We start from the raw sequence: 115,343 nt of genomic DNA, 5'->3' as shown, positions 1-115,343 counted from the left end.
CACTTAGAACCGTATCAGAAGTACTATAGGTTTTTTTCAGAAGAAAAAGTAAAATGCCATTCCTGTTGAGGGCTGGCACGGTTTTAGTTTAAACGAACATTTCTTGCTTGAAGGCGTGTATTAATATACTAAATTCTGTTCTAATGTAATACCGTCTAATATTAATTTCGACTTAGACTTTAAAATTTACTTTATTTATTTAAACAATAACTCCATAAAGTCGCCTTATTGTTTCAACAAAATCTTTATCCGTCATATCATCTATAATGAGATAATTTTCAGGACAGTTAATATGCTTTTTATCTAAAAAGCCCGCATAATCTTTTTTCATTATTTGAATAATATCTTCGAAGATTTCTCTTTTACTATGCATCGTATCATTCCATTCCTTTGATTTTGAATGTAAACGCAAAAACAAATAAAAAATCCCTCTGAAAATAGCTTCAGAAGGATTAGTAAATAAATTTATTGTGTACAAAAATAAGCATACAAAGAGGTATGCATTATAAAAGTATAATAAATGGACAGACTAATCCTATTTTTCATTTGAAAATGCATATACATTTTACGTGTAAAAATAGAATTATTTGTTCATCGTCCATTCATCATCCCTTCAAATTTAGTACATTAATTGCAACACTAAGATTTAGAAAATTCAAAATTGTTTACCATTGTCGTTACTTTGTATAAATATAGCACGGAGAACCGTATCGTAAGTAATAGACGTTGTTATAACAACATCTTATTAGAATGTCGTATATATTCGTAAACTAGCAAAAAGTAGGTACAAGAAAAAATCTTGTACCTACTTTTTTATGTCGTTGCAATTTCCACAACTTCTGCACCCACATGTACGGGTGGTTTTCGATCTTTCCATGGAGCAGATTCTTCTAATTGTTTCCCAAGCTGTAGAAGGGTTAACTCATCCGCGAAGTGTCCTGTAAATTGCAGCCCGATTGGCAAGCCAGACGCACTCATTGCAAGCGGCAATGATAACGATGGTTGACCTGTTGCATTAAACAAATTGGTAAACGGCGCATATGTGAAAATTTGCTCTGTCCATTCAATCGCCGAGATGTTTGGATTATCCGCATTAAGCTCGCCAATTTTCGCTGGTAATGTGCCCATTGTTGGGCTTAAAAGCACATCATAATCTGCAAAGAATGTCGCTACTTGACGTGATACAAGTGCATTCGTATTAATGGCTTCTAATAGTGCGCTAGCTTTTAAGTTTTTGCCATATTCATAGCATTGCCAAATGGCTGCTTCAATATTATCACGTGAAGGTGTTTTACCTGTTAATTCTGCTGCCCCCACAATCATTTTATAAATATTCGCAGTCCAAATATTTACCGTTGCACTTGAAAATGGTGCTTCGTCGTAAACTGGTCGAGCTTCGACTACTTCATGCCCTAACTCTTCTAATAATTTTACGGCCTTATGTACGGCCTCGATACATTCCGGATCAACGAATGCACCAGAATTTGTTTCTGTTGTCCAGGCGATCTTTAGTGGACGTACTTTTTGCTGAATTGCTTTACTGTAAGGCATTTCTGGGCTTTGAATAATCGAATAGCATCCTAAGTCTGGCCCAGCTACTTGGTCCAGTAAAGTAGCGGCATCACGAATGGTTTTTGTCAGCGCAAATTCAATGGCTAACCCATTTAATGCCTCACTATTATAAGGCCCCATTGGCACACGACCACGTGAAGGCTTTAAGCCAACGACTCCACTGCATGATGCAGGAATACGAATGGATCCTCCTCCATCATTAGCATGCGCGATTGGGACGATGCCACTTGCGACAGAAGCTGCTGCACCGCCACTTGAACCACCAGGGCTATGGTCTAGATTCCATGGGTTACGAGTTGGACCATAAATAACAGCTTCCGTTGCGGCATTATAGCCGAACTCTGGTGTTGTGGTTGTACCGCTTAACACAAAACCAGCATTTTTAAACCGTTTCATTAATTCACTATCGACAGACATTACAGCATTTTCTGCAACACGACTGCCCATACTATGTGGCACACCTTCCGCATGGAGTACAACTTCTTTAATTAAAAATGGGACACCTGCAAATGGTTGATTATCATTTAAAGTTGAAATCGCTTTTTCAGCCTGATCCTCTAACACGCTGACAACGGCATTAATCGAAGGATTAACCTTTTCAATACCTTGGAGCGCTAATTTTGTAAGTTCTTCTGGTGTCACTTGCTTTGTTTTTACTAACTCCGCTAATCCAAGACCGTCATATGATGCGTATTCCTGCAAATTCATCAGATCACCTCATAATAGTTTTGACTTACAAATTCATCTTAAATTGAAAAGAAAAAAATTGATATTACCCAAAAGGATAATTTGTTTTGAACGAGAATATATGAAGTTAATAGAGAAAAGGAGGAATTATTTTGTATGAGCATAAAGAGGTGGAGTATTTATTAGAAGCGACGTTTAAGATTTCAAATATGAATATGCAACAAACAAGTGAAGACTTTAAATTGAATATGTTGCAAGTATTAAGTGAATGTTTTCAATACGAGCATACGGTATTTTGGGAAGTGGCAGATGGGGAGTTAAATGAACAGCCTGTCTATTTCAACCTAGAGACTTATACGATACAAAATTATCTACATGAATATAAATATTACGATCCTTTACACCCAGTAAATATGCGAAACCAACCCGAAATTCAATTAATGCAACGAAATGAAGTTATATCGATGAAGAAAAAGCAGTATTATGTTGAGCGCTTTTTACAAAAAAATGATTTTATAGATGAAATGGTTATGTATCTGTACAATCAGCAAAAGCCAACAGCGGCTATTGGCTTTTTGCGAAAAGAAGGAGAAATACCATTTACAGAACAGGATAGTCAAAAGCTATTGTATATAAAGAGGTTGATTGAAAATGTTTATTTTTTACATCAATATGTTCAGCCAGGCGAATCATTGCGAATTACTCAACGCGAAAAAGAGCTGTTAATGTATTTATGTAAAGGATTTAAAAATGCAGAAATAGCCAGTAATTTATATGTTAGTGAAAATACAGTAAAGAAGCATCTGCAAAATTTGTATCGAAAATTTCAAGTAACTTCCCGAACGCAGCTTGCATTAAGATATTCAGAAAGCTTTCGTGCATAAAAATAAGATGTTGGTAATCGATAAAAACCGAGTGCTATTGAGATCTCTGCTGAACAAAGAACTAAACTTTCATCCGAAGACATTTAGACTTAATTCAATACAATAATAATAAACAAGGTAAAGGTTTCATTATCAATCCCTACCTTGTTTATTATCTAATTACGCTATTTCTATTGATATTCAATAATCATTTCCCCACCCGTTACAGTATATCCATCGAACAGGCTCGAATTTTACCGTTACTTCAGAAAATCTATTTTTTAAGCATCCAACTTTTAGGGCAGCTTCTCATCCCTCTTATAGCATTTGTTTTTTCCATTGCGATAGCATGTCATTGGATTTCGCAATGTCCACTTTTAATGAAACCTGTTTATTTGAGCAACGTTTCTTAGCTTTTTCCCAAGCTTCTTCTAGAGCAGGTAAATAGCTTAAATTTTTTGTAGCTGCGACAAGCTGTAAAAAACTATTCCCTTGAATATAGTACCAGCGAGGGTTCATACTATCTAGCTGAATTGCTTCTTCAATAAGACGTAGTGCCAAGTATGGACTGCCTTCATTGCGGCTCAAAAACTGTGCAAAGGCTCCCCAGTAAAGAGCTTTATTTGGTTGTAGTTTTATCGCTTCCGCATATTGCACAAGTGCTTTGTCATGCTCCTTAGCAAGTGCAAAATATTCGGCCATTGTATAGTAAGCATTCGCTTGTGCCTCGACCGACCCAGCCAATAACTCATCTATTACTTTACCGAATTGCTTTTCATCCTCACTTCCTATGTATGCAGCGAGTACATCACGCTCTGGATAAGAACCATCTGTTCGTTCAACACTTTGCTTCATTTTTTCAGCAGTAGGAATAGGCATATTTGCATAACCGTTTGCTTCCAACATTGCGGAGTGCTGTTGAATGCTTGGACATGATTCATGTTCTGTAAACGCAGTATTAGCTAAAAGTACTTTGGCTAATTGATAGCTTTCTTTCACATGACCATTTATAAATAATTCATTTATCTGTTGAACTTGCTCATCAAACTGTTTGATCACTATATAAATCCTCACCTTCACCAAAAGAAAAGTCTTATAAGTATTTTACCATCTTTAAATCTAAAACAAACTAAATAGCAATAATTTTTCTATAATTCTTTTAATTTACGGCTAATTCAGTATCTATTATTATATTGTGGCTCATCACATAACGAGGGTTGATTTCCGTTCCGACTGAGCGCTTTCCTGGGGGCGTCGGGCCAACACGAGGTTGGTCACGAAGGCGTTATCACAGGACGTGATGCTTTTAGCCTTCGTTCCCCTCCCCCGCTTCGCTCCAGGGTCTCGGGCCAACACGATGTTGGTCACGAAGGCGTTATCACAGGATGTGATGCTTTTAGCCTTCGTTCCTCTATTGCTGATCCCCGAGGAGTCGCCCAGCCTCCACTCCAATCAACTTATTTATTTAGCATACGTCTCAACAAATGTCATTCCGAAATTTTAGGGATAAGCTCCTATTTTTTAGTTCTATTGGATTTGTGTTTAAAATTACGATAATTGAAAAAACATTGGATAAAGTTCTGAATTATGAGATAATTGAAGTGCGTTTTCATTTTTGATATATAGGAGGGCTGCTATGAATAGACGATTGCATTTTGTATCGCTTATTATTGGAAATTTATTAACACTAGGAGCTATTTTCTTTTATGCTATGCAAAGTCAAGTGGATGTGGCCCTCAGCACATATGCCCTTGTGATGGGGTTCTTAAGCACATCACTACTAATCTTTTTTTATTTATGGGGGGATGAAAAACAGCAAATCTCGAATCGTTTTTCTAAATAACTCGGGTGACTTAAAATTACAGTTTTGAAGTGAACTATTTTTTTCACACACTCGTTGCACAAAAAAAGTTAATTTCCCCTTCTCTACATCAGTAGGTAAGGGATTTTTTTTCATGAAAAGCCTCTTTTTTCGTGGTATTCCCCTCTGAATACGACTAATTGTTGTTGAAAAATAAAAAATTTTGTAGAAAATTTAAAAAGAATGATTGAGTAGTAATTCAATTTTCTGTATAATCAGCTTGTTTGACAAAACTTATTTGAATTTGGGGGTAGACAATTGGGTAAAGCATTGATCATCGGAGCTGGCGGAGTTGCCAGTGTTGTGGTACACAAGTGTGTTCAAAATCCGGACGTATTTGAGGAGATTTGTATCGCAAGTAGAACTGTTTCAAAATGTGACGCTCTAAAAGAAAAACTAGACGGCGGAAAAACAAAGATTCACACTGCACAGGTAGACGCAGATAATACGGAAGAGGTTATTGAGCTTATTAAAGCCTTTGGACCAGAAGTTGTTATTAATGTAGCACTACCTTATCAAGACTTAACGATTATGGATGCTTGCTTAGCGACGGGTGTACACTATGTGGATACTGCAAACTACGAGCCACCTGAAACGGCAAAATTTGAATATAAATGGCAATGGGCTTATAAAGAGAAGTTCGAAAAAGCTGGCTTAACTGCTTTACTTGGTAGCGGTTTTGACCCAGGCGTAACGGGCGTTTTCACAGCTCATGCACAAAAACATGAATTTGATGAAATCCACTACATTGATATTGTGGATGCAAATGCTGGTGATCACGGTTACCATTTCGCAACAAACTTCAACCCAGAAATCAACATTCGTGAAATTACAGCGAATGGTCGTTACTGGAAAGAAGGCGAGTGGGTTGAAACTGCACCACTTGAGAAAAAAGAGGTTTATAACTTACCAGAAATCGGTCCAAAAGATATTTACCTTTTATACCATGAAGAACTAGAATCACTTGCTAAAAACATTAAAGGCTTAAAGCAAATCCGTTTCTGGATGACATTCTCTGAAAAATACTTAACACACTTAAAAGTATTAGAGAATGTTGGTATGACTTCTATCAAGCCTATCGAGTTTGAAGGACAAATGATTCAACCAATTCACTTCCTTACAGCTGTACTGCCTGATCCAGCATCACTTGGACCACGTACAAAAGGAAAAACTAACATCGGTTGTATTATTCGCGGTCTAAAAGATGGTAAGGAAAAAACTTATTATGTGTACAATGTATGTGACCACGAAGAATGTTATAACGAAGTTGGTTCACAGGCAATTTCCTACACAACTGGTGTACCAGCAATGATTGGTGCAATGCTTGTGATGAACGGTCAATGGCGTAAACCAGGCGTTTGGAATGTCGAAGATTTCAATCCAGATCCATTCATGGATGCACTAAATAAATGGGGTCTACCATGGCAAGAAAGCCATAACCCAGAATTACTTGACCTAGAATTAGACGCAAAGGAATTCAGTCGATGAAGCCAATTGATTTCTCAAAAGTTCCGTCCCCTTCTTACGTAGTGGATGAACGATTATTAACAAAAAATCTAGAACTTTTAAAATCGATTCAAGATCGAACAGGTTGCCGTATTTTACTTGCCTTAAAAGGGTTTTCTATGCATTCAACATTCCCATTAGTGGGTGAATATTTAGCAGGGATTACATCTAGCTCATTATTTGAAGCTCAACTCGGCTATGAAAAAATGAGAAAAGAAGTTCATGTCTATGCACCAGCTTACGTGGAGCATGAAATGGACGAGCTACTTGGCTATGTTGATCATATTGTGTTTAATTCATTTAACCAATGGAACCAGTATAAGGACAAAGTAACATCTGCTGGTAAAACAATTGAATGTGGTATTCGTATCAATCCTGAGTACTCTGAAATTGAAACAGCACTTTACGACCCTTGCTACACGAATTCTCGTCTTGGCACAACTTTAGCCAACTTCGATAAGTCACAGCTTGACGGTATTGATGGCTTACACTTCCATGCTATGTGTGAGCAAAACTCAGATACGTTAGAGCGTATTATACAAGTTGTCGAAGAAAAATTTGGTGATGTTTTACATCAAATGAAATGGTTAAACTTTGGTGGAGGTCACCATATTACTCGTGAGGATTATGATGTAGAAAAGCTTGTGAATATCATTAATTACATTCAAAACAAGTATAACCTTCTCGTATATTTAGAGCCAGGTGAAGCTGTTGCACTTAATACAGGTTATTTAGTAACGACTGTTCTTGATGTACAGAAAAACGGTATGGACCTAGCAATTTTAGATACATCGGCAACTTGCCATATGCCAGACGTTCTAGAAATGCCATACCGCCCAATGATTATCGGTTCAGGTCAACCAAATGAGCTAGCTCACACATATCGCCTAGGCGGGCTTACTTGTCTTGCCGGTGATGTAATTGGTGATTATTCATTCGAACAACCTTTACAACCAGGCGATCGTCTAGTATTTACAGATATGGCGCATTACTCAATGGTGAAAAATCATATGTTTAATGGTGTAAACCTTCCATCCATCGTTTCTTATAACGATGAAGAAGGCATTAAAGTCATTCGTGAATTTAAATTTGAAGACTATAGCGGTCGACTTTCATAATACAAAGAAAATCCTCTCCAACTTATTGCTGGAGAGGATTTTTTTACGGTTTCATATTCATCCAACTATCAACATGATGAATGGCAAAACCATTATAGCTTGTTTTATTGGCATACTGTTTTTGAACTTGTGCTAACTGTTTATTCATATAGGCCTCTCCATCATCATAGAAGGTAATCTTTTCACCTTCATCAGAGGCTCCTGTTTCCACACCAATTACAATTGATTTATTTACTTTTTTTGCATAGTCTATTTCATGTTCAACAATTTTAATAATGTCTTTTGCAGCATCTCGATAAGCCATTATTGAAACACTTTCCACTTGGTCAATAACCCAGTCAGCTAATAAACCTTGGCCAAATTGGTTATTATATGAAACTTCGTCAAACCAAAATGGCATATCCACTTCCAAAGGCAATTGTAATTGATCAGTATCCCCTTTCGCTCTAGTAAGGAGCGCTTGATAGGATTCAATTGTTTTTACTTGGTTCGAGCTCCAGCCACTATTTAAGTAAGGTTCTACATCGAGATGAACGCCAGAAAATCGCTCTGTTGTTGCTGCATTTCCATTATATGTATGTAACCATTCAAACAGCTGATCCTGCATGTTATAACCTTCTTCTGATACCCAACTTGCAGCACCATCCAACGCATATACTTTTATTCCTTTTGTCGTAGCTTTATTGATAAAACTTTTGTAATCGTTACTTGCTATATCACTATTAATTTGTAAATATAATTTCTTTACTTGTTTGTCTTCTAAAAATGAGAGTACCCCTGATTCATCTTCGACAATCTTTGTCGTATCCCATAACCAAGTAGCCTTATCTTGCATGGACTTTGCGTCTACCTTTCCCATTGTTAATCCTAGCGTACTTACAATTGTTACTATAAAAACAATAATTGCTTTTGATAGTGAACGACTTACCATATGATAAACATCTCCATTCTATTTGCCGAGGCTCATAGAACGAACCTGGCAACCTGACGATCATGCACTAAAAAATAGTGTTTAGACTCACGGCTTTGCGTCCTTCCCTTTCGGTGAAGTTTGCCTTTTACAGTAGTTTTCTTACCTTTCATAATACGACGTTAGAACGGAGATGTCTGTAGGTAAAACGCATAATTTTATTAATAACTTTTCAAATAAGATAAAGAGAACACAGGTTATTTTTACTATATCAGAATAAAACAGTAGAAGTAATTATCTATAAAGATTGCTTTAATTGAAAAACAATTTGTACGTAATGAATCCTATAAATAACACTAAAATTAATACAAGCGTTTCTTTCCAACCCATACCATTTAAATTCCCACTACTTCCTCTATTAACTCCATCGTTTAGTGCACCCGTAGGATTGTTTTTTAATTCACTTTGTCTTAAACGCTCTCTTTTTTCTTCTGGTGTTTCCTTTTTCTTTGATTCCATATGACAAACACCTCCCCAATAATAAATATTTACTTATTTATACTAAAGATAGATATATTCATAATTGCGTCCGAAATCGGCTTTGTGCTTAGGCCTGTAGATGTTTTTTGTGCGAAAGCGCAGGGCTAACGTAGCGGCAGTAACAAAGGGTTTTGTCTGTGCGAAAGCGAAGAGACTGCAACAACATGAGGGCCGACACGATGTCAGTCATTTCGGTAATGCCACAGGACGTGGTTTTTTACCGATGCATGTCAGTTAGCCGTTACAAAATTGCACGTGGCTTATATGAAAAAATGGGCTATGAAATTACGAATATAACAATGGCTAAAACAATTTGATAATGTAACACCAAAGTCCAAGTACTCAATTAATATTGAGCTTGGGCTTTTTTTACCAGAGGAGAATATAAACGTCTTTGCTTTTAATATTGGGGACGCTTCTTCAACTAATACGAACGGGGTGCTTTAGTTAAATTTTGATTCACGAAATATCAAACTAAGTTGTACAAAAAAAGGTACTGCGAATCGCAGTACCTTTTAATATGCTAATTAATTGTCTTTTTAACCTTCGATTTTGCTTTTTGTACTTCAAAACAGAACCCGTTACTATAAGATAGACTTTTTTCAAATGTCTACCTTATAGGGTACAGTTTACTTCGTGTTAGTCTTTTAAATATTTTGGGATTCTGGATTCTTGTTACCAACATTTCTCTAAGTCTTATTCGATCACATTATAATGCTTTTCTACAACTTCCCAAGTAAAATTGAACACAAGAGCGAGCGAAGCGGCTCATCGAACGGCCCAGGAAAGCGCCAGTCGGAACGGAGATCAACCACATGTTTTGATAATAGTCTTTTCGAGTATTCATTTTCCTTTTACTGGTTGGAAAAAGAAAGGCAGAATCACAAATTTGTAATTCTGCCTAAAACATCAACTATGATGTGTAAATTATCGTATTGAATTAATTCTTAATTATAAAAAACTCAAGCCTGTACGTTTTCTTCTTCATTTTCAAGCATTTTGTGCAAATAATTAATTATTTCACGTATACCTTCTAATGAATTCACAAGTATTTTCGGGTCAACGTAAGTAATCATACGATTTTCAAGATTTGCCACAGCTGTAAAGTAGCGTGTTTTTGAATAATTGACAAGGCCCATCTGCTTTAATACTGACTCATCAAAATCAAGAATTTCACGAGCTTCTGTTACAAGTAATCCATAATTTACAACATCCGTGTTCAACACAATAATCCGTGCTGTTGCAACATTAGAGGTACGATTATAAAGAATACGCTCAAAATCAAGGACAGGCACAAGCTCGCCACGAATTCTTGTGAAACCTAGAAGATAATTAGGCAAATGAGGAATCGGCGTTACTTGCTCTAACTTTTCAATCGAAATCGCTTGTTCCACAGGCACTGCATATTCCTCTGTACCACAAGCAAAAACTACTGCCTTTACACTTTCCATTCGGTCACGTCCTTCGATTCTGTTGTTATTTTTTCGCAGACTCTTTTACGATTTCAACAAGTAAATCTGCTAATTTTTCTAATTCTTCTACTGGGATTTTTTCATTTGTTGTATGAATGTCCTCGTACCCAACAGAAAGATTGACTGTAGGAATGCCAAAACCTGCAATAACATTAGCATCGGAACCTCCGCCTGAAATACCAAGCTTCGGTGTGCGATCGATGTTGTGTACAGCTGCCATTGCCACTTGAACAACTTTATCTGATTCTGTTACACGGAATCCAGGATACATAAGCTTTACTTCAACCTCAGCTTTTGCTCCTAATGAAGCAGCAACTTGCTCAAACGTCTCCTGCATATGCTGAGTCTGTGCATCTAGCTTCGCTTTGTCGATTGAACGAGCTTCTGCAAGAATCGTTACTTCATCACATACAATATTTGTTGCCTGTCCACCTTCAAAGCGTCCAATATTTGCTGTTGTTTCTTCATCTAATCGACCCAGCTTCATTTTTGCAATACATTTAGAAGCAACCGTAATCGCTGAAATTCCTTTTTCTGGAGCAACACCAGCGTGAGCAGTTTTCCCAATTATTTTAACGGAAATTTTCGCTTGGAATGGAGCTGCTGTGACAATTCCTCCTACTTTGCCATCACTGTCTACTGCAAAGCCATACTTTGCTTTAATTTTAGATGGATCTAACTCTTTAGCGCCAACGAGTCCACTTTCCTCGCCAGCTGTAATAATAAATTCAATATCACCATGTTCAATATTTTGCTCTTTTAAGCGTTTAACCATTTCAAATAATGCGGCAAGACCAGCTTTGTCATCAGCACCTAAAATAGTTGTACCATCTGACACGATATAGCCATCTTCACGAAGAGATGGTTTAATCCCTTTACCAGGGACAACTGTATCCATATGAGAAGTAAAATAAATTGGTTCGATATCTAATGAACCTTTTAGTGTAGCAAGAATATTACCTGCTCCATGCCCGTTTCGAGTATGTGCATCATCTTGTTCTACTGTAAAACCAAGCGCTGTTAGTTTGTCGATTAAAACCGGCGCAATCACTTGTTCATGTTTTGTTTCTGAATCGATTTGTACGAGCTCAAAAAACTCTTCTACTAAACGACTTGTCATGTTGTAGGACTCCCTTAGTTTACGTGTATTTCCACGATATAGTATAGGTTTATTTTAGCACAACGTGTAAAGAGTTGAAATAATTCGCTAACAGGAACTACGACTATTTATGAAGGAATAGCAATTCCCCCTCAAAAAAAACATTGCTGAAGTTTTGTATTATTACTATAAATTAGAGTGACAAGCCAGAAGGTACATTTTAAGTGGTTGATTGGAGTGGAGGCTGGGCGACTCCTCGGGGATCAGTGATAGGGGAACGAAGTCTAAAACCATCACATCCTGTGATAACGCCTCCGTGACCAACATCGTGTTGGCCCGAGACCCTGCAGCGAAGCGAAGCGGCTCATCGGACACCCCCAGGAAAGCGCCCAGCCGGAACGGAAATCAATCCCTCGTTTTGTCGATATTTTTTTATTATTAAACGAAAAAAAAACCTGTGAAAAGAGGGAAAATCTTTTCACAGATTACTTTATATTCACGTTTTGCAAGATCGTTTCTTTTTCTTGTTGCAGAGACTGCAAATAATCATCTGCCTTGTTATGTTTATCCTGTAGACGCAAAATTGTATTATGTACATCATCTTGTACACGAGAGACCTGATCTCTTGCAGTGGATATTTTAGAATGGACAGACCAAGCTGAAAAAATATCATCAAAGAAATAGTCCGCAAATTTTACGAATCCATCTGTTTCAATCTGTAATGATTTCGTTGACATCTCATGTACATCCAGCAATTCGTTATGGAAGCGTTGTAACGCAATTTGAGCATTGTGAAGATAATTTTCGGTTTTATCCAGTGCATCATGCTTTAAATGTGTAACAAAGAATCCTCCACCAAAAAACGTATCCCAAGTTGAATATCCATTTGCGGAATGCAAGGACTCTGCTGCTTGTCCAAGCTCAGTAATTGCTGTTTCACCAGCCGCTTCTGCTTCCTTTATTTCTATCATTAGTTGTTTTGTTAACATTTCTTCATGCGCTAATTGTTCAAGCCTTTTTGCCTGTTCAGGCTCATGGATTTGTAAGTAGCCTTTCTTTTTAGCATTTAATTGGCTTAAAGCTCCTTGTAACTCTTGCTCATTAATTTGAGAAATTTTAGTGTTGATTTGCCCCAAATCATGCGTCAAATCAACATCCATCTTCTTCGCTTCATTTATTTTTAATTCAAGAATGGCCGCTTTATCAATTTTTTCTGCACGTAGCTCATCTTGTTGCCCTGTCCACGTACGAATCATATTCATAAAAGAAAAGCCTTCTAATTTATCGAGTCTCAAACGAATTTGATTGAGTGCATTAGAATGTTTGTAAATTTCCTGTTGGGCATGCTCGATTTGCTGTTCAATTAAAACCTTTTGTTCACTTAATCTACTGGCATTTCTTAATTGTGCATGAATCATTTCTTGCTCTTTTTGTAATTGTTTCCATTCCATTCATCTCAACTCCTCTTACCTATATGTACGGATGAAATGAAAATATGTTTCAATTTTCTGTCTCATCCCCATAACGTATGGTTGATTTCCGTCCCGCCTGAGCGCTTTGTCGCTTTCGCACAGATAAAACATTTGCTGACGCTTCGCTTTCGCACAGAGCAAAGCTTCCCGGGGGCGTCCGATGAGCCGCTTGGGCCAACACGATGTTGGTCACGAAGGCGTTATCACAGGATGTGATGCACTTAGCCTTCGTTCCCCTACTTGCTCGCTCCAGGGTCTCATCTGTGACGCTGTGATCTAATCCCCAAGGAGTCGCCCAGCCTCCACTCCAATCAACTGATATACATGGCATATTATCCTCAACTATTGGTGATGAGCCAATTATCTGTCATTCTCATATCAAATTAATTCAAGTCTAAAAGAAAAGCCTAGCAATCCGAATGGATACTAGGCATGTACATTTTTTATAGAGGAATGTTTCCGTGCTTTTTCTCTGGACGTGTTTCGTGTTTATTTGATAACATATCTAGCCCTTGAATTAGCTTAATACGCGTATCACGTGGATCGATAACATCGTCAACCATACCGCGAGATGCCGCAACGTATGGGTTTGCGAATTTTTCTTTATACTCTTCGATTTTCGCTGCACGTGTTGCTTCTGGATCTTCTGATTTTGCAATTTCTCGCGCGAAGATAATATTAGCTGCACCTGCCGCACCCATAACAGCAATTTCTGCGTTAGGCCAAGCAAATACTAAATCAGCCCCAATTGATTTAGAGTTAAGCGCAACGTATGCACCGCCGTAAGCTTTACGTAGAATCACTGTAATTTTTGGTACAGTTGCTTCTGAGTATGCGTAAAGGATTTTCGCTCCGTGACGGATGATACCACCATGCTCTTGTTTAACACCTGGGAAGAAACCAGAAACGTCTTCAAATGTGATGATTGGTATATTATAAGCATCACAAGTACGAATGAAACGAGCAGCCTTGTCTGAAGAATCAATATCTAACCCACCGGCTAATACTTTAGGTTGGTTACATACAAGACCAACTGATTCACCAGCAATACGCGCAAAACCAACTACTACGTTTTTCGCAAATTCTGAATGAACTTCCATAAATGAGCCTTCGTCCACTATTTGCTCGACTACTTTGCGTACATCATAAGGACGAGTTGTTTCGATTGGAACAGCATCCACGATTTCTGGACGATAGTCATCACCCTCTGGACGTGCCTGACGCGGAGCTTTTTCTTTATTATTTTGTGGTAAGTAGCTTAATAGTTTCTTAATTTCATTAATAGCTTCTTCTTCAGATGGTGCGCGGAAGTGTGCGTTACCACTTACAGCGTTGTTTACTTTAGAACCACCTAAATCTTCAGCAGAGATTTGTTCACCTGTTACTGTTTCGATAACTTTAGGTCCTGTAATAAACATTTGAGATGTTTTATCAACCATTAGAATGAAGTCTGTAATTGCTGGAGAATATACCGCCCCACCAGCACATGGTCCCATGATAACTGAGATTTGCGGAATTACCCCAGAGTAGATTGCATTACGATAGAAAATATGACCATAACCATCAAGTGAAAGCACACCCTCTTGAATACGAGCACCACCTGAATCATTAATACCGATAAATGGTGTACCATTTTTTGCAGCTAGATCCATTACTGTTGCCATTTTTTTGGCATGCATTTCACCAAGCGCTCCACCAAATACTGTGAAATCTTGAGAGAATAAGTATACTGGACGTCCATTAATTTTACCGAAACCAGTCACTACACCATCACCAGGGCCTTCCATCTTGTCCATGCCGAAGTCTACTGTACGGTGTGTAATGAATGGGTTGATCTCGAAAAATGTACCTTCGTCTAGTAATAATTCAATACGCTCACGAGCAGTTAATTTCCCTTTATCATGTTGCTTCTCGATGCGCTCATAGCCGCCACCAAGTTCAATTACTGTCTTACGGTCATACAAGTCATTAATTTTGTCGAACATATCCATACTGATCACTTATCCCCTTTTCCACTTTTATCGCATAATTCATATAACACACCAAAAGATGATTTCGGGTGCATGAAAGCAACCTCTGCACCACCAGCACCTGGTCCTGGCTCTTCCGATAAAAGACGTACGCCTTTTTCACGAAGCTCTGCCATACGCTCACGAATCCCTGTTACACCGAAAGCTACATGGTGAATACCTTCTCCACGTTTTTCGATATATCCATGAATAGTACTTTTTTCACTCATCGGTTCTAATAACTCAATTTTTACATTACCCGCATCTATGAATGCAACACGAACCTGTTGAGATTCTACTTCTTCCACTTTTAGCAGCTTTAAGCCTAAAGTTTCTGTATAATATGTAATGCGTTCATCAAGATCGCGGACTGCAATCCCAATATGATCTACTCTCTCCATGGTGACATCTCCTTCTGTTATGGTACATAATCTATTTTACAGACTTTTTCGTCAAAACTCTACTACTTGAGAAATTTTTCAGATTTGATAAACTATTTATAAGAAAAGAAGGAGCGAACGAGCATATGAGTAATAAAAAATTTCAAAAAATCGTTGTTTATACTATGGTCGCAATCATGGTAATCTCATCTCTAGCATTCGGCTTATCGATGCTAGTGTAATGAAAAACTAGGCGTCCGCATTACTGCGGGCGCTTTTTCTTTACCTTTAACCCCTTAAAAGACTGCTTTATTTCTAAATATCGATCCATTTCCTCTATAAATTGATAGAGTGCCGCTTGTGCTAGAAATTGCTCATGATTTTTCGGTAAAGGTAACTGGGCGAAATCTAGCTTTACTTGCTCTAATTTCTCTCTAAAATGACTAGCCGTATTTCCTGAATGAACATGTTCACCTAGGTCTTGTAAAAAGTCTGCAACGATCACAGCCTCTTGTACTATAACAGGAAGCGCCGTTATTTTGGGAAGAACCCTATCAATAATTTCTAGCTGCTGTTCACGCATATCAAAATACACGTAGTAGTCATTTTCTCGTCTCGTAAAATGATTTTCAACATCTTTAAACGCTAGGGATTTCGCACTATTTAACGCTTTAATCGCTTCAATAATTTCCTGCCCATCCCACAATGTATCGCCTTCTCTTAAATAGTTGGCAATTTCTAAAAAAATCTTACTGTAAAGTTCCTCAATTTTAACTCGGTAGTAATTTAATTCCTTTTGAATGTCTGGCATATACATATTTATAGCTATTCCCGTACCATATCCAATTGCCATTAATGCAAATTCATTATAAACAAGTGCCAATGAAAAGCTTTTAGCAGCATAAATATGCATGATAATAACGGCACTAGAGACAAAGCCATCCGCTACCTTTAATGACACAATTGTTGGTATAAAAATGATCAGCATACCTGCTAATGTAAGCGGATGATAAGAAAATAGCTCAAAGCTCAAAAATGCATAAAACATTGCGATAATACTTGCGACAAATCGTGTATATGCAGCATGAAGAGATTTTTTCTTCGTTGGCTGTACACATAATATTGTTAGAATACCAGCAGATGCATAAGAAGCTAATTCAAAGTATTGGGCAATGGCAATAGCGATTGCTGCGCCAAATGCCGTTTTTAATGTACGATAGCCGATTGAAAACTTCTTCAAGTCGACTGCCTCCTATCTTTTAGTACTCTACATTTACAAACGTGTTGATTAGCTATATTTTCAAACATAGGCTCATCACCATAACGTGGGGTTGATTTCCATTCCGGCTGGGCGCTTTCCTGGGGGCGTCGAGGCAACAGGATGTTGGTCACGAAGGCGTTATCACAGGATGTGATGCTTTTAGCCTTCGTTCCCCTATCGCTGTTCCCCAAGGAGTCGCCCATCCTCCACTCCAATCAACTAATATTCATTGAATACGTTTTACTAATGTCACCAACAGTTTTGGTGATGAGCAACAATATTGTAGTCCTAGAAAAATAAAAGATTTCACCACAAATATGCCCAATATTGCTAATCAACACACCTGTTAATTTTATTCATTTAAAAACTTTAGATTATTCATTTAGCCAATATTTCAAATATTCCGAACGTCAATTGACTAGTATGTTGAAAATAAAAGAAAGTTATCAATAACGTCATGCTAATCGGGGATCAATTAGCATGGCTATGAAGTAAGCGCCCGCAGATATTTTGTAGCTGCGGGGCTTCCTACTTATAGAATAACGTCACTTTTAACTCTATGAATAAAATTAAAGTTCGTCGCAGTATTCCTCAAAGTTTGCTTGTAAGTTCGTTACTACTGACATTGGGTCATGCCCTTCAATTTCATAGCGTCCAACTTCTGCTACTACTTGTCCATCCTTTAATAACACAAATGATGGGGAGGATGGGATATGATCTTCACCAAAGTGATAACGAGCAGCTGCAGTTGCTTCTTTATCTTGACCAGCAAACACCGTTACAAGATGGTCTGGACGTTTATCGTAATGTACGCATTGTGCTGCTGATGGACGTGCGATACCTCCTGCACAGCCGCATACTGAGTTTACCATGACTAATGTTATACCTGGACGAGCAAACGCCTCTTCAACAGCTTCTGGCGTGCGAAGCTGCTCATAACCTGCAGCCTCAATTTCTGCACGTGCTGTTTTTAAAATTTCTTGCATAAATAAATCGTAATCCATATTCATATAGCGATAGCTCCTTTCAAGTTCGCGTCATCATCATCAATTATGCCTCGGCATAATTACTTCCGGAGGCTTTAACTTCTTTCAGCTGAATGAAGTTAAACTTACTAGCTTTAGATATTCGACGCTCATACATCTCCTATCATAGCAGTTAGTGACGAATTTGTGCACCTACTTGCTCACATATTAGATGATATTATTTCTTTGATGGTTCATCGCTAAATAAACGATCTACACCTTGTGTAACTGTCAACTGTCCATTTAAAATTTGACGTTCTAGAAGTTGCACTTGTGCTTTACGTTCTGGATTACCATAAAACATATCGATTAAATGGTCGGTAATCATCGATTGGAACCAATCTCTCGTCTGATTTTGACGTCTGATTGACCAGTAATTATTTGCCTCAACAATTTGTCTGAACTCCCCTATTGTATTCCAGACTTTATCGAGACCACGTTTTTCCCACGAGCTTACTGGCATTGCTGTGGACATCCAACCTGGAGTTGCAGGCTGTAAGAAATGTAAAATTTGCTTGTACTCGGATACCGTTTTTTTAGCCAGACGAACATTATCACCATCAGCCTTATGAACAACGATGGCATCCGCTAACTCCATAATGCCCTTCTTCATGCCTTGTAGCTCGTCTCCGGCACCTGTTAAAACTAACAGCAAGAAGAAATCAACCATCCCTCGGACATACGTTTCACTTTGTCCAACACCAACTGTTTCTATTAAAATGACATCATAACCAGCCGCTTCACAAACAAGCATCGTTTCACGTGTCTTTTTATGAACACCCCCTAGGGTACCAGCTGACGGAGAGGGACGAACAAATGCATTCGGCTTTTTCACGAGCTCCTCCATTCGTGTTTTATCGCCTAAAATACTTCCTCCTGATAAAGAAGAGCTTGGATCAATCGCAAGGACTGCCACTTTTTTCCCCAACTCACAAAGCATCGTTCCGAAAGCCTCAATGAACGAACTCTTTCCTGCACCAGGCACGCCTGTTATCCCAATACGGACACTGTTTCCTGTATGTGGTAGAAGCTCTTGTAGGAGTTCTTGTGCTTGCACTTTATGTGTTGCATTTGAACTTTCAATGAGTGTAATAGCTTTTGACAAGTGTGTACGAGAGCTTGCACGTACTTCTTGTGCAAGCTCCTGTATGTTTAAATTGTCTGCTTTTTTCTTTCGGAATTTTTTCGGTGTACCATATTGCATTCCGTCGTGAGTTGCCTCTACTCCGTCCATAACAAATAGCGCACTTTCAGGCATTCCTTTGTTTTTGTCCATTATTCAGACACTTCCTCATAGCCTAAACGTTTGTAAATCTCTTCAATAATCTTTTGTGCCGATACAGGAATAACTGTACCTGGTCCAAAAATCGCGACTGCACCAGCGTCATAAAGGAAGTCATAATCTTGTGCTGGAATAACACCACCAACAATAATAATGATATCTTCGCGACCCAGTTTTTCTAACTCTGCTACTAATTCAGGAACTAGCGTTTTATGACCAGCTGCCAAGGAAGATACACCAATAACATGAACATCGTTTTCTACAGCCATTTGAGCTGCTTCAGCAGGTGTCATAAATAATGGTGAAATATCTACGTCAAAGCCTAAGTCTGCATAGCCTGTTGCCACAACTTTTGCACCACGGTCATGTCCATCTTGTCCCATTTTCGCTACTAAAATACGTGGGCGACGACCTTCATTTTCAAGGAACTCCTCTGTCATTTGTTTCACTTCTGCAATTTGTTCTTCATCTGAGAAGTTTGCAGAGTAAACACCAGAAATGGAACGAATTACTGCCTTATGACGACCTGAAACAACTTCGATTGCATCGGAAATTTCTCCTAATGAAGCACGAGCACGGGCAGCATCTACTGCAATCGCTAATAAGTTTTCGTCTCCATCTTGCGCCGCTTTTGTTAATCGAGCTAGATGTTTTTGTACTTCTGCTTCATCACGCGCCGCCTTCATGGCTTCTAAACGTTCAATTTGCTTTTGACGAACTAATGTATTATCAATGTCAAGAATGTCGATAGGTTCTTCTTTTTCTAAACGATATTTGTTTACACCAACGATCGTTTCTGTTTTAGAGTCGATTTTCGCTTGACGTTTTGCCGCAGCCTCTTCGACTTTCATTTTTGGAAGACCTGTTTCAATCGCTTTCGCCATACCACCAAGCTCTTCAATTTCTTCAATTAAGGCCCATGCAGATTTTGTAATCTCGTCTGTTAATTTTTCCACATAGTACGAACCGCCCCATGGGTCAATAACCTTCGTCATAGCCGTTTCTTCTTGTAAGAACAACTGAGTATTACGTGCAATACGCGCAGAGAAATCAGTTGGTAGAGCAATCGCTTCATCAAGTGCATTTGTATGAAGAGATTGGGTATGCCCCATTGAAGACGCATTTGCTTCGATTAATGTACGTGTCACATTGTTAAATGGATCTTGCTCTGTTAAAGACCAGCCAGATGTTTGTGAGTGTGTACGAAGTGCTAATGTCTTAGGGTTTTTCGGATTAAACGTTGACATCATTTGTGACCAAATTCGACGTGCAGCACGCATTTTTGCAACTTCCATGTAATAGTTCATACCGATTGCCCAGAAGAATGATAAACGTGGTGCAAAGGCATCAATATCGATTCCAGCTTTAAGCCCTGTACGAACATATTCAAGTCCATCTGCTAATGTATAAGCAAGCTCAATGTCATTTGTTGCTCCAGCTTCTTGAATATGGTAACCAGAAATCGAAATAGAGTTAAATTTCGGCATATATTTCGCTGTATATTCAAAAATATCTGCAATAATTTTCATAGACATTGCCGGTGGATAAATATATGTGTTACGAACCATGTATTCCTTTAAAATATCGTTTTGAATCGTACCAGCTAATTGATCTGGTGTAACGCCCTGCTCTTCAGCAGCAACGATATAAAATGCAAGAACTGGTAATACAGCACCATTCATTGTCATAGAAACTGACATTTGATCTAAAGGAATTTGGTCAAATAAGATTTTCATATCTTCTACAGAATCAATCGCTACGCCGGCTTTACCAACATCCCCTGTTACACGCGGATGGTCTGAGTCATAGCCACGGTGAGTTGCTAAGTCAAAGGCAACAGAAAGACCTTTTTGACCCATTGCTAAATTACGTTTGTAGAATGCATTCGATTCTTCAGCTGTTGAGAAACCAGCATATTGGCGAACAGTCCAAGGGCGTGCTACATACATAGTAGGGTATGGACCGCGCGTATTTGGCGCAATACCTGCTACATCATTTAAATGCTTTGCCTCTTTAATATCTTCTTTTGTGTATATATCTTTAATTTCGATTCCTTCATTTGTCATGAATTTTTCTTCTGACGCTTGAGGTGCTTCTGCTGCTAAAACTTTTTCGATTTCAACTGCACTAAAATTTGGCTTGCTCATCGTTGGACCTCCTTCATGCTAGCGAACACTGAATTTAATTTTTCGATGATGTTCTGTCCTGCGAAAATAAAGCCGTTTAAGCCATTTGCTAACCAAGCTTCTTCTTCGTCTTTAAATTTACCTGCAACGTCAACAATTACGTTTGCTCGTTTGCCAGCTAAAATGGCTGGTACTAATTCTTTTGTATCGTCATCATTACCTGCAATGACCACATATGTTGCTTCTGTAGCATTTAACCAAGCTAACGCTTCTTCAGCTGTAGCAATTGGTTCACTTTTTTCTGGTACTAGACCTACAGTATTTATGAAACCTGATACGAAATCAGCACGTGGTTTTGAGCTTTTTATTGTACCTAATGCTAAGATTCCTGTTTTCACATTTGCTGCTGTCATTTCCGCACGTAATTGCTCAAAAGGTTTAGCAATGCGCTTAATTTCAGCAAATGCTGGGTTTGTTGCGCTTTCAAGCACATCTGCTGGATTGGCATAAATATTTGTACCGATCAGTGATTGCTTACGTGTTTGTACCGCTTTGATACGAGCTTGATAGGATTTTTCTAGTTCCTCCGCAAGCTTTCCTGATGCAGTGTAAGCGTCGATGCCTCCAGCTGCTTCAATTTCTAAGAATAATGCCCAAGCTTCTTTCACAAAATCTGCTGTTAATGACTCAATAAAGTAAGAGCCACCTGCTGGATCTATAACTTTTAAAACATTTGTTTCTTCTTTTAAGATTAAAGATACATTTCGTGCAATACGAACCGATTGATCTGTTGGTTTCGTTAATGCATCATGAGGGTGAACTGTAAAGATATCCGCACCACCAATTAAGCCAGAAAGAGCTTCATTCGCAGAACGTAATAAGTTTACATAAACATCTAGCTTCGAGAAGCTTCTTAACGATGTTTCGGCAAGCGTTGGAACTTTTACGCAATTAGATACTCCATATGCAGATGAGAACGCTTTCCAAAGTACTTTAAAAGCACGAAGTTTGGCAATCTCTGTAAAGAACTGTGTATCTACTGCAAATGATACATAAAATTTCTTCGCGAATGCTTCAAAGCTTTCTTCTTGATTTGCGTACTTTGCGGCTAACGCAAGTGCATATGCTAACTCTTGTACTGCGTTTGCTCCTTCATTATGATAAACCGTTGTGTCCGCACCGATTGAGCGCACGCTCGGGAAATTATTTATAGAGATAGGGTTTTTCGATACGATGAAACCTTTTACAACTTCTCGCTGATCAACAGCTATTTTGTCGAATACTGCTAATAATGGGTCATTTGAATTTTCAACCGACATTTTAAACGAATATTCAGAGAAATAAGTCGCTAATTGTGCCACTACTTCTTCAGTCCATTCAAAATTCACACGGCTATCAATTGTTACTACTTCATTGCCTCGAGCTAAGCTATCATCAAGCTGTGCGAAAAATGCCTCGCTTGTTTCAGCATATATTTGCTGTGCCACTCGAAATGCTTGGTTATTTTGTAGGGAACGGATTGTAGCAACTTGTTTATCAAGTTCTTCACCAAGTTTTGCTACTAAACTTTCTTGGGTGTAAAGAGGTTCTAATGTAATACCTTCACTCGTTTTCGTTAAAAGAGACTCGAATGGTTTCCCTTTTAAAGCCTTGATTGCTGCATCTTGCCATTCTGAATAGGACGGCTTTTCAAATTCAATATTTTTCATGTTATTTGACATGCGGACGCTTAATCAGCTTCCCCCCTTAGTAGTTTCTATTTGTTATTCTACATGACAAATTGCGACTCGAAAAGCAAAAAAAAATCGGAAACCGTTATATAACAGGCTTCCGACAAGTCATCAGTAGACTGACGTTGAGGATTTATTTGTATTTTCGAGTATTTCTTTTACTCTATTTAGGAATTTACCACAGACTAGACCATCAAGAACACGATGATCTAAAGATAAACATAAATTCACAATATCTCTTGCAGCGAACATTCCACCAGGTAAAACAACCGGTTTTTTTACAATACTTTCCACCTGAAGAATCGCCGCTTGTGGGTAATTAATGATGCCCATCGACTGAACAGAGCCGAATGCACCCGTATTATTGACCGTAAATGTACCACCTTTTATATCATCCATCGACAGTTTTCCGGCACGAACTTTCACTGCAAGCTCATTAATTTCCTTCGCAATGCCTTTAATCGATTTTTCATCAGCGTGTTTTATAACAGGAACAAATAATGCATCCTCTGTTGCGACTGCAATGGAGATATTGATGTCATGCTTTTGAATAATTTTGTCCTCTGCCCACATAGAATTCATCATCGGGAATTCCTTTAGAGCTTGAGCAACAGCTTTTACAAAGAAAGCAAAATACGTAATATTAAAGCCTTCTTTTTGCTTAAATTCAGTCTTCATGCTATCACGATATGCTACTAAATCTGTAACATCCACTTCCATCATCATCCATGCATGTGGCACTTCATGAACGCTTCGTACCATATTATTAGCGATAGCACGGCGCACCTTCGTTACTGGAATTTCTATATCGCCTGCTTGCATTGGTTGTGTAGGTGTGGCCGCTTTAGTATTGTCCTGTGATGCAGGCTCTACCGGTGCTGATTGTGGAACAGCTACATCGACTGCAGGTGATGTTTCAACATGAGAAGTTGGCACATTTCCTGTTTCAATCAGTTTCATTAGGTCTTTTCTTGTAATACGTCCACCTTCACCAGTACCTGTGATTCGATCAAGGGCAATTTCATACTCTTGTGCAAGTCGAAGAACAGCTGGTGAATAGCGCACTTTATCCTGGCGAACTGTCTTTTCCGATGCTCTTGTAGCTGTAGTTGGTTGCTGCGTCTCCTGTTTCTTTTGTACACCTGCATTTAAAATCGCCGTACTTACCGCTGATTTTTTCGGTGGAGGCGGTGGAGGTAACTCACTGTCACCTGCTATTTCAACAGAACAAACGACTGCACCAACCGGTAACGTTTGCCCTTCCTCTGCAAGTAGCTCTGATATGACTCCTTCAAAAGAAGACGGGATTTCTGCATTTACTTTATCTGTTGCAACTTCTGCTAGTGGTTCATATTTTTTTACTGTATCACCTGGCTTGACAAGCCATTTTTCAATCGTACCTTCTGTTACACTTTCGCCGAGCTGTGGCATTGTAATATTTTGAATAGCCATCATCTATTCCCCCCATCAATTATGCCTAGGTGTAATTATATCTATCAAATTACTATCAAATTTATAATAAACGCATCACCATAAAGTGGAGGTTGATTTCCGTTCCGACTAGGCGCTTTCCTAGGGGCGTCCGATGAGCCGCTTGGGCCAACACGATGTTGGTCACGAAGGCGTTATCACGGGATGTGATGCTTTTAGCCTTCGATCCTCTATTGCTAAACCCCAAAGAGTCGCCCAGTCGTAACGAAGATCAACTTATATACACTTTTGATGAAGAGCCTTAAAATACCTGTGACATTTATAAGCTTTAGGTTATGACGCATAGATAAACAATCACATTTATTTTAACTTTTTAAAGCTTCTATTTACCACATGAGTGAATATTAAAAATAAACTCTTCTTTATTAGAATGCTGCAAGTTCTCGCATCGCACGCTCTACTTTTTCAGGGTTGATCATAAAATATTTTTCCATCGTCGGTGCATACGGCATAGCTGGAACATCAGGTCCTGCAAGACGTTGAATTGGTGCATCGAGTTCAAATAAACAATGCTCTGCAATGATTGCTGCAACTTCACTCATAATGCTACCTTCTTTATTATCCTCAGTAACTAGTAAAACTTTACCTGTTTTACTTGCCGCCTCAATGATTGCTTCTTTATCAAGTGGATATACCGTACGTAGGTCAAGAATATGCGCTGAAATACCATCTGCTGCTAGACGCTCTGCAGCTTGTAATGCAAAATGGACAGCTAAACCATACGTAATAACAGTAACGTCTTCCCCTTCCCGTTTAACATCTGCCTTACCAATCGGCAATGTGTAATCGTCTACTGGGACTTCCCCTTTAATAAGACGATATGCACGCTTATGTTCAAAAAACAGCACGGGATCTTCATCGCGAATTGCTGCTTTTAATAAGCCTTTTGCATCATACGGTGTTGAAGGTATAACAATTTTTAACCCTGGCGTTCCTGCAAAAAGCGCCTCAACAGACTGCGAATGGTAGAGCGCTCCGTGAATACCTCCACCAAATGGTGCACGTATAACCATCGGGCAAGACCAGTCATTATTTGAACGATAGCGGATTTTTGCTGCCTCAGAAACAATTTGGTTAACAGCAGGCATGATGAAGTCAGCGAATTGCATCTCGGCAATTGGACGCATTCCATACATCGCAGCACCAATCCCAACACCTGCAATAGCACTCTCTGCAAGAGGCGTGTCAAGTACCCGATGTTCACCAAATTGCTCGTAAAGACCTGCTGTCGCTTTGAAAACCCCGCCTTTACGACCAACGTCCTCTCCTAAAATGAAAACACGCTCATCACGTTCCATCTCTTCCTTCATCGCTAATGTAATCGCATCAATATAAGACATCACTGCCATTACACGTCACCTCCGTCCACTGGTGCATATACGTATTTCATAGCATGCTCTGGTGGTGCATACGGAGCAGCTTCTGCATAATCTGTTGCTTCATTCACCTCTGCCATAACACGTTCTTCTATTTCAGCACGAAGTTTTTCTGTTATAACTCCAGCATCCATTAGATACTTTTCAAATAACAGAATTGGATCCTTTGCCTTTCCTTCTGCTATATCTTCAGCAGTTCGATATTGACGATCATCATCATCCGAAGAATGAGCCGTTAAGCGATAAGTCACTGTTTCTATTAAACTTGGACCTTCACCTCTACGTGCACGATCAGCCGCTTCTTTCACAACCTTATAGACTTGCAATGGACATTTTCCATCAACTGTAACACCTGGCATACCATAGCCAATACCGCGATCTGATACTTTCGCACAGCCTAATTGACGTTCAACTGGCACAGAAATTGCATATTGATTATTTTCTACCATTATAATAACTGGAAGCTTATGCACTCCTGCGAAATTCGCACCTTCATGGAAATCGCCTTGGTTAGATGAACCTTCACCTAGTGTAACGAAAGTAATAAAATCTTCTTTTTGTAGGCGCCCTGCTAAAGCTACGCCCACCGCGTGTGGAACTTGTGTAGTAACTGGCGAAGAACCTGTTAGAATACGATTTTTCTTATGTCCAAAATGACCTGGCATTTGACGGCCACCCGAGTTCGGATCCTCTGCTTTAGCAAATGCGGATAACATCAATTCTCTCGGTGTCATGCCAAAATGTAAAACAACACCCATATCACGATAGTAAGGTGCAATATAATCTCTGTTATGATCAAGAGCAAAGGCAGCCCCTACCTGCGCCGCCTCCTGACCCTGACAAGAAATAACAAATGGAATTTTACCAGAACGGTTTAATAACCACATACGTTCATCTAGTCTTCTTGCCATTAACATCGTTTCGAAAATTGCAAGTACATCTTCATTTGTTAAACCTAAATCCTCATGCTTAATTTGAACACCTTGCATACGAACACCCCTTTCGAACGTTTCGCTTTCGCTACAAAAACACTTTCTGGATATGATAACTAAAGCATTTATGGCTCTTCACCAAAATATGTACTTGATTGCACATCCCACTCCAGAAAGGGCGTTTTCCACGAACGACGTCACCTTCCTCTTTATGCGCTTTTATACCAATCTACCTTTTAATCAAGAACAGATTTTTGTTTTGATCCTACTAGACTTTAGTTACGAAACTATGAATCTTATAAATGAATGGCGCGATGATCCACTGCTAACGCTGATTCTGCTAGCACCTCATTTAGTGACGGATGTGGATGAATGGCCTGACTTATTTCCCAAGGCGTTGCATCCAATAATTTAGCAAGCGATGCTTCTCCAATTAAATCTGTCACATGTGGTCCTACCATATGAATACCCAAAATATCATTCGTTTCTTCATCTGCAACGATTTTTACAAAGCCATCTGTCTCTCCATTAACTAGTGCTTTTCCAATCGCCTTGAACGGAAACTTACCAACCTTCAATGAATAACCTTGCTCTCGCGCATCCCTTTCTGTTAAGCCAATACTTGCAACCTCAGGGTAAGAATAAACGCATTTTGGAACATTTAGAACATCAAGCCCCTCTGTTTTACCCGTTGCAATATGCTCAATAGCAGATACCCCTTCGTGTGAGGCAACATGCGCTAATTGTAAACCACCGATAACATCCCCTATGGCATACATATGTGATTCCTTCGTTTGATACGAATCATTGACTTTGATAAATCCATTTTCTACTTCTATTTCTGTATTTTCTATGCCAATACCTTGTGTATTGGCTTCACGTCCAACACAAAGCAATAATTTATCTGCCTCGAATAATTCATCCTTATCATTTACTTTTGCAGAAATGAAAACGTTATCATTTTCAATTTTAAAGCTTCCTGAATCTAAGCGAGCGTTCGTCACAATTCGGACACCCCTTTTTTCAAGTTGCTTTGTTACTTCTTTTACAACATCCGCATCCTCTGCAGGTAAAATAGATGACCCATATTCAATGACCGTAACGTAAACCCCAAAATCGCAAAGCATCGAAGCCCATTCAATTCCAATAACTCCTCCGCCAACAATTAACAACGACTTTGGCAGTTCTTCCATTTCCAATGCATGATCAGAGCTCATCACATATTTACCGTCAACCGTTAGTCCCGCCATTCCTCTTGGCTTTGATCCAGTAGCAATCACCACATTTGTTGGAACTAGCATTTCATTTTCATCGCCATTACTCATTTCAACTGAAATAGTGCCAGGCATCGGTGAGAAAATGGATGGACCTAAAATCCGCCCTATTCCCTGATAAACGTCTATTTTGCCCTTTTTCATCAGTGTATTCACACCTTGGCTCAATTGCTCAACAATAGCTTGCTTTCTTTCTTGCACTTTGTCGAATTGCAATGTAACTCCTTCAATATCAACACCATATTCAGCTGCAGTTTTAGTTGCCATACGATACACTTCTGCACTTCGAAGTAAGGCCTTACTTGGTATACAGCCTTTATGCAAGCATGTTCCACCTAGTCGTTCACGTTCGACAATAGCTGTTTTTAAGCCCAACTGTGCAGCTCGAATTGCAGCAACATAGCCTCCTGTACCTCCGCCTAAAATGACAACATCATAGTTTTGAGCCATATGGATTCCCCCTTGTGAGAAAAATGCTAAACATTCATGTAATCTATTAATTTACGATAAAGTTAGAAGAAGTCGACTATGCGACTTCTTTCAACGAATAAGCGGTTCTTAACGACCGTGTAAAATATTTTTTTCATTTTTTAAGAATTGGCTACGAGATTTTGATACTCTAGCGATACGTTCTTCTGCTAAACGATTAGCTGCGACATATGTCGGTATACCATCACGTTTAGAAATCGCGAAGATTTTTTCGATGCTATCGTAAATGCCTTCGACACGCTTCATTGCACGTTCACGGTTATATCCATATAATTCATCAGCTACATTTATTACTCCACCGGCATTAATTACATAATCAGGTGCATAAACTATTCCTAATTCATGTAAATGATCACCATGTCGAGAATCTTGTAGTTGGTTATTGGCAGAACCTGCGATAACCTTTGCTTTTAGTTGCGGAATCGTTTCATCATTTAAAATCGCACCTAATGCACAAGGTGAGAAAATATCCACTTCCTGTGAATAGATTTCCTCTGGTGCTACAGCAGTCGCATCAAAATCATTCACAACTCGATCAATTGCCGCTTGATTAATGTCTGTAACAACAAGTTTTGCACCGTCATTATGTAAATATTCGCAAAGCTTGTAAGCTACATTTCCTAGACCTTGTACAGAAATAGTACGCCCCTCTAATGAGTCAGATCCAAACGCTTCTTTTGCTGCTGCTTTCATTCCAAGGTAAACTCCGTAAGCAGTTACTGGCGAAGGATTTCCTGATGAACCGAAAGCAGGAGAAATTCCCGTTACATAATTTGTTTCCTCATGCATTAAATCCATATCTGTCACTGTTGTACCTACATCTTCTGCAGTAATATAGCGACCATTAAGCCCTTGGATAAAACGTCCTAGTGCACGGAACATTTCTTCATTTTTATCTTTAAATGGGTCACCGATAATAACCGTTTTTCCACCGCCAAGGTTTAAACCAGCTGCAGCATTTTTATAGGTCATCCCTCGTGCCAAACGCAATGCATCCTCTATCGCATTTTCTTCTGATGCATATGTCCACATACGTGCCCCGCCTAATGCTGGTCCAAGTGTTGTGTCATGGATAGCGATAATCGCTTTTAACCCTGATGCTTCATCTTGGCAAAATACCAATTGTTCATAATCATACTTTTCCATATACTTGAAGATTTCCATAAAAACTCGCCCCTTTGCTTTGGAAAGTGCATCCCCAAATGCCTATTCCAATTCAGTATAGTTAATGTATCAATTATGCCTCGGCATAATTGCGTCCGGAATCGGCTTTGTGCTTAGGCCTGCACCAGGGCCGACACGATGTCGGTCATTACGGTAATGCCACAGGACGTGGCGTTATTACCGATGCAGGTCAGTTAGCCGTTATCGCATGAATGCGATGATTTTAGGCTAACATCCCCTAAGATTTCTTTTCTGATTCCGTGACATCCGCCGGAGGCTTTAAATTCTTTTAGCAAATATCTTTTGTACCGAAAGTGTAGCGACAGGTACAGGTATTTGGACACCAGCTGAAAGAATTTAAAATTGTTTAACAATGGATAATATTGCTCCATTTAATTTTACAATACTGACAATTTCACAATTTAGCAACTATTATTACATTTTCTTGTTTAAGTAAGAATTTTCTAAAGATTCAGTTAGAGCTTCTGTGTTACGTCCGACTTTTTGTTGCATTGATTAGTTCCATAGTTTTACAACGTTTCTTGACATTCCAATATCCACAGGTACAATTAAACTTAGGAATAAGGAGGGACATGCATGGCTCGTTTTGCTGCATTTATAGTAATGCTTATTCCAGGTCTTATGGCTGCAGGTGGCATTAAATTTATGCGTGATACATTATTTGGTAAGCTCATCTCACCTTTCCCATTTTTATGGCTACAATTTGTCGTTGGCATTATTCTCTTTGTTATAGGCTTTGGCTTTTTCGCAGGATTTTTACTTCACCGCGATCGAAAAAATGGAAAAGTGGCTCCGCGCTTCCAAAAAAAATAAAAATAGCTATCCTATTAAGTCTCAACAGACTTATTGGATAGCTATTTTTATATTCATTCAAAAGCGTCAGCTCACTGTTTATCTGTAGCGAAAGCAAAGAGTCAGCAACGATTTCGTCAAGGAGAAATTGATTAGCGTTGTTGTCTCTCAATTACTTTATCAGGAAAATCAGTAATCCAACCAATTACTGAAGGATGTGGATTCGTTAAAAATGTTTCATTCCCATCAATTGCATAAAAACGACATGTTTTATCACTCGCTACACAAGCCTCTAAATATCTTGGTTTATAATACCTTTTATGCATATGAACACTATCAATCGCTTTGTAATCACTAAGCAAATCCCATTTTAATTTTTTCGTTGCAATAAGTGCTGTTTCATAGTCTGGCTTATATTGTTTCACAATCTCTAGAAGCTCATAGTGAAACGATGAAAAATGACTACCAACAGGCAAAGTAAGCCCATGAAGCATTTGAATAAGTGCGCTCTTATTGTCAAGGAGTGTTGATTTTAATTCGATATTAAGGGGGAACTGTTGAGAATTTGCCCATGCTAAAACAACTTCAAACGTCGGAATTTTATACGTTGAAAATAATCGTCTCCACGGCTTCCCAAGTTTAAAGCTTATTAGCTCTTCCTTCGTACATTCGTTCACAAGCTTATTGATGCCAACCAATCTTGACAGCTGTGGATCGTGAAACACTACTGGAATGCCATCTTTTGAAAGCTGGATATCTAATTCAATTCCATCTGCCCCTAGCTCTAATGCCTTTTCAAAAGACTTCAAAGTATTTTCAAGTGCATACGCTGATGCCCCACGATGTGCAAATACAGGAATAAAAGATTCACTAAGCATTTAACTCACCAAATTCGATAAGAAATTTCCCCTTTTGAATCTTACTTAATAAGGATGATTTTTTGCCAATTTGAATATAGGTACCAGGATACGCTTCCTTCGTCACAATAATCTCCTCTTTTCCAGCATGACGCATTTCATCCATTATTAGTTTAACCTCACGATCAATGGTCACTGCATCCGCTTTCAATTTTGCTAAGATTTGTTTTGTACCCTCAAATGCAGCTATCTGCTCCTTAGACATTTGGTTAAGGAGTGGCAATAAGCTTTTAATTTTCCCCTCATGCTCAGCAATTTCTGATTGTAGTTGCTTAAGCTCTCCCGCCTTCTCTTGCATAATAGAATTGCTTTCTTGTTTATTGACGCTTTCGATGATTAAATCAGTTCGGCGCTCTAATCGATTTCCTGAGACGGCCGTAACGATTGTATTTTTGGCTACTGCACGGCCCCCAATAATTTTCCCTTTTCGTTCATCCACAAAGATAGAATGGGCAGAAAGCTGGGATCCCAATGCATAAAATCCTATATGAATGCTGTCAGCTGCAACTAGATTCGCATCATTGACATGTTTAACGAAAATATTGCCACCTGCCTCCACAAGCGTTGATCCTAGACCAAAAATCCCTCCGCGAATATAGACATCACCTTCTATGGATTTAATAAGTTTGGCACCGCTTACACTTTCGGCACCCTCGATGGAAATATCTCCAGTAGCAATGACTGTATAGCCTGATGTAACTGTTCCTTTAATGCTTAAAGAGCCATTAAATTCGAGATTCCCTGTTTCAACGCCAACGTCTCCATGAATTGGCAAATGTCTATTAACACCAATCATGCCTTTGACATCATCTAATACACCAGCTATTTTCGAACGGATGACAGTCTTCCCGTCCTCTTCCACCTCATAAGCCGATTTTTTATCATATCGTATAGGAAAATCACGACCTGGTACTGCAGCCATCATTTCGCCTAGTACATTTTCCCCTGGTTTACCTAATGTCGCAGGGATTTTCTCGCCTAACCACGAACCTTCGGATATTTCAGAAATAAAGTTCATGTCATAATAATCAGCTTTGCCATCTTCGCGAATTACTGGCTTTCTCTCTGGTTTAGGTAAGTATGTAATTTGTGCATCTGTTCCTGCTTTTGGTTGTGTACCTTGAGCAATTAAAAATGCTTTTCCTGTCTCAATCTTAGAAATATCAAAATTTAATATTCCATGAATTATCCCTTCATTTCCGATAGTTTCCAAAATTTGTTCCGTTAATTTCTCTTTATTCTTTAGGATATAATCATGTGTTTCATAGACGAATATCGAGGCAGACATTTTATCTCGTGCAACTTCAGCTTCAACATTAGGAAGCCAGCGTCCAATTTCAACAAGGCTTGTGCTTTCAGTTGCTAAGACATTTTTTAATATTGAAAAATTTGATAATTTGAATCGGGGATGACTTCGTAAAATACTATCAAATTCTTTTAATGGAAAACCGGCACTGTAAGTAATCATATATACTTTGCCATCTTCTTCCGTTATTTCGAATTTATCATTTCGAACTAGAATCAAAGCTACCTCCTCCTTCCCTCTAACTGTAAGTATATACAATCTATTTACATTTGTTTAGAGACAATTGTCACTCCTCAGAAAGAACACATACATACTTAATAAGCAATACGTATCCCCTCGATTTTCATTTCCATATCATCATTAGTCTATTTATACTATAAAAAAGTAATGTTTTACTCAATCTTCAAAATCTCACTGTCCACATTGTATAAATTTCACTGTTACCAATCAGGAAATTCACTAAATCTTTAACTAACTTAAATAATAGATACTATATCTGTCATAATTTTTATAATCATACTTAGGTCTTCAATACTAAATAAATATGCCTCGAAAACCGTTTATACAGAGTTGCGTGATGGCTCCTAATCTTTCTCCAGAATAGACTCAATGCGAAGATGAGCGCCTAATTGATCAGAGTTTTGGAGCTGCTCACGTGTCATATAGTAAACGCTCATGCTTCCATTCATTCCAAGCCGCACTTCAAATAAATTATCTTCTATCTGCGTTATTTCTAACGAGTTTTTTTCGTCAAGCTGTATGTTTACACTTTTCATATGTTATCACCCCAAATCAATTATACCTCGGAATACTTGCGTCCGGAGGCTTTTGACCAACAAATGTCTTTTGCACGAAAGCGCTAACGCAGCGGCAGCAAAGGGTTTTTCTGTGCGAAAGCGAAGTGTCAGCAACAACACGATGTTATTCACTAAGTCATGTGTTGCTTTCGCACAGATAAATTGCCACTGGACGTGGCGGTCTGTTTGGACACACGCTGAAATAAGTTTAATTAAATACGATAAACGATCAACAGCATTGTTGATCGTTTAATTTATTACTTTCCTAATACATGTTCCGCTAACACACTTTGAATTTTATATATGTTAGTTGATTTATTAAAGCTTTTCTGTATCGGTAATTCACTACCTGAAACCCAAATTTTCAACTCTGCATCTAGATCAAATGTTCCTGCCGTTTCAACTGAAAAATGAAGAATACTCTTATATGGAATTGAATGATATTGCGTTTTCTTTCCAGTTACTCCTTGTTTATCGATTAAAATAAGTCTTTTATCCGTGAAAATAAACGTGTCTCTTATTATTTTGTAAGCATTCTTAATTGTTTCATTAGGTGTTAATAAACCTTTAACTTCTTCCCTTAATTTTTCTAGATTAACTTCACTTGCATTCCCTATTATCCCATCAAATAACCCCATCTTAATTCCCCCTCCAAATGTCCATCCTCCATTTAAAATATGAGATTATTTTTCCATAAATTCAACACAACTCCGTTAAATGATACTATTTAAAACTGCAAATAAGCAGAATTCCTAATTGACTAAATACTAAAATAGTGTAAAATTACACTAAAAGAGTTTCTTTATTGGCTAAATTGAGCAAATGGTTTGTAGCTTCAATTTTACTCGGAATAATAGGGGGTATTTTTATTTTTCAATAAGCTAAACAAAGCCTTTTAAAGAGAAGGATGAAACACACTAAAGAAGGATGACGTAAAATGAAGAAAAAAAAGATATATATTACAATTAGTATCCTAATTGCTATTATTGTCATTGCTATTCCAATGGGTTTTATTTATGTGCTAAACAATGGTAATCCATATACAAAATACATCGCTAATAAGTATGTTCCAGAATACTTGGAAGAGAAGGGATATACAGACGAAAAAATTGAAAAATCACATTATGTTGAGCCAAAGTACTTAATAAATAAAGATTTTTATCACGGACATTATATGGTTATTTTTAAAGATGAGCCGAATACAACCTATTATTATGGAATAACTAAAAAAGGAAAACAAGTTCAGCAATTTTGTGAAAAAGACATACTTTCACCGGATGGTGTTACTGATATATTTGAGGGTGCTATGTTACAATTTGGATGTAAGGGAAATTTTGGAGTTAGTGAGGATTTGAGTTGTGAATAGTTATAATTCAGGAAATATTTTATTTAGCTTTGTTTCGATTTTCGGATTGTTGTTTTACATAGGTCCAATTATTTTTATTATTTGGTTTGCTATTAGCACAACTAGGCAATTAAAAAGACAATCCACATTATTGGAAGAAATTAATTAAAACGTTAACAGGGACGATTATCTCCCTTTCAACAATAGAAACAATAGCCATCACACATCAATCTAGGGGCTTGTGCGTAAAATTACACACAAGTCCTTTTCTTATGCGTCCCCAATCACTTCCGTAGCTAGCTCAATCAGACACCCCCTATTGAAAGGATTGAGAAATCGATTCTTCTTTTTTATGTTTGAGGAGAGGATAAAAGAAATCAATAAATATCAAAAAGCATAAGCTTTTTTGATCTGCCCCGTAAAAGTTAGATTGATGTCTAACTTTTACGGGGCAGATCATTTACGCCTATGCTTTTTCAAAAATTAATGCATCGTTATTCTTTTACAAGCTATTTTCGCTGCTGGAGTTCCAACACCAGCATCAAGTGCTGCATCTACTGATTCTCCCCAAGAACCACTGCTTGCCTTTATTTCGTTCCCTGCTGTAAAAACTCCCTCTGCTACAATTTCAACACAATCATAATAGTCTGGGTTAGGATTACTTTCAAGATACTGTGCAGCTAATTCGTCTGCTTTCTTTTGTATTGAAACTCGACCTTGTTCAGCCAATGAACTAAAAACACTCTCAGCTTGCCCACCAAAATGTACTATTACGTCGTTAATGTCTCGACCAGTACGATGTATATCTCCCATTTCAGATGACATATTTAGTCCTCCCAATCCTTGAAATTTGAACATGTTTTTAAGTTCACAAATATTTTCTCCAACTGAGATTGATCTTATCCATCAACAACTGTCCTAAATAATCCTCAATTTCCACTAGGTTAATTTAACTCCCAACTACATATTCACTAATATTCCCCAGGTTGTGTATGCCTACCTGGTCAGTCATATATCGATTCCTTTAAAATCAAACGTGCTATTACCTAATCCCTGTACTGGTCAAACTTTGTCACATCAAACGCTTTAAAGAATTATTTAAGTTCATTATCCTCTAGCATACCCTCATTTTACGCTCTAGCTTGACGTTCTTAACGTTTTTCAGTGGATTAGTATGAATCACTTGTTCTTGATACAAGTAAGCGAAAAACACCTTTATATTATGTGTATAATTTGCAATTGTAGTCTTGGATATTTTCTTTCCAAAATCTTCTCTAGCTTTTGGATTGATATTCGGTTTGTCAGCGACTGTCAATTCATATTTACCACGCTCTGATAAACTTCTCATATAACTTCTCAAATGCTCTGCCTTTACATTTTTTGGTGAATCAATTTCAAATTCATCAAACATCCATTTTGCGTATAGCTTTAATGTTTGTTCATATGACTTCATTGTTTTTACAGCTAGACCTTTTGCCGCACAATCAAACATAAAACGGTATATTTCAATATCGAAATAAGTCATAAAAAAAAACACCTCCATGAACGGGAATTCCCCATAAATGAATGTGTTTCATAATTTAATTCAATTAATTAACATTAGTTATATGAATTCAGTAGTTAGTCGGTATAAATTCAATGAATTCTCTCTAAATAAGTCCTGTAATCCCAGTCACATCAACAATTAGCTAGCCATCATATCGATACGAATCTTGTCAGCAATCATGGCAATGAATTCACTATTTGTCGGCTTCGACTTCAAATGATGCACTGTGTACCCAAACATCGACGAAATCGATTCATAATTGCCACGATTCCATGCGACTTCAATGGCATGACGAATCGCACGTTCAACTCGTGATGGCGTTGTATTAAATTTTTTAGCAATTTCTGGATATAAAATTTTCGTCACAGAGCCTAATAACTCGATATCTTCGAATACCATTTGAATAGCTTCTCGCAAATAAGAGTAACCTTTAATATGTGCAGGAACGCCGATTTCTTTAATAATGGCTGTAATCGTGCTATCTAATTGATGCTGATTTAATTTTTGAGGTGCCGCCGGTTGTAAAACACTTGTCTTTTTAGGAAGTGTTGCCTTCTGTCCAGCACAATGTAAGATTTTTTGAACCAATTGATCAAATTCAAATGGCTTTAGCATAAAATAGGATGCTCCTAAGTCTACTGCCTGTTTCATCACATCTTCTTGACCAAATGCAGTTAACATAATAACTTGAATGGATGACATTTTTTCATTTTGATACATCGACTCTAAAACAGCTAACCCATCAAGATGTGGCATTATAATATCTAGCAATAAAATATCTGGTGTGAATTCCTCAAGCATTTGTAAACAAACTTTCCCATTTGAAGCAGTTGCAATGATTTCAATTTCTGGATGCCCTTGAAAATACTGCTCCATCGTTTTTAATAACTCACGATTATCATCTGCAATCGCTACTTTAACCTTTGTCATTTAAATTCCTCCTTCTGAACTTTGCTTCGAATATCACCTCAAAGCGTTACCTACCCCAATGCTTTTTTTTGCACACTGTGGAATTTTCGACATTTTTGTTTTAAAAACCTTTTCTATTTCCAAAAATGAGTATGTAGTCCGATACTTTCTTTCAATATCGACAAGTTATGATAAATAACTGACAAAGCTTCGAATGCTTATACTATTTATTTTAGTGAAAAAATGGAGATAAAACTACAGTTTTTTTTAAGTATCGCTAATCGCTTCATAAATAAACGAAATACTTGGTGAACAATATATTTTCATGAAGGAATGAAGTAAGGAGCTACCTATAGGCAGCTCCTTCATTTAAGATGATTTTTTTAACATTTCCGCTACAGTAATGGCTGCTCCTTTTTTCGGCTCCTCCACAAACATATGCGTAACCGCACCTACAAAACGACCGTCTTGAATGATAGGACTGCCACTCATTCCCTGCAAAATACCACCAGTTTTTTCAATGAGCTTTTTGTCAGTGACTATGAATTCAAGGCGTTCATTTTCAACCTTTGTAATTTCAATTGAAAAAGTTTCCACCTTACTGCCCTCGATCGCCGTAGAGATTTCCGCTTTCCCTGCTTTTATATCCTTTTCATGCATAATTTCAATTGCTTTAGGTAAACTTTGTTGATAACCGTCTTCCCAACGGCCAAAAATTCCATAAACTGTATTTTTATCTATACTCCCTAATCGATCCTGATGTTTTTCAATGGAGGATATTTTATAGCCAGGTTGACCAGGTATACTTTTACGAATTTGTTGAATCGAAGCTAAAAAAATGGAGCCAGCATGGAAAATAGGGGCTTCTTGTAAGGTTGAATCAACGATTTGGTGGCCTAACGCACCGTAACTTTTTGTCTCTGGATCAATGTATGTCAATGTTCCTACTCCATCTGTTTCATCTTTTAGAAAGGAAATAACATGTTCAGCTTCTTGCTCCTGTAACTCAAGTGTCACTTCTTTTCCTTCATTTTTTATCGTCCATTTCTGTTGTCCTTGTCGAGCAACAGCTTTTTTGGCATCTGAAAGCGTTTTTACAGAAATATCATTTATTTTTTCAATAACAGCGCCTCCTTTCATCCATTGATTGGAAGCTAATAGCACATCATGCGCTACAAACACATGTGATAACTGAAGTTGAATTCCAATTGCTTCGCCCATCGGAATAAGCTTTTTTGCGGCAAAAACCTTTACAGGCATGAATAATAAAACAATGAGCATAGGCAAAATGACAAATTGACGCCAACGACGATACATACGACACCTCCTTTTTGTTTTTGTCTTTTTACTATGTGTTGTTGTGGCATTCTTATAAGCGGTAAATATTTGCGCAAAAAGAAAAAACCCAGAAACAACAAACTGTTTCTGGATTCTTTGCTATCTCATTTGTTTTTTTCGTTCATTTGCCATTTTTAAGAGCTCTGTTGCGTGCTGCAATGTTAAATCAGTAATTTCCGCTCCAGATATCATGCGACTGACTTCTTCGATACGAGCATTCGTATCTATTTCCAGCAATGACGTAAATGTTCGATCATGCTCGACTTCTTTTTTAATAAAATAATGATGATCGGCCATCGCAGCCACTTGTGGTAAATGCGAAATACATAATACTTGAGAGTTAATGGATACTGCTGCAATTTTTTCTGCGATTGCTTGCGCTACGCGACCACTTACACCTGTGTCGACCTCATCAAAAATAATAGATGTAATGCCATTTGAGGATGAGAAAATCGTCTTTAACGCAAGCATCATACGCGATAATTCTCCACCAGAAGCAATTTTCGGCAAAGATTTTGGCGGCTCGCCTACATTTGTAGAAATGTAAAAAATTACTTGGTCTTTTCCGTTCGCATCAAAGAAAGGTAATTCATCAAAATTAACAATAAATTTTGCTTTTTCCATATGTAATTCACGCAGTTCAGCCATAATAGCTTCACTTAAATTATGTGCAGCTTCCTTTCGAACAGTAGAAAGTTCTGCAGCAAGCTCATCAAGTACCGCTTCCATTTCCAGCACTTTTCGTTCTTTCACTTGCAAAATTTCGTCTCGATTTAAAAGCTCATTTAGCTCTGTTTTAATTTTATCGTAATACGCTAAAATCTCTTCAACTGTTGAGCCATATTTGCGCTTCAAATTTTGTAATAAAGCTAAACGTTGCTCAACCTCATTTAAACGAGCGGGATCAAATTCTAATTCGTCCAACACATTTTTGACCTGGTACGCTGCATCTTGTAACGCATAAAATGCAGTAGTGACAGATTCGGATGCCTCTTTAAATTGTTCGTCAACAGTGGCAGCATCCTCTAAGGCTCCCATGGCATTGCCAATCCAGTCAAGACCCTTTGATTCACCTTGAATTGCTTCATAAGCTGCACTGGAGCGTTCGAAAATCTTATTGAAATTCATTAGACGGCGACGTTCATCAAGAAGCTCATCTTCCTCGCCAAGCTTTAAATTGGCATCCTCCAGTTCTTTCATTTGGAATTGGTACAAATCAATACGTTGCGCCATTAACTGCTCATCAATCGAAATTGAAGCTAATTCTTTTTTTAGTGAACGATATTCATCATATTTAGAACTGTACGCCTCTTGAATTGGTGTAAGTTGCTCCTCGGCAAAATGATCAAGTAAATTGATATGCTGTTTCTCATCCATTAATTCTTGATTTTCATGCTGACCATGAATATCGATAAGGCTAGCCCCAATATCACGTAAAACAGATAATGGCACAAGTTTACCGTTTACTCGGCAAACACTTTTTCCAGAATCATTTAAATCACGGCGTAAAATAATGGTATCTTCTTCAATTTCAATGCCTGCCTCTTCAAGTTTCTTATGAACAGGATGCCCAGAACTTGAAATTTGGAATAAACCACCTAATTCAGCCTTCTTAGCTCCATGACGAATAAATTCGGTATTTCCTCGTCCGCCAGCAAGTAAATGCACTGCATCGATAATAATGGATTTTCCTGCCCCTGTTTCACCTGTTAAAACAGTTAAACCACCTGAAAAACTTACCGTTAAATCCTCAATGATGGCAAAGTTTCGTATACTAAGCTCTCTTAACACAAAATGTCACCTCTGTATCAAATTACCCTGCTATTTTATAGCATGTCTAATAAGCGATTTTTAGTATTTTCACGCTCATCTGCATCACGACAAATAATTAAAATAGTATCGTCTCCAGAAATAGTCCCTAAAATTTCAGGCCAATCTAAATGGTCAAGTAATGATGCAATAGCATTGGCATTACCAGGAAGAGCCTTCATAACTAAAAAGTGTGATGCACCGTCAATGCTGACAAAAGCATCAGCTAACGCACGATGTAATTTTTGTATAGGATTGAATCGTTGGTCTGCGGGTAAGCTATATTTATAGCGTCCATCCTGTAAAGGTACTTTAACAAGATGAAGTTCTTTAATATCACGTGATACTGTTGCTTGTGTCACATTATAGCCTGCATCTTTTAAAAAATCGACTAAATCATCTTGCGTTTCGATTTCATGATTGGCAATAATGTCCCGAATTCGTATATGTCGTTGTCCTTTATTCATCTCGGTCACCTCTTATAAATAGTTGAATATTTGTATATTTACACTACCATTTTAAACATAAAAGCACAAGAAAAAACACGGCTCTATAAACGAGCACGTGTTATTTTAGTGCACTATGCGCTTCTTCAACGAGTGTATTAAAAGCTGTATATGCAGAGATATCTTCATCACCAATAGGATTCACTAAATGGAATAAAAATTCAATATTCCCCTCGCCTCCTGTAATTGGCGAAAACGAAGCATCCTTAACGACAAAGCCAACCTCTGTCGCCATTGTAGCTGTCTTTTCTAAAACTTCTAAATGTACTCTTTTGTCGCGAACAATGCCTTTTTTACCTACATTCTCTTTCCCAGCTTCAAACTGAGGCTTTACCAGTGCCATTACATCGCCACCTGGCATTAACAATGTTTTTAAGACAGGTAAAATAAGTGATAATGAAATAAAGCTGACATCAATTGTTGCAAAGTCTGGTAAGCCCTCTGTTAAGTCTGCCGCTGTCGTATAACGGAAATTTGTTTTTTCCATGACAGTTACACGTTCATCAGATCGGATTTTCCATGCTAGTTGGTTGGAACCAACATCCAATGCATAGCCATGTCTTGCACCGTGCTGTAATGCACAATCGGTAAATCCTCCTGTAGAGGAGCCAATATCTAGCATTAGCTTCCCCTCTACAGACATATCAAAAATTTGTAGCGCTTTTTCTAACTTCAAGCCGCCACGGCTAACATATTTTATATCCGAGCCTTTTACTTGTAGTGGTGCATCTATAGCGATTTTTTCCCCCGCCTTATCGATGCGTATTTCATTAGAAAAAACTAGCCCTGCCATAATAGAGCGCTTTGCTTTTTCTCGGGTTTCGCATAGCCCACGCTCTACAAGTAAAATGTCTACACGTTCTTTTGGAATTTTTGTCATTATTTATTCAAACCTACTTGCTGTTTTTGTTGAAGTAACACATGCAAACGTGCCACTGTATCTTCAGAAGTCATGTGAATTTCAGCGAGAAGCTGATCTACATTACCATGCTCAATAAAATGATCTGGTATACCCATACGATCGATCAGTGCACTTAAATAGCCATGGTCATGGGCAAATTCTAATACACCACTACCAAAACCACCTTGTAGAACTGCCTCTTCAATCGTTAAGATTGGTTTACCGCTTGATAATATACGATGAAGCATATCCTCATCCATTGGTTTAATGAAACGAGCATTGACTACTTCTATCTCTACACCTTGCTGTGCTAAAATACCGGCTGCTTCCATTGCCATTGGAATCGTCGTACCAAAGGTTAAGATCGTAGCATCCTTACCTTCTCGTAACACTTCCCAGCTACCAATTGGTAACGTCTTAAGCTCATCATCTAACGGAACGCCTATACCGTTACCTCGTGGATAACGTAATGCAATTGGACCACCATCATATTCAATGGCTGTTTTCACCATATGTTGACCTTCATTTTCATCTTTTGGCATCATAATTGTCATATTTGGGATATGGCGAAGGAACGCAATATCAAATACACCTTGATGTGTTTCACCGTCTGCGCCAACTAAGCCTGCACGGTCAATTCCTATAAAGACATTTAAGTTTGGACGTGCAATATCATGTAGTACTTGGTCATAAGCACGTTGAAGGAATGTTGAGTATATGGCTAAAAATGGTTTCATTTTTTGTGTTGCTAGACCTGCTGCCATCGTGGCTGCATGTTGTTCAGCAATTCCCACATCAAAGAAACGCTCTGGGAAATCCTTTTGGATGCCTTGTAGTTTCGAGCCCACTGGCATTGCAGGAGTAATTGTGACAATTCGTTTATCCTCATGAGCAATTTTACGAACAGTATCGGCAACCAAACTACTCCAAGCTGGACCTTTCGCCTCTGATTTTACAAAGGCACCGTTTTCAATTTTATAAGGACCTGTCCCATGCCAATTACCGATTGTATCATCTTCAGCAGGTTTATAACCTTTGCCTTTTTTCGTAATCACATGAACAAGCACTGGCCCTTTTACTTTTTTAGCTTGTGATAAAGTTGCCTCAAGAGCTTCGAAATCATGTCCATCAATCGGTCCTAGATATTTAAAGCCTAGCTCCTCAAAGAACACACCTGATACCACTAAATATTTTAAGCTATCTTTGACACGCTCAGCAGTTGAAGCAAGTTTACCGCCTAGCACAGGAATCTTATTCATGAGGGATTCCAGTTCTTCTTTTGCTTTTGAATATTCCTTGGCTGTACGAAGACGTCCCAATACATTGTGTAACGCTCCGACGTTTGGAGCGATTGACATTTCATTATCGTTTAAAATGACAATCATATTAGTTTTAGCATGACCGATATGGTTTAATGCCTCTAGTGCCATACCACCCGTTAAAGCTCCATCTCCAATAATTGGTATCACGAAGTTCTTTTCTTTTTTGATATCACGTGCTGCTGCCATACCCATAGCTGCTGACAAAGATGTCGAGCTATGACCTGTCTCCCACTCATCATGTTCACTCTCCACACGCTTTGGAAAACCACAAAGCCCTTTGAACTGACGTAATGTGTCAAATTGATTTGCACGACCTGTCAAAATTTTGTGCACGTAAGCTTGGTGGCCAACATCCCATAAAAACTTATCTTGTGGACTGTCAAACATTTTATGGAGCATAATCGTTAGCTCCACAACACCAAGATTCGGTCCGATATGACCACCCGTGACAGAACATTTTTCGATTAAGAAGGCACGAATTTCTTGCGCAAGTCGCTCAAGCCCCTTCCTATCTAAGCTTTTTAAAAAGGCTGGACTAGTTATCTTATTTAAATCCACCTTTCTCACACACCTTTTCAATAAATTATTCACCGTAATTGTGTTTCCACCATTATAACAGTGTTATCAATATGCTAAAAGTACGAACTCTTTATTGTTTGCACATTGGCAAACGCCCTCACCTATTCTAGCATACTCTATGCCTTTAGCGCCTCGTTTTTCTCCTAGTTTTTACGATGAACAATATAGGCTGCAAAATCACGTAATAAGCTGGCATCTACTTGCAATTTATCTAATACGTTATTAGCATGCTGATAATGCTCTGCAAGCTTTTCTTTTGCCCCATCTAAAGTTAACAGAGCTGGGTATGTGCTTTTATCACTTGCTACATCTTTACCAGCAGTTTTTCCCAGTTCTTCTGTAGTTCCCTCAATATCTAAAATATCGTCTTGAATTTGGAAGGCGAGGCCGATATGATGCGCATATTCTTTTAAAGTTTCGCGATTTTCTTGCGTTACATCAGCTAACACCGCTCCCGCTTCAATACTAAATCGTAATAAAGCGCCCGTTTTATTGATATGGACATGCTCAAGCTCAGCTATGTTCAGCTGACGCTTTTCACCTTCTATATCGAGTACTTGCCCCCCAACCATACCTTCTGCACCAGCTGCTTCACTTAACAGATTGACAAGCTCAATACGTTTTTCAGCTGATACATCCATGCGTGCTAAAATGCCAAACGCAAGTGTATTCAATGCATCACCTGCAAGTGTCGCTAATGCCTCGCCAAAAACTTTATGGTTTGTTGGCTTACCTCGACGGAAATCATCATTATCCATACTTGGTAAATCATCATGGATTAACGAATACGTATGGATGATTTCAATGACTGATCCTACAGTTAAACCATCTTTTAAATTCTGATTGTATAGTTCAAGAACAGCTAATACAAAAAGAGGGCGAATACGTTTACCTCCAGCTTTTAATGAATAAAGCATTGATTCTTTTAAATTGGCTGGTGCGTCAATTTTCTCAACTAGTGCAAACATTTCAGCTTCAACTTGCGGTATGTTGCTTTCAATAAAATGCTTTAATTGCTCGTTCATTTCTTAGTTCTCTCCCTTTAGTGGATCAAATACTGTAGTTTCACCTGTCTCTTGGACAATAGAAATTAACTGCTCTTCAGCATTTTGTAGCTTGCTATGGCAAAATTGTGAAAGCTCCATTCCTTGTTTATATAAATCAATCGCATTTTCTAGCGGCACATCACCTTGCTCTAGCTGACGGACAATCTCCTCAAGTGCCGTCATAGCATCTGCGAAAGTTTGTTGTTTCTCTGCCACAATTATTCCCCCTCATTTTTTGGCAAGATCTTTACCACATCAGCAATAACCTTTCCATCATGGAAGGAAAGTGTTAATTGATCCTGTGGCTTTACATCAGCTGATGATTTTAACATTTGATGATCTTTATAAGCTACCGTAAAGCCCCTTGTTAAAATGGCAAGCGGATTCAATGCTTCTAAAGTTCTGACGGTTGCCTCAAATTGTTGTTTTTGCTTCGTTACATAATGCGTTGTAGCACGATTTAATTGTTGGACATGTGCTTCTAGCTCTCGTTGATGGAAAGCTAAAGCCTTTTTCGGTGAGTGCTGCTCTACCGCACTACGTAATTGTTGAAACTGCGCTGTTTTCTTCATCAAATCGACCTGCATTGCTTTTTGCAATCCCGACTCAAGCTGTGCTAGCCTTTCCGTAAAAGGTCGATATAGACGTTCTGGCATTGACAACGGATAAGATTGTTGGAGCTTATTTAGACGTTGTCGTTCTGCCATAAGTTGCGCTCTTACTATTTGATGGAGTTGTGATTTTTGTGTAAGTACCCTCTGAAATAAATCCTGTTGATCAGGTACAGCCATTTCAGCCGCAGCCGTTGGTGTTGGTGCACGCAAATCAGCTACATAATCCGCTATAGTCGTATCCGTTTCATGACCTACCGCACTAATAATAGGGATATGGCTTCCAAAAATCGCTCGTGCGACAACTTCCTCATTAAATGCCCATAAATCCTCAATCGATCCACCGCCTCGCCCAACAATCAATACATCGCAACTTGCATCGATATTTGCGCGCTCAATATTGTGAACAATATTTGGCGCTGCTTGTGCTCCCTGTACAAGGGTAGGATAAATGAGAATTTCAGCAAGTGGATAGCGCCTCTTTAATGTTGTACAGATATCTCGAATGGCTGCACCTGTTGTCGACGTTAAAACACCAATTTTCTCCGGAAACTTTGGAATTGGTTGTTTCCACTCAGGTTTAAAAAGCCCTTCTTTTTGTAACTGCTCTTTCAGCTGGTTAAAGGCAACAAACAAGCTACCGATTCCATCTGGTTGCATTTCCTGTACATACAATTGATATGTACCGTAGCCTTCGTACACGTTTACATCCCCACGGATAAATACTTGCATACCGTCCTTAGGTTCAAACGCCAACTTTCCGGCTGCTGATTTAAACATTGTAGCCGCAATTCGTGCTCCATCATCCTTTAATGTAAAGTAAATATGCCCTGATTGATGAATCTTGACATTGGATAACTCTCCCTTTACATAGACTTCACGTAAATGCGGATCAGCATCAAATTTCCGTTTAATATATTTTGTTAACGCTTTTACAGTTAAATAAGAAGCAGATGTCATTTTTCCGGCTCCTTTACTAAAATCAAGTTTTTCACAAAACTACACCTATCATACCATTTTTTATTGTGCCTGACGTGCCAAAATGCAGTTTCGCTTGAAAAAACGACTGTCTTTCATAGAATTGAAAACCTTACTATAACATATTCTAAGATCTCGTATTAGGTAAAGTATGTCTTTTCGACAAAACGAGGGGTTGATTTCCGTTCCGACTGAGCGCTTTCCTGGGGCGGATTGAATGGCTAGAGCGACTGGATGAAGACGAAGTGATGGATAGATCTGCCTGAGCGACGGATAAAACAGTCAAAGCGACGGTAAGAACTGCCTGAACGACGGATTGAACTGCCAAAGCGACGGTATGAAGACGAAGTGACGGATAGAATCAAAAGCGATGGAAAGTGCTGCAACATATATTTTCTGTACGACAGTATTTAAGTGAAAACATAGCAGTAGAAACAGTAAAAGTACAATCATATCACTGTTATAAGTCTATTCTTTTCGATTATGGTGAGTAGCCTAGAACGGTAATCCTCCGCATTTAAACGCTACGACATTCACGAAGAATTACCTACCATTTCATTTTTTCAACAACAAGAAAACCTCACAACTTAATAAAGTTACGAGGCTTTTAAAATTAATAAAATATTAATAGAAGCGTACCTACAAGGAAGCAATAATATGTAAAGTAGCTTAGCTTGCCGCTTTTCATGATTCCCATAAACCAACGCATTGCAAAATAAGTCATAAATAATGTCGCAATAAATGTCGCAGCATAAGGAATTGCTAATGCACCTTTATTTGGCTCATCTAAAAAATCTGAAACCCCAAGGACAACCCCGCCAAGACTTACAGGAATATAAAGCATGAAGGAAAATCGCAAAGCGGTTTCCTGTTTCATACCAACTGCAATGGCTGAAATAATGGTTGCTCCTGAACGACTAATACCAGGTGTTAATGCTACAGCTTGACCAAGACCTACGATGATGGCGTCTTTGGCAGTCAAATCCGCATCCTTTTTTGTACCACGCATATTACGGATTAGCCATAGGGCAATACCTGTCACAAATAGCATAAGCGCAATCGTTGTCATACTAACATTATCCGCAATAACATCGCTTAATAAAACACCTAAAATGCCCGCTGGAATAGAACCAATCACAATGAATATGGAAAAACGGAAATCCGCTTTATAACGATTCTCTCCTGTTTTAAGATAAAGGAAAAAATTTGTGATGAGTCGGACAATATCCTCTCGATAAATATAGACAATAGCCAGTAAAGAAGCTGTGTTCGTTAAAATAGCAAATGTAAAACCTTGCTCACCAAGACCAAGAATTTCACTTGCAATCATAACATGTCCACTCGATGATACAGGAATTGGCTCTGTAAATCCTTGCACAAGACCGATAATAATATGTTTGATGATAAGTATTAAATCTATGTTTTCCATAAAAACCTCCCTCTTAATATGTATGACCCAAACGTTATATTAGACGTTAAAAACAGCGCAAAAGTTCTCGAAATACTTAGAAAGTAAATCATACAAAAAAGCTACCTCAATAAAAATTGAGATAGCTTTTTATAAAGAGTCATTCAAAATTATAGCTTAACTATATGTGCAAGCTTATTTTCTGCTGCTTGAACTGTGTTGAATAGTAACATAGTAATTGTCATTGGTCCTACACCGCCTGGTACAGGTGTAATATGAGACGCAATTCCATCAACCTCATTGAAGTTTACGTCACCGCAAAGCTTGTTGTTTTCATCACGATTAATTCCAACATCTATCACAACTGCGCCTTCTTTAACATGCTCCTTCGTAATAAAGTTTGCACGTCCAACTGCTGCAATTAATATATCTGCTTGTTTAGTGAATGAAGGTAAATTTGGTGTTTTGGAATGCGTATATGTAACGGTTGCATCATTTTGTAATAGAAGTTGTCCCATTGGTTTCCCAACGATATGACTACGCCCCACGATGACCGCATGCTTTCCTGCTATTTCGATTCCTGAATATTCAAGAAGCTTCATTACGCCAAACGGTGTACAAGGCAAAAATGTTTCTTGGCCAAGCATCATTTTCCCAACACTTACCGGTGAGAAGCCATCAACGTCTTTTTCAACAGCAATTGTGGCAATAACAATATCCTCATCAATATGTTTTGGGAGTGGTAATTGTACTAAAATACCATGAATATCTTCACGATTATTTAATAATTCAATTTGTGCTAATAATGATTCTTGCGTAGTTTCTTCTGGTAGTTTAATTAGCTCAGAAAACATACCGATGGCTTCACAAGATTTTTGCTTATTTCTCACATATGTAGCCGAGGCTTGGTTGTCTCCTACTAAAACAACCGCTAAGCCTGGTGTTAATCCTTGCTCTTTTAAACGCGTTACTCGCTCTGCTACTGAATTACGAATTTCTTGACCAATTTCTTTACCATTAATAATTGCACTTGACATAGACCTTAGTTACTCCTTCCAATTCAACACATGTTATTGTTCTGTAAATTTAGAAAGTACGCCATTAACAAATTTCGACGAACCATCGTCTCCAAATGTTTTGCATAACTCGATTGCTTCATTAAGTACTACTCTTTTTGGTGTTTCTGGCATGTATAAAATCTCGTATACAGCTAGACGTAAAACCGTTCTTTCAATTTTAGGTAAACGGGCAAGCGACCACTTTTCAAGATGCTGTTCTAAAGCAGCATCGATTTCCTCCAAATGTTCAACTGTTCCAGTAACAATCTTTTCATAGAAGACATTTGTTGGTTGGCCTTTAATATGACCCATTGCTTCCTCTACTGTTAGATTGGTATTGTCTAGCTGAAACAAAACTTGCAACGCTTTTTCGCGTGCTTCATGTCGTTTCATGTAAAGCTCTCCTTCTTAAGTGGCATTAAGGTTTATAATAGCATAAATTCGTGAGAGAAACACGAATTCAAGCAAGTTTTAAATAATCTGATACCTTTTTCAAGCAACTTTTTGCTTATTTTAACACCCTGCAATTAACTTTACTAAGAAATATATTGAAATAAAAAATCAACCTTTATTGTTTAAATACCAAGAATGTTATAATTAAGGAAATTAAATATCATATTTTGAGGTGTTCATTATGCAATATGAAGTTACATGTACAAGTTGTAAAAGAACTTTCAAGTTATATGAAGGCGAGGAACAATATAAACAATGCAAAGAACGCAAATCCCTCCTATTTTACTACGATGATTGTAAACATAAAATTCGTTTTGATGTGATACGAAACTTCTTTAGCTCTTACTAGCAAGGGCATTTTATGAATGAACGTAGCCGCTCCATTGACATCAAAGCATGAAAGAAATATATAACACTTTGTATAACCGCGAACGAATACTTCCACACTTATAAAAAATAGAAAAAAAAAATCCGCCGGAGGCTTTGAGCAATGTGAAACTGGTCACTCAGTCGTTCGTTGTTCTTGCTGTCGCTTCGCTTTCGCACAGATAAGTTGCTACAGGGCGTTGAGCCCTTAGACTGAGTTCCTCTATTTCAGCGGGTGTTTAAACACCCGCTGAAATAAGTTAAAACAAATCTTTTGACCCTATAGTTACTATAGGGTTTATTGTATTACTTGGAAATATTCTAGTAGATTTTGATTTATGTATCGTGAAAGATTGAAGGAGAACAATATGAATAAGAAACAACTTTTAACCTTAAGTATTTTATTATCGAATTTATTCATTGCCTTTTTAGGTATTGGTTTAGTTATACCTGTGCTACCAACACTCATGAATGACCTGAAAATTTCAGGCTCTGTCGTTGGTTATATGGTGGCCGCATTTGCTATCACTCAACTTATCGTCTCACCGATTTCTGGTAAAATGGTAGATAACATTGGCCGTAAAATCATGATCGTTGCGGGGCTTTTTATATTCGGTTTTTCAGAGCTATTATTTGGGCTTGGACGCACAGTTGAAATACTCTTTGTATCACGTATGTTAGGTGGTATCAGTGCTGCTTTCATCATGCCTGCGGTAACTGCATATATCGCTGATATTACATCCTTGTCACAACGTCCAAAGGCATTGGGTTATATGAGTGCCGCGATTAGTACTGGCTTTATTATCGGACCTGGTATCGGTGGATTTTTGGCAGAATTCGGAACGCGCATACCGTTTTATGCTGCTGGTATACTTGGATTTTTAGCAGCGATCTTGTCATTTATTTTACTAAAAGAACCGACACGTGCTGCTAATGATGAACAGTCTGCATCATCAATTTCAGGCAGTGTGAAGCGTATTTTTAGCCCACTATACCTTATTCCATTCGTGCTTATTTTCGTACTATCATTTGGTTTAGCTGCATTTGAATCGTTATTTAGCCTATTTGTGGATCATAAATTCGCATTTACACCTTCAGATATCGCGATTATTATTACGGGAAGTGGAGTAGTCGGGGCTCTTGCTCAGCTAATATTATTCGATTGGCTGACAAAGAAAATGGGTGAGATTAATCTTATCCGTTATTCACTCGTCCTATCTGCTGTTTTAACATTTGCTATGACATTTGTAAGCCACTATTTCGCAATTTTATTTGTCACATTTTTTATTTTCGTCGGCTTCGATTTAATACGTCCTGCCGTTACCTCTTATTTATCAAAAATTGCTGGTAATGAACAAGGGTTCGTTGGTGGCATGAACTCCATGTTTACAAGTCTGGGTAATATATTTGGTCCTATTTTAGGTGGGGTATTGTTCGATATCAATTTGAACTATCCGTATTACTTTGCGACAATTGTTTTAACACTCGGCGTTATCCTTGCCTTATTCTGGAGAAAGCCAAAGCATATTGAAATATAATAAAGTAGCCATACTAATCACTGCTGAACAATTTCCGTGAACAACGTTAAAAAAGAAGGATTGCCCTGTAGGCAACCCTTCTTTTTATTCTTGTACAGCTACTTCTTCTTTTTCAAAGAGAATGCCAGTAATGTGAACATTCACTTCAGCTGTTTCAAGCGCTGTCATATTTAAAATTGCTTGGCGAATTTGAGTTTGTACTTCTTTCGCCACTTTCGGGATTGTATAGCCGTATTTTACAGAGCAAAATACATCAATGGCAATCTCACCAGTTTCAGTAACACCCGATTTAATGCCCTTATTATGAACTTTTTTACCGAAGCGTTCTACTACGCCTGTAGCAATATTACCGCGAGTTGCAGCAACCCCTTCTACCTCGTTCACTGCGATTCCAGCAACAACCTCGATTACTTCCGCTGCTACTTCAATTCTCCCAAGTTCTTCTTTACCAGAAGGCGTTGGTTGTACGAAAGATTGTCCTACTTTCTCTGCCATACAAATATCATCCTTTCCCTTACACATCACAAACAAATGCTGTACTTACGCTTATTATACTATAAAAAGGAAAGTTTGGCTTCGTAAAGTCGCTTTAATTTATCTGGATCAGGTTTATGTCGATAAATTTAAGAAGTTGGGTGATAAATATAAAAAGTTGGGCGATAAAACCAAAACTTTATTCGATAAATCAACAATGCTTATCGATAAAAACAAAAAGCGAAGAAATCTATGAAGATTTCTTCGTCATCGTAAATTTTATTTACGTTTCCTTTTAGAATAAATCACAAACCAGACAAAGTATAAGATAGTAACTAGTGATAAACCTAATGAAACATATCTTCTTTGCTCATAAGGCAAAATAATATCCAGGACAATAGTTAAAACAATTGCAGGTAGCATAGTACAAAACCAAACTCGCACTGCTTTGTTTTTAAATGAAAGTTCAAATCTTTCTATACAATCACCCTATTCATTATTTGTAAAATGCTCTGTTTATGTGTGATGGCTATTGTTTTGAGTGTTGAAAAGCCATTAATAGCCTTCTTATATCCCTGTTACATTATCAATAGTTGTAGATTTACCATTGATGTGAATATTAATCGTATCAAGGGCTGGGTCTAAAGTTAATTTATAGACATGCTGTTCTGTTGCATTCTCTTGTTCATTCGTAACATCTAACTTTATTATTAATGTATCACCTTGCGTTTCAAGGTCTGTTGTAACTGTACCTTTTGACCGAAAAACGACATAAGAAATATCTTTATCTACTATATTGATTATTTGAAGTGTATTTTTTTCATCAATTACCTTTTGCACTCTATCTGGAACAATCTCAATTTCATTAAAACTTAACGTTGATGAATTACATGCTGTTAAAATGAATATTGTCAAAAGCACTAAAAATAACTTTTTCACTGTCTTTTCAACCACCTCTCAAATGACCGAAAATTCTATCTATAAGATATTGTAACATAGAAAATCGTGAATTGGTGAAGGAATGGGAATTGCTCAACAAATGAGCTTGACTGTACCTACAGGCAACACGATAAGGTTAATCACTTTAACTTTGGATTAGCTTATAACAACCGTAGCAAGCTCTTAGAAAAGACTTATCCCTGTTCTCTGCTTATTGACATAAAAATACCTCCTAACAAATAAAAGTTAGAAGGTAATATAATTGCGAACTTTGATAGGTTATCTATTCCCTAAATCCGCAAGCTTGTCCCTAGAACATCACTCTTGACCTGTGACAGCACACTGAATACCATAGTTTGCAATCGAGCCTCAGTTTTCCAAAATTCCCCAACCTAAATTTCCGAGGTTAAAGTAATTCTGATGAAAAAATATTAAGAAGCATCATTTGTTAAAAACAAGCTCGAACTTTCTATTCGTATAATCAATCACCATACGCCCATCTTTAGCAATATCACTACCAAAAACACCATCTAACTTAAAAAAAGTAGCAAGATCTGTCAACATTTCTCTGACGTTGCGTAAGCTGATGGATTGGTGTTCATTCAGATAAACAATTAAATTTTCTACGCTGTCTAATTCTCTTTCTTTTACATCACCGAAACCACCAGAAAGGATCATTCTTTTCTCTATTTTAAGCTCATCGATTTTTGATAGGAGAGGTCGTCCAAAATGGCTCTTATTTGCACCAGTGTCTAAACCGAAATACAAAGGAACTTGATTCTTTCCTTTCACTTTCAAAATCGGATACCCACAGAAGAAAAGGTTGCTCTCCACACTATCTTTTTGTTTCGGTTTTTGAATTATGACCTGTTTTCGTCCATAATCGATTTCCAGACAAATATGTTGTATGATATCCCATCCAATGATACCGTCTACCTTCATTATTTCTTCCGTTTTAGGATTTTGAATCATTAATAAATCATTCGCTAACACCAATGTAGGCTGGTTAAGAATCGTCAGATCATGTATGACAATTGAATCGATGATAGCGAAATCAGTATTGAAATTTTGGTTTGTTGAATTTCCAACCTCAAATTCTTCATCTCTTACAATGTTAATATCACAGCCTTTCACTAAAGAATTTGAGATGACCGTCATCCCTGCTCCAGTATCTAACCAAAAGCATTTCTTTTTCCCATTAATCATTACATCGATTGTTGGAGAGCCAGAGATACTTAGTTTCATCGGCATACATATTTGATCGTTTAAGAAGGAGAATGTTGTTTGTTCAGACTGGCTACAAGCTCTCGCAATTAAACGATTGCTTTGATCAATGCTTTGATCATCAAGTAAGCCTAGCACCTCTAATTGTTCCCATTCGGATTTAGTAAAATAAAGCTCAAATAAAATCTTGGCACAGCCACTTCGTAATGAAAGATCATGTGACTTACAATACAAATCCTTTAAAATTTCTGCACCCAAACATTCTTGACCATCTGTAATTAATTTTAAAGCAGAGACAAACTCTTTTTGTTCATCATTCATTTCGAACGTTACAAAATCAAACTTCTCCATTTCTTCTATACCTTTCAATTTATCCCCTCCAGCAAATAATTTAATTTTTTTCGGTTACTCAGTCCCAATTGAATAACACGCTAGACAATTATTACTTCTATATACTCCCAACAATTCCTTCTTACCCCACAAAATAGCACCATTAGTTAAGTAGAAGCAATTTCACGCACAAAAAGCCATCAACTATGCCGTAACGCTAATTAATTTTAGACAAATAAAAAACCTCCTGACTAATAAAGTCAGAAGGTATAAGTTATGACACTATTAAATAAGCCGATCTATAATCGACTTACATTTATTAAACACCCAAATAGTTGAATAAGCGAGAGTCTACTTTACCACGCTTCTCACTTTATTAACTTATATCAAGTATTGTAAATATGTAGTGTTACTGTCTCTTTTCAACAAATAACAAAATTAGTGTTGCAAATGGCCCTAATACAAGAGAAAGCAAAAACCAATTTAACCCCGTTCTATTCTTCCCTTGTGCAAGTGCAGCATTTATCAACGCCAATGTACCCCAACCTACGAAATATTGGCTATCCATCATCTGCCCCCTTACATGCATCGTTAGTGTGCATTTCTTCACAAATTTTATTATAACACATCCAAAAAACATGCTTCAGAAAGGTGTCTATACTGTTAAATTAAATAAGCCTGAAAACAGCCCTAAATATACGGTAAATTGGAAAGCCCAAAAAATGACGAAAAAAACATACAATACTCTATAACATGAGTTCAAAAGGAAAATTACATATTTTCAACAAAGGCTATTAGCATTGCCTCCTCATCAAGAAACCATTTTTTCTTTAATTGCGGAGAATGATACGGATTATCGCTATGGAGATATGGTTGTGAAATAATGCTTTTAGCAACTGGAGCCACATGAATTTGATTGAGGATTTCCAAAGGCTCCGGATATTCAAAGTATAAATTTAATATAGGGTGTGGATTTTCATTTCTCCATTTTGCAAATCCTTGAGAAAAGTTCTTGTGTTCTGGCATTTTTATCTGTTGAAATATCTCTGTCGGTAATAAGTTTTGTGCCAAACAATAAAGGCCATGTGCAGGCACACATAGCTGTTTCATCGCTTTACTGAAATCTGCACGCATATATCCTGAACACAAATTTTGTAAATGTTTCCCCATTGCCTCGACATCTTCTTTGTGTAATGAAAGCAGAAATGCAGCTCCCGAACGCTCCCATTGTGGTTTCTTTGTGCCAACAAATTTTTCGGCTGCATAGAGCGCTTTTTGCAACAGTATTTCATCTCTATACCACATTGCCCTCAAGAGATTGCTCATCACAATATAAAACGGGTAACCATTTTTAGTTAAACTCAGTTCGGATGGAAGAATGCGCTCCATTGTTTCGTTATCTCCACAAGCGAATGCCTCTAAAATATGTAAGGTGTTTTGACAATGGTCATACCCTCCGTCACATCCCGGAAGTAATTGATAACGCATTTGCTGGAAAATTAAATTGTTCCACTTTTGCCAGTCTTGATGTAAAAAGCACTCATCTAACCATATATCGTAGTTAGTTTTTAACAGTCCAAATGACATCGATTTAGTAATTTCCTTTAATACTTCATTATCTTGTGCAGTTCCTTCTTTTGCGTTATTTATAATTTCCTCATAATTTATAATACAATGCACAATGTATTGACTTTTATCTGTATCCATTAAACTTCACAACCCCGGTTTTTTTATTTTTTCGTTTCAAAGCAAGAATTATATAAACTTTCTTCTTCTAATTCTATGAGTTCTCCCAAAGGTAATTTACCATATTTTTCTCGTTTTCCTATTTCGTCTCATTATCTATATAAGGTTTACCACATGTCAACTTCGTACTTTTCTCACCCTATCAACTCCCCCCTAATAATGGAATGCCTATCTGTCAAAATGATGATAATTCCATTTCGGATACTGCGTAAATAACGTTATTCGCCGTTAAGACGTCTCCCATGTATACGAACAAAGCGCCTTGCCCTTCGCTGTAATATACGTCAGTTTTACGTCCAGTCTGCTCGAGTATCTTCCGTTGAATATTTACGATGCTAGCTTCAACATTCATTCCGTTCAATCCTCCTTATAATTCCGTTTGAATTAGCTTCTAAGCGCTTTTGATGATAATTACACCAACTTATGATTTAAAACCGTTTTTAGCAACGGCTATAAAGGCGAAATGAAGGCGCTATGCTTAACTCTTCCGAAATCCGGACGATAACTTGTGATAAGGATATAATAGAAAAACGGCTACTCGGCAAAGTAACCATCTCCAATTGCAGTTGGCGCTACGATCAGTTATGATGCTAGTCGCTTGTTGGCGCAAGCTCTAGCGTATATGCCGATTCTTTTTATCACACGTAATTCACTTTGCTTTGTAACGTCTTTTACATCGCCTAACGATGAAATAAATCCGAAAATATTTCCGCTGTTATTTCGTCTAAATATTCCACATTCATAATCGTTAATAACCGCCTAAAAACGTAGTCGTATTCTTTAATCGTTTGTTTGCGTACGCCCGATAAGCGCATTTGTTCTTTAACGATGATTAGCGCAGAATACGCCTAATACGATTACCTTTTAAACGAACTGAATTAACTTCAATCATAATTGTTGGCGCTGTTATTAGTGGCTCATTATTTTCGTTTTTAGGATTAATCGTTTTTAGTTCGATTGGATTCATATTTTCTAAATCGAAAATAAAGGTACGCTGACTATTTTTACGCACAAAAAAGACCCCCTAACGAATCAGTTTCGTTAAAGGGTCTAAAAATCGGATATTCCGTTTTGTTTTATTCCTAATTCTATTCCGCTGACAAATATTGCACAACTATTTCGCAAGCTTCCCGACTAGTAGCCGAGACGGTTAAAACGTTGATACGTCTTACTTGCTTGTCCCTAATACATCGTTCTCTTCTAAGAACTTCGTATTGAATTGTGCTGATTTGAACACGTCATTGTTCATCAATGCTTGGTGGAATGGAATTGTTGTATTGATACCAGGACCAGATACTTCAAATTCGCTAAGCGCACGATTCATTTTCGCAATCGCTTCTTCACGAGTGTTTGCATGAACAATTAGTTTTGCAACCATAGAATCATAGTATGGTGGGATTGTATAACCAGCATACACTGCAGAGTCAATACGTACACCGTAGCCACCTGGAGTTACATAAGTATCTACAGTACCAGCTGATGGCATGAAGTTTTTATAAGCATTTTCTGCGTTAATACGGCATTCAATTGCCCATCCATTTAATTGAATATCATCTTGAGTGAAAGGAAGTTTTTCACCAGATGCAATTTTTAATTGTTGTTGTACAAGATCTACACCAGAAATCATTTCAGTTACTGGATGCTCTACTTGGATACGAGTATTCATTTCCATGAAGTAGAATTTATCTTCTTGATAGTCATAAATAAACTCGATTGTTCCAGCACCTTCATAGTTACAAGCTTGTGCAGCTTTAACGGCAGCCGCACCCATCTCAGCACGACGCTCTGAAGATAGCGCTGGAGACGGAGCTTCCTCTACTAATTTCTGCATACGACGTTGAACTGTACAGTCACGTTCACCTAAATGTACAACGTTACCATAGCCATCCGCTAATACTTGGATTTCACAGTGACGGAAGTACTCGATGAATTTTTCTAAATATACGCCAGGGTTACCGAATGCTGCAGCAGCCTCTTTTTGCGTAATGTCAATACCTTTTACAAGGTCTTCTTCTGTACGAGCTACACGGATACCTTTACCGCCACCACCAGCAGTTGCTTTGATGATAACTGGGTACCCAATTTTAGCAGCCCATTCTTTACCTGTTTCGATATCTGGAACAATACCAGTACCCGGAACAAGTGGAACATTTGCTGCTTCCATTGTTGTACGTGCAACGTCTTTAATACCCATAATTTTAATTGAATCTGATGAAGGTCCAATGAACTTAATGCCTGCGTTTTCACAAGCTTCAGCGAAGTCAGCGTTTTCAGATACAAAACCGTAACCTGGGTGGATACCGTCCGCACCCGTTTTTTCTGCTACGCTAAGTAAAGCTGGAAAGCTAAGATATGAATCTTTTGATAGCTTTGGTCCGATGCAATATGCTTCGTCTGCTAATTTCACATGTAATGCGTCTGCGTCTGCTTCTGAAAATACGGCAACTGATTGAATGCCTAACTCTTTACAAGCACGAATGATACGCACAGCGATTTCGCCGCGGTTTGCAATTAAAACTTTTTTCATAGTTGTGCACTCCTTACTCAGCTTTTACAAGGAATAATGGCTGTCCGTATTCTACTAATTCACCGTCTTTAACAAGTAATTCAACGATTTCCCCTTGAACTTCTGCTTCAATTTCGTTGAATAGTTTCATAGCTTCTACGATACATACAATTGTTTCATTACCAACTTTGTCCCCCACTTTAGCGTAAGCTGGTGAATCTGGGTTTGGAGATTGATAAAAAGTACCGACCATCGGAGATACAATTTTATGTAACGATGGGTCGTTATTTACTGGTGCTGCAGCAGGTGCTTCTTCAGCTTTTGCTGGAGCAGCTGGTGCTACAGGAGCTGCTGCTGGTGCAGATTGTTGTACAACAGGTGCCGCTACTTCTTTTTTAGGTGCTACAGTTTCAGTAACAACAACACCATTCTTTTTTAATTTAACTTTTGCCCCATCTACTTCATAAACGAACTCGTCAATTGAAGAAGAATCTACCAATTTAATGATTTCACGAATTTCTTGTATTTTGAACATTTTCCTAACTCTCCTTATGAAAAAAAATCTACTACAAGCACTATTCTATATTTTTTTCGAACAATTTGAAATACTTTAATGAAAATTAAGTAAATATGAACAAAACAAAAGGCTTTCTTTTACTAAACGAAAGCCTTTTCATGATACTGATATATAACAATATTATCAAATAAACAGAATATTAGTATTTTTCCCTATTTTTTAATAGTTATTATTTGCACTAAATTTTACTTGGACGTCATTTGCGCCTTCCATCTCTGTTCTTACCAAATAAATAATTTCATTTGCTTGAGCTTTTGATAGCTCCTCCGCCATAACATCTACCTGTACTTTATCACCGTCTGCTCGTACAAATGCATCGGAGTAGCCTAAAGATTTAATTAGCATTTCTAACATTGCTTCTGCAGATTCTTGTTTTATAAGGCTATCCATCTCATTATAAGCCTTACTTTTATCTTCTGCTGAGTAATCTTGTGAACCGATTTTCTGCTCTAATTGCGAACGAAGCTGGCTTCTTTCATCACTAACTTGCATGCGCATTTCTTCAAATAAATGACTTGGAGAAGATACTTCCTTCGTCTCTCCCCCTTTCGTTGCTTCTTGATCAGTTACACCAGTTACCGCAGTTTGCTGTAATGCGTCATCTGTGAAAATAGTTAGTCCATTAAATTGTTTTGCTGGATCAACCAAATAATACACTGAAATAACCGCTACTAGACTTAATAATGTCATAAACCAAACTGTTCTTCTACGTACGCGCATTTACTTTTCCTCCTTATTTTCCATTGGAACGATAATAATTCGATGAATCGGTAATTGCATTACTTGACTAACAACCGCACGAATTTCATTTTTAACAAAGATATCTGATGCTCCTTCTGAAACAATTAGCAGCCCTGTTACTTCTTTCGTGCCTTGTTCAGTTCCTCGAAAATATTGACTGAATAGTTGATTGTCATCCTTCTTATCTGTCATATCTCCGTAATAAAAATAGACCTTAACCTCCCCAACACCTTTCATAGCCTTCAATGTCTGCTCAAGTTTTTCTTCATTGGTTGTCGGTGCTACTTGCCCATTCGTTGTATTCGTTTGATACATTGGTAAAATGATGAAAATTCCCACGGAGGCAGCGATAAGCATTAAGACTATAAATGACGTTGTTTTTTTTCGTTTCTTTTCCACATCACTTGTACATTGCCTCCTTTCATCTCTTCTCTTTTTCAAGTGTATGTACGCTTGTTTCCTCCTATGAATTGATAAATGGAATCTTTAATAGCAATTGCAAAAATACTAACGTAATGACAAGCTTTGTAAGCGAAATTATCTCTTTATCTTCTGTTAGAAATACGAATATCTGACAGATAAAGAGAATTGCTAATAAAAGAATCAATTTATCTCCCCCCAGCCATAACTTGCACAAAAACGATGAGGAATAAACAAGAAAACATAAATGAAAAAGCAATTAGAAATGATACAGCACATAATGTAAATAGAGATTTACTAACATGATCTAGTAGTTTACAAATATCATCAAAGGCGATTGGCTCTAAAATAGCAGCTAACATTTTCAACGAATAGGCACTGACAACAAGCTGCACTGTAGGAATGAACGACACGGTAATAACCGCTATAAACGCAGTAAAACTACTTATAGAAGATGCAAATTGTGACATGTGCTGGAACATTGAAAAACTATCTACTATAAAGGAACCAACAACTGGGATATTTTCCTCTATTAATTTTTTCACAGGCTCTGCAACAGCTGCATTAACACTAAAAGCCGCAACACCACTCGCCGACATTAAAATGATGTAACAAATAACAGATGCAGAGACGATGCTCATAATGGTAAAACGAATCATTTCAGCAATTCTCGTAAACGAAATCTCTTTAACAATGACACTGCAAACATCAAAAACAATGGCAAAAAGCACTCCCGGAATAAGCCATTTACTACTAATAATCGTTAATACTTGTACAAAAAAAAGTAAAAAAGGCTGCCAAGAAGCAATCGCTGTAATACTGCTTGATAAAAGAAAGCTTGAAGTAAGAATGGGATAAAATGCAGTAAATATATGAGCAAGTCCCTGTGCGATTTCGTCTATTAATTTAAATGAATTCACAACGACAGGTCCTATTGTTGCAAGGACTATAAGAAAAAAAAGTATCCTTGTCCCTTTTTCAAATTCTGGTATTATCATATTGACAATTAAAATAATAATGACGTAGCCACATAAAATAAGCGTCATCTTCAGCAATAGAAAGAATGGATCCGTTAAAAACGAAAATATTTGCTCTAGCAATGTCTTCGCCCCTTAGTTTAGCCGTTGTAAAATGGCCGACACCTCCTGTAAAACAGCCAAAAATTCCTTAAACCAGTACAACAAAATAATAATTTTGACCCCATCATAGACGATGTGTCCGAGTACTTTATAATTTTGTTCTACTAGTAACATCGACACCCATTGCCCGATATAAAAAAGGCTAGCACTTACTACAATAGCTTTTGCATAAGGCAAAAAAGCTAACGTCTCAAGTAATTGCTTGATGAATGGTAATAAGAGTGTCGAAAACAACATACCGAATAGCAAAAATGAAAACATTACACTAATTAGCGCATGGAGTGGCTGTATGACTTCTTTTATAAGCAATAATAAAAGCAGCATGACAACAGCAACAATGACAATTTCCATTTACCTACCCTGATGAGGTCAGCCATTGAAAGAATGTAAGGATCTCAGTAAAAAAGAGACGTAAAAATCGCAGTAATTCCGCTGTCATATATAAATAGGCAATGAAAAATAGGAAAAATGAAAATTCTTTTTTTCCTGTTTGATCAAAGAAGACATGAAGAAGCGCAACTACTAGTCCCACTCCCGCGACTCTTAATACGTCTTGTAATTCCATTTCATACGCCCCCTCGTGTACAGCAATATATGTTGCTACCACAAAAAAAAGACCTCCATACATACGTATAGAGATCTTCGTAATTTTATGAAATTAATGATGCCTTGGCATAATTGCATCCGGAAGCTTAACTTCTCTCAGCGGATGTTAGACGTCTTTGAAAAGTAACTTAAATCCACATTCGCTTACCACCTATCGAGGGAGGAAATTTGCCGAAAGAAGTTACAGTAACTTTTCAATGATGCTTTTGACGGTGCCTGGTTGTTTCACTAAATAGCTCTTTTCGCCCATCCACATCGATAAATATTCGGCTTTGCCTTGTTTTGCGCCTTCTTTGCGAATAGTTGTAGTTAGATCATTTTGCAATGGATAAGGGGCTACAATAGCATCCTTCATACGTTCCGTAAAACCATTTGCTAAGCCTCTTGCTGGTTTACCAGAAAAAGCACGAGTAATCGTCGTCTGTTGTGCTTCCGATTGAAGCAAGGCATTTTTATAAAGAGGTGAAATTTCACACTCATCAGCTACTAGTAAAGCTGTACCAATTTGAACCGCTTGTGCACCCATTGCTAGTGCTTTGCTCACATCTTCCTTTGTGACAATGCCTCCAGCAGCAATAATCGGTATGGAAATTTGCCCTACCACTTGCTGAAGTAAATCATGCAAATCAATTAATTGCATCGGTTCAGTGAAGGAACCACGATGACCACCAGCTTCACCACCCTGAAGAACAACAGCTTCCATCCCTGCTTGTTCTACACGCTTTGCTTCCTCTAATGTAGTAGCTGTACCAATAACATACACATTGTTGTCCTTTAAACGCTGAATGACATCTGCTGAAGGTATACCAAATGTAAAAGAACAAATGGCTACATTTTCATCAAGAACAGCTTGTACTTGTTCTTCAAATACTTCCTTGGACAAGACACTTTGTACAGGTGATAGTCCAAGTTCATCATAAAACGGTTGTAAAGCCATTCGAGCTTTTTGAAGAACATCAACATCAATACGTGGTTCTTCTTGTACAAATAAATTAATCGCAAATGGCTTTTTCGTTAGCTTTTTAACTTCCTGAATAAAGCTTTTTGTTTGCTCCCCATTTAAATAGCCCGCTCCAATCGAGCCTAAAATACCTCGCTCTGCACAGGCTGCCACAAATTTTGGCGTAGTTACACCAGCCATTGGTGCCTGTATGATTGGATATGGTATGTCAAAAGTTGTTTGTAGCATAGCATTCACTCCTTACTATTATTGTAAACAAATTTTCCAATTATGACCACATATTAAATGATAGAAACTAATTTTTCTAATAGTAAAAAAGGAGCTATCTCTACTTTATATGTATAAATAAAAACCTACCCTTTTGTAAAAAAGAGTAGGTCGGATATTTTTATTCATTACCCACGAGAAACGTAAGAACCTTCTTCAGTATTGATAATTAACTTGTCACCTTGGTTTACGAAGAATGGCACTTGTACAATAAGACCTGTTTCAAGAGTTGCAGGTTTTGTACCACCTGAAGCTGTATCACCTTTAATGCCAGGCTCTGTTTCTGTTACTTCTAGCGTTACAGTGTTTGGTAATTCAACACCTAACATTTCACTTTGGTATGATTGAATATGAACTTCCATGTTTTCTTTTAGGAATTTTAATTCATATTCAATGGCAGCTGAAGCAAGTTCAGTTTGCTCATATGATTCTAAGTCCATGAAAACATGCTCGTCACCTTGTGCATAAAGGTATTGCATTTTACGGTTATCGATTTGTGCTTTTTCAACTTTCTCACCAGCACGGAAAGTTTTTTCATTTACTGAACCGTTACGTAGGTTACGTAATTTAGAACGTACGAACGCAGCACCTTTACCTGGTTTAACGTGTTGGAAATCTAACACGCGATATAATTGGCCATCTACAACAATTGTTAGACCTGTACGGAAATCGTTTACTGAAATCATTTGTGTTCCTCCATAGTTTACAAAATAATAAGTTCTTTTGATGAATGAGTTAGCAGTTCATTACCTGTCTCTGTGATTAAAATATCGTCTTCGATACGAACACCACCGATTCCTGGTAAATACACTCCTGGTTCAATCGTTACGGCCATACCTGGCTCTAAAATCGCTTCTGAACGCATCGATAAGCCAGGGCCTTCATGTACTTCAAGACCAATCCCATGTCCTAATGAATGACCAAATGCCTCGCCATAGCCTTTTTCTGTTAAGTAGTTACGTGCAATCGCATCTGCTTGGATCCCTGTTAAGCCAGGGCCAACCTTTTCAAGTGCTAAAAGCTGGGAAGCAAGTACTGCGTTGTACATATCCACTAATTTTTCAGATGGCTCGCCAACTGCCACAGTACGTGTAATATCCGAGATATAGCCATTGTACAGTGCTCCATAGTCTAAAGTAACAAAGTCGCCTTTTTCAATCACTTTATTCGTTGCAACGCCATGTGGTAATGCTGAGCGAAGACCAGACGCAACAATTGTATCAAACGAGGACTGAGTTGCTCCTTGTTTACGCATGAAAAATTCTAATTCATTCGAAACTTCAAGCTCTGTTTTACCTGGCTTGATGAAGTTTAAGATATGTGTATATGCGTGATCAGCAATTTCACACGCAACCTTAATAATATTAATCTCTTGTTGCGTCTTAATCAAGCGAATTTTTTCAATTAGCCCAGAAATCGGTACTAAATCAGCTTGAATTTTATTTTTATATAACTCATATGTGCCATAGCTAACAGTATCTTTCTCAAAGCCCAATAATTTGATACCCATGTTTTTTACTTGCGTTGCAATTTCTTCAATGATCGTCGCCTCATGCTTGACAATTCTGAAATCTTGAACTTGAGCAGCTGCTTGCTCTGTATAACGAAAATCCGTGATAAACACAGCATCATTTTGAGACACGATTGCTACGCCCGCTGTCCCTGTAAAACCAGTCATATAACGACGGTTGTATCCGTTCGTAATTAAAATGCCATCGAGATTTTGTTCCTGAAGTGTCTTACGTAGCTTTTGTAATTTCAACATAATCAATTCTCCCTCTCAATAAATGTGCGTAGTGCCAGTTCATAGCCTTTCGTACCTAGTCCAGAGATTTGACCAAGGCATGCCGGAGCGAGATAAGAATGATGACGGAAAGCCTCACGTTTATGGATATTTGAAATATGTACTTCTATAACCGGCACAGAAATCCCTGCAATTGCATCATGTAAAGCTATGCTTGTATGGGTATATGCACCGGGATTAAAGATAATACCATCATATTTTTCGTCCTCTGCCTCATGTACCCAATCAACAAGAACCCCTTCATGATTAGATTGACGAAACTCGACAGTGGCACTAAAAGACGCCGCAAGATTCTGAACATTATTTTTCACATCTTCTAATGTCTCATAACCATAAATATGTGGCTCTCGTTTACCTAGTCGATTTAAGTTTGGTCCATTCAAACATAATAACTTCACGCATATTCGCCTCTTTCTATGTACTTGCCATTATTTTATCATACAAGAAGCATACAGCAACTAATTTCCTTTTTGCGCTGTATGCTCCTTTTGATGAAAATTTGCAGTTTCAAGCAAGAAACGTAATAGACAAATAACAATGACCATGAAAGGAATCGACAGTTTTTTAAAAGAAGAAGATTGTAAAGGCAAATCAAGAACAAACCATTCTAATGTGATTGACACAAAAAGGCCAAGTAAAAAAGAAGATAGCACAGCTGGGATAATATAAACATATCTCAACGTAATGTATAACAAAAATCCAATCATGAATAAGACTAGGATGAAAAAGCTCCATTGAAATAGTTTTGAGCTGCCTTCGAATAAATCCCACTTCTTATAAAAACCTATTGGATTCCATTTAATGAGATGAAAGTAATGAAGCCCCTTTAAACATAATGCAAAAACAAGTGCACCGACGAGCGATGTTATACTAGCTACTCTCAAGTAAAATCCTCCTAACTTGTACCACGAGTTTATTTTCAAACGTTAATCATTTCCTAAACTGTACGATTAGTGTAACCATATAGAAATTTTACTATGCGTAACTCTAGAGGTTTTTCACTAAATTTAGTACAATGGTACAGTTGAAATATATAAAGAGAGTGGTGTTAGCCTTGAGCAATTCACCTGTATACGGGGGACAAGCACAATTAGAAGGTGTAATGTTCGGAGGAAAGGAACATACGATTACTGCCATTCGCCGTAACGATGATTCCATCGATTATTATCATTTTAAAAAAGTTCAAAAACCTATTTTACAAAAGCTTAAAAAAATTCCATTGGTACGAGGCGTAGTAGCGCTGATTGAATCAGCTGGTTTAGGCTCTCGCCATATGCAATTTTCAGGGGACCGTTACGACGTTACACCTGGTGAAGAAGAAGAACATAAAGAGGAAGGCTCAAGACTGCAAATGATTTTAGGGGTTGCAGTTGTAGGTATCCTTTCCTTTTTATTTGGTAAGTTTGCCTTTACATTAATTCCAGTATTTATTGCGGATTTTTTCTCTAAATGGATTGAGGGCAAAACTGGCCAAATTTTACTTGAAAGTGGCATTAAACTATTTTTACTACTTACCTATTTATATTTTATATCTTTAACACCACTTATTAAACGAGTATTCCAATATCATGGTGCAGAACATAAAGTTATCAATTGCTATGAAGCTGGTATGGATATAACAGTGGAAAATGTACAAGCACAATCACGCTTACACTATCGTTGTGGTAGTAGTTTTATGCTGTTCACTGTGTTTGTCGGCATGTTTTTATATTTCTTCGTGCCAACTGATCCGCTTTGGTTACGCATTGTGGACCGTATATTATTAATTCCAGTTGTTCTTGGGATATCATTTGAAGTACTTCAAGCTACTAATGCATGCCGTAATATGCCAGTGTTACGCTTCCTTGGCTATCCAGGCTTATGGCTACAATTACTAACAACACGTGAGCCGAAAGACGACCAAGTTGAAGTAGCCATCGCATCCTTCAATATGCTACTTCAAGTTGAGCAACAACCAGAAATCGCAGCTACTTTGAATCATGATTAACAATTAAAGGACAAGTCCAACAGATACTTTTTGTTGGACTTGCCCTTTTTATGTTAGAGATTAGTTATGATAATGGCTGTACAGAAATTATTTGTTGCTTTGCTTTCTCGTACTCTTCTTCCAATGTTATGAGTATTTCACGAACGGACTCTCGTTTGTCAATATTGGTGATACCATGTCCGGCTGACCAAATATCTCGCCATGCCTTGACATTAACAAGATGTGTTAAATCAATATCTTCTCTTGGCTTCAATGTCGCTGGATCAATACCCTCCTTTAATAAGGATGGAATTAACACATTAACATGGACACCGCTAAAAGCATCTGTATATAAAATATCAGAAGTACCACTTTCAATTACCATATTTTTGTACTCATCAGGTGCATTCCCTTCATCACAAGCTAAAAATCGAGTACCCATATAGGCATAGTCTGCTCCCATTATTTGAGCAGCTAGTACGTCTGCACCGCTAGAGATGGAACCTGATAAAATGACCGTTCCCGTAAAGAATTTCTTAACAGCAGATACAAAGCCAAATGGATTCAGTTGCCCGCCATGCCCACCAGCACCTGCACAAACAAGAATCAGTCCGTCCACACCAGTTGCAGCAGATTTTTCGGCATGCTTAACGTTCGCAACATCTGCATAAACCTTCCCTCCATAGCCGTGTACAATGTCCAAAACTCTCTTTGGATTGCCTAGTGAAGTAATGACAATTGGTGGCTGAAATTGTTCGATTAACTGTAAATCTTCTTCAAAACGTGTATTCGCTACAGGATGACAAATAAAGTTAACTGCCCATTGCTCAGAAGGTAGCGCCTTTTTTATTTCTTCAAGCCACTCAGCACAAACTGAAGCCGGTCTTGCATTTAATAACGGAAATGAACCAATAGCCCCTGCTTTACTAGCCTCAATAACCATCTTAGGATTAGAAACTAAAAACATCGGAGCAACTATAATTGGTAAACTAGACATACACTCTCCCCCTTTATACTTATAACATTTCGAGAGATTTTCTGAAAATCCTACTAAATAAATTCAAATTTTAATTCTGCCCCCGCATCTTCCGTTGAAATAACAAGGTAGCGATCATAAAAATAAAGACCGTATACCCTAAAACGATAGCGAGCGGAACGAAAACATCTGAATATGCTCCACTTAGAACTGCACGTGCCGCATGAACAGCATGGACGAATGGCAAAAATTGCGTGATAGATTGAAATGTACCACCTATCATGTCAGGTTCAAACCATATACCACTAAACCAAGTTGATAAATTGACAAATATCGCGAAGATACCCCCCACCTGTTTGTCCGTAAAAATTGTGCCAAGTAATAAACCAAAACCAATATATAATAAGGAAATTACAATAAGTACACCTACCATTAAAAGGACAGATATATTGAAGGTTAATCCTAAAAATACGGCTGTGAGTAAACAGAAAATAATTTGCAATAATGCAATTGGTAGTAGAGGTAGGACATAGCCCAAAATATAATCGCGTGCTAACATAGGAGAAGCAAAAATTCGCATTAAAAAGGAAGAGCTCTTATCCTTGCCGAGTAACATACCGGAAAAAAGAGTAAGAAATGAGAAGCTAAAAACAATAACACCTGGTGTGAGATTACTAATTTCATATAATGCAACTGGCATATTTTTTTGCATGACAGAAAATAGCCACATAAGAAGCATTGGTAAGCCCATGCCAAAAATGAGTGTTAACGGATCGCGTACTATTTCCTTATGATTTCTTGTTGCAAATACACTTGCTTTCATAGTGATTCCTCCTCTGTAAGCTCTAAAAATACATCTTCTAAAGACTCCTTTTTTGTTTCTTGCATTAATTCCTGAATTGTACCAAGAGCACGTAATTTCCCTCGATGCATAATGCCTACACGATCTGCCAGCATCTCGACCTCTTCTAAATAGTGAGTCGTTAAGACAATCGTTACATGACCTTTTAACTGATTTAGTATTTTCCATAAATCGCGACGTGCACGTACATCCATACCTAAAGTTGGTTCATCTAGGAAAAGTATTTTTGGATTAGACATCATAGCCATCGCAACACTTAAGCGACGCATATAGCCGCCCGATAACGTTTTAGCTTTACTAGACTGACGAGGAGTCAAGCCAAATACATTCATTTGTGTGCTTGCTCGTTTCTGTGCCTCTGTTTTTGAGCATCCATAAATTCGGCCCATTAATAGCAGATTCTCTACTACTGTTAAATTCGGTGCAACTGCTGTTTCCTGCGGAGAAATATTTAATTTCTTTTTAGCAGCGACTTGATGATGAACTATACTTTCACCATCTAAAAGAGCATCTCCAGCTGTTGGTGATAAAAGTCCACAAAGCATTTTAATCGTTGTCGTCTTCCCGGCTGCATTTTGCCCGAGAAGTGCAAAGAATTCCCCACGTTTTATAGTTAAAGATAATTGATTCACTACTACATGTTCCTTATACTGCTTTGTTAAGCTCTTAATTTCAATTGTCATGAGAATCACCTTTCTCTATTAGCATGGCATTAATTTTTTCTATATCACGCTTTGACAGCTTATATTGAAATAACCATGTCACCACATATGTTCCTAAGAAGCTTGCTAATAAGGAACAAACATTGGCCATCGTTTTCGGCATCCATAAAATCATCACAATAGGTATCCAAATAATTGCCGTTACAAAAAAATGTACAATAAATTGCTTCAGCATTCCCCATCTAGCCATTTCAAAAAATAGTGCAGCTAAAGCGAAAGTTATCCCAATCAAACCAGTCAACAAAACTTGAGTGATTATTGCGATTATTTCATTTGTAAATAATGCTCGAAATTCGGGAACTACCCAAGCGTAACTTCCTTGCGCGATCCCAATTGATACAAAGAATTGCACTACTTGCCCTAGTACAGCACCAATGACAAATCCACCTATAATACGCATTAGTAAGTCTTTTTGCACGTTTTTCACCTCATAGTCCTAATTGCTTCTTAATTTTCGTTACATAGCGCCTTGAAGCGTATGTTTTAATCCCACCTTTTAGCTCAACTCCGATTGTTCCAGTTTTACTAATGTCCATATGTATAATCATATTTCGATTGACCATTTCAGCATTTGAAATTCGTAAAAATAGCTGTGTATTCAGCTTTTCTTCAAGCTCATACAAGCGATAACGTACATTGTAAATACCAACCATCGTTTGAACGAAAACTTTCTTTTGTTCCGTATAAATGCGCACAATGTCCTCGCAGTTAATAAATTCAACACCTCTATGTGATAAAACCGATAACGTATTCATTTCAGCGGAAGCGATACACTGCATGAGATTTTCTATTTCATCGGTCATCTTATCTGTATGAATAGTCACTTTAGGTTCTTTGTATGCCGGGTCAATCGACACTTCTACCTTCATATCATCACAGTCCTTTCATTCGTTTTCACTATAAAATTTTTATGTAGTTATGTAAATGGATTTTCGACGACTGGTCGTTTATACGGGATAAGTGGTTTGGACACCCCCCTCAAAGGAGGGATACTTCCGTAGTTGGAGTTTGTCTAAATGACGATAAAAAAGTGCCTATCCATCTTATTGACAAGATAGATGTTGGTTTGGAATAAAGTTTGATTATAAATCACTTTAAACACTTGATTTAACTGCATTTAAAAAGCTATCGTTTTGAATAAAGATTGATCAAAACGATAGCTCTCTTTTATTTATAATGATTGTTTTTTATAAAACAGATTGATCAAAGTTAAATACAAAATGTTGATTTAACAGTATTTCCTTGATTTTGATACGCTCAAAACGGTGCGACTTTATTTCAAACAGTACAACTTTATTTCCTTTTTCGATACATTTTAAACGCTTGGAAATACAAGGGAGAGCATACTCTTATTCGATTAGATTCATTTCTAATTTTTTCTGTACAGCTTTAATCATTCGAGCAGATCCATAGCAAGTTTCGCCATTTTCCATTAGAATTTCTTTCTTTTTTAAGTCCATTTCCTGAATATTGTCGATATTTACTACGAAAGAATTATGGCAACGAATGAAGCCTTCATATTCTTTTTCTATGTCTTTCAGCTTCCCATAAAACTCCACTTGACGATTATCCAAATGTAAAACAACTTTATGTAATGGGGAGGATTCAAAAAACATGATATCATCATAGTTGACACTAATAATTTTATCTGCAATTCTTTGAACGAATTTTTTATTGGATGTTTTGTTCATTACTTGCTTTCTTTCATTTGTCACCTTCAAACAGCTAACAATCTTGCTCTGTACAGAATCGACATCATCTTTAATAATAAAATCCATCGCGGCTACTTTATAAATGAAATTTAAATAAGTAAGTTCTGAGTGGGTTGTGATAAAAACAATATCACCTATTGGATCAATTTTTCTGATTTCCGCGCCAAGTGTGATACCATTCATCTCATAATTCAAGTCGATATCAAGAAAATATAAACCAGGTCGATTACTCTCCTTTATGTAGGCTAATATTTCTTCTGGATCTGCGGTTGTTAGTACCAGTTGCATATCAAGGTTTTCAATCATTATGTAATTTGAAACATACCTGGCTATCTTTTCTCTTTGTTCCTTTTGATCTTCACAAATAAAAACATCAATCATCTCAATCCCTCACTTTAAAATTACAATTTCCTGCTTAAAAAATTCATCCTCTATAAATGTATCCAACTGTGTGTTATTTTCTTGATCAACCATTTTCTTCAGGCTAGTCAGCCCCAATCCTCGATTTTCTCCTTTTGTTGAGAAACCTTTTTCGAAATATTGAAAGAGCTTATGTCCAGTATCTTTGAACGTATTCCAAACTACAAAGGACACGGATTGTTCAAACTCCACAAACCCCACTCGAACCGTACCCTTTTCTACTTCTTCTGCTGCTTCAATGGCATTGTCTAAAATAATTCCGATACAGCGGCACAACAGTACACTATCCATATTCAGATAATGAATTTCGTTAGGACATTCAAAAACCACATCTATCCCCTTTTCCTGTGCTGTAATCAGTTTGGAAGATACCAAACCTTTTACTTCTGGGATTTTAATTTGAGACAATCCCCTCATTTTAAAATCATTGTCACGAATCTTTTGACTGACGCGCATAATATTGTCATTAAAATAGCTTTCTAAAGCAGTCATATCTCGATTGGTGATGTATTCTGACATAGAAGACAGGATATTGATGTAATCATGGCGGAAAGTTCGCATTTCATTATAGTTTTTTTCCAGCTGTTCAGTGTACATTTGTAGACTGTTTAGCTCAATTTCCTTTTCCCTCATCTCAAACTGCTTTCTAAAGGTATATACTAGAAACGACAAACTAACAGCAAAAATAACAAAATAGATAAATAAGTACATCGTATTCATCAATACCAGCTTATTTTGATTTCCTGTTAATCGTACATAAACAATCATTGTAAAATAAATCAAATATGTAAAAAGACCCAAAAAAGCTGCAATTCGCGTTAAATTCTTATCATCTGCATCTTTCTCAAAAATTCGGACGGTAATTTTTTTCCAAAAGACTATAAATATAAAGCCAATACTCATTGTAATAAATTGATGAAGTAATGTCGCTGAAAAAATGGTTCGAAAGGTATATATTTTGTATATATTTCATTTTGTTCTTGATATCGTTAAAAAGTTAGGCTCTGCCTAACCCCACAACCATTTTGGAGGCACTTTTTCCTTATGCTCTTTCTTTACATTTAATATAATTTAAGACCAAGGCTGTTATTTAAATAACAGCCTTGGTCTTTTCCGTATATCTTCTTCATATGGTGTTATTTCGATTAAGTATCCTTCGCCTACTTCACCGTTGTGTAGGGTATAACTGAGTTGTTTTCTGCCACCGTAGTTAATTGTTCAAGGGTTTTCCATTCAACAATTTTTTCATATTCTTTTCCGTTGATACTAAAACTAATTTTTATTCTTCGTTCACTGTCTTCTTTTACCTCTTCTCCTAATACTAATTTAAGCACAATTTTACCATCACCATCTATTTCTAAATCTTTTATATTTTTCAATTCTCCAACATCTGACTCACCATATATCCCTAATTTCTTTAACGGGTCCGCACCAAAGAATTCATATTTTATACCATCTTCCTCGTATGTAATAGGCTTTTCATCTTTTTTTATCAACTTTATAGATTCTATTGTTACATGTGATTTTCCTGACCAATTAATTGGAACAACCAAATAATAAGTTTCTTTCTTCCAATCAGCGCCAAAGTTACCTAAAAGAAATTCACCGTTTACAGCTTTGTCCTGCTCGTTACAACCTACTACTGAAACCAAACAGAATAAGACACTAAAATATAATAGAAATTTTTTCATATAAATACTCCTTTAAAAATATTTTATTAATAAAATAATATTATAATACGACCAAAGAAAAAACGTGAGAACTAGAATCGGTTTTCGATAACAAGCTTAACCATCTATTTGCTGGAATACGATATCTTACTATAAATAAGCATTACTGTTTAGGATGAAGTCTTATATCATGGCTTAGCTCGTGCTGCTTCTAATGATAGTTATACTTCAAAGGTTGTTACAGAAACTACTGGTTCAGGTTATGGTAAAGCTTCTTTAAAGGCTCGATTAAATGTTTATTCATCTGGTACTTTTCGTGAAATTAAAGGTGTTCTAAACACTTGGTGGGAACAAGGAAGTGCAGCTACATATTTTGAGCAACAGAATGGAACTACTATTCCTACAAGTGGTAAATGGCCAGCAACCAAAGTAAATATAAGTGGAAATGCAACTCTTACTGCTCAAACTAGTCAAGAAATGTCAGCCGGATTCGAGAAGGCTGGTTTCAGTATATCATTTGGCTTTGGAGGCAACTACTATGCTCGTAAAAACGTCAACTTATCATATAATTATTCACTTTATTAAAAAGAAATAATTTTTGTACCGCGTTAAAAAGTACTCTATAAGTTAGACACTAAAAGTTCTAATTTATAGGGTACTTTTATTTATAATAAACATGGCAATTAGATGAGCAAAGCGTATGTAAAGGTATTGTTTGTTAGGGATTTTTCTTATGCAGTATTTTATACACGCTACAGCCAGTAAAACCGCTGAAAAATGCTGTAAACTTAACAATGTATAAAATTCTGCATACACAATAAATTGTTTTGTAATAGAAAAGGAAGTAATACCAAAGGTTTGATCCTTGGTATTACTTCCTTTTTCAGTTGTTATGTCAACTCGAATTGCATGGAGTTGTATAATTCTTTAAATGTTTTTTATAAATCTAGAGCATTAGCTTCTTCTTGTGTAAGACCTCGATAAATTCCGCAACCTTCTTCACGATTCCAGTCAATTTGTAAGAATGGAAACCCAGATTTAGTTCCACCAGAGATTCTTAACCAACGTCCAGGTCAACTAAAATATTTTGAACTATTTAGAATAAAATTAGTTGTTTTAGGATCATTTAGTATGTTTGATAATAAGAATATCTTCCATATCAGGCTCCTTTTTAGCTCTAATCTAGATTTTATAAAACTATTTAAAGTACTTTAAAGGGTAGCTCCTGGATAATTCTTTTTGAAAATCATCACATATATCGATTTCGTTATAAAATTTGAAGAATATAATCTATTCAGTTATAGTATTAATACGGAACATTTGGGAAAATATGTAGTTTTTTAGGGGGAGAGAATGAAATACAAGCTGCTCATTATTTTTCTGTAAGTTATTACCAAAAACAATTACCTTACCGTCATTATAATCTTTAATCGTCATTAAATTTTCCAAGAATGTCGATTTCCCAGCACCATTTTTACCGATAACACCAATAATTTCACCTTTTTTAGCAGTAAAGTCTATTCCTTTCAGAACAGCTTTTTTCCCATAGTTCTTTGTTAAATTTTCTACCTTTACATTGTAATCCTGCATGGTTCACCCTCCTAATTTACATACATACTATAACTCGAGAATTCTACTGTTTTTAATTCCATGCATACAAGCTGCTCCTCTATACTTAGATGTCCAAAGTATCTGATCTAGGTGTTCTATTTTCATTCATAACTGTCAAAAAGGTTCCCTGTGACAACACTTATTTTACAAGTTCAGCTGATTTGAACAGACAGACTGCTTCATGATTAGCAAATTACCTTCTCCTTTAGATGTTCTATGAAACTCTAATAGACCACCTACTGTTCACCAAGTAGGTTATGAAGGGATACTTCACGTTTCTGTCAGACCTCCCCAGCTAAGCACATACACTTTCACACCATCTATCCACCTTATTTACTCGATATGGTCTTCGAAAGAAAGCGCTTTGTTTTATTGAGCAAACTCAATCGAATCTGGCCTTATATGAGTAGTTGTGTTCCTCGGGCAGGTGTGTTGCTTTCTTCGGAGATTGGGACTTGCACCCTAGAGTTCATGAGCAAGCTGAGTACACCACAAAAAAAAGCACCAGCAAGATGCTGATACTTTAGGTCTGTTAAATAGATAATCAAATGGTTTTTTATTAAATTGATAGAAATTCATGCTGTCTATTTGTTTTAATACCTTTTATCTTCCTAACGATGAAACATCCAGAAAGTTTAACTACGCCATATAATCCGCAGCCACTCCAGAGCCACGACCTTCTTTAATCCATTTTCACACTTTCGATGTTCTGGTTCTTTTGGACAAAAAAAAAACCTCCTTTAGATAATCATATCCAAAGGAGGGAAACGGTTAAACTTTATTTAAAATCTACAATAGACACTTTTTCAATATTTTATAGGCCACATTTTAACTGTGCAGCGCAGTTTGTACATGTATTACAGCCACCGATTTCTTCTACAGTTCCTTTGCGGCATACTGGACAAGTATTCCCTACATCCGAACCAATAACTGTTGTCGATTCTAATGCTTGAATCGTATCTATTAATACAACAGGACGCTTCGTTGGTACTTCTACTAATTCTTCTTCAAATGATAGTTGATCCATATCATTTTCTTCAGCCTTAAGTGTCAGTACTTGTGAATCACGGCTACCATCTACATAAACCGTACCACCTTTAGCGCCACCTTTATATAAGCGCTCGTATACTTTTTCAACTTGTTGTACTGTATAACCTTTTGGTGCGTTTACAGTTTTTGAAATAGATGAATCAATCCATTTTTGGATGATACATTGTACATCAGCATGTGCCTCTGGTTTTAACTCCATCGCCGTAACGAACCAATCAGGAAGGTTATTCTCATCTACTCCCGGATGACGTTCTAAATATTCTTGAACGATTTCTGCTTTTACCTCGATGAATTTACCTAGACGACCTGAACGGTAATATGTGAACGAGAAGTATGGCTCAAGACCTGTTGCCACGCCAACCATCGTACCAGTAGAACCAGTTGGAGCTACTGTCAGTAAATGCGAGTTGCGAATACCTGTTGCTAAAATTTGCTCTTTAATGTGCGCAGGCATTTTTTGCATAAAGCCTGTTTCAGTAAATGCTTTACGTAAACGTGCTGTCTCTTCCTCTGTTGCTCCTACAAGGAATGGGAAGCTACCGCGTTCTTTTGCAAGCTCTGTTGACGCCTCATAAGCAGTCTCAGCAATCGTTTTAAAGATTTCATCAACTAGCTCATTCCCCGCTTCTGAGCCATATTCTTTCTCACAATAAATTAGTAAGTCCGCTAAGCCCATTACACCTAAGCCAACACGACGCTCACCTAGAGCTTGTACACGGTTTTCTTCTAAGAAGTAAGGTGTAGCATCAATAACATTATCTTGCATACGAACACCAACACGAACTGTTTCACGTAGTGCTTCGTAATCAATCGTTTGATCTTCTTTATTTGCAAACTGTGCTAAGTTCACAGCTGCTAAGTTACACACAGAATATGGTGCAAGTGGTTGTTCCCCACATGGGTTTGTCGCTACAACGCTTTGACCATAAGCTTTTGCGTTTGTCATGTCATTGGCGTTGTCGATGAAGAAAATACCTGGCTCTGCAGAGTACGTTGCACAAACGTTGATTAAATTCCATAATTCCTGCGCTTTAATCGTACGGTATGTACGTACTTTATAGCCCATTTTCTCCCATTCGCGCACGTCGCCAACTTTATGCCACTCACTATTGTAAATAGCCATTTCTTCTTTTGTATATTCTTCAACAGCTGGGAAACGAAGCTCGAATTCAGCGTCATTTTCAACTGCTTCCATAAATTCTTTTGTTAATGTTACAGAAATATTTGCACCAGTTAAAAACTCTGAATTGTGAACAGTATAAGTACCGCCATCGCGTAGTTTGTTTTCCGCTTCACGAATAATAGCCGTATCAAAACCGCCTAAGCCTTCGATACCTTTATAGTTAACAATACCTTGGTACATAGCTTCCTCTTGAGATGAAAGAGGTTTAAAGTTTAATTTTTCTTTTGCTAGACGAATAATTGTTTTATCCGTTGTATTTTCGATTAGGTATCGTAGAATACGTGGATTTTGCATTTTTGAAATAATAAATTCCACGATATCAGGATGCCAATCTGCCAGCATAATCATTTGTGCCCCACGCTTTTTGTTACAAAAAAGTATTTTAAAATACTTTTTAGATGTGGTCATTTCTGCCACATTCTTATGCTTTCACATAAGATCAGACTATATCATCAAAGAATACTGTTCTTTGTCTCGCGCCTCATAAGAGCGTCACCGCCTCATATGATTTACTTCTTTCATACTTTGTCAAGCTTAGAAAGGTTCAATAGTCGTTGAACGTTCATCTACGTTTCCATAGATGCTTCGCTGCTGATTGCCCAATCTTTTCTTTTTTCAAGCATTCACGCCTAACTTCACAGTTTACGTTGTAGCAAGAAAAGCTCTCAGGGTGTTCCAGCAATTCACGAGATTTTAATCCCGCCGTTTTCGGTTAACGGGAACCACCTTGTTCAACAAGATGAGTCAGTTTCGCAATATCATCTAACCATGATACAGAACCAGACGATTTACCATTTACACCACGTGCTAAAGTGTTACGTGGACGCAATGTTGAACCATTTGTTCCTACACCACCACCGCGGCTCATAATTTCCATCACTTGCTTACGGTGATCACTTATTCCTTCACGTGAATCTGCTACAAATGGCATTACGTAACAGTTGAAGAAGGTTACATCCGTTTCTGATCCAGCTCCGTAAATAACTCGTCCAGCTGGAATGAATTTTAATGAAACTAGCTGCTCATAAAACTTCTCAAACCATTCTTGGCGCTTCTCTTGTGTTTTTTCAACAGAAGCAAGCCCTGTTGCATTTCGTTTTGTGATTTGTTCATAAAATATTTCAAGAGGCTTTTCTAGCACGTCAATTGAACGCGTAATCACACCCGTTTCTTGCTCTTTCGGATCATCTATAGCACTACGGTAATCTTCCTCAATCAAAATTTCCGCTGTTTTAGTAGACATATCAAGCTTTTGGATTGTCCCTAGACCACGTGCAGGGAATTTTGGATCTGCCTTCACTGTTAAGACGACGAAATCACCGGCTTTTAACGTTTTCTTCTCCGTATCCTTAAACGAGTAGCGATCGATCATCACAAGTCTTGATACACCTTTATGCGTAATGTGCATATCAGGTGTTACAGGATGAACCTGTGGAAATTGTTCAATATCTTTGTTTAACTGTTCAAATTTGTTTACTTCGGGTTGATGATTTGTGAGTACCATCGTTTTGCCTCCCTTATTTTCTTCATTACAAATATAAATACACAATATCATGTGCGTTAAACACTACATATTGTGTATATGTCTTAAAAAAAGATACTATATATAGTTTTTTAATTCAACTCTTGCAATTTCGAACAGAATGCGAACTGCTTGTTATCACAAGGGTTGAACGATAAAAAAATATTTTTCTTATACCATTTTTTATTTTTTGAAGTTCCAATCATCACATGCATATTTTTTTTCTTCTAGTGCATGTACATATTCTAATTGCTCCTCAGAAAGTGTAAATGGTTTTAAACCAATTTGCAACGATTTTGCAAAACCATCTCTAAAAGCTGTCACACATTGTTCAATAGTCACGGGTTCTTTAACAAAATTATTGATAGCAACCGCTTTCTCAGGCATCTTTCTACGCATACGTGCCTTCGCCTCTTCACTTGAAAAATTGAAGACAGACAATAATTTTTCTTGATCTAAATCAAGTAAAATAGCTCCGTGCTGTAAAATAACACCTTTTTGACGAGTTTGTGCACTACCTGCTACTTTTTTACCTTCTACTACAAGCTCATACCAACTTGGCGCATCAAAGCAAACTGCACTTTTAGGTTTCTTTAAGTCCGCTCTTTGTTCTTCGGTATTAGGCACACTAAAATACGCATCCATACCTAGATTATGAAAACCTTGCAATATCCCTTCGCTTAACACTCTATATGCCTCTGTCACTGATTCAGGCATATCTGGATAGCTTTCTGAAACAATGACGCTATATGTCAACTCATGTTCATGCAAAACGGCTCTACCACCTGTTGGTCGACGAACAAAGCCTAAACCTTGTTCTTGTACAGCCTCGAAATTAATATCTCTTTTCGCCTGCTGAAAATAGCCAATCGAAAGAGTTGCTGGCTCCCACTCATAAAAACGAATGACTGGTGGAATTAAACCTTCACTATGCCAATCGAGTAATGCTTCGTCTAATGCCATATTGAAAGATGGGCTACATTTCCCTGAATTTAGAAAATACCAAGTTGTCATATTTTCATCTCCTACGAATATTAAATTATCCTTTGCGAATGTGTACAAAATAAAGCTCATCGCCATAGCGTGTGGTTGATTTCCGTTACGGCTGGGCGCTTTCCTGGGGGCGTCCGATGAGCCGCTTCGCTTCGCTGCAGGGTCTCATCTGTGACGCTGATCCCCGAGGAGTCGCCCAGCCTTCACTCCAATCAACCTATATATGGCATACGTTTTAGCAAATGCCATCCGACTCCTGGAGATGAGCCAAAAATAATGTTTCTCAAAATTTTGACACTCTGCGTTTAGTTCTATTTCTTTATTGAAGTAATCATCCACCTAAGTCTAAAAATGTGGTGGAATGATTCTGTGACCTTTCACTAATAACATCCATACATATAGATAGATTAATTCTAGCCACAATCTAATTAATTTTATCAAACTCATTGGACTATCGCTAGCGCATCTTTTATAATAATAAAGAAGATAGAAAGGGGTAAGAAATTTTGTTGAACATACTTATCACAATCGGTGTTATTTTAGTAGTCGTAATTGCATATATCGGCATCAATGCACTACGACTAAAAAAAGCCGTAACAAACCTAACACAAGAACAATTTATTGAAGGCTATCGTAGAGCACAGCTTATCGATGTACGTGAGCAAAAAGAATTTGATGCAGGTCACATTCTTGGTGCACGAAATGTTCCTTCAACAACTCTACGTCAACGTCACAAAGAAATTCGCCCAGATTTACCAGTATATTTATACTGTCAAAATACAGGCCGTAGCGCACGTGCTGCTCTATTTCTTAAAAAACGTGGCTACAACCAAATTTACCAACTTCAAGGCGGCTTCCGTACTTGGACAGGTAAAATAAAGTCCAAAAAATAATTTTAAAAAATCGTTAAGGCATTCGTGACTACTATATCACTTTGTTTTAAACGAAAAGAAACCATCTCAAATGACTATGAGATGGTTTACTTTTTGCGAAAAATTCTGAGTTTCTACTATATTATATTTATTATTTAACGTCTGACAACTTATTTCTTGCTCACCAAGTTCTTGATCGTACATAGGCCAGAAAAAAGTAGAGCAACAACGTGAGGCAATATAATGCTCACATTCAACTTCCTATACCCAAATTCTAGCTGCTTCCCTCACACGTTCCTCGCCTCTTTTAACCCTTCATACCAAACACTAACTATTATCCATATTTTAACGTATGTCTAAAAATACTATTTTTCGTAAAATATTTACCTAGACGAACTCCAATCTTCTTTTTTTCAGAAAATGACTGAAATTTACCCTTGAATAATTATGGTAGCACTGATAGGATGTATAATATCTTAAAATAATGTCATCAAGACATACAATACAAGCTATGAATGCTATGGATAAAACTATAGCAGGAGCAGTTCTGGAGAGAGCGCATTTTGCGTCGCCGAAGGGTTCACTATCTCAGGCAAAAGGACAGAGGAGTAATATCAACTTTCATCATGAAAGCTATACCACACGAATGTTTTCTTTTTTTGCATACAACATTCGCAATTGGTATTTGTTATTCTGTCGTTTACGAGACTAGTGTCACTACTAGTCTCTTTTTTATTTCCAGTCATAGTTTTTACGTATCTTTGAGGGGGAGCAACGTGGAACAACAACAACAATTAAAACGTGATTTAAAAAATCGCCATGTGCAGCTCATTGCGATTGGCGGAACAATCGGTACTGGTTTATTTTTAGGCTCTGGTAAAGCCATTGCTTTAGCGGGACCTTCCATCATCTTTGCCTATCTAATTGTCGGAACCGCCTTATTTTTCGTCATGCGGGCGTTAGGTGAACTGTTATTATCAAATGCTGGCTATACATCATTTACTGATTTCGCATCCGAATACATAGGTCCTTGGGCAGGTTACATCACCGGCTGGACATACTGGTTCTGCTGGATTATGACCGCTATGGCAGATATTATTGCTGTCGGCGTTTATGTACAATATTGGTTTGATATACCACAATGGGTGCCTGCAATTGGCTGTTTAGTACTGTTATTAATGTTGAATTTATTAACTGTAAAACTATTTGGCGAACTAGAGTTTTGGTTTGCACTTATAAAAGTCATTACAATTGTTGCATTGATTGTGATTGGACTATTCATGTTATTTACAGGTTTTCAAACAAGCTCTGGTACAGTTTCTGTTGAAAATCTTTGGGCACATGGCGGGTTATTCCCGAATGGCATACACGGATTCCTAATGGCATTCCAAATGGTTGTTTTCGCTTTTGTTGGTGTCGAGTTAGTAGGGGTTTCTGCTGCTGAAACGGCCAATCCCAAAAAAAACATTCCTTCTGCCATTAACAAAATTCCAATACGCATTTTATTATTCTACGTAGGGGCGTTATTTGTTATTTTATGCATTAATCCTTGGAATGAAATGTCTGCCTCTAGTAGTCCATTTGTACAAGTATTTACACTAGCTGGTATTCCAATTGCTGCAGGTATTATAAATTTTGTCGTTCTAACATCTGCTGCTTCGGCTGGTAATAGTGGTTTATTTTCTACAAGCCGCATGCTTTTTAATCTTGGAAACAACAAGCAAGCTTCGCCAATGTTTGCAAAGCTCAATAAAAACAGTGTACCAAGTAACGCACTTGTTGTGTCTGCAATTGTTGTATCCGCTGGTGCATTACTAAGTAAATTAATGCCTGAAAACGCCTTTAGTGTTGTGACAACAATTAGTGCCATTTGCTTTATCTGGGTGTGGAGTATTATTTTAATCTCTCATATCATCTATAAACGTAAAAATCGTGCACTTCATGAAGCATCAATTTTCAAGGCACCTTTCACTCCGTTCGTAAACTATTTAGTACTTGCTTTCTTTGCATTTCTATTAGTAGTGATGTTCATTTCAGAGGCAACTCGTACAGCATTACTATTGACACCAATTTGGTTTATTTTGCTGCTGATTATTTATAAGATGAAAAGAAAGAAAGCAATACGCTAGTTGTATTGCCCTGGATAGGGACACTTTAAGCAATGTGAAGCTATTCAGGGCTTTTTTATTGCAAATTAACGGTATAATATTGGCGGATGTTTAGAAATCCGCTGAATGAAGTAAAAAAAGATGACTCCATATACTGAAGTCATCTTTCTTTCATTGGTTAAAAAATATTCATATTCCACTCGGTAGCGATATGCTTAAGTAAATTCACTCCGGCTACGCTGTTCCCGATGTCATCAATTGCTGGTCCATATATGCCAATACCGCACCCAGCAGGAAAAGGTGAATCTAAGCCTGCATGACTTGGCACAGCCGCCAAAATCGCTCCAGAAACGCCACTTTTAGCGGGTAACCCGATAAATGCAGCAAATTTACCAGAAGCATTATACATACCGCAAGTAACCATCAATGCCTTTGCTAATTTTGCTACTTGCTTTGGAAAGAGCTGTTTATTTAATAGAGGGTGGTAGCCATCATTGGCGATGACTAAACCAATCATCGCTAAATCTGAAACATTTACTTCAATAGCACACTGTTTCAAATAAACCTCTAATGCCTCCTCTACGGGACAGTCTAAAAAGCCAGAATCCATTAAATAATAGGCTAATGAACGATTTCGATTTGCAGTTTGCCACTCCGATTGATAAACCTCTTCATTAACCTTTAATTCCTTGCCAACCATTTGTTCTAAAAATTGGAGAATTTTCGAAACCTTCTCTTGCGGAGAATTTCCGTCAAGCATAGAGGATACTGTAATTGCTCCTGCATTAATCATTGGATTAAAAGGTTTTCCAGGCTGATGGCTTTCTAAACGAATGATTGAATTGAAGGTGTCACCTGTAGGTTCAACATCTACTCGTTCTAAAACAAAAGGTAATCCTCGTTCCATACACGCTAAAATAAATGTAACGACCTTTGAAACACTTTGTAGCGTAAATAGTTCCGTTGTCTCTCCGGCTTTCATTTCGTCATTATTAGTTCCGATAATCGAAATCGCTAATTGATTTGGATCTTTTTCCGCTAAAGCGGGAATATAGCTTGCGCATTTCCCCTCTTTTGCATAAGAACGAAACTGTTCCACCCATTCTGCCGCAAGGTGATTATTATTGTGATTGATATGTTCTGTCGGCATTTTGTGATCTCCTTTCAAAAAACGGCATTTTACGCCATAACTACTCAATAAGTACACTTAACTAAGAAAAAACTTAATAATAGGCAAAAACAGAGTCTCCATAGTTTACCCTACGAAGACTCTTTTTGGTATAACTTTTTTATCAATTATACCTCGGCATAATTGCGTCTGGAATCGGCTTTGTGCTTGCACAAAGAACTCCTTTCCGATTCCGTGACATCCGCCGGAGGCTTTAACTTCTTTCAGTGGGTGTTTGGACACCCACTGAAAAGTAGCTTATATCCGCATTCATCTCACCACCTAGAGGAGGGAGACTTCTGCTGAAAGAAGTTAAAGTTTTGGAGGCTTAGTACCTTCTGGAATTAGCGGAACATAAGTCTCCCCGTCTAGACGTTCTTTCCATTCTTTTTTAGCTTCTTCAATAAGTGATGGATTATCAATTAGATCCACAGCCGTGCAAGCCATTATTTTTGCTGCTTGCAACATCCCCTTATGTGCTATTGGCATCACACCCTGTGAGACAACCTGCCAAGTATGAAGTGGTGTACCTAGTGCCATACACACAGTTGTACATTGAACAGTTGGGACATTCCAGCTCACATCCCCAACGTCCGTTGATCCACCCAATATAAATTCAGGTAGGACACTTGGGATGTGGTTCGCAATAACTTTACCTTGTAACTGCAAGGCATCTTCTTTTTTTAGACCCACTAACGATGATGCCTGAATTTCCGGCGTAAATGTATTAAAAATTGCTTGTGCATGCTGTTCATCTTCTCTTGTATAAGTGGGCATTCCTAAATCCATTATTTGTTTTTGCATCGCATCATAAAGTGTTTTATTTGGAATAAGATTGGACGCTGCTCCCTCAAAAGCGATTTCTAACGATGTTTCGGTCATTAATGTTGCACCTTTAGCAATATTTTCAACACGTTGATAAATCTCTTGTACTTGATGCTTTTTAGGCGCTCTTATTAAGTATGTTACTTCTGCATATGGTTGAACGACATTTGGAGATGATCCTCCTGTGTTTGTAACCGCATAATGTACACGCGCTTCTGGAATAATATGTTCTCGTAAATAGTTTACCCCAACATTCATGAGCTCAACTGCATCTAATGCACTTCGTCCCAAATGTGGCGCTGCTGCTGCATGTGCACTTTTTCCCGTAAACTTAAACGTAACAGCATAGTTTGCTAGAGAGCTGCAAGTCATCACAGTTGTAAAAGTACCAGGATGCCAAGATATTGCAATATCGACATCATCAAAAATACCAGCCTTCGCCATATAAGCTTTACCTGATCCATTCTCCTCTGCTGGACAACCGTAGAAACGAATTGTCGCTGATTGATTATTTTGCTCTAAGTAATCTTTCACCGCAACAGCAGCAGAGAACGCTCCTGTACCTAATAAGTTATGTCCACAACCATGGCCACTTTCTCCGTCCTCTAATGGTTCGAAATGAGTAGCCCCACCTTTTTGACTCAAACCAGGGAGTGCATCATATTCACCAAGAAAGGCAATAACCGGCTTTCCAGATCCATACGTTCCTACTAGGGCTGTATCAAGTCCTGCAATTCCAAGCTCTGTTGCAAAGCCCTCTTTTTCTAAAGCTGCCTTAATATATTGAACAGATTTCTTTTCTTGAAAATGAAGTTCGGGTACTGCCCAAATAGCATCACTTAATTGAATACTAGCATCCCTTTTTGACTCGACTAATGACGAAATTTTTTCATGTACACTCATATTTTTATACCCCCTATTATGAATTCAAAAGACTTCCTTTTTGATCATTTAACGTTAAAAGTGAAATAATACAAATGCCTGCAAATCCAATTAACATCCAAAATGCTGCATCGAAGGAACCGTTAAAAGCATCTACCATAAAGCCGATTGCCATCGGCGTTACAAATCCAGCTAATTGCCCGCCTGTATTAGCAACCCCCATTGCGGAACCTGTAATAGAAGAAGGTAATTTCTTTAACACAATGGCAGGTAGTAATGTAATGACAAATGCAATAAATAAAGTAACGACCGTTTGATAACCAATAAACATCGTTACCGACTTCGCTGTAAACATGAAGTACAATAAAATACCAATAACTCCACATGAAATCGAGCCTAAAATCTTGTCCATTCCTCGTGGCAGCTTATCAATGAGATAACCGCTACCATAAATACCGATAATAGTAGTGATGGCTGGAATTGTTTGCGCCCAACCAATCGACATTAAATCGAGTCCACGATTTTTTTGGAGGTATGTTGGAATCCATGAAACTAACCCCCAGTTCACCGCATAAATACAGAAATAAGCAATCATTAAATTCCACATTAGCGGTGTCTTAAAGAGTTCCTTAAAGTTAACTTTCGCAGAAGCGTTTTCTTTACTACTATCACTTTCCACTACTTCCTCATGTGGAAGTTTGATATATTTCCAATATAAAAATGCAATAATGGCACCAATCGCACCAATTACAGCAAACATCGTACGCCAACCAATTGTTCCTAACAAATAAGCTGCGAGTAAAGGTACGATTAACGAAACGATGCCTCCAGAGGAAAGCATAATTGACATCGCTCGTCCTCGTTCTTCTCTCGGGAAAATCGTCGCAATAATTTTAGCGCTAGATGGTTGGAACCCACCTTCCCCAATACCAAATAAAAATCGAATGATAATCATTGCAACTAAAGACCAAGCTAGTGCTGTTAAACCTGTAAATATCGACCACATAATTACTGAAAAAAGTAAGATTTTTTTAGCACCAAACTTATCAGCCAGCCATCCACCAGGGATTTGCATAATTGCATAGCCTAAAAAGAAAGCACTTAAAATAATTCCAGTAGAAGAAGCATCTAAATTTAAATCACCAGTAATTGATACTACTGCATAGTTCATGATGTAACGATCTAGATTTCCTAATGACCATCCTAAAAATAAGAGTACAAGGATTAGATTTCTGGATTTTTTTGTTATTTCATTCGTTGTCATTACTATCCCTCCCATGTTTAAACTGCGTCGCTGCAATTGATAAAAAGCTCTCTAGTTACCGAATATTGCGACAACTAAAACTCTTATTCTTCCATTCCGATATCCTTTGCGATCTTTATATACTATTTTTCATCTCTCCCTATTTAATAAAATCTGTCCTTTTATATAGCGACAATTTCGTTATATATTCGTATAATAATCGACTTTTTATAAATTGACAATATTATTTTGAAAATTTTTAATAGATAGTCGTATAAAATATGGTGTCTATCATACGTCATAAAAACTGGGAAACCGTTGATTTATCTACACTTTTTAAACATTCGTCGAAAACGAACAATCACTAAAAATTTTCTGTAACTTTCTATTTCCTCCAAACAAAAAATGCCCTAAAAACCATTCATTGGTTTAGGACATTTTTTATTCCATGCGCTTGACTACATCACAAGCTGGTATATTTTTATTGGTCTACCACGTGTATGCTGTAATTCTTCTCCGCAAATTTCCGCTAAACCTATACTACATAAATCAGCCACGATGCGCTGTGCATTTCGTTCACTCATTTGAAGCTGTGCGGCTAAATCCTTTGTCGTAAAATGCTTCCAGCTCATTTTTTGAACTAGCGCTTGTATTCTTGTATAGTTTTTAATGCTAACACTGCCCTTTTTTAATTTTTCAAGGATAGTAGGATCCTCAGCTCGATAGGAATACGTTAGCTCCTCGCTATTACCGACAGATTCAATCATTGTGCCATCATCTTGAATCATGACAATATCAATCGATTCATGTTCCTTCGTTTGACGCAAAGCTCTATGCGCATTTAATTCGGCATTAAATACCGTTTGTGCAAAACCTATTCCTGCTGTGACCTTTGCCTCCATTTCAATGTACAGCTGGTACATTTTTTCCTTGATGAATTGAATCTGCCCTTCAATTGCACCCCTAGTACTGAAAATTGTATATCTCCCATTTCCTTCTCCGATTAAGGAGCCATCAATCTGTTCGCATACTTGCAGTAAGTTTTCCTTCATGCGCAATTCTAAATATTGAATACGATATCCTTGCTTCATTCTTTCCTTCAATGAATCAAATTCTTTTATTTCGAGCATGACAGCACCTATTTGCGTTTCTTTATAATACGACGTTTTAATTTTTTCGGTAAATAGCTGAACAGTATGGTAAATTTCTGTTTTTGTAGGCGATACCCAATAGGAGGGAACTCCCCTCTTTTTCAGCTCTTCATCGACTGACGGGTAACATGTTATCGCAAAATCGATTTTCCCTTGCAGCCATAGGTCATAATGGAAATCAAATAATTCTTTCGGATCAATGGCCACATCAAATTCCTTTAAATACATGTTCCTTACATTTTTCTCTATCTCCGTCAACCCTTCTGACGCCATTTGTGCAGGTGATGAGATAATATCAATACTGACACTCTCCATAACTTTCCCTATTTTATAGGATTGCTCAAAAAAGCCTTTGTAAATGGCCGCTTCAGAAAAGATGATATGTTCTAGCTTATCCTGTGAGACGCTTGTCTGACTAGCAATTTTATAAGGTATGTATCCCGAAAACAGCCAAAAATCAACATCTTGATTATAGGTTTCCACAAGATGTTTCGTCTCTGTAGCAACCGAATAAATATATGGGATAAATTCCATATCCTGTTCGATTTCATGTGCTAACTCGATAATTCTTTCTACAGATTTTATTGGGCCAACAACACCTATTTTATACATCTTTAGTTCCTACCTTCTATGTCAAACTACTTTTGTTATGACAAAAGATTCTTAATTATTATACAGATTAACTATAAATAGTATATCGAAGAATTGATATTCTACACAAATAAAAAAGATAAATTTAACCAATGGGCTTTTTCTACTGAAAAATAATTGTATCAATGAAATTAAGGGTGTCATATTCAGTGGGGTGCTTTCCTAGGGGCGTCGGGCAATAGATGGTTTTTGCGCGAAAGCGAAGCGGCAGCGGCAGATGGTTTTTGCGCGAAAGCGAAGCGGCAGCGGCAGGATGTTGGTCATGAAGACGTTCTCAAAAGTACGGTCATCCAACTTTTAAATTTTATCGGAACATTTTTACGTTTTATCACCCAACTTCTGAATTTTATCGATAAACTTTCACGTTTTATCACCCAACTTTTGAATTTTATCGATAAACTTTCACATTTTATCACCCAACTATGCCAGGTGCGAACACTAAAACCCCGAATAATTTCGTTATTCGGGGTTTGGATTTTAAACAATTTTATAAATCGTTTGCATACATTTTCTTATATAAAATTTCTAATTTTTTTGAGAGCTTACCATAGGCAGTTTGCCAAGCTTTACGAGCTGCTGCATTATCGTCTGTCAAAGGTACATAAAGAGCATGTACATCAGCTACCTTTTTCAAGTCACTCTCGGCCTGTGTTAGCTTAGAATAATTTTTTACGACGCTCTTTTCCGAAGCACTAAGGTCATCATACGCTGTACGAATTTCTTTTACTTTAGTTTCCAAATCATCAATATATTCACCATTTACTTGCAGTGAATTAATTGATTCAACTAATTTCAAAGCACTTTCATTAGACTGTTGTTGACCTTTATCCATATCGATAATGGATTGTCGTATTTCTGGACTGACTAAACTCATTTGTTTTGATGAAAGCTTAGCAAAAGCTTTAATGACAGTTGCTGGGTTACTAGTAAACGATTTTTCATACGTCTTCATAAATGATTCTACTTTTTTCACATCGGAAACCGCTGTTGTTAAGATAGACGCATTCGAAATACGTTTTTTATCACTAGAGCTCAGCTTATTATATTGGGTTGAAAGCTCATTAATTTTTTCTATTGAAACTGTATACGTATCATTTGTGACAATGGTTGCAATTTCATTATTTAATTTTGTTATATCCGGTGCATTACCGTCTTCTAGACGATTGTTTAGCAAATCTTCATATTGCTGTTTGGCTAAATACTGTTGATTTGCAGGTAGCTTAGCATAAGCAGTTTGTACGGTTTGAATTTTTTTTGCTTGTTTCGTAGCATCTGTTTCTTCTCGTGCTGTTTGCACTTTTTTATGGAATGACTTAACACCAGAAAGATCTTTACTAGCAGCTGTTAATAAATAATAATTTGTTACGTATTTGCGTCCAGCTGAAGATAGGTTTTTATATTTTGTTGTTGCTGCATTTACAGCACTCTCGAATTGTGCAAATGTATATTTCGTTACATTAGCAAGCTTCTCAACCTCGGCTTTCAAAGCCAATGCAGCCGCTTTATCAGCAGGTTCTTTACCATTTACGTTAACTGTAATAGTCGGTGTATTTAATAAAAAATCGTTTGCATTATAAACAAGTGATTGTTGTAAACTAGTTAACTTATTATAAGCTTTCAATACATTTGTGTAGTTCGTTTTTAACTTACTCTCAGCTACCCCCGGCGTTTCTGAAAGCTTTTGATAAGCGTCCATGTCCTTAATCATTTTTTCAGCTGCTTTAAAATCCTTTTGTAAAGTTACCAAGCTATCATATCCGACAATTTTAGCCGCTGAATTTTTCGTTAAACCCTTATATTCATTAATAATACGGTTTACATTATTGACATGTCCTTGCCAAGAATCTTTTGATGGATCTATTGGGTAACTGTCCTCCGCATCACCCACATAATTGTCAATCTCGATATTTAATCTGTCAATTTGACTGTTTTCTGCGTTTTCTGCTTCAAGTAATGAATTCTTATATTTTGTTGGTACAAGCTGTAGTTGCTTATAAGTTAACTTTTCATAAGCCGTACGTATCGATTTTGCTGTAGTCACCTGTTTGCTAGGTGAATCTTTAGGTGACAGCTTATCGAAAAGTTTAATAAATTGTTCAATCTTTTTAATATCCGACTTAGCATCACTTAATATTGCTTGATTTTGAACAGTTGCTCGGTAATTTTGAGATAGTTTTGCTATATCCTTTTCAATTGTTTCAACTGCTGATTTTAAAGATTCTATGCTAGTAGGTACATACGTAACAAAAGAACTTTTATAATCTAATAATGCAACAATTGCCTGATTTAGTCTTCTAACCTCTTTAAAATCTTCGATATCTGTAGGATCTTTCAAAATGTTTTTAATGCTAGTGTATAAGGCATCGTTTAGATCTAAGCTACGTTGTAATAAATCTAACTTATCATAGGCTTCTTCAATTTCTTTTAAATATTTTGATAGATCTTTTTCATTAACTTCATTAACCTTATCTACTTTCTCATTTAACTTGCTTATTAAATCTACATCTGTAGCTGCTCTCTTTAATACATCATAATTTTTCACATTCGCTTTTGCTGCAGCCGATAGTGCTTGATATTTACTTTCTAATGCCGTTACTTCTGCCTTAAAAGATTCTAGACTTGTTACATTATATTTGTTGTCATTTATTAATAAAGTTTTAATTTTTTCAATCATTGAATCAGATGGTTCATTAGATACTGTTACCACATCAGAAACAACGGATTCTACCAAAGATGTTCCTACCTTTGCCTGTACTTTAACCATTATATCTGTGATGCCACTAGTTAAAGCATTATTAGGAATTCTGTATGTGTCGTTAGTAGCTCCATCAATTATTGTGAAGGAATCACCAACTTTATAAAACCATTGATAGCTGTATTTAATTTGATTACTTTGTAACTTTGCCCCAGCATCATCGGTTACAATTGCCCCTCCTACTTGTACCAATTCACCAGGTACTGCATAGTTTGAACTACTTTCAATTCTTGGCGCAGTTATTGAAAGTTTTAGTTCATTAATCGAACGGGGTTCACTCTTATACTTATCGCCTTTTGTTGTAGTCGCTTCCACGAAAACTGCTTTGCCTGCCGCTTCTACTGGTATTGTAAATGACGCTGCTGTGGCACCAGAGATTGGTTTATTCTTTGAATCACTGGAACCATCTACATAGTACCATTGATAACCTTTAACAATTGAATTTGCTGGTAAGTTTTCGATAGAAGCTTTTAAAGTTTCATTTACTGTATTCTTTCCTGTGACTGTAACTGCATCAGCTCCTACTGCTCCTGCAACTGTTGGTACAAATAGAGCTGCTGGAATAGCTGCCGCTGTGAAAAGTAATTTTTTATTCAAATTTCCATACCTCCTCTATCATCTATTGAATTATATCGGCTACATTTTTAAGAATTCTCTTCATTTTATAGAATAGTTCTAAAAAGCATACTTCCTCCCTATTCCAAAACATGAAATAATACTATTTTGATTTTTCTCGGATTTTTATACTATTTATTTTCCCTTTTATGTTTTTACATAAAATGTTACTCATTTGAATTAATGAGCTCCAAAACGACTAAAGAAAAGACATCATCGAATATTGATGAGGATTAAGGAGCCTAATAAATGCTTTATAATCCTGCATAGACATGTTTCTAGTTTTAAGAAATATATGTATAATACAACTATTAATAGGAAACAAGGAGCTTGGTGGAATTATGGAAAATCTTTATGAACCTAGTTTAACAAGCAAAGATGTAGATAGGACAAGAAGCTACGAGATTAGTCATCTATTTTTCGTTGCTTTGTTTGGTGGTATTTTAGCCATTGCCGCATTAGGTATACAAAACGCTAAATGGCTCAAAATCGAAAAAAAACACATACAGTTGTTAACGATTATTAGTATTGTACTTATTATTGCGAAGTTTGCAGTCGTTTACGCAATCGGGCAACAAATGCTAGACATAGATAAAAAGTATATCAAATTTATTGGCCGACTGTTCGGGGCCGCTTGTTTTTTCATCTTCTTTACGTTTTTAAACAAGCCCTATAAAGAACATTTAGCAGTTGATGGCGAAGCACAACCTTTAAAGAGATCATCCATTATCGTGTTTATCGTCTCTATTATAGTCGATGTTACAGCTACTGTATTCTTACTATCACTTTAGGAAAGGAGATAAATACTTTATGAGTGAATATGAAGAATATATCGAAAGTACTGAATACGAAGAACCATCCTTTGAAGTCATAGAGCATTATTTTTATATACAGAAGTATCCGCAAGTTATAGAACTTATCAACGAAGAACTGCAAGATCATATTGAAAATAGCTGGCTCTGGTATATGTTAGGATACAGCAATTATGCAATCAATAAATATAACGAGGCTGAAGAACAATTATATGAAGCTATGCGATTAGGCTTTAATGCGGAAATTGTATTTCATGTTCTCGGGCATATTTATATGGCAACTGAGCGATGGCAAGAAGCAGAGGAAGCCTTTCTTGAAGCCCTTCGCATTAATCCAAATGACGCAGAAACACATGCTGCTTATGCTGTTTTAATGAAACAAACAGGACACCGTAAAAAATCAACGTTATTAATCAATAAAGCATTAGAATTAGATCCAGAAAATTCTTATGTGTTACGTAGAAACTTTATATTAGAAGGTATTCACGGAAATAAAGAACAACAGATCCTTGCATTAGAGCAATACATGAATTCAGCAGATAGTGAATTGGCTAAATTATTACACCTTGGTATTAATGCCTCCTTCCGACATAACGAAAAAGAAGCGAAAGAATATTTTAGACAAGCTTTTCTTTTAAATCCTGAAGATCAAGGTTTACTATCAATATTAGAAGATATGGAAATTACCACCCACCCGCTCTTAGCACCTAATCGTTTTATCGAGCGTATAGGAGGACCTGCGACCATGTGGCTAGTAGGAATTGCGCTAACCTTTTTGTTACTAGCATTAGGTTTGGATGATTTAGCAATGGTATTTATAACAGGTTATGTAGTACTTGCTCTATATACGTGGATTTCAGCTCCATTGGTAAAGGGACTAAGAAAAATAAAGGGGTATCGATATGGATAAAGTAAAATGGTTACAGCAAATGGTGGAACAAAATCCAGCCGACCCTCAAGCACACTACTGGCTTGGAAAAGAGCTTGCCGAAAACGGTCGTTGGCTAGATGCTGTCCAATCGTATTCGACGGGAATTTCTCTTTGTACAGATGATACATTACGGTTAGAAATCATTCATGAGTTAACAAAAACGAGTGTTTACATTCAGCAAACAACTTCAATGGAGTATTCACCAGTTATTGAGGATGAAGTTCATGATAATGATGAAATGATTGAGACTGAAGGAGCTATTGCCGCTTCAGCTGAAGAACTATTTAAAATAGAGGAATCGGAAAAGCAACAGAAACTGCTCAAAAATCTTAAGCCAAGATTAACAGTTATTGATGGTGCCGGTCCAAAGAAAACAATACAAGAAGTACAGAAGCAAGTTACATTTGAAGATGTGGCCGGTCTTGACGATTTAAAAAAGACGATTAATCTTCGTATTATTAGTCCATTTTATAACAAGGGCTTATTTGCTAAGTTTCGAAAAAAAGTAGGCGGTGGCGTTCTCCTCTATGGCCCGCCCGGATGTGGAAAAACATTTATAGCCAAGGCAACAGCCGGTGAATGTAAGGCTAATTTCTACCCTGTTCATATTACAGATATACTAAGTCGCTATCTTGGGGAAAGTGAACAAAATTTAAAAGCAGCTTTTGATAAAGCACGCTTTCAAAAGCCAAGTATTATGTTTTTTGATGAAGTAGACACGATTGGTATGAGCCGTTCTAAAGCTTCTGAATATACCCGTGGAATCATCGACACATTCCTTACAGAGTTGGAGGGAATTGATACAAGCACAGATGAAGTGCTTATTATGGCTGCTACGAATACCCCTTGGGATATCGATAGTGCCTTAAAGCGCCCTGGTCGATTCGATCGCCTCATCTTTGTCGCTCCACCAGATGAAAAAGCGAGAGAACAAATTTTTAAATTGAAGCTAGCGGGCAGATATGCTGAAAACATTGATGTGACAACACTAGCCACTCAAACTGAATTTTTCTCTGGTGCAGACATTGAAAATGTAATTGAATTAGCTACAGAAAATGTCCTTGCTGAAATTTTATCAACAGGTAATGAACGTCCAATCACAACCAATGATTTATTACACGTATTAGCTGAGGTACAACCCTCTACATTAGAATGGTTACGTACTGCAAAAAACTACGTGAAATACGCAAACCAATCAGGGTTATACAATGATGTTGAAAAATATCTACGTGCCCACGCTAAACGCATTTAAAGAATGACATCAAAGAGGCATCCCCATAGATATTTGGGATGCCTCTTTGACATGTATGTTAATTTAAATAGGTATGTTATTTACATTCAAAAAGAACCTGTTCGATTTCCCCTAATCATGCCAAAAATACAACACCTGCACCACTACTCCTTCTTCTGTTGGATCAGTATCAAAATGAAGCTAATCGCCTCCACTATTTTCAGCAAGCGGAATCCATTTTTCATGCAAAAGCGTATTTAAACCAAAGTAACCTCCCAATCCATACATGTACTATGAATTCTGTACAGTACAAAAAGATTAGAAGGTGTGAACATGGTTCATCTCTTTCTTTCTATTCATCGATTATCCTCTACTATGAGCTGGCCTTCTATTATAAGTATCGTAGTCATAGGAATGGGTATGATTCCTTTCATTTACTTTAATTCGAATGGACATTCCTTCTCCTACATGGGTGTTGATAAAAAACTGTCCATTAAAGGCCTGCACCCTATCTTGCATTCCCCTGATCCCCATTGAATCAGCAAGAATGATATCATCCATTTTACATCCTACACCATCATCAGAATAAATAATTTCAAAGCCCTCTTCTGTTTCTAACAGATGAATTTCGACAGTGTTGGCATACGAATGTTTTAAAGCATTGTTTAACAACTCTTGGAAGAGCCGATAAATCATCAAGTTTAAACGCTCATCCACCAAATATAGACGATCAATTGTATAAATTAAAACAAAATCAGCACGCTTATGCACTTTTTGTATAAGCTTCTCAAGCGCAGCATTTAATCCTAATGTATCTAATAATGGCGGCTTCAAATTTTCACAGTAGCCTCTTAAATCATTTAAAGATGTAATCATGTGTTCATGAATCTTAGCAAGACCCGATTGAATATCCGTCTTTTTCTTCGCGTGGATAAATACATCCATCTCCCTAGCAATATGGAGTTGCTCTTGTAAAACCGTATCATGTAGCTCTTGTGCTAATTGATATTTTTCTTGTTCAAATCGAAGCCAAAGTAGCTTATTAAGCCACGGTAACTGACTTTTATCAGCCTCTTTCATATGCTTTAACTGCTCTAATAGATCTTCCACCATTTTCGTATTTTCAATAAAATTATTTACATATAAAAGCAATAATTCAAGCCATAATAATTCCTCATCCTTTAGATGAATAGATTTATTGTGGTCTACGACTAGTATTCTTTTATAATTCATATCTTGGTGGATAAAAGCAATATAAAAATGCTCTGTCTTCTTTATATCTCCCAAGCGGAGCTGCTCAAGCTCTATTTCGTTCATTTGATTTTGAGTATATTCTTTGGATGTGCTTGTGGAAGTAATTTGATGTGTTTGCAAATCGTAGGTTAATATGTAAACATGTTTAATCTCAAGGTGTAATGCAATTTCTCGAACAAATTTCTCAAGCAAGTCTTCAATCTTTACTACCCTTCCAATACTATCAACTGTAGTATACAATCGATGGATATAATCTCCTTTTGTTGAAAAAAGAATTTTTCGCTTATGATAATCTATTTTCTCTTTAATGTAGAAAAGTGCTATTAAAGAAAAGAACGTAAACAAGAAAATTTCCGTCATTCTTGAAATAGATAAATCAGTAAGCCAATAAAGACCCAATAACAGCCAACTAGTAAAAACAAATGCAAAATTAAAATAATGGCGTAAACGAGTAATAAAGTATTCCATATCAAATATACGTTCAGTGAGCTGTGTACATATAAAGCTGTATGGGATTAGCATTAAGAATAAGGAGCATTCTTCGGCAGATAGTAAGTAATGATTAAATAAGATTACTGGAAATGCATAAAAAAAAAGGAAAGGTAAAAACGGAATAATAACACTACTTAATAAAATTTTTAATTGTGGTGTTTTATGTTTAAGATATCCTCTTGTCATGATACATAGTAGGATTGTTAAAAGTATTAAAAACATCCCCAGAATAATGTATGAATGGGGAAAGTAAGTAGAGGGATAAATTACACTTAAAACGCTAATCAATATAGTAAATAAAGGAATTATATAAAGTGCTTTTATATTATCAAAAAAAACCCATTTTATATTTAAAAATTTAAAATATTCCTTCAAGAAATGAATTAACAACACTAAGCACAGTAGCATAGTACTACGATTTACAACTACGCCAACATAATCAAGTCTACTCGAAGCCCCACTACTAACATACGCTAAAGAAACAGTTAGAATAAATAGAATTAGTAAATTAATTAGGTTGTTATTTTTTTGTTTATAATTTAAATACACTGTAATAAATAAACTAAGTAAATAATAACAAAAGGGAACTACCAAAACATAATAAAATTGTTGAGGTATGTCTAAATGCTTTATTTTTACTTCAATTAGTTTTCCATCTGGCTTCATTATTAACAATTCATTTGCTGCTCTGATTACAGAATCATATTTTAGCTTAGGATCATATTCTATCCGAGTACCATCAACCTCTAAAATTGTATCTCCAGACATTATATGATTATCATCTGCCCATTTTTTGAAGTATGGTTCAATTACAAACCATTGTCCATTTTTTTCCTGAATTTTTATATTTAAAGAAGGCGAGCTATAAGTTACATTGAATAGATATATTCCAATTACTAAATAGACACTTATAGCTAGCCACAACCATTTAATTTTTTTAAACCTTAGATCCAAATTAAACCTTCTGAACCGTATTCTTCATCAAAAGAATCCAGAATTGCCTTTTTTTCAATTTCTGTAACACCAAGTAGAGAAGCTTTTTTTTCTTTCAACAAAGTTACCATCGACGGATTTTGCTCTAAATATTGAATCATGTTAATCATAAAATCTCCTCATTTCATTAGTTTTTTTATAGTTACACTTTCTGGAATACTCATCATATTGAGTTCAACTCACTTTTACCAATTACTTTCCAAGGAATTAATAACCATAAATGTAACTACAACTCCATTATACTATCGTTTTACTTTTAATCAACAATATTTTCTACAATTCGCTAATTAAACAATAGATTAAGCAGCATTTTCACACAATATACTAATCTTCAAAATCCAAGCCACATGTACAAACTAGCCATCTATCCGAAAAAAATTAGGATAGATGGCCATTCGTCGTGTGTACCGAAAAGGTGCGCTTTTTTTTTATTTTGGGCTTACTCTATATCGGAGAAAGTGTAGCACAAACAATTGATTCTACACAAGATACGTCATTCGTTTTGGATACTTTATATCAATTACCTGATTTACCGCAAGGCTGCATCTTGCATAGCGATCAAGGTTCTGTGTACACATCATATGCGTATCAAAAATCAGTCAAAGAAAAAGGAATTACCATAAGCATGTCCCGCAAAGGCACGCCCACTGATAATTCCCCAATTGAAACGTTCTATCTCGACGGAATCTACCGCACGACAAATGCGCATATGATTCAAATCGTCGAAGACTAAATTACCTATAATAACAATATCCGTATTCAAACAAAATTTAACAGCCAGTCCCCCATACCTGAATGAAAACACTGCTATCATTCAAAAAATAACGTTACATCTGCCAGTTTACTTAAGCTAAAATGCTCTCTGACTGTATAATAGTTTGTTTATAGGAATTTCGCATCTTCATGTACCTACAATAATTTAGATTACATTTATGTTTATATAGTAACTAATTCAGCTTTCTTTTTCTTAAGTGGTGCAAGCTCTGGTAGACGTACCCAACTTAAACCAAGCGTTCCTTCACCTGCATGAACCGCTACACAAGCACTTAGTGGTAATACGGAGAAGTTTATGAGCGGATATTCGTTCTCTAAAGCTTTTTTCCAAGCGGTTGCGCCTTCTTCATCATTACAGTGAATAATTGCAACTTCAGGGATAATACTTTTTTCTAGATCTGTATTTAAAACATTTTGTACATATGTTTTAGCTCTAGTCGTAGCGCGTACTTTTTCTTTCATAACGGGCTTCCCATCTTCAAATGATATGACAACTTTAATATTCAACAAGTTACTTAAAAATGCTTGAGTCCCTGAAACTCGACCACTTTTATGTAATTGTGATAAGTTAGCCGGAATAAATGAAAGCTCACTGTTATCTGCCATCTCATTGATTCTTTCAACAATATAGCCAGGTTCAAAACCTTCACGCTCTAACTGCTGACCGAGTTTAATCATTTTCATCATCGGAAATGACCCGATTTTTGAATCCACTGGATATACTTCAAATTCAGCTTGACCAGCTGCTGTGAAAGTGCTTTGATAAGTGCCCGAAAGATGTTGAGAGGTATGAATTGCAATTGCACATGTATACCCTTGTTCTTTTAATGATTTATATAAGTCTACAACTTCACCAATAGCAGGTTGTGATGTCTTTGGATTTTTTTTAGCATTTCGTAGCTTTTCGTAAAACTGATCATGTGTCATATCAACAGTTTCGCGTAAAGCCCCTTCTTCGAACACTATATTAAGTGGTAATACGTGAATTTGATTGTCCTGTATGAACTTTTCATCTAACAATGCTGCTGTATCTGTAACCCATGCAATTTTCTCCATTAAAAGTAATCCCCTTCATCTATCGTAGAATATTATTCATTTTATCTTATGCAACTATACACAGATAAGATCATCATGAGTAGTGATATTTATAATACTGTATTTATTTTTTTACAATCTTCGACATTATTTCGACAATAATTGCGATAAAAATAGCATTTTATAAGCCTACGGTAAGCTATCTAATATTTCATTCGCTAATTGTTGGGCGCATATACGACGTTATTGGCTGAAAGCCGGTAGCAAAAATGGGAAAATCGGCTTGGATTACTGTGTTCAACTGTATCGCTTAGAACGGCAATATAAGCATCTCTCACCAGGAAAGCGTCGTAAAGCACAGCAAAAGCAATCAAAACCGATTGTCGAAAAGTTTCAGGAATGGGTAGATAAATCGCCTTTCTTCGGAAAAACACCTTGGATAAAGTTTCCAAAAACACATTAAATCGTGTACATGGGTTAAAAGTTTCTCTGTTCGATGGTCGGATTGGAATTGATAATAATCCAGCTGAAAATCCGATTCGTCCTAATGTGATTGGCCGAAAGAACTGGCGTTTTTCTGTGAGTGAAGCTGGTGCTAAGGCGAATGCACTGCTTGAGTCTGGCCGAAACAGCAAAAGCGAATGGTATCGATTTCTATCAATATTTAGTTAAACTAATGATGGAGCTGCCGAATTTACCGATCCATCAGCAACCCCAAATTTTAAATAAATACATGCCTTAGTCGAAAAATATCCAAGCCACATGTGCAAAATAGCCATCTATTCGAAAAAAATTTCAGATAGATGGACATTCGTAGTGCGGTCCGGAAAGGTGCGCATATTTTTTATATTTCGGGCTTACTTAATAACTAAATACCATTTCAAAAATTTAAAATAAAAAAGCTTATTCCTTCTACTCTTTTAAAGTTGGAATAAGCCAATGTTTTTATAATTTATCTTTTTTAAAAGGAACTACTTTTAATACTTGTCCAGTTTCCCCCAATGATTCAATTAGCTTTATAGCTTGATAGTAAGGGTATTCAATAACAAGTTCACAAGGAAGTGTTTTAGAACATTTTAGAAAATCTAAGGCAGATATTTTTAAGTGCAAAACATTTTTTATTTTGACTAAATCTTTTAATCCCCCAATGGGTGAAGCTATTAACACAATATTGCAAGTTTCAACAGAGTCATCTAACTCTCATTCCTCTAACTCAGTAACACAACCGCTATCAATCCAACTGTTAAAGTCTACGGCAATAATAGTTGCATTTTGTGGATTCATATCACCACAATCCAAGACGAATATCTTACTCTCTTCAACATTTAGTTCCATTAAAAAGACATTGCCGCCACCATTATCGCCAATAGCAACGTAACCTTTTGCATACTCATTTACTTCCCAAGTTTCGTTTCTCTCAATAAGATCCTCAGTACCATAAATCAACACACCTCCACCAATGGAAAAGCCATTAATGTTTTTTAGTAAGCTTCTATATGTAACAGGTAGTCTAATGTTCATTTTATCTTCTAAACTACCGATTTCATTCTCACTTGCTGGGGCATTATTAATTAAATCGGAAATATTATTTAAATGAATCATTGTTCACCACCTTGTAATCTAAATCTGCTGGATTACTATTCACTTCTCAAAATTCAATTAAAGTTTTTGAAAAATCAATGCTATCGTTCTGTCTGGTAAATTTTCAGCTTCTTTTAGATTCATATATATTTATTTACCTTTTTTATGTATATATTAAGTCTATTAATCTATTTAGCAGGCAGACACTCCCGATTAAACCACCGAAGCTCTTCTAACGTTAAATGGATCCACGTCCCCTTCTTCTAACAAATCCTCAAATTTCTCCGCCCCATATTTTGCAAAATAATCATATTCGGACTGTGAAATGAAAAATGCTAGCAGCAGTTTTCCATCCCTTTCGTTAGAGTCTGTAAGTGCCAAACTATATTCTTCTGGAAAAGCATACAGCTCAGTAAAATAGACAGCACTTTTATTATATTTATGAACAAAAGCAGCATCAATGTTCTCTATTCCACTTATCGCTAAGCCCCTCCCTAAATGCATTTGATTTTGGACACAGTAAAATAACGTATTTGCAAGAATATAGCCCGAACTATTAAATGCTCCATCAACTACCATAGAAATCTCAAAATAATCGCCCACTACTTCTGTATATTTACTCAAACCAAGTGTGGTATAAACTAAACATTCTTCAAAGACATTTTCATACTTCAAAATTTGGATACTAGGCATTTCTTCACTAAATTTATACACCTCTCGATCGATTGGCTCTCCTAAAAATTTAGTGTAATGATCAAAGTAAAGCTCGCCATAGTTAATCATCTAATTTCTCCTTTATTTCCTTCTAAACTATAATCTATTTAATTTACTTACCAATAATTCTATTCAAATTTATGTACCAATGCCCATACCCCATATTTATTATAAAACAAGTGATCTTCTGGAATATGCCTACAGTCACTGTATCTTAAAACAAAAATTGGGTGTTCTTCAGCTAAACTAAATGTAGAACCGTCCTCTAAATACGGCTTTTCAATTAGATTGTATAAGCAAAAAATTTGCATGAGCTCTTGAGCATATTCAGTCGATACCTGATTTTTAAAAGTAATAACATCTGGTAACCCAAAACAATGCATGCCACATGTATAATAGAAATCATCCTCTTCAGCTACAGTAACAAAAGCTTTAAAAGTTTCTGGTATTTCTTTTTTACTATTTATTATTGCCCAACTTTCAGGAGTTGTCGCAGTACCGGAAACTTCAACTTTAACTCCCAATCCCCCTGCTTTTATAAGCACATTAGTAACTTCTATTAATTTAATAAGATTATCAATAGTGCCACCATTACCAATTAAATACACTGTAAGAGAATGATTTTGTATTTCATTTAATTGTTCTTTTGTAAATGCATTACCTCCAGCTACTTCAAAAGCTTCTGCTAAATTTTCATCATGACCATAAATTTCTATTTCATAATTCGTATTGGGGTTATCTAGTTTAACAATACGATTTTCAATCAATACAAACTCATCACTACTTCTTATTATCATTTCGATCATTTCACTTTTGTTCTTCCATTTGCCAGGTATACATAAAATAATTTGTGGTTCTTCCATTTAGAGAACTCCTTTGTTGAAATTTAGTGAGAGATATTCACTATTTCTTGTTTCTTTGCAATAAATTTAAAATATTTCACTCTCATATTTTCCTGCTAAATCGAGTACAAAGTAATTTTACATATTAGTTTCACATCGCATTCAGTTGATTCATTGTCATATATAAAATTTTCGCAATTCGTCTTCCATCTATCTTCCAAGAAATCTAATTTAACATATATTCTCATTATGATACACTCTTTTTCCAACTTCCTTATCTCTGTAATTTCGATAATTAATAGTTCATGCATAAAAAAGAATGAATTTCCTCTATAGTAAATATTTCACAAAAAATTACGATACCTTAGTTTTCCTTATAAAATCCTGATAATTATTATATAAAGTTTCATTAACAAAGTTTTTTCAACTATAGCCACTTGTTGAAAGAACAAAATAACAATCGAAAGGATGATTATATGAAGCAAAAGCTTTCACCCATATCTGCCAAAGAGCGGCTTGAAACACTCGATGTATTAAGGGGGTTCGCATTATTAGGAATCATTTTAGCCAACATTGTTTGGTTCCTTTACCCCGCCTACATGCAGGAAGATTTAAGTTTTAAAAATGAATGGACTTCTTTTTGGAATGACGCCGATTATACAGTTAAAACTATAATTACTATGTTTGTTGATGGGAAATTTGTCATGCTCTTTTCCATGCTGTTCGGTTTTGGAATGGTCATCATGCAGGAAAGAGCTGCCGCAAAGCAATTAAACTTTTGGGGAATTTATTCTAGACGTCTTATTGCGTTATTTATTTTCGGTTCTATCCATGCCTATTTCATTTGGTTTGGTGATATTTTAACAGACTATGCAATTTTAGGATTATTACTCCTTCTCATGCATAAGTTAAAACCAAAAGCTATGTTAATTATTAGCTTAACTTTATATAGCTTACTTTTGGGATCATTTACGTTTGGGGCTCTATCCTCTGATTCTACTACGACAATGACAATGTCCATGTCAGAGGAAAGTCGTCAGCTCATGCAAGTTACGATCGATGCCCATCAAAATGGAAACATTCAAGAATTAATGGATGCTAATCTTATGGAAAGAACTTTTTATACAATGCGTAATGGGCTATATGTTCTTTTTCTAGGTAATCCTATATTTTTTCTATTTTCAAATCTTCCATTCCTACTAATGTTTTTATTTGGAGCAGCTGTCGCGAAGAAAAAATGGCTTCATCGTTTTGAAGAATATCGAAAAGGCTTTTTCATTACGTGGTTACTAACATTGATTTTTGGTGGGACATTAGGCTGGATACTACCTTTCCTTTCAGAAAACTTTTCTGCTGTTCAATATATTAGCTCACCACTCCTAACAATTTTCTATGCCATTAGCTTGCTCTTTATTTATCACACGGTGAAAGGCAAGAAAGTTTTACAGTGGTTAGCGTTCCCTGGAAGAATGGCATTCACAAACTATATCGGCCAATCTATTATATGTACATTTTTATTTGGACCATTTGCATTTGGCGTATACGGAAAACTCCACTTAACGACAGCTATCATCATTGCCATTGTCATTTTTGTTTTCCAAGTGATTTTTAGTAAGCTTTGGTTATCCAAATTCCGCTTCGGGCCACTTGAATATGTTTGGAGGTCTTTCACTTATTTAGGTATTAATAAGGAATCTAAAAATGTATAGCTTATGTGCTTGTGAGTTCTCGATAAATTTAGGATTCTTTTTGATAAAATGAATAGAGGGGCTGCCAGTTGATAGCCTCCCTGTTCCATCAAGCCTGTCTTTTTTATTTCACTCAATGGGAATTAACAGGAATTTTCATAGTATGTATAATTAGAAAGATTATTTATTGCAACAAGAAAGGATTGATAAATAATGAAGCACTCATTAAAACAGACGATAGCTTTACAAGCCGTAGAGGAGTCAGTTACTTATACGGATAGTAAATTAGGCGGACGACCTTATTGTAAGTTAGGTGATAGCTTTCCTGTACATAGTAGTGGTACACCTTATATGTTTTTGGCACAGCTTAATTTTTCTCAGCTACCTTCGCTGGAAGATTATCCACAGCAAGGGCTTCTACAGTTTTTTGTGTTGGCAGATGAGGATTATGGTGTTTACGAGGATGGTTATTATTGTCGGTATTATGCGGACTTTGAGCCCTCTCATGATACAGAGCCTTTCTCTGATGAGGAAATGGAGTATGAGCTATGTGAACCAATTATCTTTGGTGGCCCTTATGCATTTAAAGCAACATTACGAGAAGAGTTAGTACCATACACAGATCCTCGCTCCGTTCATTATGACTTACCAATGGAGAACCCTGCATATTCAAAGTATTTTGATCAAACAGATGGTAGTGGCACGAAAATAGGCGGCTATGCATTTATGGATAAAAATAGTTTTGATGAGAATAATAGCAATGCTGAGCTGCTGTTTCAATTAGATATGGAGGGTGATGCCCAAAAGACATATGCCATGATAGCAGACTCTGGTACATTGCAATTTTTTATAGAGCGAGATTCTCTGATTGCAAAGGATTTTTCTAAACTTTATTATTATCTTTACAGTATGTAATTGAAATCGTAAGAGTCAAATAGCGCCCACCTGTTACTCAGGGGGCGCTATTTGACTCTTACATAAAAAAACTTAAATTAATTGGTCTAGTCTCCCATCAACTAAGAGTATTTTCCCACAAGGAATTTTTCCTGCGCAATATTCCTTCCATAGCCCATTTAACCAACTATTATTAATATCACAAAGCACTGCCTCTAATAATAATGCAAGATCATCTGATAAATAAGCAGCAAGATCGGATGACTGTGAGTGCTCAAAAATTGCTTTAAAAGTTCTTTCTCTTAAGCTTTCAATTTTTTGTGTGTAACAAGTATCGACTGTACTATTTTTTAAATTCTCTCTCACCTCATCATATATCTCCATCCACTTACTTGAAAACTCATCGCAATCTCTACTATCAAGAATATCATCGCATTCTTCTTGCGAAACACCTTTAATTATCTCAATCAATTTAGTACTACAAAAAAACTCCATTTTCTCAAAAACTTTTATGTATATTTCCATAACGAAATCTCCTTTTATACCTACAATCCAATTTGGATTTTCTTTTTTCGATCCCAATCCAACGAAATCCTTCTTGCAGACTTTGAACTAATCATTGAAAATGTTGAAATACAGTAGACTAAAAATCCATAAACGTATCGTGTTCCATATAATAATTAATCCCCATTATAAAGTCATCAATTGAAGCTTGTTTTTTCTGGTGTAAGACATTCATTAACACATCTTCAAATTGTTGTCCGTCATAAAAGAATTCTAATGATTCATTAATTACAAAATCCGGGTATACTTCTTCGTCATCATCTGTAATCGTTGGATCCAAATAACAAATTAGGTCTAAACTAGCAACTTCTTCATCTTCATTAGTATACAAACAAAAGTTTGTATTTCTAAAACCGTTTTTTGCAATATCCTTTGAAATAACATAGATTATCTGACTTAATTTATATGGTATTCTGAACTCTATATTCTCCATAAGAATCCTTCTTTCCTTTCTGCATTAATGACAGTAAACATAAAGCACAGGTAAAAAAATGATGCCCTCTACTATATGCTATTTTCAGTAACCAAGTACCTCTTCCATATGTATCAAGTTCTATTGACCAGATTTGATTTCCATCTTTATCATAGGCTTTGATAAACGTTCCAAAGGGGCTTATTTCTAACAAAAAAACAAAGGCAAAGCAGACGATAAAGCTCTTTTTACCTTTGTCTTTAAAATTTTATCTCAAATCGGATTCATGTATAATTCCGCTTGAATCAATTTGGCAACACCATTTTACATGTTGCCAATTAGGAAAACTACTTAGATTTTTTTTTATAGCTACACCTTCAGCGTCAAGATTATCCACTTGTCCATTACCTGAAATATCCTCAGAATAAATACTCACAGGTATACCCTCGTAAAAAGTAATCATATTTCCTTTAGAATCAGCTTTTGTATCGCCTTTGGATAACAATACTATATTATCAGTAACTAACTCATTGAAATCAACATAAATGCGTCTTTACTCACTTTTATAAACCTCGTTGTATGTAAGTTTAGGGGGAATTCAGTCAATACATATAAGAACAAGTTGGGTAATTACCTTTTGACCATTTCGGTACTCTCACCCCTTGCGTTCCATAGTTAACTCGAATACTAGTTAACCTATTTCACATTTAAAGAAATTAACATAGAGATATACAAGCTATGAAATGTTATCACATATCATCAAGCGAGTACTTCGATGTCTGTTTTATTATCACTATGTATCTACTACCATTCAGTATTATATTATTTTAAATCAACAAATACCGGACTACGTACATTTCCCTCTTTAACTAATAGAACCCCTTTAATTTTTTCTTTTCTGCAAGCATCCACGAAAACTTCATCTACAACTATCTCTTCTTTGGATTCTTCCATTCTTACTACATGATATCCATTAAGGGATTCTGGAATAAGAGCAATAATATTTAAACTAATTGGCCCATTAGGTATGGATTTAACTAGTGGTTCATAGTCTGATCTATTATGATCTAAACAAGGAATTAGATTTAAAACATTCATTACAAAGTAGGAATCGTTTATTTCTCCCGTTTCTGTAGATTTAATAATTGCAGGAATAAACTCACAATCTGAACCTAATTCTTCTATTAGCATTTTTAGCCTTAAACTTACTAATTTGCCACCGACTGTTGGTAAAATATCATACTGTTCTAAATAAGAATCGAACCTATCTACCACGTATAAAAGTTTTTCACTCTGAGAATATGGTATTCCTTTTTCCAAATCAAATCTAGTATACTTGTTTTCATCAGAATAAAAGAAATATACATCTCGTTTGTAAGAAGCTAACAATCTGAAATAACTCATCTCAAACTCATCCTCCACAATGTAATCTGGTATCTATTTTTTGTTCCTCGGGTATAAAAATCTTTGTAGCAGACGTCGACAGACACTTAAAGTGATTATGACATTTCCTATAACTGGTTAGGAGTAATTCATAAATTACCATTCAGCAAAATTCTCCTCAACAAAACTTCCAAAAGGTTTTGACAATACTTCTTTATCTCCTGAGTCGTGATAGTATATTACGACTTCCCCGTTAGCATTTATTGCTATTGGATTACCTGAACCATCATCAGAAAAAATTAAGCTTTTGTTAATTTCAAGAGAAAATTTATCTCCTTCAAATGACTCTCTGCACCAATTCGTCAAATGAATAATAGCTTCATTACCTAGGGATGAACCATTCGAAAATGCATGAATTGCTATTCCTGCATAAGAGCCTCCAAATCGCTTAATAAACTCTTTATAATCATCATCTAGTTTTATTTGAAGTTCTTTCTCTGCTTTCGCAATCTCTTTAGGCGTGGCTGGTACTCCTTTTAGTTCAGGATGTTTTTCAAGAAAATATTTTATTCTTTTCATCAGCTCACCTTTCATTTTTCCTTAACTCCTTTTATTTACCCCCGACCCCTCATTACCAAAACGAACCCAATTTATGTCTTTTTATTATATGCTAAATTTCCCATCAACCGTATTTATAAAATCTATTACATCTTTTTCCGTAAAAGTAAATGGACTAAACATATTTCTTATGAACGACTCTTTTTCTTCACAACTGAACTTCTCCCATGCCACATATTGAGTATTTTCAACTGCTCTTTCTTTAAAAAAGTTATGGTTCTCAATCTTCCGCCATTCACTCCATGTATCTTTTCCTTTTTCTTCGATTTCGTATTCTGTTAACAGGTCTACAATTTTGTTGCAGATTTTTGCAATAATAGGACTACCCGCAACATCGAAATTATCTGGATCTTTATGAAACTTTGCCTCCATTAAAGCTTTATGCAAGTTTAAAATTTCATAATATCCCTCAACCTCTAGTTTTATTTCATTCATAGAAATGATTTCCCTCCTCTTTATTCACCTCCAATTCAAAGACACTACATTTTATTTTATGATAAATCAATTCCTCATTTATTATTTTTTCAATTTCCCGCCAGTCCCCACCTGCTAATCCTGAACCAATTTTAGGCATCTGTATAGATAATCTATTTATTAATGAAAATCTAGCAACTTTTTTTAAACATAAACGGAGTGCATCATAATCAATATAAGTTGTACTATCTTTGTAATTTTTCTTTACACCTTTTTGTGCAAGCATATTTGCAATAAAAATAGGTTTCTGTTGCCCCACACATACAAACTGGGCTTCTCCTAACCTAAATGTTTCTTTGTCCTTAGACCATTTTAAATATTCTTTCTTTGCAGAAGGGAATTGCTTTGATAGAGAAAGAACAAAACCTTTTCCCCATAATCCTAATAGGTTAACAACATGAATGATTAGAATATTTTCTTCTAAAGGAAGAGAAGCATCACCTTTTAGGTAGCTAATTTGAGATTTGTTAACATGAACCAAAAGTGCCTCCTTCCACTTACTTTCAAATTCTACTCTAGTAATAGGTACACTATCGCTTAAATCTAAACTATCGACATGTCCATCGTACAATAAAAATCCAATATTTTCGTTCCAATCGTTCAACGATGAGGAAATATACATATCGTTATTGATTATGTTAATCTGCCTTATTGCAATCCCATTCTCAAATTCTGTAAATAATTGTCCGTTACCTTTTACAAAATCAACATTATTACATTTGTAGTATAATAGGCTATCCTCAGGTTCTATATACTGTTTCACTGATATTCAGCCCCCTTTTTGAAATATGTAATCCGTTACAAAATCAATGATTAAATTTCCTATCCTAGATTCACGAACATTTAAACGTGAAACATCAATTTCCAGAAACATAACCATTCACCTCACTCCTGATGATTCGTTAGATTAAAGGGCGATATATATCTTTCCAGTAAGGAATCATCTCTTCTGAAAAAATATAAACAAAATCATTAGAAGATAGGTTACCTAAATTATCTAATGCAATTCCAAACTTGAAATATATTTTATAGTTTCTGTTTATAAAATACTCTTCATTTTTTAAATTATCCAGATTAGAACCGAATTTTGATAACAATTTATTATCTATAAAAACTTCCTCTTTACATTTTAAGGCTAGTTGAATTAACTGTCCTTTTTCATTATACATTGCTTGACTATTCGTCCTGTTTTCTGTAGTTATACCCTTTTTATTATTCTTGCTTATTTTTAAAGGAGTTCCCCATATTTTTTCAATTTCACTCGGTTGCATACCAAATTTCAATAATCCTACAGATTGATACGGAGTAATTTCATATTTTAAGTTTATTAGCTCATTTTCAATACTTCTGAATTGAAAACCTAATTTTATATCTTTCTCGTAAATATTTTTTTGGTTATCTGAATAAATTGTTAATTGGATTCCATCATCAGGAAAATCTAACCCATAAATCGACATGTTATACTGTGGAAATATATAACATCCATCAACAAAATACGGATTTTCTTTGAATAAGAATTGCTTTGATTCATTTATTAAATCAATTTTTTGTTTATTCAAGAAAATAATCTTTGGATTGTTCACAGAAATACTTACTAAAACATCATCTACAAAATGAAATATATATTCATCTTGATATAGAAAAAATTCTTTCCCATTTACTTTTTTCTTATCTAATTCACCTAGGATATTGTTTAAGTCTGAAGATGTTATAGATAGCTTTACTTCGTTTATCCCGATTTTGGGTAATATTTTTAACTCTCTTTTCATACCTTCTACCTCATCTACGATATTTTCTTGTTAATCTTTTTTGTTCTGCATTGGTTATATATCCATTGTCTCCTGCGTACTCCAACATTTCTCTTATTCCATCATTAAATTGAGAACCAAATTTTCTTTGTACGTCTCGTATGTCAATTTTCCATCGCTTTTCCGAATTTTCCACTATCAATCAATTCCCTTTGGTATGCTCTCCATTGTTTCCCTTTGGTATAACTTCCCCAACTAGCTGTGTCAAGATGATCGGGAGTAGGCATCCAAATTGCTGGTCCTTTCCCATGACTTACTGGAGAAACTGAGTTTGCAGGCAGATGATGTACCTGCCCCCTATGTTCGTTGCTTCGAGCATAGGGAGGGTTAAAACAAGCTATTGGCGACTGTATTCATTTTTATAATCACTATCAATACCAGAAAAGATTAAACGGCTTGAGCCCTTTAGAATTAAGACCCACGCCGTTTAACGTATTTTCATTATTTGAATATAAGTATTATTCTGTGTGAGTTGCCACTTCATAAAACTGAAAAACCTTGTTTCAAATTAGAAAGTAGAAACGAGCGAACATAACTTGATTGAAAGGGTTTTGAGATTTCTTAGTCAACCGATTTTTACTTTTTAAAGTACGCAAAAAACACTAGTTTCTAGTTTCACTTAATTGTGAACAGTAAACACACGAGATACGGCCATTTCACTACTAATGAAAAGCCATATGTAATGAAGACTATAAAAGCTCTTCATTACATAGGATTTCAATTTTACTAAAAATCTATGCAATTCTGTTTCTACATTTGAGATTTTATTATATAAACTTAATTAATATAAAATGTGGCCCATCAACTCTATTTTTTAAAGACCCGCATTTACCTATTCAAAATTGAAAAGGGGATTTTGTTGAAAGTCCTTTTTTAATTTTTTCAATTTCTTCAATGGCTTTTTGTTTCCAATGCTCTTTTAATCTAAAAGCTTCATCATAAAAATCTTTGTTATGAAGTTGAGAAATTAAATCTGCTAACTCAAACCACTCAAATATATTAATTGAAATATTCAACATGCTTTCTGGACTAAAATCTTCAAGATCATGATCATAAAAAAATACTGTTGGTGGTGATTTAACATCATCAAGATCAATTATCCAAAAATCACCTCTACCAGTTTCGGCGAATATCCAATGATTTTCTTTAAATTCACTAAAATCATGGTGATACTCTTTGTTATATTTTTTTGCTTTTTCATAAGATAAAAAAACATGATCTGTCTCAATTTTATTATCAGCAAGTTTCTCATATAAAAACAAACAATCCTTCCTCGTAAACTCACTAATCTTAGGAAATTTATTACGATGTTCTAAGCTTGCCATTATTTCGTCAAAAATTTTTTTCTTTATCATGAAATTCACTACTTTCTACATGGTGCATTTTTAATTGAAGTTGCACTTCTAGAATTTATATTAGATTTTTTAGCCATCCTATCTAGGGTATTTTCAAAATACTGTTTTAACTCCTGTTGCGAGGCGTTAGGGAATTTATTTGGAGTCTCATTGAGAATGTTTTTCCAAACTTTATTCCAATTCTTATCTATTTTACTACTGTTTGTATGGATACCTGGCTTCTTTGTATGTTGCTTTTTATTAAGATCGTAAAAATATTTAGGATCATTTACGTCAATACCTGCCATTTTCATAAACTTATCTTTATACTGTTCAGGGAAACCATGATGAATATCACCTGTTGCATTTTTTCCAGTATGAGATTTCCATAAATTTTGAAAAACGTACGTATAAGTTTTTGCTAATCCAAACACATCTATTTCAACATTTGGATCACTAACGTATCCATAAATCGTCGGATTATTCCCTGCAAGCCCAATAGGATCTTGTTGTAAATACATCCCTTCACTTGGAGAGTAGTATCGGAATCTGTTGTAATATAATCCTGTTTCATCATCTTCATACTGCCCTTGATATCTAAATGGGATAAAATCTTCTACATCTGTAAATTCTTTTACCCTACCGAATATATCAAACTCAGCTGACCAAACCTTATTACCTTCTTCATCATAGGCTTCTACAGGCGTTCCTAGATAGTCACTAATAATACTGTAATTACCTTCACTCGTGATTTTAGCTGAAGGGATGAACCCATCATTAAACACCCATGTGACTAGATTCTCTGGTATTTCAGATTTATTCTCTGAGGAATACTCAACTGGATTTTCAAATTTATCTGAATCATTCTGCAAGAAATACTCATGTAGGATAGTATTCCCATCCCAAACGAAACTTATTGTTTTCTCGTCAGAACACTTCTCTATTCGTCTACCTAGCGAGTCATACTTGAAAGTAACTTCTGCATTATCTGGTTTGATGACCTTCGACATCATGCCATTGCCATAGTATTCATACTTCCACGCATCACCATTCTTTTCGACTTTTTGAACCAGATTTCCTTCCTCATCATAAGAGAATATGGCCTCTCTTGTTTCAAGTAATCTGCTTCCGGTGCCATAGACACGATCTGTCTTTTCTTTCGTTTCATACAAATTTCCGACATCGTCGACACTGCGGTGTAAGAAGTCGAATTGACCGCCTTGATTGGACCACACGAGGTTACTGAATTCATCGTAACCATAGGTAACTTTTACACCTGTTAACTCGTTTACCATGCTTCGTAAGCGATGATTGGCGTCCCAATTATATACTCGTCTTCGTGCATCGCGGTTTTGACTACTTATTCGATGGTGTGTTGGTCTACCTGCTACATCATACTGCCATTTGCTGATGACATCCCCTGGTAAGATTCTCTCAATCTCTTGGCCGAGTTCATTGTACTGCATGGATGCTGTCCAATTTTCTTGCTCTAAACGAGAAGCCATGATTTGCGACACATTGCCCATTCCATTGCGAGCGACATCGATTTTTGCGCCAAAGCTACTTATAATCTGTGAACGGTTGCCTAATTCATCATAGCTACTCGCAATCCAATGATCGTTCTGCCACTCCTTGATCACTTGGCCAGATAGGTCTCGTTCCAGCTTTACAGTCACATGCTCATTTTCAGTTTCAATTAACGAACCATTTTGGCATAGCCAAACGTTTCCCAGGTGTCATCATAGTAGTCAGATCGAATGACATTCCCTAAATTATCATGTTCGTATGCTGTCCAACGGTCACCAGGACGTTGAACTCTCTGAACTAATCCAGTCAGACTTTGCTCATACTTTTCAAAATATCAACTTTACGGCATGAATCCCCAACACCGTAAGTGAAATATATATTTTCGAAGTCGGTAGGACTATAATTTTTTTGACGACCAATTATTCTTCAGTTACCTTCAATTTTTCTATCAAATAAATAATAACAATTTCAAAAAAACGAATCCCTTTTGATTGGAATTCGTTCTTTCGTGCTTTCATTATTTTTTCGGCTGATTGTAAAGCTTCGCTTACCTCTTTTTTCGAGTCATCGTCACGCTATCGAAGAAGTACATGAACATTATCATACTTCAAACAGGAGTACTCAAATAATCGCATTACGCTTAAGCTACTCTCGTAGCCCTATTCCATAAATATGTTTCAGAACTATAATCTATTACCTAATCCTTGCCTGAATATGCTTGCAAAATTCCAAGAATGAAGGTGCTACAACTATTGCATCATCAGGGTCGTAACTTTCTTCATAATCCATGTATTTAATTTCTCCTGTTTGAATATCAATCCAAAAATCATTATCCGCATGATTATCAGCAAAAGGTATATGAAAAAGAACAAAGTTCTCGAAATCCTCAGAATAATCTATCCTTCTATCTTTTGCTCTTTCAATAGATGTTGTGTAACAAGAATCATCCTTATCTTCTAATAATGGAATATGAAAAAAACTTCCAATTTCTATCGAGTAATAATCCTTGTTTGATATTTCATAAAAATTATCAGGGTAAATATATGCCCCTTTAGTAAACACCCCCCCATTATTAGCAAGGTAAAACTCTATAAAATCTTTTTTCCCTGGAAACTCATCAGATACCATTTCATTTATTTCGGAAAGGGATACATCCTTCCAAGAATTCTCAAATAAAATATCGTTATATAGAAATTTATTAGTGTTACCTTTAGAATTGTTATTCATTTAAGTGACACATCCTCCTTTTACTTTAGTTCTTCTTTTATTTGCTTCCGCAACCGCTTCAGGTGAACCATATTTAAAACCTGTATCTTTTTTAAAGTCATCAGCCCCGCCTATATGTGGGTGTTTATGATAGTCTTCGTGTACAAATTGCATTCTCATTGTATTTGTCTTAGAGTCGTAATCTATATGATGGGATCGATATTTTTTGCCTGGATCATTTATTCCAGCTTCTTTTGCAAGTGCGGCTCTATCATTAAAATATGATCCTGTTGCCTCTACAGTAAAGATACCGTGTGGATTACTTGAGCTGATGGTTTTAGGGTGTATTACTCCTCCACCAGTAGAAAGGAAAATGATTGGTTGCCTTACTATTAATCCAAATGGATCTATCATTGCATTTGAATCTCTAACATAACCATACAAAGTCGGATTATTCCCTACAAGTCCAATCGGGTCTACTTGAGTATAATTCCCTTGTTCCGGATCGTAGTATCTGAATCGATTATAATACAATCCTATTTCTACATCTTCATATTGTCCTTGATAACGGAATGGAATAAAGTCTTTCTCACCTGTAAATTCATTCACTCTACCGTAGATATCAAGTTCAGCAGACCAAACTGAATTACCTTCTTCATCATAGGCTTCTACAGGCGTTCCAAGATAGTCACTAATAATACTGTAGTTACCTTCACTCGTGATTTTAGCAGAAGGTACGAACCCATCATTAAACACCCATGTGACTAGACTATCATTTTCTAATTTAACTGAATATTCCTCTGACAAATACTCATGTAGGATAGTATTCCCATCCCAAACGAAACTTGTTGTCTTTTCTTCAGAACACTTCTCTATTCGTCTACCTAGCGAGTCATACTT

At 36.6% G+C, this 115,343-nt stretch carries 107 protein-coding genes, 5 pseudogenes and 2 riboswitches; of the genes and pseudogenes, 19 read left to right on the top strand and 93 right to left on the bottom strand.

Annotated features, from left to right (window positions below; genetic code table 11):
• Nucleotides 1-199 precede the first annotated feature (199 nt).
• Nucleotides 200-418: a hypothetical protein gene (locus ACQKN2_RS12475; RefSeq protein ID WP_427415258.1), complete on the bottom strand. Its 219-nt coding sequence runs from the start codon at nt 416-418 to the stop codon at nt 200-202.
• A gap of 395 nt (nt 419-813) precedes the next feature.
• Nucleotides 814-2,280, bottom strand: a complete 1,467-nt coding sequence (locus ACQKN2_RS12470; RefSeq protein ID WP_427415257.1) for an amidase — start codon at nt 2,278-2,280, stop codon at nt 814-816.
• 131 nt (nt 2,281-2,411) lie between these two features.
• Between ACQKN2_RS12470 and ACQKN2_RS12465 the strand changes: the two genes are divergently transcribed.
• A complete protein-coding gene (locus tag ACQKN2_RS12465) occupies nt 2,412-3,143 on the top strand; it encodes a response regulator transcription factor (protein ID WP_427415256.1) in 732 nt (243 codons plus the stop codon).
• Nucleotides 3,144-3,440: 297 nt separating this feature from the next.
• Here ACQKN2_RS12465 and ACQKN2_RS12460 read toward each other — a convergent pair whose 3' ends face one another.
• Complete coding sequence (locus ACQKN2_RS12460) at nt 3,441-4,181, bottom strand: tetratricopeptide repeat protein (RefSeq protein ID WP_427415255.1); 741 nt, start codon at nt 4,179-4,181, stop codon at nt 3,441-3,443.
• A 577-nt stretch (nt 4,182-4,758) separates the two neighbouring features.
• On the opposite strand from ACQKN2_RS12460, the gene ACQKN2_RS12455 reads away from it, so the two are divergent.
• The 3 genes from ACQKN2_RS12455 to nspC all read left to right on the top strand — a co-directional run bounded on the left by ACQKN2_RS12455 (nt 4,759) and on the right by nspC (nt 7,607).
• On the top strand, nt 4,759-4,965 hold the full coding sequence (locus tag ACQKN2_RS12455) for a hypothetical protein (RefSeq protein ID WP_323646986.1): 207 nt from the start codon (nt 4,759-4,761) through the stop codon (nt 4,963-4,965).
• A gap of 276 nt (nt 4,966-5,241) precedes the next feature.
• Nucleotides 5,242-6,471 (top strand): saccharopine dehydrogenase family protein, encoded by a 1,230-nt coding sequence (locus ACQKN2_RS12450; protein ID WP_427415254.1) that lies wholly within the window; start codon nt 5,242-5,244, stop codon nt 6,469-6,471.
• Nucleotides 6,468-7,607 carry a carboxynorspermidine decarboxylase gene (gene nspC / locus ACQKN2_RS12445; protein ID WP_427415253.1) on the top strand — a complete coding sequence of 380 codons (1,140 nt, stop codon included), beginning with the start codon at nt 6,468-6,470 and terminating at the stop codon, nt 7,605-7,607. The genes ACQKN2_RS12450 and nspC overlap by 4 nt, the downstream gene beginning before the upstream one ends.
• Before the next feature lie 43 nt (nt 7,608-7,650).
• Here nspC and ACQKN2_RS12440 read toward each other — a convergent pair whose 3' ends face one another.
• Both ACQKN2_RS12440 and ACQKN2_RS12435 read right to left on the bottom strand, forming a co-directional pair.
• Nucleotides 7,651-8,538 (bottom strand): amidase, encoded by an 888-nt coding sequence (locus tag ACQKN2_RS12440; RefSeq protein ID WP_427415252.1) that lies wholly within the window; start codon nt 8,536-8,538, stop codon nt 7,651-7,653.
• 44 nt (nt 8,539-8,582) lie between these two features.
• Nucleotides 8,583-8,673: riboswitch (cyclic di-GMP riboswitch) on the bottom strand.
• A gap of 156 nt (nt 8,674-8,829) precedes the next feature.
• Entirely contained in the window at nt 8,830-9,036 is a 207-nt protein-coding gene (locus tag ACQKN2_RS12435) for a DUF6366 family protein (protein WP_427415251.1), read from the bottom strand.
• A gap of 200 nt (nt 9,037-9,236) precedes the next feature.
• Between ACQKN2_RS12435 and ACQKN2_RS12430 the strand changes: the two genes are divergently transcribed.
• Nucleotides 9,237-9,374 carry a hypothetical protein gene (locus ACQKN2_RS12430; protein WP_427415250.1) on the top strand — a complete coding sequence of 46 codons (138 nt, stop codon included), beginning with the start codon at nt 9,237-9,239 and terminating at the stop codon, nt 9,372-9,374.
• Nucleotides 9,375-10,019: 645 nt separating this feature from the next.
• Here ACQKN2_RS12430 and ACQKN2_RS12425 read toward each other — a convergent pair.
• From ACQKN2_RS12425 to mce, 5 genes are all read right to left on the bottom strand, one after another.
• A complete protein-coding gene (locus tag ACQKN2_RS12425; protein ID WP_427415249.1) occupies nt 10,020-10,508 on the bottom strand; it encodes a chemotaxis protein CheW in 489 nt (162 codons plus the stop codon).
• A 25-nt stretch (nt 10,509-10,533) separates the two neighbouring features.
• Complete coding sequence (locus ACQKN2_RS12420; RefSeq protein ID WP_323647016.1) at nt 10,534-11,649, bottom strand: M20/M25/M40 family metallo-hydrolase; 1,116 nt, start codon at nt 11,647-11,649, stop codon at nt 10,534-10,536.
• A gap of 464 nt (nt 11,650-12,113) precedes the next feature.
• A complete protein-coding gene (locus tag ACQKN2_RS12415; RefSeq protein ID WP_427415248.1) occupies nt 12,114-13,079 on the bottom strand; it encodes a hypothetical protein in 966 nt (321 codons plus the stop codon).
• A 464-nt stretch (nt 13,080-13,543) separates the two neighbouring features.
• The gene (locus tag ACQKN2_RS12410; RefSeq protein ID WP_427415247.1) at nt 13,544-15,091 is read right to left on the bottom strand and encodes an acyl-CoA carboxylase subunit beta; all 1,548 of its coding nucleotides are present in this window, start codon (nt 15,089-15,091) and stop codon (nt 13,544-13,546) included.
• Between the two features lie 5 nt (nt 15,092-15,096).
• A complete protein-coding gene (gene mce, locus ACQKN2_RS12405) occupies nt 15,097-15,510 on the bottom strand; it encodes a methylmalonyl-CoA epimerase (RefSeq protein ID WP_337989624.1) in 414 nt (137 codons plus the stop codon).
• 125 nt (nt 15,511-15,635) lie between these two features.
• Between mce and prli42 the strand changes: the two genes are divergently transcribed.
• A complete protein-coding gene (gene prli42, locus ACQKN2_RS12400; RefSeq protein WP_158003016.1) occupies nt 15,636-15,731 on the top strand; it encodes a stressosome-associated protein Prli42 in 96 nt (31 codons plus the stop codon).
• A 20-nt stretch (nt 15,732-15,751) separates the two neighbouring features.
• Here the strand turns inward: prli42 and ACQKN2_RS12395 are convergent, their stop codons facing one another.
• The 10 genes from ACQKN2_RS12395 to ACQKN2_RS12350 all read right to left on the bottom strand — a co-directional run bounded on the left by ACQKN2_RS12395 (nt 15,752) and on the right by ACQKN2_RS12350 (nt 29,639).
• Entirely contained in the window at nt 15,752-16,729 is a 978-nt protein-coding gene (locus ACQKN2_RS12395; protein WP_427415246.1) for an aromatic acid exporter family protein, read from the bottom strand.
• A 590-nt stretch (nt 16,730-17,319) separates the two neighbouring features.
• The gene (locus ACQKN2_RS12390; protein WP_323647030.1) at nt 17,320-17,760 is read right to left on the bottom strand and encodes a BrxA/BrxB family bacilliredoxin; all 441 of its coding nucleotides are present in this window, start codon (nt 17,758-17,760) and stop codon (nt 17,320-17,322) included.
• A 193-nt stretch (nt 17,761-17,953) separates the two neighbouring features.
• Nucleotides 17,954-19,051 (bottom strand): methylmalonyl Co-A mutase-associated GTPase MeaB, encoded by a 1,098-nt coding sequence (gene meaB / locus ACQKN2_RS12385; protein ID WP_427415245.1) that lies wholly within the window; start codon nt 19,049-19,051, stop codon nt 17,954-17,956.
• On the bottom strand, nt 19,051-21,204 hold the full coding sequence (gene scpA, locus ACQKN2_RS12380) for a methylmalonyl-CoA mutase (RefSeq protein ID WP_427415244.1): 2,154 nt from the start codon (nt 21,202-21,204) through the stop codon (nt 19,051-19,053). Before scpA ends, meaB begins: the two co-directional genes overlap by 1 nt.
• Nucleotides 21,201-22,892 carry a methylmalonyl-CoA mutase family protein gene (locus ACQKN2_RS12375; protein ID WP_427415243.1) on the bottom strand — a complete coding sequence of 564 codons (1,692 nt, stop codon included), beginning with the start codon at nt 22,890-22,892 and terminating at the stop codon, nt 21,201-21,203. Before ACQKN2_RS12375 ends, scpA begins: the two co-directional genes overlap by 4 nt.
• A 132-nt stretch (nt 22,893-23,024) precedes the next feature.
• On the bottom strand, nt 23,025-24,365 hold the full coding sequence (locus ACQKN2_RS12370) for a dihydrolipoamide acetyltransferase family protein (RefSeq protein ID WP_427415261.1): 1,341 nt from the start codon (nt 24,363-24,365) through the stop codon (nt 23,025-23,027).
• A 404-nt stretch (nt 24,366-24,769) separates the two neighbouring features.
• Nucleotides 24,770-25,753, bottom strand: a complete 984-nt coding sequence (locus ACQKN2_RS12365) for an alpha-ketoacid dehydrogenase subunit beta (RefSeq protein ID WP_049664234.1) — start codon at nt 25,751-25,753, stop codon at nt 24,770-24,772.
• On the bottom strand, nt 25,753-26,769 hold the full coding sequence (locus tag ACQKN2_RS12360) for a thiamine pyrophosphate-dependent dehydrogenase E1 component subunit alpha (RefSeq protein ID WP_427415242.1): 1,017 nt from the start codon (nt 26,767-26,769) through the stop codon (nt 25,753-25,755). The genes ACQKN2_RS12365 and ACQKN2_RS12360 overlap by 1 nt, the downstream gene beginning before the upstream one ends.
• Nucleotides 26,770-27,008: 239 nt before the next feature.
• Complete coding sequence (gene lpdA / locus ACQKN2_RS12355; RefSeq protein WP_427415241.1) at nt 27,009-28,436, bottom strand: dihydrolipoyl dehydrogenase; 1,428 nt, start codon at nt 28,434-28,436, stop codon at nt 27,009-27,011.
• A gap of 108 nt (nt 28,437-28,544) precedes the next feature.
• A complete protein-coding gene (locus ACQKN2_RS12350; RefSeq protein WP_323647042.1) occupies nt 28,545-29,639 on the bottom strand; it encodes a Glu/Leu/Phe/Val dehydrogenase in 1,095 nt (364 codons plus the stop codon).
• Between the two features lie 597 nt (nt 29,640-30,236).
• On the opposite strand from ACQKN2_RS12350, the gene ACQKN2_RS12345 reads away from it, so the two are divergent.
• Nucleotides 30,237-30,473 (top strand): DUF2627 domain-containing protein, encoded by a 237-nt coding sequence (locus ACQKN2_RS12345; RefSeq protein ID WP_079561768.1) that lies wholly within the window; start codon nt 30,237-30,239, stop codon nt 30,471-30,473.
• A gap of 131 nt (nt 30,474-30,604) precedes the next feature.
• Here ACQKN2_RS12345 and ACQKN2_RS12340 read toward each other — a convergent pair whose 3' ends face one another.
• The 4 genes from ACQKN2_RS12340 to ACQKN2_RS12325 form a co-directional block, all read right to left on the bottom strand.
• Nucleotides 30,605-31,330: a glycerophosphodiester phosphodiesterase gene (locus ACQKN2_RS12340; protein ID WP_427415240.1), complete on the bottom strand. Its 726-nt coding sequence runs from the start codon at nt 31,328-31,330 to the stop codon at nt 30,605-30,607.
• Entirely contained in the window at nt 31,323-32,894 is a 1,572-nt protein-coding gene (locus tag ACQKN2_RS12335) for a DUF342 domain-containing protein (protein ID WP_427415239.1), read from the bottom strand. The genes ACQKN2_RS12340 and ACQKN2_RS12335 overlap by 8 nt, the downstream gene beginning before the upstream one ends.
• 365 nt (nt 32,895-33,259) lie before the next feature.
• Nucleotides 33,260-33,451, bottom strand: a complete 192-nt coding sequence (locus ACQKN2_RS12330) for a hypothetical protein (RefSeq protein WP_323647050.1) — start codon at nt 33,449-33,451, stop codon at nt 33,260-33,262.
• A 278-nt stretch (nt 33,452-33,729) separates the two neighbouring features.
• Nucleotides 33,730-34,110 carry a PH domain-containing protein gene (locus ACQKN2_RS12325; RefSeq protein WP_427415238.1) on the bottom strand — a complete coding sequence of 127 codons (381 nt, stop codon included), beginning with the start codon at nt 34,108-34,110 and terminating at the stop codon, nt 33,730-33,732.
• Between the two features lie 299 nt (nt 34,111-34,409).
• Between ACQKN2_RS12325 and ACQKN2_RS12320 the strand changes: the two genes are divergently transcribed.
• Nucleotides 34,410-34,838, top strand: a complete 429-nt coding sequence (locus ACQKN2_RS12320) for a DUF3139 domain-containing protein (protein WP_427415237.1) — start codon at nt 34,410-34,412, stop codon at nt 34,836-34,838.
• Nucleotides 34,839-35,300: 462 nt separating this feature from the next.
• Here ACQKN2_RS12320 and ACQKN2_RS12315 read toward each other — a convergent pair whose 3' ends face one another.
• The 14 genes from ACQKN2_RS12315 to nusB form a co-directional block, all read right to left on the bottom strand.
• Nucleotides 35,301-35,642, bottom strand: a complete 342-nt coding sequence (locus ACQKN2_RS12315) for a hypothetical protein (protein ID WP_323647055.1) — start codon at nt 35,640-35,642, stop codon at nt 35,301-35,303.
• A gap of 289 nt (nt 35,643-35,931) precedes the next feature.
• The gene (locus ACQKN2_RS12310) at nt 35,932-36,342 is read right to left on the bottom strand and encodes a site-specific integrase (protein ID WP_427415236.1); all 411 of its coding nucleotides are present in this window, start codon (nt 36,340-36,342) and stop codon (nt 35,932-35,934) included.
• A gap of 159 nt (nt 36,343-36,501) precedes the next feature.
• Nucleotides 36,502-37,293, bottom strand: a complete 792-nt coding sequence (gene spo0A, locus ACQKN2_RS12305) for a sporulation transcription factor Spo0A (RefSeq protein WP_323647058.1) — start codon at nt 37,291-37,293, stop codon at nt 36,502-36,504.
• 348 nt (nt 37,294-37,641) lie between these two features.
• The gene (locus ACQKN2_RS12300; RefSeq protein ID WP_323647059.1) at nt 37,642-38,589 is read right to left on the bottom strand and encodes a SpoIVB peptidase S55 domain-containing protein; all 948 of its coding nucleotides are present in this window, start codon (nt 38,587-38,589) and stop codon (nt 37,642-37,644) included.
• 120 nt (nt 38,590-38,709) lie between these two features.
• Nucleotides 38,710-40,401: a DNA repair protein RecN gene (gene recN / locus ACQKN2_RS12295; protein ID WP_427415235.1), complete on the bottom strand. Its 1,692-nt coding sequence runs from the start codon at nt 40,399-40,401 to the stop codon at nt 38,710-38,712.
• A gap of 35 nt (nt 40,402-40,436) precedes the next feature.
• The gene (gene ahrC, locus ACQKN2_RS12290; RefSeq protein ID WP_427415234.1) at nt 40,437-40,886 is read right to left on the bottom strand and encodes a transcriptional regulator AhrC/ArgR; all 450 of its coding nucleotides are present in this window, start codon (nt 40,884-40,886) and stop codon (nt 40,437-40,439) included.
• A gap of 100 nt (nt 40,887-40,986) precedes the next feature.
• Nucleotides 40,987-41,805, bottom strand: coding sequence for a TlyA family RNA methyltransferase (locus ACQKN2_RS12285; RefSeq protein WP_427415233.1), 819 nt, complete (start codon nt 41,803-41,805; stop codon nt 40,987-40,989).
• Entirely contained in the window at nt 41,805-43,706 is a 1,902-nt protein-coding gene (gene dxs, locus ACQKN2_RS12280; protein ID WP_427415232.1) for a 1-deoxy-D-xylulose-5-phosphate synthase, read from the bottom strand. Before dxs ends, ACQKN2_RS12285 begins: the two co-directional genes overlap by 1 nt.
• A gap of 164 nt (nt 43,707-43,870) precedes the next feature.
• Nucleotides 43,871-44,752, bottom strand: coding sequence for a polyprenyl synthetase family protein (locus tag ACQKN2_RS12275; protein WP_427415231.1), 882 nt, complete (start codon nt 44,750-44,752; stop codon nt 43,871-43,873).
• 3 nt (nt 44,753-44,755) lie between these two features.
• Nucleotides 44,756-44,989: an exodeoxyribonuclease VII small subunit gene (xseB, locus tag ACQKN2_RS12270; protein ID WP_427415230.1), complete on the bottom strand. Its 234-nt coding sequence runs from the start codon at nt 44,987-44,989 to the stop codon at nt 44,756-44,758.
• A 2-nt stretch (nt 44,990-44,991) separates the two neighbouring features.
• Nucleotides 44,992-46,344, bottom strand: a complete 1,353-nt coding sequence (gene xseA, locus ACQKN2_RS12265) for an exodeoxyribonuclease VII large subunit (RefSeq protein ID WP_427415229.1) — start codon at nt 46,342-46,344, stop codon at nt 44,992-44,994.
• 631 nt (nt 46,345-46,975) lie between these two features.
• Nucleotides 46,976-47,791, bottom strand: a complete 816-nt coding sequence (locus ACQKN2_RS12260) for an undecaprenyl-diphosphate phosphatase (protein WP_427415228.1) — start codon at nt 47,789-47,791, stop codon at nt 46,976-46,978.
• A gap of 149 nt (nt 47,792-47,940) precedes the next feature.
• The gene (gene folD, locus ACQKN2_RS12255) at nt 47,941-48,807 is read right to left on the bottom strand and encodes a bifunctional methylenetetrahydrofolate dehydrogenase/methenyltetrahydrofolate cyclohydrolase FolD (protein ID WP_427415227.1); all 867 of its coding nucleotides are present in this window, start codon (nt 48,805-48,807) and stop codon (nt 47,941-47,943) included.
• A 33-nt stretch (nt 48,808-48,840) separates the two neighbouring features.
• Nucleotides 48,841-49,221 carry a transcription antitermination factor NusB gene (gene nusB, locus ACQKN2_RS12250; RefSeq protein WP_427415226.1) on the bottom strand — a complete coding sequence of 127 codons (381 nt, stop codon included), beginning with the start codon at nt 49,219-49,221 and terminating at the stop codon, nt 48,841-48,843.
• A gap of 794 nt (nt 49,222-50,015) precedes the next feature.
• Here nusB and ACQKN2_RS12245 point away from each other — a divergent pair.
• The gene (locus tag ACQKN2_RS12245) at nt 50,016-51,185 is read left to right on the top strand and encodes an MFS transporter (protein ID WP_427415225.1); all 1,170 of its coding nucleotides are present in this window, start codon (nt 50,016-50,018) and stop codon (nt 51,183-51,185) included.
• A gap of 84 nt (nt 51,186-51,269) precedes the next feature.
• Here the strand turns inward: ACQKN2_RS12245 and ACQKN2_RS12240 are convergent, their stop codons facing one another.
• The 20 genes from ACQKN2_RS12240 to ACQKN2_RS12145 all read right to left on the bottom strand — a co-directional run bounded on the left by ACQKN2_RS12240 (nt 51,270) and on the right by ACQKN2_RS12145 (nt 65,803).
• Nucleotides 51,270-51,680 carry an Asp23/Gls24 family envelope stress response protein gene (locus ACQKN2_RS12240; protein ID WP_323647078.1) on the bottom strand — a complete coding sequence of 137 codons (411 nt, stop codon included), beginning with the start codon at nt 51,678-51,680 and terminating at the stop codon, nt 51,270-51,272.
• Nucleotides 51,681-52,226: 546 nt separating this feature from the next.
• Nucleotides 52,227-52,613, bottom strand: a complete 387-nt coding sequence (locus ACQKN2_RS12235) for a hypothetical protein (protein ID WP_427415224.1) — start codon at nt 52,611-52,613, stop codon at nt 52,227-52,229.
• A gap of 426 nt (nt 52,614-53,039) precedes the next feature.
• The gene (locus ACQKN2_RS12230; RefSeq protein WP_427415223.1) at nt 53,040-54,191 is read right to left on the bottom strand and encodes a retropepsin-like aspartic protease; all 1,152 of its coding nucleotides are present in this window, start codon (nt 54,189-54,191) and stop codon (nt 53,040-53,042) included.
• Between the two features lie 370 nt (nt 54,192-54,561).
• The gene (locus ACQKN2_RS12225; RefSeq protein WP_427415222.1) at nt 54,562-54,720 is read right to left on the bottom strand and encodes a hypothetical protein; all 159 of its coding nucleotides are present in this window, start codon (nt 54,718-54,720) and stop codon (nt 54,562-54,564) included.
• A gap of 203 nt (nt 54,721-54,923) precedes the next feature.
• Nucleotides 54,924-55,859 (bottom strand): hypothetical protein, encoded by a 936-nt coding sequence (locus tag ACQKN2_RS12220; RefSeq protein WP_427415221.1) that lies wholly within the window; start codon nt 55,857-55,859, stop codon nt 54,924-54,926.
• A gap of 214 nt (nt 55,860-56,073) precedes the next feature.
• Entirely contained in the window at nt 56,074-56,250 is a 177-nt protein-coding gene (locus ACQKN2_RS12215) for a hypothetical protein (protein ID WP_427415220.1), read from the bottom strand.
• Nucleotides 56,251-56,730: 480 nt separating this feature from the next.
• Nucleotides 56,731-56,910: a hypothetical protein gene (locus tag ACQKN2_RS12210; protein WP_427415219.1), complete on the bottom strand. Its 180-nt coding sequence runs from the start codon at nt 56,908-56,910 to the stop codon at nt 56,731-56,733.
• A 156-nt stretch (nt 56,911-57,066) separates the two neighbouring features.
• Nucleotides 57,067-58,425 (bottom strand): acetyl-CoA carboxylase biotin carboxylase subunit, encoded by a 1,359-nt coding sequence (accC, locus tag ACQKN2_RS12205; protein ID WP_427415218.1) that lies wholly within the window; start codon nt 58,423-58,425, stop codon nt 57,067-57,069.
• 13 nt (nt 58,426-58,438) lie between these two features.
• Nucleotides 58,439-58,939: an acetyl-CoA carboxylase biotin carboxyl carrier protein gene (gene accB / locus ACQKN2_RS12200; protein WP_427415217.1), complete on the bottom strand. Its 501-nt coding sequence runs from the start codon at nt 58,937-58,939 to the stop codon at nt 58,439-58,441.
• Nucleotides 58,940-59,140: 201 nt separating this feature from the next.
• Nucleotides 59,141-59,701: a SpoIIIAH-like family protein gene (locus ACQKN2_RS12195; RefSeq protein ID WP_427415216.1), complete on the bottom strand. Its 561-nt coding sequence runs from the start codon at nt 59,699-59,701 to the stop codon at nt 59,141-59,143.
• On the bottom strand, nt 59,702-60,163 hold the full coding sequence (locus ACQKN2_RS12190) for a hypothetical protein (protein ID WP_427415215.1): 462 nt from the start codon (nt 60,161-60,163) through the stop codon (nt 59,702-59,704).
• A 22-nt stretch (nt 60,164-60,185) separates the two neighbouring features.
• Nucleotides 60,186-60,329, bottom strand: a complete 144-nt coding sequence (locus tag ACQKN2_RS12185) for a hypothetical protein (RefSeq protein WP_323647094.1) — start codon at nt 60,327-60,329, stop codon at nt 60,186-60,188.
• 1 nt (nt 60,330) lies between these two features.
• Nucleotides 60,331-61,242, bottom strand: coding sequence for a stage III sporulation protein AE (locus ACQKN2_RS12180; RefSeq protein ID WP_427415214.1), 912 nt, complete (start codon nt 61,240-61,242; stop codon nt 60,331-60,333).
• Between the two features lie 12 nt (nt 61,243-61,254).
• Nucleotides 61,255-61,632, bottom strand: coding sequence for a hypothetical protein (locus tag ACQKN2_RS12175; protein WP_427415213.1), 378 nt, complete (start codon nt 61,630-61,632; stop codon nt 61,255-61,257).
• 4 nt (nt 61,633-61,636) lie between these two features.
• Nucleotides 61,637-61,846, bottom strand: coding sequence for a hypothetical protein (locus tag ACQKN2_RS12170; RefSeq protein WP_008179863.1), 210 nt, complete (start codon nt 61,844-61,846; stop codon nt 61,637-61,639).
• Between the two features lie 222 nt (nt 61,847-62,068).
• Entirely contained in the window at nt 62,069-63,076 is a 1,008-nt protein-coding gene (locus ACQKN2_RS12165) for an NAD(P)H-dependent flavin oxidoreductase (protein WP_427415212.1), read from the bottom strand.
• A gap of 167 nt (nt 63,077-63,243) precedes the next feature.
• On the bottom strand, nt 63,244-63,801 hold the full coding sequence (gene efp / locus ACQKN2_RS12160; RefSeq protein ID WP_427415211.1) for an elongation factor P: 558 nt from the start codon (nt 63,799-63,801) through the stop codon (nt 63,244-63,246).
• 17 nt (nt 63,802-63,818) lie between these two features.
• Nucleotides 63,819-64,880, bottom strand: a complete 1,062-nt coding sequence (locus ACQKN2_RS12155) for a M24 family metallopeptidase (protein ID WP_427415210.1) — start codon at nt 64,878-64,880, stop codon at nt 63,819-63,821.
• 2 nt (nt 64,881-64,882) lie between these two features.
• The gene (gene aroQ / locus ACQKN2_RS12150; protein WP_427415209.1) at nt 64,883-65,317 is read right to left on the bottom strand and encodes a type II 3-dehydroquinate dehydratase; all 435 of its coding nucleotides are present in this window, start codon (nt 65,315-65,317) and stop codon (nt 64,883-64,885) included.
• A 60-nt stretch (nt 65,318-65,377) separates the two neighbouring features.
• Nucleotides 65,378-65,803: a hypothetical protein gene (locus ACQKN2_RS12145; protein ID WP_427415208.1), complete on the bottom strand. Its 426-nt coding sequence runs from the start codon at nt 65,801-65,803 to the stop codon at nt 65,378-65,380.
• Between the two features lie 131 nt (nt 65,804-65,934).
• Here ACQKN2_RS12145 and ACQKN2_RS12140 point away from each other — a divergent pair, with 131 nt between their 5' ends.
• Nucleotides 65,935-66,906 (top strand): DUF1385 domain-containing protein, encoded by a 972-nt coding sequence (locus ACQKN2_RS12140; RefSeq protein ID WP_427415207.1) that lies wholly within the window; start codon nt 65,935-65,937, stop codon nt 66,904-66,906.
• 64 nt (nt 66,907-66,970) lie between these two features.
• Here the strand turns inward: ACQKN2_RS12140 and ACQKN2_RS12135 are convergent, their stop codons facing one another.
• From ACQKN2_RS12135 to ACQKN2_RS12080, 12 genes and pseudogenes are all read right to left on the bottom strand, one after another.
• Nucleotides 66,971-67,882 (bottom strand): NAD(P)H-dependent flavin oxidoreductase, encoded by a 912-nt coding sequence (locus tag ACQKN2_RS12135; RefSeq protein WP_427415206.1) that lies wholly within the window; start codon nt 67,880-67,882, stop codon nt 66,971-66,973.
• Between the two features lie 70 nt (nt 67,883-67,952).
• On the bottom strand, nt 67,953-68,684 hold the full coding sequence (locus ACQKN2_RS12130) for an ABC transporter permease (protein WP_427415205.1): 732 nt from the start codon (nt 68,682-68,684) through the stop codon (nt 67,953-67,955).
• Nucleotides 68,681-69,406, bottom strand: a complete 726-nt coding sequence (locus ACQKN2_RS12125; RefSeq protein WP_427415204.1) for an ABC transporter ATP-binding protein — start codon at nt 69,404-69,406, stop codon at nt 68,681-68,683. Before ACQKN2_RS12125 ends, ACQKN2_RS12130 begins: the two co-directional genes overlap by 4 nt.
• Nucleotides 69,396-69,863, bottom strand: coding sequence for a DUF3021 domain-containing protein (locus ACQKN2_RS12120; RefSeq protein ID WP_427415203.1), 468 nt, complete (start codon nt 69,861-69,863; stop codon nt 69,396-69,398). The genes ACQKN2_RS12125 and ACQKN2_RS12120 overlap by 11 nt, the downstream gene beginning before the upstream one ends.
• 10 nt (nt 69,864-69,873) lie before the next feature.
• Complete coding sequence (locus ACQKN2_RS12115; protein WP_427415202.1) at nt 69,874-70,314, bottom strand: LytTR family DNA-binding domain-containing protein; 441 nt, start codon at nt 70,312-70,314, stop codon at nt 69,874-69,876.
• Nucleotides 70,315-70,794: 480 nt separating this feature from the next.
• Complete coding sequence (locus ACQKN2_RS12110) at nt 70,795-71,538, bottom strand: LytR/AlgR family response regulator transcription factor (RefSeq protein ID WP_427415201.1); 744 nt, start codon at nt 71,536-71,538, stop codon at nt 70,795-70,797.
• Nucleotides 71,539-71,547: 9 nt separating this feature from the next.
• The gene (locus tag ACQKN2_RS12105) at nt 71,548-72,480 is read right to left on the bottom strand and encodes a sensor histidine kinase (RefSeq protein WP_427415200.1); all 933 of its coding nucleotides are present in this window, start codon (nt 72,478-72,480) and stop codon (nt 71,548-71,550) included.
• Nucleotides 72,481-72,737: 257 nt separating this feature from the next.
• On the bottom strand, nt 72,738-73,268 hold the full coding sequence (locus ACQKN2_RS12100) for a hypothetical protein (RefSeq protein WP_427415199.1): 531 nt from the start codon (nt 73,266-73,268) through the stop codon (nt 72,738-72,740).
• Nucleotides 73,269-74,537: 1,269 nt separating this feature from the next.
• Nucleotides 74,538-74,837, bottom strand: coding sequence for an ATP-binding cassette domain-containing protein (locus tag ACQKN2_RS12095; protein WP_427415198.1), 300 nt, complete (start codon nt 74,835-74,837; stop codon nt 74,538-74,540).
• Between the two features lie 835 nt (nt 74,838-75,672).
• Nucleotides 75,673-77,454, bottom strand: a pseudogene (locus tag ACQKN2_RS12090) (vitamin B12-dependent ribonucleotide reductase); the annotation flags it as partial.
• Between the two features lie 352 nt (nt 77,455-77,806).
• Nucleotides 77,807-78,595, bottom strand: a pseudogene (locus ACQKN2_RS12085) (ribonucleotide reductase N-terminal alpha domain-containing protein); the annotation flags it as partial.
• Between the two features lie 201 nt (nt 78,596-78,796).
• Entirely contained in the window at nt 78,797-79,627 is an 831-nt protein-coding gene (locus ACQKN2_RS12080; RefSeq protein ID WP_427415197.1) for a lipoate--protein ligase family protein, read from the bottom strand.
• A 488-nt stretch (nt 79,628-80,115) separates the two neighbouring features.
• Here ACQKN2_RS12080 and ACQKN2_RS12075 point away from each other — a divergent pair, with 488 nt between their 5' ends.
• Nucleotides 80,116-80,499 (top strand): rhodanese-like domain-containing protein, encoded by a 384-nt coding sequence (locus ACQKN2_RS12075; protein WP_323647197.1) that lies wholly within the window; start codon nt 80,116-80,118, stop codon nt 80,497-80,499.
• Between the two features lie 516 nt (nt 80,500-81,015).
• Nucleotides 81,016-81,092, top strand: a riboswitch (glycine riboswitch).
• A gap of 162 nt (nt 81,093-81,254) precedes the next feature.
• Complete coding sequence (locus tag ACQKN2_RS12070; protein WP_427415196.1) at nt 81,255-82,607, top strand: amino acid permease; 1,353 nt, start codon at nt 81,255-81,257, stop codon at nt 82,605-82,607.
• A gap of 157 nt (nt 82,608-82,764) precedes the next feature.
• On the opposite strand, the gene ACQKN2_RS12065 is transcribed toward ACQKN2_RS12070, so the two are convergent.
• The 5 genes from ACQKN2_RS12065 to ACQKN2_RS12045 form a co-directional block, all read right to left on the bottom strand.
• Nucleotides 82,765-83,736 (bottom strand): glutaminase, encoded by a 972-nt coding sequence (locus ACQKN2_RS12065; RefSeq protein WP_427415195.1) that lies wholly within the window; start codon nt 83,734-83,736, stop codon nt 82,765-82,767.
• Nucleotides 83,737-84,066: 330 nt separating this feature from the next.
• On the bottom strand, nt 84,067-85,482 hold the full coding sequence (locus tag ACQKN2_RS12060) for a M20 family metallopeptidase (RefSeq protein WP_427415194.1): 1,416 nt from the start codon (nt 85,480-85,482) through the stop codon (nt 84,067-84,069).
• Nucleotides 85,483-85,498: 16 nt separating this feature from the next.
• Entirely contained in the window at nt 85,499-86,725 is a 1,227-nt protein-coding gene (locus ACQKN2_RS12055; protein WP_427415193.1) for an MFS transporter, read from the bottom strand.
• Between the two features lie 437 nt (nt 86,726-87,162).
• Nucleotides 87,163-88,467: a hypothetical protein gene (locus ACQKN2_RS12050; protein WP_427415192.1), complete on the bottom strand. Its 1,305-nt coding sequence runs from the start codon at nt 88,465-88,467 to the stop codon at nt 87,163-87,165.
• Nucleotides 88,468-88,993: 526 nt separating this feature from the next.
• Complete coding sequence (locus ACQKN2_RS12045; protein ID WP_427415191.1) at nt 88,994-91,858, bottom strand: hypothetical protein; 2,865 nt, start codon at nt 91,856-91,858, stop codon at nt 88,994-88,996.
• 359 nt (nt 91,859-92,217) lie between these two features.
• Between ACQKN2_RS12045 and ACQKN2_RS12040 the strand changes: the two genes are divergently transcribed.
• The 3 genes from ACQKN2_RS12040 to ACQKN2_RS12030 are packed head-to-tail and all read left to right on the top strand — an operon-like array spanning nt 92,218 to nt 94,871.
• Nucleotides 92,218-92,667 (top strand): hypothetical protein, encoded by a 450-nt coding sequence (locus ACQKN2_RS12040; protein ID WP_427415190.1) that lies wholly within the window; start codon nt 92,218-92,220, stop codon nt 92,665-92,667.
• A 19-nt stretch (nt 92,668-92,686) separates the two neighbouring features.
• Nucleotides 92,687-93,598 carry a tetratricopeptide repeat protein gene (locus ACQKN2_RS12035; protein WP_427415189.1) on the top strand — a complete coding sequence of 304 codons (912 nt, stop codon included), beginning with the start codon at nt 92,687-92,689 and terminating at the stop codon, nt 93,596-93,598.
• Complete coding sequence (locus ACQKN2_RS12030) at nt 93,591-94,871, top strand: AAA family ATPase (RefSeq protein ID WP_427415188.1); 1,281 nt, start codon at nt 93,591-93,593, stop codon at nt 94,869-94,871. The genes ACQKN2_RS12035 and ACQKN2_RS12030 overlap by 8 nt, the downstream gene beginning before the upstream one ends.
• 342 nt (nt 94,872-95,213) lie before the next feature.
• Here the strand turns inward: ACQKN2_RS12030 and ACQKN2_RS12025 are convergent, their stop codons facing one another.
• A complete protein-coding gene (locus ACQKN2_RS12025) occupies nt 95,214-97,550 on the bottom strand; it encodes a sensor histidine kinase (RefSeq protein ID WP_427415187.1) in 2,337 nt (778 codons plus the stop codon).
• The gene (comX, locus tag ACQKN2_RS12020) at nt 97,541-97,699 is read right to left on the bottom strand and encodes a competence pheromone ComX (RefSeq protein ID WP_427415186.1); all 159 of its coding nucleotides are present in this window, start codon (nt 97,697-97,699) and stop codon (nt 97,541-97,543) included. Before comX ends, ACQKN2_RS12025 begins: the two co-directional genes overlap by 10 nt.
• 332 nt (nt 97,700-98,031) lie before the next feature.
• Between comX and ACQKN2_RS12015 the strand changes: the two are divergent.
• A pseudogene (locus ACQKN2_RS12015) lies at nt 98,032-98,319 on the top strand (DDE-type integrase/transposase/recombinase); the annotation flags it as partial.
• Between the two features lie 206 nt (nt 98,320-98,525).
• Here ACQKN2_RS12015 and ACQKN2_RS12010 read toward each other — a convergent pair.
• The gene (locus tag ACQKN2_RS12010) at nt 98,526-99,419 is read right to left on the bottom strand and encodes a DegV family protein (RefSeq protein WP_427415185.1); all 894 of its coding nucleotides are present in this window, start codon (nt 99,417-99,419) and stop codon (nt 98,526-98,528) included.
• Nucleotides 99,420-99,585: 166 nt separating this feature from the next.
• On the opposite strand from ACQKN2_RS12010, the pseudogene ACQKN2_RS12005 reads away from it, so the two are divergent.
• Nucleotides 99,586-100,140, top strand: a pseudogene (locus ACQKN2_RS12005) (IS66 family transposase); the annotation flags it as partial.
• 203 nt (nt 100,141-100,343) lie between these two features.
• Here the strand turns inward: ACQKN2_RS12005 and ACQKN2_RS12000 are convergent.
• From ACQKN2_RS12000 to ACQKN2_RS11990, 3 genes and pseudogenes are all read right to left on the bottom strand, one after another.
• Nucleotides 100,344-101,000: pseudogene (locus ACQKN2_RS12000) on the bottom strand (SMI1/KNR4 family protein).
• A 192-nt stretch (nt 101,001-101,192) separates the two neighbouring features.
• A complete protein-coding gene (locus ACQKN2_RS11995; protein ID WP_427415184.1) occupies nt 101,193-101,762 on the bottom strand; it encodes a suppressor of fused domain protein in 570 nt (189 codons plus the stop codon).
• A gap of 59 nt (nt 101,763-101,821) precedes the next feature.
• Complete coding sequence (locus ACQKN2_RS11990; RefSeq protein WP_427415183.1) at nt 101,822-102,556, bottom strand: DUF4261 domain-containing protein; 735 nt, start codon at nt 102,554-102,556, stop codon at nt 101,822-101,824.
• 455 nt (nt 102,557-103,011) lie between these two features.
• Here ACQKN2_RS11990 and ACQKN2_RS11985 point away from each other — a divergent pair, with 455 nt between their 5' ends.
• On the top strand, nt 103,012-104,244 hold the full coding sequence (locus tag ACQKN2_RS11985) for a DUF418 domain-containing protein (RefSeq protein ID WP_427415182.1): 1,233 nt from the start codon (nt 103,012-103,014) through the stop codon (nt 104,242-104,244).
• A gap of 192 nt (nt 104,245-104,436) precedes the next feature.
• A complete protein-coding gene (locus ACQKN2_RS11980; RefSeq protein ID WP_427415181.1) occupies nt 104,437-105,138 on the top strand; it encodes a YwqG family protein in 702 nt (233 codons plus the stop codon).
• A gap of 72 nt (nt 105,139-105,210) precedes the next feature.
• On the opposite strand, the gene ACQKN2_RS11975 is transcribed toward ACQKN2_RS11980, so the two are convergent.
• From ACQKN2_RS11975 to ACQKN2_RS11920, 12 genes are all read right to left on the bottom strand, one after another.
• Entirely contained in the window at nt 105,211-105,699 is a 489-nt protein-coding gene (locus ACQKN2_RS11975) for a hypothetical protein (protein ID WP_427415180.1), read from the bottom strand.
• Nucleotides 105,700-105,760: 61 nt separating this feature from the next.
• The gene (locus tag ACQKN2_RS11970) at nt 105,761-106,114 is read right to left on the bottom strand and encodes a DUF7716 domain-containing protein (protein ID WP_427415179.1); all 354 of its coding nucleotides are present in this window, start codon (nt 106,112-106,114) and stop codon (nt 105,761-105,763) included.
• Between the two features lie 247 nt (nt 106,115-106,361).
• On the bottom strand, nt 106,362-106,529 hold the full coding sequence (locus ACQKN2_RS11965) for a hypothetical protein (RefSeq protein WP_427415178.1): 168 nt from the start codon (nt 106,527-106,529) through the stop codon (nt 106,362-106,364).
• A gap of 386 nt (nt 106,530-106,915) precedes the next feature.
• Entirely contained in the window at nt 106,916-107,497 is a 582-nt protein-coding gene (locus tag ACQKN2_RS11960; protein WP_427415177.1) for an imm11 family protein, read from the bottom strand.
• A gap of 135 nt (nt 107,498-107,632) precedes the next feature.
• A complete protein-coding gene (locus tag ACQKN2_RS11955; RefSeq protein ID WP_427415176.1) occupies nt 107,633-108,070 on the bottom strand; it encodes an SMI1/KNR4 family protein in 438 nt (145 codons plus the stop codon).
• A gap of 69 nt (nt 108,071-108,139) precedes the next feature.
• Nucleotides 108,140-108,529 (bottom strand): hypothetical protein, encoded by a 390-nt coding sequence (locus tag ACQKN2_RS11950; RefSeq protein ID WP_427415175.1) that lies wholly within the window; start codon nt 108,527-108,529, stop codon nt 108,140-108,142.
• Entirely contained in the window at nt 108,522-109,331 is an 810-nt protein-coding gene (locus tag ACQKN2_RS11945) for a macro domain-containing protein (protein ID WP_427415174.1), read from the bottom strand. The genes ACQKN2_RS11950 and ACQKN2_RS11945 overlap by 8 nt, the downstream gene beginning before the upstream one ends.
• A 139-nt stretch (nt 109,332-109,470) precedes the next feature.
• Entirely contained in the window at nt 109,471-110,337 is an 867-nt protein-coding gene (locus tag ACQKN2_RS11940) for a hypothetical protein (protein ID WP_427415173.1), read from the bottom strand.
• Between the two features lie 875 nt (nt 110,338-111,212).
• On the bottom strand, nt 111,213-111,731 hold the full coding sequence (locus ACQKN2_RS11935; RefSeq protein WP_427415172.1) for a hypothetical protein: 519 nt from the start codon (nt 111,729-111,731) through the stop codon (nt 111,213-111,215).
• Nucleotides 111,732-111,739: 8 nt separating this feature from the next.
• Entirely contained in the window at nt 111,740-113,386 is a 1,647-nt protein-coding gene (locus tag ACQKN2_RS11930) for an RHS repeat domain-containing protein (protein ID WP_427415171.1), read from the bottom strand.
• Nucleotides 113,387-113,930: 544 nt separating this feature from the next.
• The gene (locus ACQKN2_RS11925) at nt 113,931-114,464 is read right to left on the bottom strand and encodes an SMI1/KNR4 family protein (RefSeq protein ID WP_427415170.1); all 534 of its coding nucleotides are present in this window, start codon (nt 114,462-114,464) and stop codon (nt 113,931-113,933) included.
• A partial coding sequence (locus ACQKN2_RS11920) for an RHS repeat domain-containing protein (RefSeq protein ID WP_427415169.1) occupies nt 114,465-115,343 on the bottom strand: 879 nt, incomplete at its 5' end.

The sequence above is a fragment of the Lysinibacillus sp. NPDC093688 genome (assembly GCF_050280145.1).
GTDB classification, from domain to species: domain Bacteria; phylum Bacillota; class Bacilli; order Bacillales_A; family Planococcaceae; genus Lysinibacillus; species Lysinibacillus xylanilyticus_B.
This window is presented reverse-complemented; position numbering and strand designations above follow the sequence as displayed.

Excerpts from the sequence above, each read along its gene's own strand:
- ACQKN2_RS12470 (WP_427415257.1), bottom strand. The coding sequence starts at position 2,280 with ATGAATTTGCAGGAATACGCATCATATGACGGTCTTGGATTAGCGGAG.
- ACQKN2_RS12455 (WP_323646986.1), top strand. The coding sequence starts at position 4,759 with ATGAATAGACGATTGCATTTTGTATCGCTTATTATTGGAAATTTATTA.
- nspC (WP_427415253.1), top strand. The coding sequence starts at position 6,468 with ATGAAGCCAATTGATTTCTCAAAAGTTCCGTCCCCTTCTTACGTAGTG.
- ACQKN2_RS12440 (WP_427415252.1), bottom strand. The coding sequence starts at position 8,538 with ATGGTAAGTCGTTCACTATCAAAAGCAATTATTGTTTTTATAGTAACA.
- ACQKN2_RS12435 (WP_427415251.1), bottom strand. The coding sequence starts at position 9,036 with ATGGAATCAAAGAAAAAGGAAACACCAGAAGAAAAAAGAGAGCGTTTA.
- ACQKN2_RS12430 (WP_427415250.1), top strand. The coding sequence starts at position 9,237 with ATGTCAGTCATTTCGGTAATGCCACAGGACGTGGTTTTTTACCGATGC.
- ACQKN2_RS12425 (WP_427415249.1), bottom strand. The coding sequence starts at position 10,508 with ATGGAAAGTGTAAAGGCAGTAGTTTTTGCTTGTGGTACAGAGGAATAT.
- ACQKN2_RS12420 (WP_323647016.1), bottom strand. The coding sequence starts at position 11,649 with ATGACAAGTCGTTTAGTAGAAGAGTTTTTTGAGCTCGTACAAATCGAT.
- ACQKN2_RS12415 (WP_427415248.1), bottom strand. The coding sequence starts at position 13,079 with ATGGAATGGAAACAATTACAAAAAGAGCAAGAAATGATTCATGCACAA.
- ACQKN2_RS12410 (WP_427415247.1), bottom strand. The coding sequence starts at position 15,091 with ATGGATATGTTCGACAAAATTAATGACTTGTATGACCGTAAGACAGTA.
- mce (WP_337989624.1), bottom strand. The coding sequence starts at position 15,510 with ATGGAGAGAGTAGATCATATTGGGATTGCAGTCCGCGATCTTGATGAA.
- prli42 (WP_158003016.1), top strand. The coding sequence starts at position 15,636 with ATGAGTAATAAAAAATTTCAAAAAATCGTTGTTTATACTATGGTCGCA.
- ACQKN2_RS12390 (WP_323647030.1), bottom strand. The coding sequence starts at position 17,760 with ATGAATATGGATTACGATTTATTTATGCAAGAAATTTTAAAAACAGCA.
- meaB (WP_427415245.1), bottom strand. The coding sequence starts at position 19,051 with ATGGACAAAAACAAAGGAATGCCTGAAAGTGCGCTATTTGTTATGGAC.
- scpA (WP_427415244.1), bottom strand. The coding sequence starts at position 21,204 with ATGAGCAAGCCAAATTTTAGTGCAGTTGAAATCGAAAAAGTTTTAGCA.
- ACQKN2_RS12375 (WP_427415243.1), bottom strand. The coding sequence starts at position 22,892 with ATGAAAAATATTGAATTTGAAAAGCCGTCCTATTCAGAATGGCAAGAT.
- ACQKN2_RS12370 (WP_427415261.1), bottom strand. The coding sequence starts at position 24,365 with ATGGCTATTCAAAATATTACAATGCCACAGCTCGGCGAAAGTGTAACA.
- ACQKN2_RS12365 (WP_049664234.1), bottom strand. The coding sequence starts at position 25,753 with ATGGCAGTGATGTCTTATATTGATGCGATTACATTAGCGATGAAGGAA.
- ACQKN2_RS12360 (WP_427415242.1), bottom strand. The coding sequence starts at position 26,769 with ATGCAAGGTGTTCAAATTAAGCATGAGGATTTAGGTTTAACAAATGAA.
- lpdA (WP_427415241.1), bottom strand. The coding sequence starts at position 28,436 with ATGGCTCAAAACTATGATGTTGTCATTTTAGGCGGAGGTACAGGAGGC.
- ACQKN2_RS12350 (WP_323647042.1), bottom strand. The coding sequence starts at position 29,639 with ATGGAAATCTTCAAGTATATGGAAAAGTATGATTATGAACAATTGGTA.
- ACQKN2_RS12345 (WP_079561768.1), top strand. The coding sequence starts at position 30,237 with ATGGCTCGTTTTGCTGCATTTATAGTAATGCTTATTCCAGGTCTTATG.
- ACQKN2_RS12340 (WP_427415240.1), bottom strand. The coding sequence starts at position 31,330 with ATGCTTAGTGAATCTTTTATTCCTGTATTTGCACATCGTGGGGCATCA.
- ACQKN2_RS12330 (WP_323647050.1), bottom strand. The coding sequence starts at position 33,451 with ATGAAAAGTGTAAACATACAGCTTGACGAAAAAAACTCGTTAGAAATA.
- ACQKN2_RS12325 (WP_427415238.1), bottom strand. The coding sequence starts at position 34,110 with ATGGGGTTATTTGATGGGATAATAGGGAATGCAAGTGAAGTTAATCTA.
- ACQKN2_RS12320 (WP_427415237.1), top strand. The coding sequence starts at position 34,410 with ATGAAGAAAAAAAAGATATATATTACAATTAGTATCCTAATTGCTATT.
- ACQKN2_RS12315 (WP_323647055.1), bottom strand. The coding sequence starts at position 35,642 with ATGTCATCTGAAATGGGAGATATACATCGTACTGGTCGAGACATTAAC.
- ACQKN2_RS12310 (WP_427415236.1), bottom strand. The coding sequence starts at position 36,342 with ATGACTTATTTCGATATTGAAATATACCGTTTTATGTTTGATTGTGCG.
- spo0A (WP_323647058.1), bottom strand. The coding sequence starts at position 37,293 with ATGACAAAGGTTAAAGTAGCGATTGCAGATGATAATCGTGAGTTATTA.
- ACQKN2_RS12300 (WP_323647059.1), bottom strand. The coding sequence starts at position 38,589 with ATGTATCGTCGTTGGCGTCAATTTGTCATTTTGCCTATGCTCATTGTT.
- ahrC (WP_427415234.1), bottom strand. The coding sequence starts at position 40,886 with ATGAATAAAGGACAACGACATATACGAATTCGGGACATTATTGCCAAT.
- ACQKN2_RS12285 (WP_427415233.1), bottom strand. The coding sequence starts at position 41,805 with ATGACAAAAATTCCAAAAGAACGTGTAGACATTTTACTTGTAGAGCGT.
- ACQKN2_RS12275 (WP_427415231.1), bottom strand. The coding sequence starts at position 44,752 with ATGAACGAGCAATTAAAGCATTTTATTGAAAGCAACATACCGCAAGTT.
- xseA (WP_427415229.1), bottom strand. The coding sequence starts at position 46,344 with ATGACATCTGCTTCTTATTTAACTGTAAAAGCGTTAACAAAATATATT.
- ACQKN2_RS12260 (WP_427415228.1), bottom strand. The coding sequence starts at position 47,791 with ATGGAAAACATAGATTTAATACTTATCATCAAACATATTATTATCGGT.
- folD (WP_427415227.1), bottom strand. The coding sequence starts at position 48,807 with ATGTCAAGTGCAATTATTAATGGTAAAGAAATTGGTCAAGAAATTCGT.
- nusB (WP_427415226.1), bottom strand. The coding sequence starts at position 49,221 with ATGAAACGACATGAAGCACGCGAAAAAGCGTTGCAAGTTTTGTTTCAG.
- ACQKN2_RS12245 (WP_427415225.1), top strand. The coding sequence starts at position 50,016 with ATGAATAAGAAACAACTTTTAACCTTAAGTATTTTATTATCGAATTTA.
- ACQKN2_RS12240 (WP_323647078.1), bottom strand. The coding sequence starts at position 51,680 with ATGGCAGAGAAAGTAGGACAATCTTTCGTACAACCAACGCCTTCTGGT.
- ACQKN2_RS12225 (WP_427415222.1), bottom strand. The coding sequence starts at position 54,720 with ATGGATAGCCAATATTTCGTAGGTTGGGGTACATTGGCGTTGATAAAT.
- ACQKN2_RS12220 (WP_427415221.1), bottom strand. The coding sequence starts at position 55,859 with ATGGATACAGATAAAAGTCAATACATTGTGCATTGTATTATAAATTAT.
- ACQKN2_RS12215 (WP_427415220.1), bottom strand. The coding sequence starts at position 56,250 with ATGAATGTTGAAGCTAGCATCGTAAATATTCAACGGAAGATACTCGAG.
- accC (WP_427415218.1), bottom strand. The coding sequence starts at position 58,425 with ATGAAAAAAGTTTTAATTGCAAACCGCGGCGAAATCGCTGTGCGTATC.
- accB (WP_427415217.1), bottom strand. The coding sequence starts at position 58,939 with ATGTTCAAAATACAAGAAATTCGTGAAATCATTAAATTGGTAGATTCT.
- ACQKN2_RS12195 (WP_427415216.1), bottom strand. The coding sequence starts at position 59,701 with ATGCGCGTACGTAGAAGAACAGTTTGGTTTATGACATTATTAAGTCTA.
- ACQKN2_RS12175 (WP_427415213.1), bottom strand. The coding sequence starts at position 61,632 with ATGGAAATTGTCATTGTTGCTGTTGTCATGCTGCTTTTATTATTGCTT.
- ACQKN2_RS12170 (WP_008179863.1), bottom strand. The coding sequence starts at position 61,846 with ATGGAATTACAAGACGTATTAAGAGTCGCGGGAGTGGGACTAGTAGTT.
- ACQKN2_RS12165 (WP_427415212.1), bottom strand. The coding sequence starts at position 63,076 with ATGCTACAAACAACTTTTGACATACCATATCCAATCATACAGGCACCA.
- efp (WP_427415211.1), bottom strand. The coding sequence starts at position 63,801 with ATGATTTCAGTAAACGATTTCCGTACAGGTCTAACAATTGTTGTAGAT.
- ACQKN2_RS12155 (WP_427415210.1), bottom strand. The coding sequence starts at position 64,880 with ATGTTGAAATTACAAAAGCTACGTAAGACACTTCAGGAACAAAATCTC.
- ACQKN2_RS12140 (WP_427415207.1), top strand. The coding sequence starts at position 65,935 with ATGGTACAGTTGAAATATATAAAGAGAGTGGTGTTAGCCTTGAGCAAT.
- ACQKN2_RS12135 (WP_427415206.1), bottom strand. The coding sequence starts at position 67,882 with ATGTCTAGTTTACCAATTATAGTTGCTCCGATGTTTTTAGTTTCTAAT.
- ACQKN2_RS12130 (WP_427415205.1), bottom strand. The coding sequence starts at position 68,684 with ATGAAAGCAAGTGTATTTGCAACAAGAAATCATAAGGAAATAGTACGC.
- ACQKN2_RS12125 (WP_427415204.1), bottom strand. The coding sequence starts at position 69,406 with ATGACAATTGAAATTAAGAGCTTAACAAAGCAGTATAAGGAACATGTA.
- ACQKN2_RS12115 (WP_427415202.1), bottom strand. The coding sequence starts at position 70,314 with ATGAAGGTAGAAGTGTCGATTGACCCGGCATACAAAGAACCTAAAGTG.
- ACQKN2_RS12110 (WP_427415201.1), bottom strand. The coding sequence starts at position 71,538 with ATGATTGATGTTTTTATTTGTGAAGATCAAAAGGAACAAAGAGAAAAG.
- ACQKN2_RS12105 (WP_427415200.1), bottom strand. The coding sequence starts at position 72,480 with ATGAGTATTGGCTTTATATTTATAGTCTTTTGGAAAAAAATTACCGTC.
- ACQKN2_RS12100 (WP_427415199.1), bottom strand. The coding sequence starts at position 73,268 with ATGAAAAAATTTCTATTATATTTTAGTGTCTTATTCTGTTTGGTTTCA.
- ACQKN2_RS12095 (WP_427415198.1), bottom strand. The coding sequence starts at position 74,837 with ATGCAGGATTACAATGTAAAGGTAGAAAATTTAACAAAGAACTATGGG.
- ACQKN2_RS12080 (WP_427415197.1), bottom strand. The coding sequence starts at position 79,627 with ATGACAACTTGGTATTTTCTAAATTCAGGGAAATGTAGCCCATCTTTC.
- ACQKN2_RS12065 (WP_427415195.1), bottom strand. The coding sequence starts at position 83,736 with ATGCCGACAGAACATATCAATCACAATAATAATCACCTTGCGGCAGAA.
- ACQKN2_RS12060 (WP_427415194.1), bottom strand. The coding sequence starts at position 85,482 with ATGAGTGTACATGAAAAAATTTCGTCATTAGTCGAGTCAAAAAGGGAT.
- ACQKN2_RS12055 (WP_427415193.1), bottom strand. The coding sequence starts at position 86,725 with ATGACAACGAATGAAATAACAAAAAAATCCAGAAATCTAATCCTTGTA.
- ACQKN2_RS12050 (WP_427415192.1), bottom strand. The coding sequence starts at position 88,467 with ATGTATAAAATAGGTGTTGTTGGCCCAATAAAATCTGTAGAAAGAATT.
- ACQKN2_RS12040 (WP_427415190.1), top strand. The coding sequence starts at position 92,218 with ATGGAAAATCTTTATGAACCTAGTTTAACAAGCAAAGATGTAGATAGG.
- ACQKN2_RS12035 (WP_427415189.1), top strand. The coding sequence starts at position 92,687 with ATGAGTGAATATGAAGAATATATCGAAAGTACTGAATACGAAGAACCA.
- ACQKN2_RS12030 (WP_427415188.1), top strand. The coding sequence starts at position 93,591 with ATGGATAAAGTAAAATGGTTACAGCAAATGGTGGAACAAAATCCAGCC.
- comX (WP_427415186.1), bottom strand. The coding sequence starts at position 97,699 with ATGATTAACATGATTCAATATTTAGAGCAAAATCCGTCGATGGTAACT.
- ACQKN2_RS12010 (WP_427415185.1), bottom strand. The coding sequence starts at position 99,419 with ATGGAGAAAATTGCATGGGTTACAGATACAGCAGCATTGTTAGATGAA.
- ACQKN2_RS11995 (WP_427415184.1), bottom strand. The coding sequence starts at position 101,762 with ATGATTAACTATGGCGAGCTTTACTTTGATCATTACACTAAATTTTTA.
- ACQKN2_RS11990 (WP_427415183.1), bottom strand. The coding sequence starts at position 102,556 with ATGGAAGAACCACAAATTATTTTATGTATACCTGGCAAATGGAAGAAC.
- ACQKN2_RS11985 (WP_427415182.1), top strand. The coding sequence starts at position 103,012 with ATGAAGCAAAAGCTTTCACCCATATCTGCCAAAGAGCGGCTTGAAACA.
- ACQKN2_RS11980 (WP_427415181.1), top strand. The coding sequence starts at position 104,437 with ATGAAGCACTCATTAAAACAGACGATAGCTTTACAAGCCGTAGAGGAG.
- ACQKN2_RS11970 (WP_427415179.1), bottom strand. The coding sequence starts at position 106,114 with ATGGAGAATATAGAGTTCAGAATACCATATAAATTAAGTCAGATAATC.
- ACQKN2_RS11960 (WP_427415177.1), bottom strand. The coding sequence starts at position 107,497 with ATGAGTTATTTCAGATTGTTAGCTTCTTACAAACGAGATGTATATTTC.
- ACQKN2_RS11955 (WP_427415176.1), bottom strand. The coding sequence starts at position 108,070 with ATGAAAGGTGAGCTGATGAAAAGAATAAAATATTTTCTTGAAAAACAT.
- ACQKN2_RS11950 (WP_427415175.1), bottom strand. The coding sequence starts at position 108,529 with ATGAATGAAATAAAACTAGAGGTTGAGGGATATTATGAAATTTTAAAC.
- ACQKN2_RS11940 (WP_427415173.1), bottom strand. The coding sequence starts at position 110,337 with ATGAAAAGAGAGTTAAAAATATTACCCAAAATCGGGATAAACGAAGTA.
- ACQKN2_RS11935 (WP_427415172.1), bottom strand. The coding sequence starts at position 111,731 with ATGATAAAGAAAAAAATTTTTGACGAAATAATGGCAAGCTTAGAACAT.
- ACQKN2_RS11925 (WP_427415170.1), bottom strand. The coding sequence starts at position 114,464 with ATGAATAACAATTCTAAAGGTAACACTAATAAATTTCTATATAACGAT.